The following is a 109,893-nucleotide window of genomic DNA, read 5'->3' as shown; positions in this document are numbered from 1 at the left end:
AGATCACCACGAAGGTGCGGCTGCGCGGAATCGACGCGCCGGAAATGAGCGCGCGCTGCGAGGATGAATATCGCCGCGCAGTGATCGCGCGCGACGCGCTGGCCCGCATGCTGGCCGAAGGCGATGTCGGGATTTCGCGGATCGGCCAGGACAAGTATGGCGGCCGTGTCGATGCGGAGGTGTCGACGCGCGCAACCCGCGACGTGGCGGCGCAATTGCTCGCGGCAGGCGCGGTGCGCCGCTACGAGGGTGGCCGGCGGCGAGGCTGGTGCGGGTAGCGCGTTACGGCAGCACGTAAACGCGCGTGCCGATGCCGACGCGACGGTAGAGATCGAGAATGTCGCGGTTATACATCCTGATACAACCATGCGAGACGAAATGGCCGACCGAGCTGGGGCTGTTGGTGCCGTGGATCGCGTAATTGCCGCGGTTGAGGCCGAGCACCGCTTCGCCCATCGGATTGGACGGCGAGCCGCCGGCAATGACGCGGGGCAGATGCGGTTCGGCGCGGCGAATGTCGCGCGGCGGCGACCAGTCGGGGCGGATCAGCATCGTGTCGATGGAGGCCGTGCCGTGCCACGCCATGCCGGCGCGGCCGACGCCGACCGGATAGCGGATCGCCTGCCCATTGCCGATGACGTAGAGCAGCGTGCGCTGGTTGGTCAGCACGACGATTGAGCCCGCCGGATAGCCGCTGCGTATCGGCACCACGTCGCGCGCCGAGGCCGCCGTCGCGGCGATGGCCGTGAGCGCGACAATCAGAATGGCGAGAAGACGGCGCACTGCTTGCATCACCGTTCGACGATCACCGGCGTGCCGACTTCGACGAGCCGGTACAGCGCCTTGATATCGGCATTGCGCATGCGGATGCAGCCATAAGAGACGAAGCCGCCGATCGAGGCGGGATTGTTGGTGCCGTGGATGGCGTATTCGCCGCCGCGCAGCGTCAGCGCCGCGGCGCCCATCGGATTGCGCGGGGAGCCGCCGGGAATGACCTTCGGCAAATTCGGATGGTCGCGGCGAATGACCTCCGGTGGCGCCCAGTCCGGCTCGATATATTTGCCTTCGATCTTGGCACGGCCGAGCCACTGCTGGCCCTCGCGGCCGACGCCGACGGAAAACCGCAGCGCCCGCTCGCGGTCGATGACATAGAGCAACCGGCGCTCGCCGGTTTTCACGACGATGGTGCCCGGCGCGTAACCGGACACCTTGACGACATCATGTGTCGCAGGATGTGCCGCGACGGCTGCCAGCATGGCGCCTGCGGTGATCATCACCACAAAGAGAACGGCTCGCGTCAACACACGCGACATTGGAAGGACCCCAACCGAAAAACGAGTGGGGCGATGATAATGCGCCGCGCGCGGGGGTAATCAGGAAGCTGGCGGTAACGTAAACGCGCAAATGCGGCGCGCGGCGTTTACCATTGCGGCAAGGCTTCGCCGGCCTGAATTATGTCCGGCATTGCCGAGGCGCGGATGGTGCCGGGCATTTGACATGCATCAAAGCGATACGCCGCGGTAGCTGCAAGAATGTAGTCATTGAACGATCGGGGACTTATCCCGAAACCATCTCCCAGGCGTCGGTCCTGCAATCTGCCGACGCAATTCGGCCCGCCGAAAGGCGGGCCGATTTTTTAGCGTCGCGAGGTGCGTGCCATCTAGGCGGTGGCGCGCTTGTTCTGCCGGTTGTTGACGAGATCGTCGACCACGGCGGGATCGGCGAGTGTCGAGGTGTCGCCGAGCGCCTTGAAGTCGTCCTCGGCGATCTTGCGCAGGATGCGGCGCATGATCTTGCCGGAGCGCGTCTTCGGCAGGCCCGGCGCGAACTGGATCTTGTCCGGCTGGGCGATGGCGCCGATCTCCTTGCGCACCCACTGAACGAGTTCCTTGCGCAGGTCGTCGCTCGCGGGTTCGCCCGCCATCAGCGTGACGTAGGCATAGATGCCCTGGCCCTTGATGTCGTGCGGGTAGCCGACCACGGCGGCCTCCGACACTTTGGGATGCGCGACCAGCGCGCTCTCGACTTCCGCGGTGCCCATGCGGTGGCCGGACACGTTGATGACGTCGTCGACGCGGCCGGTGATCCAGTAATAGCCGTCCTCGTCGCGGCGGCAGCCGTCGCCGGTGAAGTACTTGCCCGGATAGGTCTTGAAGTAGGTGTCGACGAAACGCTGATGGTCGCCATAGACCGTGCGCATCTGTCCCGGCCACGAATCCGCGATGCAGAGATTGCCGGTGCAGGCGCCCTCGAGCACCTTGCCGTCGGCGTCGACAATCTGCGGCTTGATGCCGAAGAACGGCAACGTCGCGGACCCCGGCTTCTGCGCGATGGCGCCGGGCAGCGGCGAGATCATGATGCCGCCGGTCTCGGTCTGCCACCAGGTGTCGACCACCGGGCAGCGGCTGTCGCCGACCACGCGATAGTACCACTCCCACGCCTCGGGATTGATCGGCTCGCCGACCGAGCCGAGCAGCCGCAGCGTCTGGCGCGAGGCTTTCTTCACCGGCGCGTCGCCGGCCTGCATCAGCGCGCGGATCGCGGTCGGCGCGGTGTAGAAGATGTTGACCTTGTGCTTGTCGCAGACCTCCCAGAAGCGCGACATGGTCGGATAATTCGGTACGCCTTCGAACATCAGCGTGATCGCACCGTTCGCCAGCGGGCCGTAGACGATATAGCTGTGTCCGGTGACCCAGCCGACGTCGGCGGTGCACCAGTAGATGTCGCCGTCGTGATAGTCGAAGACGTATTTGTGCGTCATCGCGGCATAGAGCTGGTAGCCGCCGGTGGTGTGCAGCACGCCCTTCGGCTTTCCGGTCGAGCCCGAGGTGTAGAGAATGAACAGCGGATCCTCCGCGTTCATCTCCTCGCAAGGGCATTCGGCGGTCACCTGCGCCGCGGCTTCGTGATACCAGACGTCGCGGACCGGATCCCAGTCGATCTTGCCGCCGGTGCGCTTGACGACGATGACGTGATCGACGCCGCCCACTTTTGCGATGGCCGCGTCGGTGTTGGCCTTGAGCGGAATCTTGCGGCCGCCGCGCACGCCTTCGTCGGCGGTGATGACGACGTTCGACTTGCAGTCCTCGATACGGCCGGCGAGCGAGTCGGGCGAGAAGCCGCCGAACACCACCGAGTGGATGGCGCCGATGCGCGCGCAGGCAAGCATCGCGTAGGCTGCCTCCGGTATCATCGGCATGTAGATGGTGACGCGGTCGCCTTTCTTGACGTTGCGCAGTCGCAGGATGTTGGCCATGCGGCAGACTTCGTCGTGCAGTTCCTGATAGGTGATGATCTTGTCGTCGGTCGGCTCGTCGCCTTCCCAGATGATTGCGGTCTGATTGGCGCGCGTCTTCAGGTGGCGGTCGATGCAGTTGTAGGCGACGTTGAGGACGCCGTCTTCGAACCATTTGATCGAAACATTGTCCGGCGCGTAGGAGGTGTTCTTGATCCTGGTCGGCGTCTTGTACCAGTCGAGCGTCCTGGCCTGCTCGGCCCAGAAAGCATTCGGGTCCTTGGTCGAGGCCGCATACATTTCCTTGTACTTCGCCGCGTTGACGAAGGCGCGAGTTGTCCACTCAGCCGGAACCGGATGGATGTGGTCGTCGGACATTTACTGATCCCTCCCGCCCGGACAGGCGCGTTTGACGCTCCGGGCCGCCGTTTTTCGTGACTTTGCCCATATTATGCGCTCGCCGCGCCGCCAGCGACAAGGGCGGCGAGGTGCGACTTTCGTTGCGTTTTCAGCGTGTTCGCCGCGTTCTCGTCATGGCTGGGCTTGTCCCGGCCATCCACGTCTTGCTTGGCGTCAGTTTGGAAGACGTGGATGCCCGGCATAAAGCCGGGCATGACAGATTCTACTTCAGCCCGCCCATCTTGCAGACGAGCTTCCATTCGTCCGCGGTCACCGGCTGAACCGACAGCCGCGACAGCTTAATCAGCGCCATGTCCTTGAGCTTCGGTTCCTGCTTGATCGCCTCGAGCGTCACCGGCTTCGGCAGCGGCTCGACCGCCTTGAAATCGACGACGACCCAGGGGTCGCCCGCCTTCGCGGTCGGGTCCGGATAGTGCTCGCGCGCAACTTCGACGACGCCGACGACCTCCTTGCCGATATTGGAGTGATAGAAGAAGGCGCGGTCGCCCTTCTTCATCTTCATCAAGTTGAGCTTCGCGGTGTGATTGCGCACCCCGGTCCAGGCTTCGCCCTTGGCGCCTTTCTTGCTCTGCTGCTCGAACGACCAGACATCCGGTTCCGATTTCACGAGCCAGTAAGCCATTTCGCTATTCCTCTCCGACGGGGCGCGCGAGCAGCGCCTCGATCGCCGCGTCGATGGTGAGCTTGCCGGCGATGACGGCGGCAATGGCGGCGGCGATCGGCATCTCGACGTTCTTTGCGCGCGCCATGTCGAGCAGCACCGGCGCGGTGAAGGCGCCTTCGCAAAGCTTGCCGCCGCCGGCCTCGCGCGGGCTCTTGCCCTGTGCGAGATCGACGCCGAACGAATAATTGCGCGACTGCGGGCTCGAGCAAGTAAGCACCAGATCGCCGAGGCCGGACAGGCCGGTGAGCGTTTCCGCCTTTGCGCCATAGGCCTTGCCGAAGCGCATCAGCTCGGCAAAGCCGCGGGTGATCAACGCGGCTGCCGCGCTCGCGCCGAACTTGCGGCCGGCGACGACGCCGGCTGCGATCGCCAGCACGTTCTTCGCTGCGCCGCCGATCTCGACGCCGCGCACGTCGCCCGAATGATAGGGCCGGAATGTCGGCGAGCCGATCGCCTGCGCCAGCGCAGCCGCAAGCGCCGTATCATGCGCCGCAAGCGTCACCGCGGTCGGCAGCCCGCGCGCAACATCGATCGCGAAACTCGGGCCGGAGAGAATAGCCGGTGAGGCGTTCGGCGCGCATTCGCCGACGATCTCGGTCATGAACTTGCCGGTGCCGCGCTCGATGCCCTTCGCCGCGGTCACGACCGGCGTGCCGTTGCTGATCAGCGTGGCGAGCTCGGTGAGTACGGAGCGCGCCGCCTGCGCCGGCACGACGAGAAGGACGGCCTGCGCTTTCGCAGCGACGGCAAGATCCCGCGTGACGGCAATCGCGTCATGCAGTTTCACGCCGGGCAGGAACCTGCTCTCGCGCTTTTCTTTCAGATAGGCGGCGTTGCCGGCGTCGAATTCCCACAGCGTCACGCTGCGGCCGGCGCGCGCGCAGGCATCTGCCAGCGCGCTGCCCCACGCGCCGCCGCCGAGCACGGAGATGGTGTCGAAGCCGCTCACAGGCGCGCGCTCATTTGCAAATACTCATTTATACGCCGCCGTGCGCTGCAACGCGCCCCTTGCCGAGGCAAGTTCGTCGAGCGGCCAGCGTGCCCGCGGCGCGACATCGAGCATGTCCTGTCGGCCGAGCGCGAGGCGTTCCGCGCCGGCCCAGGCGATCATCGCGCCGTTGTCGGTGCACAACTCCGCCGGCGGCAGCACCAGCACGGTGCCGAATTCGAAGGCGAGGCGATGCAACACCTTACGGATCGCCTGATTGGCCGCGACGCCGCCGGCGGCGACCAGCGAAGTCGGTGCGCCGAAGCGGTCGCGGAAGATACGCAGGCCCGAACGCAGCCGGTCGACCACGACCTCGACGACCGCCTGCTGGAACGACGCGCAAAGGTCGGCGATGTCCTTGTCGCCGAGCGGCGCGATGGCTTCCGCTTCGAGCCGCAACGCAGTCTTGAGGCCGGAGAAAGAGAAGTCCGCATCGGGCCGCCCCTGCATCGGCCGCGGCAGCGGGAAGCGCGACGCATCGGCGAATTGCGCGATGTGTTCGACGCGAGGCCCGCCGGGATAGCCGAGGCCCAACAGTTTCGCGGTCTTGTCGAAGGCTTCGCCAATGGCGTCATCGACCGTGGTGCCGAGACGGATGTAATCGCCGACCGCACGCACGGCGAGGATCTGTGTATGGCCGCCGGAGGCGAGGAACAGGCAATAGGGAAACTGGATGTTGTCGGTGAGCCGCGCAGTGAGCGCATGCGCCTCGAGATGGTTGACGGCCACCAGCGGCTTGCGGTGCGCGAGCGCAATGGCCTTCGCGGTGGTCAGCCCGACAATGACGCCGCCGATCAGGCCCGGCCCGGCGGCGGCGGCGATGCCGTCCAGCTCCGCAAAAGTCTTGCCGGCGTCTTTCATGGCCTGCGCGACCACGAGATCGACCGTCTCGACATGGGCGCGGGCGGCGATTTCCGGCACCACGCCGCCAAATGCGGCATGCTGGTCGATCTGCGACAGCACGACATTGGACAGGATGGCGCCGCGGCCGTCGTCGGCGCGCTCGACCACGGCGGCGGCGGTCTCGTCGCAGGTGGTTTCGATGCCGAGCACCAGCATCCGGCCCCTCGCAATCACCTCCCTTTTGCCTTCTGCTAGGAGGATGAATTAAGAGTTGGCGTAGCATTGAGAGGTTCCGCTTTGCAATCGGCCGCGTCATTTCAGGGAAAAGCCGTGCGCATCGGCACGCGCGGCAGTCCGCTCGCGCTCGTGCAGGCGCACCTGGTACAGGCCCGGCTGGCCGCCGTGCTCGGCATCGCGGCGGAGGCGGTCGAGATCAGGGTGATCCGCACCTCGGGCGACCGTATCCAGGACCGGCCGCTGTCCGACGTCGGCGGCAAGGGACTCTTTACGAAGGAGATCGAGGAGGCGCTTGCGGCCGGCGAGATCGACCTCGCGGTGCATTCGGCCAAGGACATGCCGACCGTGTTGCCCGACGGGCTCATGCTCGCGGCCTGCCTGGAACGCGAGGATCCGCGCGATGCCTTTATCTCGAACAAAGCGAAGTCGGTGGCGGATCTGCCGAAAGGCGCGGTGGTCGGCAGCGCCTCGCTGCGCCGGCAGGCGATCCTGAAAACGATGCGGCCCGACCTCGAAGTCATATCGTTCCGCGGCAATGTCGAAACGCGGCTGCGCAAGCTGGACGACGGGGAGGTGGATGCGACGATCCTCGCGATGGCCGGGCTGAAGCGGCTGAAGCTCGAGGCGCGGGTGACGGCGGCGATGAGCGCCGGAGATTTTCTGCCGGCGGTGGCGCAGGGCGCGATCGGGCTCGAGACACGCGAGAACGACGAGGCGACACGCGCGCTGCTGGCGAGGATCAATCACGGCGATACATTCACGGCGGTCGCCTGCGAGCGCGCCTTCCTGAAAGAGCTCGACGGCTCGTGCAAGACGCCGATCGCCGGCCATGCCGTACTGTCCGGCGATGCGTTGAGGTTTCGCGGGCTGATCGCCAGGCCCGACGGCAGCGCCTCGCATGATCTTGAGATGGGCGGAACGCGCGCCGATGCGAAAAAGATCGGTGCGGAAGCGGGCCGTGCGTTGAAGAGTCGCGCCGGTCCCGGCTTTTTCTAGGAGAGCAGTTTGCGCCTCGCGGTGACACGGCCACGGCCCGATGGCGAGCGCACCGCGGCTGCGTTGCGCGCGCGGGGCCATGATGTGCTGCTTGCGCCGCTGTTGCAGCTCGAGCCGGTCGCGGCCGATTTGTCCGGCGACTGGGCCGGCGTCGTCGTCACCAGCGCCAATGCGCTGCGCGCGACGGACGGCAAGCTCGGCGCTCTGCTGTCGTTACCGCTTTACGCGGTGGGCGCGCATTCGGCCGAGGCGGGGCGCGACACGGGCTTTGCAACCGTCCACACAGCGGAGGGCGATGCACGCGCGCTCACGAGGTTGGTTGCGAGTGAGGCGGGAAAATTACGGGGGCCGCTCGTCCATCTCGCCGCCGAGCAGCGCGCCGCCGATCTGGGAGCGGAACTGAGATCGCATGGCGTGACGGTGACAACGCGCGTAGTCTATCGCATGCTGGCATTGCCGCTGCCGTTGGAACTTTCCGATGCGTTGCGCGCCGGACGTCTTGACGCCGTACTGCATTATTCAAAGCGCAGCGCCGAGACGTTTCTGGCCGGCGCCTCGGTGACCGGTCTCAATGCGCAGGCGCTTGGCATCCGCCATCTGTGCCTGTCGGAGCAGGTCGCCGCGCCGCTCGCGGCGGCGGGCGCGGATAATGTCGCGGTTGCGGGGATGCCCGACGAATCCGCCATGATTTCGCTTATCGGATCGGCATAAGACAGCTCGGCATTGCCGCCGTCGCTGCAATTGCGTTATTCGGAATGGGCGGCGGCCGAATCGTCAAGGAGAGCGGAATGGCGGACGACAAGCGCAAAGCGCCGGGCACGGCCGAGGGCGCGCGCCGACGCCAGCCGCCGACCATCGACCTTACCGCCAAGGACATTACCGGCGAGGTCGAAAAGCAGGCGACCGCGCAAGCGTCAGAAGCGCCGAAGGCGGAAACACCGCAGGCCGAAGCGCCGAAAACTGAGCGGTCTAAAGCCGAACCGCCGAAGGCGGAACAACCCGCGGATGCAGCATCGCCGCTTGGGCGCAAACCTGCGCTGGTTTCGTTGATGCTGGCGGCAGGTGGCGGCGGCGTTATCGTTGCGGCGGCGATGGCGGCGCTCATGCTGTCCGGCGCGCTGATGCCGCGGTCGTCCGGCGGCAGCGGCAGCAAAGACGATGCATTGACGGCGCGGCTCGATGCGATCGACAGGCAGGTCATCGGACTTGCCAGCCGGCCGCAGGTTTCGGCCAGCACGGGGAACGATGCTGCAATCGCCGCGCGGCTCGACAAGATCGAGCAGGCGCTGGCGAAGCTGCCGGCCGCGGCGCCGGCCGGCGCCGAAAAGCTCGGCGCCATCGACGGCAACCTGAAGGCGCTCGGCACCGCGATTGCCGGTATCAACCGCCGTGTCGATGAGATTGCTGCCAATGCCGTGTCGGCTCGCGAGGAGTCCGGCGCGACGGCAAAGGCGTTGAACGATCTGCGCCAAACTATCAGCAACGCGCCGCAACCGGCCGGCCGCGCCGATCTCGACGCGATCGGCAAGCGGCTCGATGCGGTGGAGGCTGTGGCGAAGACGGCCACGCAGAGCAATGCGCAGGCAAGTTCCGCGAGCGCCGCAGTGCGCCTTGCACTCGCGGCCTCAGCGCTGCGCGAGGCAGTCAACGGCGGCAACGCCTACACGGCTGAGCTCGACGCGGTGAAGGCGGCTGGCGGAAATAGCGGGGCTGTCGCCGCGCTCGCGCCGTTCGCCACGAAGGGTCTGCCAAGCGACGCGGCGCTGGCGAAGGATCTGCTGGCGCTGGTCCCGGCGATGAGCAAGGCGTCCGGCGTCGACAAGCAGGCGTCCGGCGGGTTCCTCGAGAAGCTACAGGCCAATGCCGAAAAGCTGGTGCGGGTGCGGCCGGTCGACGGCCCGGCCGGCGCCGACGCCGGTGCGGTGATCGCGCGGATCGAAGCGCACGCCGCGCGCAACGATGTGTCCGCCGCGCGCGCCGAGGTCGAGCAACTGCCGCCGGCGGCAAAGCAGGCCGCCGCGCCGTGGCTGAAGGCGGTTACCGCGCGGGACGCGGCGCGCGAGGCAGTGCGCCGGCTGGCGTCGACGTCGATGCGCGGCCTGGCCGGACAATGATGGCGATAATCACGACGGTGACCTGGCAATGATCCGCATCGTCATTTTCCTTCTCGCGCTCGCTGCCGTCGCGCTCGGCGTTGCCTGGATCGCCGACCGGCCGGGCGAGGTCGCGATCACATGGATGGGGTATCGCATCGAGACCTCGGTGATGGTCGCGATGCTGGCGCTCGCGGTCATTGTCCTCGCCGCCATCGCCGTGTGGTCGGTCTCGCGCGCGATCCTGCGCTCGCCGGAACAGGTGTCGTTGTTCTTCCGCCATCGCCGCGCGATGAAGGGCTATCTCGCCATCAGCCGCGGACTGATCGCGATCGGCTCCGGTGACATGGCGCTGGCGCGCAAGTCGGCGTCGGATGCGGCGCGGCTGTCGCCGGGCGATCCGCTGGCGCTGTTGCTCGAAGCGCAGTCGGCGCAGCTTGCCGGCGACCGCGACGGCGCCGACCGTGCGTTCCGCGCCATGCTGGAGAAGCCGGAGACCAAGCTGCTCGGCCTGCGCGGTCTCTATGTCGAGGCGCAGCGGCGCAACGACATGAACGCGGCGCGTCTCGCCGCCGAGGAAGCCGCGAAGTCGGGCGGTCAGGCGCCGTGGGCGGGACAGGCAGTGCTCGACGACCGCTGTGCGCACGCCGACTGGGCCGGAGCGCTCGACGCGCTCGGGGCGATGAAGCCGGCGCTCGACAAGGCCGATTATCGCCGCAAGCGCGCGGTGCTGCTGACGGCGCGTGCGCTGGCCGTGCAGGACACCGAGCGCGACACCGCACTCACGCTTGCGCTCGACGCCGTTAAAGTCGCGCCCGATCTCGTGCCTGCCGCGGCCTTCGCGGGGCGGCGGCTTGCGGAGGGCGACAACGCGCGCAAGGCGCGCAAGATTCTCGAAACGGCATGGGCGGTCAATCCGCATCCCGACCTCGCGCAGGCCTATGCCGATGTGCGGCCGGGCGACAGCGCGCGCGAGCGGATGAACCGCATCCGGAAACTGCTCGATAAAAATCCTGCCGGTATCGAGGGCGCGCTGGCGCTCGCGCGCGCGGCATTGGACGCAAAGGACTTCAAGGCGGCGCGCGCGGCGCTGACCCCGCATCTTCAGGTGCCGACGCAGCGCGTCGCAACGTTGATGGCGGAGATCGAGCAAAGCGAGCATGGCGATGTCGGCCGCGCCCGCGAATGGATGACGCGCGCGGTGCGCGCCGCGCCCGATCCGGCGTGGACGGCGGACGGCGTGGTGAGCGACAAATGGCTGCCGGTGTCGCCGGTGAGCGGCCGCCTCGATGCATTTTCGTGGAAGGTGCCGGTCGCCGAGATCGGCATCGAGCGTCCGGTGGTCGACGTGATAGCCGCGACCGCGGAGTCGCCCGTAGTTGCCATCGAGGAAGCGAAGCCGGAGCCGGAACCACAGCCACCGGCAGCAAAAGCCGAGCCGGTCAAAGCGCGGCCTGCGGCTGATGCAAAGCCGCAGCCGGCCGCCGAGCCGGTCATTCCGATGGTCCACGCGCCGGACGATCCCGGCATCGATCCGCCGTTCGACGGCGACCCGACGGGCGCTCCGCCTCCGGAAACCGCGCCGCCGCGTCAGGACGCTTGGCGGCGAATTCGCCAGTTCTTTCGATAAGCGGCGGTATTTCGGCCCGCAGCGGCCTTCATGTCCGCTTAATGAGTGATTGCTAGGTTGGCTTGCCAAGCGGGGCTTCTGCCGATAACAGAAGCCCGTTCACGGGCGTCTAAGGTAATGGAACCCGTTCGCGGGTGTCCAAGGTGATGGCAGCCCGTTCACGGTCAGCCGGCGTAGCTCAGCGGTAGAGCATCCGCTTCGTAAGCGGGTGGTCGGGGGTTCAAATCCCTCCGCCGGCACCATTCCTCCCTCGCAATTTTCATGATGCCGCATCGCGCTCCGCGACGCTTTGGCGCCTCCACCGCGCTTGTGTAAGCTTCATCGTTTCGCCGAAAAGATTGTGTGCCGGGTTCGCAAGGGGCGGCGGCCGGCGAGGCGCGTCGCGACGCGCAAAATCATAACCAGCACTCGCTCCGGAGGAAATTCGATGAAACGGCTTCGACTGGCCGCGCTGGCCGGAGTTCTCATGTTCGCCGGCGTCGGGATCGTCCCCGCGCACGCCTATCCCGACAAACCGATCCGCATCATCGCGCCGTTCTCGGCCGGTGGACTGGTTGACGTTTTGGCCCGCGCGGTGGGTGAGGAAATCTCCAAGACGCTCGGTCAGCCCGTCATCGTCGAGAACAAGCCGGGCGCCGGCGGCAATATCGGCGCCGCTTTCGTCGCGAACTCTGCGCCGGACGGTTACACGCTGCTGATGACGTCGCCCGGCATCCAGAGCATCAACCAGTTTCTCTACAAGGAGATGCCGTACAAGCCGGAAACGGCGTTCACGCCGATTTCGCTTGTTGCCGACATGCCGATGCTCGCCATCGTGCATCCGAAGACGAATATCAAAACGCTCAAAGAGCTGATCGCCTACGCCAAGGCCAATCCCGGCAAGCTGAACTTCGGCTCCGCCGGCGTCGGCACCACCGGGCATCTCGGTCAGGCCTATCTGGTGCATGTCGCCGATATCAAGGTGACGCATGTGCCCTACAAGGGCGCGACCCCGGCGGTGAACGATCTGCTCGGCGGCCATCTCGACGGCGTCGTCGATAATCCTCCGCTGGTCATCCCGCATATCAAGGCCGGCAAATTCACCGCGCTCGCGGTCGGCGCCAAGACGAGATTGCCGGTGCTGCCGGACGTGCCGACCTCGGCCGAAGCCGGTCTGCCCGGCTGGCTGGCGTCTTCGTGGTTCGGATTGATGGCGCCGACCGGCACGCCGCCGGAGATCATCAGGCAGTTGCACGATGCAACGGTGAAGGCGTTGGGTCAGCCGTCGATGGAGCGCTTCAAGACGCAGTCGGGCATGACTCTCGTCGGCAACACGCCGGAGGAGTTCGCCAAGCTGATCGTCGACGAGCGCAAGAAGTGGGGCGACATCATCAAGGCCGCCGGCATCGAGCCGAAATAGCGGTCAGCCGTCGAGGCGGAAGCCGGTCTCGCTGAACTTGAAGCGGGCCTGCGCCGCCTTGACGCGGGCGCTCGGTCCGGGGGTCAGGCCCCAGTGATCGAGCCGCCCCGCCGGCCAGGTCCACTGTTCGGGCTTGCGGCTCGGCGTGAAGTCGTCGGCAACCTGTTGCATCTCGCCTGTGTATTCGAGCGGCAAGTCTTCCGGCCCGCAGAAATAGGCGAACACATTGTTGCCCGGCCCGTGGCGGCCTGGCCCCCATTCGACGCCGTGGCCGTGGTCGCGCATGCGGCCGATTCCGCGCATCACCGCTTCGAGGTCCGGCATCTCGAACGCAATGTGGTTGAGATTGGCATTGTCGTTGAAGCCGAGCACCAGGCTGTGATGATCGGCGTTGCATCGGATGAAGCGGAACTGCCGTGTCTGGTCGGATAATTTGAAGCCGAGCGCCCGCATGACGGCGAACGACGCGTCGTTATCGCGGCAGTTCAGATTGACGTGGGATAGCTTGGCCGGCATGTCCGGCGCGTCCGTAATCGGAGCGTGACGCGCGGTATCGCTCACGATCGCGAAATTGCGTCCTTCCAGATCCTTGAATCCGAAGCCGTAGCCTCCGCCCGGCGTTCGAAGGTCGCGTGGAGCGCCGTCGGCGGTCAGTCCGGCCTCGCGTATAGTCTTGTAGCTCGCATCCACCGCGGCGCGGCTTTGGGCGGCGAGGATGACGCGGATCAAGGCCGGTTCGCTTCCCGCACGCAGGCTGAGCGTGTGAAAAGCGGGTCCGGCCGCGCGGAAATAGTGAATACCGTCGGCGGTCGCGATCTCGCGCAGCTTCCAGGCCTCGGCGAAGAAATCGCGCGCCGCCGGCAGATTGGCGACGGCAAGATCGACGGCGCTCACCGCGCTGATGGCAGCTTGACTCACCTTGGCACCCCGCTACTTGTTTCCCGGCGTTCATCATCTAGCGTTTGGTGCCGTGCGGCGTCAAAGACGGGCAAGCGAAGCCGGTGCGCCGGCCACCATTGTTGAAGATCGTGAAATCATGACCGCGTTCAGGCCGGAGCCGGCCGACTTCATTCTCAAAGACTTCGTTTTTCAGAGCGGCGAGCGGCTGGCCGAACTGCGCCAGCACTATCTGACGCTCGGAACGCCGCAGCGCGACGGTAGCGGGCGCATCGCCAATGCGGTGCTGCTGCTGCACAACACCACGGGTTCGAGCGCGAGCTGGCTTGCGCCGGAGCTTGGCAGCGAACTTTTCGGTTCGGGTGAGCCGCTCGACATCGATCGTTATTTTCTGGTCATCCCGGACGCCATCGGCTTCGGCGCTTCGAGCAAGCCGAGCGATGGTCTGCGCGCGCGGTTTCCGCGCTATCGGTATCGCGACATGGTGGAAGCGCAGCATCGGCTGCTCACCGAAGGTCTCGGCATCGCGCATCTGCGTCTCGTGCTCGGACTGTCGATGGGCGGCATGCTGACGTGGATGTGGGGCAGCCTCTATCCGCAGTTCATGGACGCGCTGGTGCCGCTCGCAAGCCAGCCGGCGGCGATGAGCGGGCGCAACTGGATTCAGCGCCGCATGCAGATCGAGGCGATCCGCAGCGATCCGGACTGGAATGGCGGCGAATATGAGACACAGCCCTCGCGTTACATTCTGACGCCGTTCGGCGGACTGCTGACGCAAAGCGTGGTCCGCATCCAGGAGCGGGCGCCGACCCGCGAGGCGGCGGATGCGCTCTACCGGGAGATGGTCGATCGTGCCCGCAAGGGTGACGCCAACGACCGGCTCTATCAGCTCGAGTCCTCGATGGATTACGACCCGTCCCCCGGCCTGGAGCAGATCGCGGCGCCCTTGCTCGCGATCAATTTTGCCGATGACGAACTTAACCCGCCGCAACTGCAGACGCTCGAACGGGCGCTGCCGCGCATCAAGCGTGGCGGCATGGTGCTGATTCCGGCCGGTCCGCGCTCGCGCGGCCATAACTCCGCGTCGCAGGCGGTAGCGTGGAAAGCGCATCTCGACGCGTTCATGCGCGAGCATCTGCGTTGAGCGGTCGCATGCGGCGCTGGCTCACGAGCGCCGGTTTCAGACGTCCTGCGCGCTCGCCGCGCCGTGACGATGCGCCTTGATCTCGCGCACGGGAACCTGTCCGCGCATGTCGCGGCCGGTCGGCAGCCATGTACATGCGACGTTGTCGTCGGCCCAGACGGTGAGACATTCGCCCGGCGCAAAGAATTCCGCGAACACCAGTTCGTCATCCGGATCGGCGGCGAGGTAATGCGGCTCCCGGTCGGCGTAGTGGATCACATCGCCGGTGCGGACCCGGTGCGGCTGGCCGTTCGGGAACACGGTGCCGCGGCCGCGCGTGACATACATGAAGTGCTCGGCGCCCTCGTGGTGATGGTTCGCCGCCGCGGTGCCGGGCGGATAGAAGATCATCTCGCCCTTGATCGCCTTGGTGCCGAACAGTTTCGGGGTGACGAGATAGACGCGCCGCCGCGCGTCGTGCTGCGACGACAACACCGGCTCGCGCGACCAGTCGGCGAGATGGAAGCCGGGCGGCTGGGTGGCGAAGTCCGGGTCGATCGAAGCCGCGTCCGGGATTTCGCCGTAAAGAAAAACCGCGCCTTGCGCGCTCGCCACGCCCGCGGAGCGGCCGGGCGGGAGGAAGACAATGTGGCTGTCGCCGAGTGCGTGGCTCTCGCCCGCGCGTTCGAGGTTCACCACGCCGGTGAGCATCTGGAGCCAGGCGGCGCTGGCCGCCGGCACGTCCAGCATGAGGCGGCCGCCCGGCGCGAGGGCGATGCGGTCGAGCCGGATGGTGCTGCCCGGCACGCGCTGCGGCGTCAGCAGCGGCTGGCGGAGTGCGCCGGCGCCGGCCACTTCGCCTCCGACGGTGCTTTCATTGAAGATCGTTGCCATACGGATCGCCCCCGGTTGACACAACGTCCTGATATCGCGGGCGAATAGTCCACCCTCGATGCGTTCCAGGCAAGGCCGTGCGGCATCGGGCCGCCGTTGGGCGGCCCCCGACGCCGTTGTGCATAGAGCGACCATCCTTATTCTGTCACAGCAACGTCGTAGTAAAGTGGCCCAAATTCCGAAATCTTCAGGTTCGACAGGGTGATCGAATGGCCAAACCGACAGTGATCATGGTCGGCGCCGACAAGGGCGGCGTCGGCAAGACAACCGTTGCGCGCACTCTGCTCGACTATTTCGCCGCGCATCAGGTTCCGACCCGCGCCTTCGACACCGAGGCGCCGCGTGGCACGCTGAAGCGCTTTCATCCGGGCATCACCGAAGTCGTCGACATGACGCAGGTGTCCGATCAGATGAAGATTTTCGACACGCTCGGCGGCAGCGAGCCGAAGGTGACAGTGATCGACGTGCGCGCGGGGCTGTTGTCGCCGACGCTGAAGGCGCTGACCGATATCGGCTTCGTCGAAGCGGCGAAAAAGGGACAGATCACCTTTGCGGTGTTCCACATTCTCGGGCCGTCGATTGCTTCGCTGGACGAGATCGCGGCGACCGCCGACACCGTGGGCGAGGCACAGTATTTCCTGGTCAAGAACTTCATCAACAACACGACGTTCTTCGACTGGGATCCGGCGACCTACAATTCCTATTTCAACCGCATCCGCGGCGCGAAGGATCTCGTCGTGCCGAAGCTGAACGAGCTTGCCTGCGAGCAGGTCGAGGTCGCGAGCGTGCCGTTCGTCTCCTTCATTGCTAACAAGAACGCGGCCGGCGACGCGCAGAACTACTCCTTCGTGTTGCGTGGCTACGTCCGGCACTGGCTCGGCAACGTGTGGAACGAGTTCGACCGGGTGAAGCTGATGAACCTGGTCACGCCCAAGGCTGAGGATAAGCCCGACGAGCAGACCCAGGCCGCGGCCGGCTGACCGCGGTGATCGCCGAAGCCGCCACACTCCCGCGCGATCCGCTTCGCGGATGGTGACGCCATGTCGATCCGCAACATCGTTTACATTGTCGCGTCGCCGCGGCCGCGCGTCGGCAAGACGCTCGTTGCGCGGCTGCTGACCGACTTCCAGCGCCACAACGGTCGCGCGGTCGAGGCTTTCGACCTCAACGCGCCGGACGCCGCGCTGTCGGACTATCTGCCCGGCGTGGCGGAACCCGCCAGCATCGCCGACGTGAAGGGGCAGATGGCGCTGTTCGACCGGCTGGTTACCGAGGACGACACCGCGCGGGTGATCGATCTCGGCCACACCGTGTTCGAGGCGTTCTTTCGCCTTGCCGCCGAAATCGATTTCGTCGGCGAGACGCATCGCCGTGGCGTCGCGCCGGTGATCCTTTATATCGGCACGCCGGACGGCACCTCGGTCGAGGCCTATGCCGCGCTCCGCCCGCTGTTCCGTAACGGCGCGCTGGTGCCGGTCACCAACGAAATTCTCGGCAACGCGCAATACCGGACGAAGTTTCCGCCTTCGGGCATGACGGCGGCCTCGGTGCATATCCCGGTGCTGTCGCCGGCCCTGCGGCGCGTGGTTGAGCGGCGCCCGTTTTCCTTCGCCGGCGCGGAACATGCGGCGCAGGGCTTGTTGCCCGACGAGCAGGCCGAACTGCGGCAATATTTGCGGCGGGTCAATCTCGAGTTCCGCGAGCTCGAACTCGGCGTGCTGCTCGCCGATTTGCAATCCGCGCTGCAGGCGCAGTTTTAAGAAAGTCACGACATGACGCAAACCCGTGCGGCGAAGCCGCTGATGCTGTCGCGGCGGTTCGCGCCGCTGTTCTGGTGTCAGTTCTTCGCGGCCTTCGGCGACAACTTTCTCAAGACGTCGCTGGTCTTCCTGATCCTGTTCAGCGGGTTGAGCGAGGCGAATTCCGCCGCGCTGGTGACGATCGCAAGCGGAATTTTCATCGCGCCGTATTTTTTCTTGTCCGCGCTCGGCGGTGAACTGGCGGATCGCTACGACAAGGCGATGGTCGCGCAGCGGCTGAAATTCGCCGAGATGTTCGTCGCCGGCATCGCGGTGACCGGCTTCATGCTGAAGTCGCTTCCCGTGCTGTTCGTCGCGCTCGGCGGCTTCGGCGTCATCGCCTCGCTGTTCGGGCCGATCAAATACGGCATCCTGCCGGATCATCTCGTGCGCGAGGAATTGCCGGCCGGCAACGCTCTGATCGAGGGCGCGACCTTCATCGCGATCCTGACCGGCACCATCGTCGGCGGCATCGCGGCGAAGGACGGCGGCCACGCCGGCGTGTTCGCCGCGATGGTGATGGGCTTTGCGGCGCTATGCTGGCTGTCGAGCCTTTTGATTCCGCCGACCGGGCAGGGCGCCCCTCACCTCAGAATCACGCGCAACGTCGCGGCGTCGACCTGGGCATTGCTGCGCCATCTGCGCGCCGATCGGCGGCTGTGGTGGGGCGCGATGGTGACGAGCTGGTTCTGGCTCACCGGGATCGTCGTGCTGTCGCTGCTGCCGACGCTGGTGAAGGGCCTGATCGGCGGCAATGAGGACACCGTGACCGCCTATCTCGTCATCTTCTCGCTGGCGGTCGGCGCCGGCTCGGGCCTCGCCGCGATCATCGCGCGCGGGCGCATCGTGCTGCGCACGACGCTCGCGGGCGCGGTGCTGCTCGGCCTGTTCGCGCTCGATCTCGGCTTCATCTTCCGCGGCGAGGCGATTGCCTCGGCGCTCGCCGGCCCGGCAATCGTGTTCTGGTCCGGTCACGGTCTGCGCGCGGCAATCGACCTTGCGGGCATGGCGATCGCCGGCGGACTGTTCATCGTGCCGGCTTTCGCTGCGGTGCAGGCGTGGTCGGATGTCGATTATCGTGCGCGCACGATTGCCGCGGTGAACATTCTCAACGCTGCCTTCATGACCGGCGCGACGGTGATTGTTGCGGCGCTACAGGCCTTCGGCGTCGGCGTGCCGATGTTATTCGTTGGTCTCGGCGCGGCGACGCTGCTGGTCGCGTTGGCGATCTGGCGGACAATGCCGCGGAGCGAGTAGCCTATTTCTTCCGTCCCGCCAGCACACGGTCGACCATCTTTCCCGCGACGCCGAGATAATTGGCAGGGTCGGTGAGCTTTTCGAGTGCCTTGCGGCCGGCGTGCTTCTTGATCTCCGCGTTCTCCGCGAGCAGATCGATCAGCGGCCGGCCGGTCTTCACCACCTCGCTCACGACGTCATAGACGACATCATGGGCGCGGTCGCGGCCCATCTTCGGACCGAGACCCATCATCACCGCTTCGGCCATCACGAGGCCGTTGGTGATGTCGATATTCCTGCGCATCCTCTTGGCGTTTACCTGCAATCCGCCGGTGAGCGCGCGGGTGTGCGACAGCGCGCCGGCCGAGAGCAGGAAGATCTCCGGCAGCGCGATCCACTCGATCTCCCAGCGGCCGGCAGAGCGTTCGTGATCCTCGATCTGCGCCTCGAGCAGCGCCGCGACGTGATGCTTCACCATCGCGGTCTGGGTGGTGATGAGCACCGACGACACCGGATTGCGCTTCTGCGGCATGGTGCTCGAGGAGCCGCGGCCGTCGCCGGTCGGCTCGGCGACTTCCTGCACCTCGGTCTGCATCATCAGCATGACGTCGAGCGCGAGCTTGCCGCAGGTGCCGGTGACGAGGCCGAGGAAGCAACCGACCTCCGCAACGCGGTCGCGGATGGTGTGCCAGGAAATGTCGGGCTGGCGCAGCTTGAGTTCCTTCATCATCTCGGCCTGCACCTTCAGGCCGTCCTTGCCGAGCGAGGAGAGTGTGCCGGCCGCGCCGCCGAACTCGCCGGTGAGGGCGCGGGGCTTGAGCTGTGCCAGCCGCTCCTTGTGGCGTTCGAAAGCGCCGAGCACGGTCGCCATCTTGTAGCCGAAGGTGATCGGCACCGCCTGCTGCAGCTTGCTGCGGCCGATCATCGGCGTGTCGCGGTGCTTTTTCGCGAGCGCGGCGAGGGCGCCGGAGATCGCGCCGATGTCCTGCGCGACGAGATCGAGCGCTTCGCGCATCTGCAACACGGTTGCGGTGTCGGTGACGTCCTGCGTGGTGGCGCCCCAGTGGCACCATTCGCCGTGGCCGTCCCTGCACAGCGCGACCAGCTGCTTCACCAGCGGGATGATCGGCGAGCCGGCCTTGTCGGTGCCGGCCTTGAGTTTCGCAATATCGATTTTTTTTGCATCGCAATGGCGGACGATTTCGGCGGCGGCATCCTTCGGAATCATGCCGAGCCGGCCCTGCGCCTTCGCCAGCGCGGCCTCGAAATCGAGATATTTCTGGATGCGGTTTTCGTCCGACCACACCGCGCGCATCGCTTCGGTGGTGTAGAGGTCGCGAAACACGCTGGAATCGAAAATGGTGGCCGGCATGGCGGTCTCCGTGGTACCGCCAGTCTTACCCACCCGCCTTCGTTTTGTCATTCCGGCTATGCCGCCGCGGCGCGTTCCGCGGGCCCGGCCGCCGTGACAAGATGCGGCGCATGAAAACCTCCCAGAACGCGCTGCCGCCGCACCTTGCCAGGATCGTCGCCGCCGAAACGCCACGTTACTCCGACGCCGAAATGGCGCGCCGCCGGGAGGCGGTGATCGCGCTGATGGCGGAGGCCGATTGCGATCACCTCGTATTCTGTGGGGCAAACCGCTTCGGTTCGGTGGTGCAGTGGCTGACGCAATGGCCGGTGACGGCCGAGGCGGTCGGGGTTTTCACCCCCGGCGAGCGCGACGCTCTGTTCCTGCAATACGTCAACCACCCGACGCAGGCGAAGCTGATCGCCGACAAGGCGGACGTGTCGTGGGGCGGGGAGTCCTCCATCGCCTGCGCCATCGCGACGCTCAAGAAACGCGGCGCGGCGCGCGAGCGGGTCGCGACCATAGGCCCGATCAGCGCCGAGCAGCACGCCGCGATCGCAGCGCTATACGGCACGCCGAAGAACCTCAACCGAAATTACATCCGGCTGCGGCAGGTGAAGTCGGCGGAGGAACTCGACTGGTTCCGCATCGGTGCGTATTTCACCGACCTCGGCATGATGGCGCTGCGTGACGGCATGCGCGAGAGCCTGAACGAGCGCGAGCTTGGCGCGATGATCGAGGCGGCCTACGTCTCGCAAGGTGGGGTCAACGCAATCCACTATATCGGCGCGACGCAGATGCGCGCCCCGACCGTGCCGGTGCCGCGCCAATATGCGACGACGCGCAAGCTGATGAAGGGCGACGCGGTGGTTTCGGAAATCAGCGCCTCGTTCTGGGAGCATTCGGGCCAGGTGTTGCGCTCCTTCGCGTTCGGCGAGGAGCCGCCCAAGCTCTACCGCGACCTGCATGCGGCGGCCGACGCCGCCTTCGACGCCATCGCCGCCGTGCTGAAAGCCGGCGCGACGCCGGCGCAGGTGATCGAGGCTTCGGGTGTGATCGAGGATGCCGGCTTCACCATCATCGACGATCTGCTGCACGGTTATGGCGGCGGCTATCTGCCGCCGATCCTCGGCACCAAAAGCCGCCCCGGCGGCGGGGCGCTGCCGACGGCGCCGTTCCGCGCCGGACAGACCGTGGTGATCCAACCGAATGTCGTGACCACGGACCACACCGCCGGCGTGCAGACCGGCGAAATGGTGCTCATCACCGAAACCGGCATTGAGCGGATGCACTCGATGCCGCGGGGATTTGTGGTGGTGGACCGTTAGAAGAATCTCAGGCGTCCTGCCCCGCGAAAGCGGGCATCCAGTAAACGACGTCAAATGCCATGTGTACTGGATCGCCCGCCTTCGCGGGCGATGACACTGTAAAGAGTTGCTACCGCAACTGATCCGCCATCCAGTCCGCGCTCTGCGAACGCCAGCGATAGGCGCGGTTGTTGGCGATGTGGTTGCCGTCTTCGATCATCATCAGCGTGGCCGGACCTTTGACCTCGCGGGCGAGGCGTTCGGCGTCGCTTGCCGGCACGACGCGGTCATGGCGGCCGTTGACGATGAAGATCGGCACTGTGATCTTTTCCGCGACGCCTTCGAGCGAGAGCGTCTGCGCATTTTTCTTCGCCTCGGCTTGCGTCTTGCAATGGCTGCGCACGGTGAAGGCTTCGCGCGTCAGATCCGGCAGGTTGTCGAAAGCGGCCCCCCAGTCGAACGGGCCGCCGAGCGCGACGCAGGCCTTGATGCGTTTCTCGAAAGCGGTCGCGCGCGGCGCATAGTAGCCGCCGAGGCTGACACCCCACATGCCGATGCGGCCGGTGTCGAGGTCCTTGCGGGTCTCGACATAATCCATCACTGCCGCGACCGGCACCTCGTAGTCACCGCGGATCGGCAGATCGTACTGCGTCTCGCCTTGGCCGGGGCCTTCGAACATCAGCGTCGCCATGCCGCGTGCGAGAAACGATGACTCGTAGGCGTCACCTTCTTCCTTGGTTGAATCGAGGCCGACTGCCATCACGACGATGGGCGGCTTGTCGACGCCTTCGGGCTTGCGCAGCACGCCGGCAAACTTATGCTTGCCGAACGGGATTTCGACACGCTCGCCGGCCGGCCGCAGGTAAGGCAGGGCCTTCTGTCGGCAGTCGATTGCCTTGCGGTGCGCCGCCTGCATCTGCGGGATGTCGTGGACGAACAGGAAATTGGCGAAGTGATAGTAGACGCCGGCGCGCTGAAAACACTCACCGGCGGTCAGATATTTCTTCTTGTCGAGCGCTTCCTGCGCCACGCGTTCATGCAGCGCGCCGCGTTCCGACCAGGCGCGGCACCAGTCGTCATAGGAGTTGAGCGAGCGGGTGACGTCCTCGAAATCGGCAAGCGCTACGCCGTTGGCGACGAAGCGCGCGCCCCAGTGCGCGATGGCGGCCTTGACCCGCGGATCGGATGACATGACTGACGTCCTGAGTTTGTATTTTGTACGGAGTTAGCTCGTTTTCTCGTCGCGTCGGTACCACGGCATGAAGCGCCGGGTCGCCCAGCCGACCAGCAGCTCGAAGCCGACGCCGAAGGCGGCAAGCAGCAGGACGCCGACGAAAGCCTCGTTGTGATGGTAGGTGCGCGAATTATAGAGGATGTAGTAGCCGAGCCCGCCGACCGAGAGGAAGAACTCCGCCACCACGGCGCCGATCAGCGCGCGGCCGGCCGCAAGACGAAAGCCGGCGAGCAGATAAGGCATCGACGACGGCAGCACGATCTCGACCAGCATGCCGAGCCGGCCGGAGCGGAACGAGCGCGCGACCTCGAGATATTCGCGTGGCACCGCGCGGGCGCCGTCGGCAGCGTTGATGATGATGGAGAAGATCGCGGCGAAGATGATGGTGGCGATCCGCGCCGCGCCGGAATAGCCGAACCACAGCGAGAACAGAGGCAGCACGACGATCATCGGCATCGCATAAAAGCCGTTGACGTAGTGGCGGACGGCCCGCTCGACGCCGGCGCTGCGCCCCATCATGAGGCCGATCGTGGTGCCGATGACGAGTGCGATGGCGAGGCCCTGCGCCACCGCACCGAGCGTCTCGCCGGTGGCGGCGAGGAATTTCGGGTCGACGATGACTTTCGGGATTGCGGCGACGACCGTGGTCGGCTTCGCCACATAGGCGGGCGCAAAGGCGCGAACAATGAATTCCCACGCTGCCAGGATGACGACGCCGACGACGAGGCGCGGCAGATAGGTGTCGATCATCCGGTCGGCCAAGGGCGACGGTTTGCGCAATGGTGTGGCGGTTGCGCCGATGCCGGCGGCAGATTGCGTCATCTACTGCCTCCAGCGTGCGAAATGCTGTTCGATCTTGAGCCCGATCCGCATCAGCCCGACGCCAATCATGCCGATCACGAAGATCGAGGCGAACACGCCGCCGGTGTCGAAGTTCTGCGAAGCGCCCATGATGAGCTGGCCGAGGCCGGTCGAGGACAGGAAGAATTCCGCCGCGACCATGCCGACCAGCGCGCGGCCGATCGCTTGGCGCACGCCGGTCATGATGTAGGGCAGCGTGTAGGGCAGCATCACTTCGAGCCACAGCGCTGTCTCGGAGGAGCGGAACGAGCGGGCGACCTCGATCAGTTCCGGCTTGATCGAGCGCGCGCCCTCGACAGTGTTGTAGAGCACGGGGAACACGGCGAACAGGAATACGACCAGCACCTTGGGAGCGAAGCCGAAGCCCATCAGCGACAGGATGAACGGAATCAGCGCCACCATCGGCGTGGCGTAAAGCGTCATGATGTAGGGCTCGATGCCGATGCGCAGCACGCGCACGCGCGCGAGCAGGAGGCCGAGCGGCGCGCCGACCACAAGCGCCAGAACAAAGCCGGTGAGGAACAGGATCGCGGAATCGATGAATTGATCGATGAACTGGCCGTCGGCGATCAGCTGCCAGAGCCGCACCAGCGTTTCCGAGAACGGCACCATGAAGGCCGCACTGGTGGTGCGCCCGGCGATTTCCCAGATCGCGAGGCCGACAAAGATGCTGATCCAGAACGGGCCGTGACGGCGCAAATAGCTATCGAGCACAGAGTCATTCCGTTGACGAACAAAGACCGGCCCCGCCGTATCCGAGACGCCCGCAGGGCGCGCGCCTCGGAATGACGGCGAGGTTCTGCGACTGGCAGACCGCCTTACTTCACCATCGCGTTGGCGTCTTTCCAGATGCTGGCATCGACCAGCGCGTCATAGGTCACCGGTTCCTTGCCCGGCTTGATGGCGCCGATCTTCTTCATCAGCTTGGCGACCGCTTCGAGCTTGCCGCGCGGCAGGCCGTCATCCTTCGCCGCCCAGAAATCGATGGCGAGGAACTCCTTGAGCGCCAGCTTGTTGACTTCCTTGTTGTGGCCGGTCTGCGAGGCCGCATCGGCGACCGCGTCGGCGTTCTTGGGGTCCTGCATGAAGCGCGCGGCGGCGATCATGCCAGCGACGGTTCGCACCATGGCGTCGCGGTTTTTCGCCAGATTGTCCTTGCGCGTCACCAGCATCAGGTAGTGGCTGGTCGGGTTGGTGTTCTTCATCGCGAGCAGGATGTGCAGGTTCTTGCCCTGATGCTTGATCTCGGCGAGGTCATCGAGATGCAGCACGGCATATTTCAGTCGGCCGGCGATCATCGCGGGGCCGGAGCTGGAGCCGAGCGCGACCTGCTTGACCTCGTCGAGCTTCACGTCCTTGCAGCCGCCGGCCATCATCGAGCGCAGCGCCACCGAACGCGCGCCGCCGATCGAATCGACGCCGATGTCCTGGCCGACCAGATCCTTGCAGGCCTTGCCGGTCTCCGTGGTGCCCAGCACCCAGTCGGGGTTGGCCATGCCGTACACCGCGACCAGCGGCACGCCGGCGTTGGATACCTGGTTGATGACGGGCGGGGTCGGCGACCACGCCATATCGACGTCACCGGCGACCACGGCGCGGGCCGCGGCGGTGCCGTTGTCGAACGGCTTGATTTCGACATTGGCGCCGTACTTCTTGAAGAAGCCCTGCTTCTCGGCGACGAAGGCGATGGTCACCGAATAGATCGGCGGAATGCCGGGCACGGCAACGACGATCTTCTTGCCCTGCGCAGCGGCGGGCATGGCGGCTGCAACGGTCATCGCCGCAGCAAAGCCGATCGCGGCAAACACTCTTGTTTTCATTCCGGTCATGAAATCCTCCCTGACGGTTGTTGTGTTGTCGTTAGCGTTCGAGATGGAATTCGGCTTCGCGCGCCTCGCGCATCAGCGTGGTCCAGACGCGCTCGCGTAATTCGGCGAAGCGCGGCTCGCGCAGCGTGTCGCGCGTGCGCGGATGTGGCAGGTCGATATCGATGATTTCGTGAATGCCGGACGGCCGGCCCTTCAGAACGATGACGCGGTGGCCGAGCAACACGGCTTCCTCGATCGAGTGCGTGACGAAGATCATCGCGGTCGGACGCTCTTCCCAGATGCGCAGCAATTCGAATTGAAGAATTTCGCGCGTCTGCGCGTCGACCGCGGCGAACGGCTCGTCCATGAGCAGGACGCTCGGCTCGACGGCGAGCGCGCGGGCAAGGCCGCAGCGCTGCTGCATGCCGCCCGACATCTGATAGGGGAACGCCTTCTCGAAACCGGCGAGCCCGACGAGCTTGATGAATTCGGGCACGCGGCGCTCGATTTCCGCCTTCGGCACGCCGTCCATGCGCAATCCGTAGGCGACGTTGTCGGACACGGTCTTCCACGGGAACAGGCCGAAGTGCTGGAACACCATCGCCATGCCCTGGATCGGGCCATCGACGCGCTTGTCGTCGGCCCAGATCTCGCCGGCATCGTGCGGGATCAGGCCGTCGATGCAACGCAGCAGCGTTGTCTTGCCGCAACCCGACGGGCCGACGATGGCGACGATCTCGCGCGCGCCGACGTCGAAGTCGATGCCGCGGAACACCTCCAGCGCGCCATAGCGCTTGCCGAGACCGCGGACGCGGATGCGGGTGTCGCCGGAGCCGGGCGCCGGAGCGCCACGCGTTAGGTCGGAATTCGTGTTGATCGACGCAGTTGCCACGCGATTGTCCCCGTCGTTTCCTGCGCGGCGCCGCCGCGCGATTAAGTCTAACATTCCCCTGCCGGGCCCGTCGCTATTTCCGGCTTTATTGCTTCAATTCTTATCGAGACTGCGAAGAAGTGCCCCTCGTTGTTGGGCAAACGAGGAGCAAAATCTCCGACTTGGCGCCGCATGTTGCCGTAACTCGGCGGCACCGGCAACGCCGATACGTGTGTGCCTTTCGCTCTGCGTCAGCATTTCATGGGCGCACCGCCGGCCATTTCGCCATGCCGAAAGCGCCGGATTCGGCGGCGATGCGAGTGCGTCCCGCAGGTGCGATCGTATTCGGCGATTACAATTCGAGATAATTCCAAGCCGCTTCACGACGCTTCGTAAACAATAGCCGAATAACAACCGGCGCACTTCACCAATTCAATACCAAGCCCCGCCAAGGTCGGCGCACGCAGGCGATCAGAAGACTTCAAAAGAAGCCTGCGCGAAAACAAAGTGTCGAACGGGGTTTGAGCGTTGCGTGCCAGCACATTCGTGATGATCGGCTTTGCCGTGGTCTTCGGCCTGCTCGCGGTTTTCATCGCGCGGTTGTGGCTCGACAACCAGGCGAACCTGCGTGCGAAGCACGAGGTCGCGCCCAGGAAAGTCGCGACGCAAACCATCGTGATCGCCGCGCAACCGCTGCGCTTCGGCGCCGAACTCAAATCCGAAATGCTGAAAGAGATCGAATGGCCGGCGACGACGTTGCCGGCCGGCGCGTTTGCGAAGGTCGCCGACGTGCTCGGCAAGGGCCGCCGTCTCGTGCTGTCGCCGGTCGAGCCAAACGAGCCGGTTCTGGCAGTCAAGCTCACCGGCCCCGGCGAGCGTGCGACGCTGTCGGCGCTGGTGCGACCCGGCATGAAGGCGGTCACCGTGCGCGTCAACGATGTCGAAGGCGTCGGCGGCTTCGTGATGCCGGGCGATCATGTCGACGTCGTGCTGACGCGCACCGTCGAGAAGGGGTCCGCGACCGCGGAGGTCGTGCTGCAGAACACCCGCGTACTGGCGGTCGACCAGAGCGCCGACCAGCGCACCAGCAAGGCCGCAGTGCCGAAATCGGTCACGCTCGAAGTCGACACGCTCGACGCGCAGAAGATCTGGCTCGCCTCGTCGGTCGGTTCGCTGTCGCTGCTTTTGCGAAAGGCCGGCGAATCCACCGAGACCGAGACCCGCAAGATCTCGCTGAAGGATCTGCACAGCAAGGGCAGCACCACGACGATCACGGTAACCCGCGCCTCGATCAAGCAGGAATACAGCGTTCCCGCGGAAGGCGGGACTGCGCAGGCCGGGTCACGCCAAAAGTCCGGCGAAGACGGACTGGCGGCACGCGCGGAGGCGGCGCGCTAGGCGCAAGGCCGGCGGTAACGAGACAATGGAGCATCCTTTGCTGAACAGAGACGATTGCGTCGCCGGCTTCGATCTGCGGTGCGCGCGCAGTGAGGCCGGGCGTGGCGCGCAAGACAGCCACTGGCTGCGCGATCTCGCCATCGCGCTCGCCATCGCGGTCGCTGCGACCCTGATGTGCATCGTCGGCGGCGGCTACGCGCTGGCGCAGCGCGCGATCCAGATTTCCGGCGGCCGCACCGCTTCAGTCATCGTTACGGTCGGCAAGTCGCTCGACGTGCGGACCGGCACCAGCTTTGTCGACGTCACGGTGGGCGATCCGGAGGTCGCCGACGTCAACCCGCTGACCGACCACACGCTGTCGATCCTCGGCAAGAAAATAGGCACCACGCGGGTGCAGGTTTACGGCATCGACAAGAAACTGGTCGGCATCTTCGACGTCGAGGTGTCCTATGACATTTCGCGGCTGACCGCGGAGCTGACACGGCGGTTCCCCGGCTCGCGGCTGCGCGCCTCCTCGGTCAACGGCCGTATCATGCTGTCCGGCGAGGTCGCCGATGCGGCGCAGCTCGATCAGGCGGTGACGATTGCGCGGCAATTCGGGCCGGACATCATCAACGCCGTCGCGGTCATGCAGCCGCAGCAGGTGATGCTGGAGGTGCGCTTTATCGAGATTTCGCGCACCGCGGGCCGCGATCTCGGCGTGCAGTGGAACAGGGTCGGCGATCAGAGCATCGTCAATATCGGCAACAGGGTACCGCGTGGCGGCTTGCCGGTGACCAACGTGGTCGCGGCCGGCGTGCTGTCGGGCGGCAACCCGTTCGGCTTTGCGGTCGGCCGCATGGTGGCGAACGGCGTTCCGGTCGACGTGATGATCAATGCGCTCGAGCAGAAGGGCATTGCCCGCAGCCTCGCCGAGCCGAACCTCGTCGCGCTGTCCGGCGACACCGCGAGCTTTCTTGCCGGCGGTGAGTATCCGATCCCCGTGGCCGGCTCGTTCAACCAGATCACTGTCGAATACAAGAAATACGGCGTCGGTCTTGCTTTCACGCCGACGGTGCTGAGCCGCGGCCTGATCAATCTCAAGATCGAGCCGGAAGTCAGCCAGATCGATACCAATAACTCGATACAGATGACCAATGGGCTGCAGATCCCGGCGCTGATCGTGCGCCGTGCCTCAACGACCGTCGAGCTGAAGGACGGCCAGAGCTTCGCGATCGGCGGGCTGCTGCAATCGAACGGGCAAAACCAGATCGAGCAATTGCCCTGGCTCGGCAGCGTGCCGGTGCTCGGTGTGCTGTTCTCCTCGAAATCCTACCAGAAACGCGAGACCGATCTCGTCATCATCGTCACGCCGCGGCTCGTCAAGCCGGCGCGTCCGGGCGACGTGATCAAGACGCCGGCCGACAACAGCGTGCCGGCGAACGACCTCGACTTTTTCCTGCTCGGCAAGACGGATGTCAGCCACCGCGAGGCGCAGGCGATGACGCCCAGCGCTGAAGCGATCATCGAAGCCAGCGCCGCGCCGAACACCGGCCACATGCTCGACCTGCCGAGAGGGGACGTCCATGCTGCGATTCACTAGGTCCGCCGTCATGGTGGCGTCGCCGCTGCTCGCCGGCATGGTGCTTGCCAGCTGTGCCGACTATGTCGTGCGCCGGGAAACCGTCTCGCTGAACGGCGGCGACGCCATCGCGACGAACCGCGCGACGCAGGTGGTCGATCCGTGGTCGCGCGCCAGCGCCGATAACGTGATCGCGTTCAACGGCGAGAAAATGCAGTCGGCCGTCGAGCGTTACCGCCGGAACAAAGTGATCCAGCCGCGCGGCCTCGGCGCCACCACGACCGGCAACACGTCGAGCCCCGATCCCGCGGCCAATCCTGCGTCGGCGCCGTCGGCGCCGGCCGCGCCGGTGAAATAGGCAGGACGGACACCGGCATGCGGTCACCCCAAACCGGCGCAGCCACGACCCGCGTCGTCGTCGTCAGCGACGATGCGGCGTTCGGCCAGGAGGCGCAGACGACCTTTGCGGCCAGCCGGCAGATCGAGTTCAGGCTGGTCGCCGGCCGGCTGTCGGACGGCTTCGACGCATCGAAACTGTCGGGCGCGACCGCCGTGGTCGTCGATATCGGCGCTGCGGGCGACGAGGATATCCGCGCGCTGGCCCGGCTGATGGGCCGGCTCGGCGAGGCCGCGCCGGTCATTGCCGTGACGCAGGAGTTCGACGCCGAAGTGGCGCGCCGGCTGCTGCAGATGCGGGTCAACGATTTTCTGGTCAAGCCGGTCGCGCCGCTCGATCTGGTGCGCGCCTGCGCCCGCGCCGCGCAAGCCTCCGGCGGGCCGGGCCAGAATGAGTCGCAGATCTACACGTTCCTGCCATCGGTTGGCGGAGCCGGTGTCACCACGCTTGCGGTGCAGACGGCGATGATCCTGCTCGGCGCCAGCGGCCCCCGGTCGCGGCCGTCGGTGTGCCTGGTCGATCTCGATCTCCAGCACGGTGCGGTCGCCGATCATCTCGATCTCGAACCGCGGCTCAATCTCGACGAGGTGGAGCCACGCCCCGAACGGCTCGACCGCCAGTTGCTCGAGGTAATGCTGTCGCATCATCCATCCGGCCTCGCAGTGGTCGCCGCGCCGAACCGTCCGGCCGACATGCGTTCGTTCGATCCGGAACTCGTCACGCGGTTGCTCGATCTCGTGTCGGCGAATTTCGATTATGTGGTCATCGACATGCCGCGCACCTGGTTTTCCTGGACCGACAGCGTGCTGGTCGGCTCCAACCGGCTCTTCATCATCAGCGAGACGACGGTGCCGGCGCTGCGCCACGCCAAGCAACTGGTCGCGGCGGTGCGCGAACGGCTTGCCGACGGCCCGAAGCCGGAGGTGCTGGTCAACCGCTTCGAGCAACGGATGTTCGCCGCAGGTCTCAAGCGCAGTCATGTCGAGCAGGCGCTCGGTGCCGATTTCGTCGGCGCGATCCCGAACGATTACGCGCTGGTGCGCGAGGCGATCGATCGCGGCGTTCCACTCGACGAGGTCAAGCCCGGCAACAAGGTGACCCAAGTGTTGAAGAAGATCGTGCTGCCTCAGGCAATCGAGAAGGCGGGGCAGAAGGCCTCCGCGTTCGGCAAGTTCAAGCTCGCTTTGGCGCGATAGACGGCAGCCGCAGAGGACGAGGACAGAATGTCCGGACGTTTCACCACCCGACGCATCGCGGCGCCCGGCATCGTGCCGCAGGCACAGCCCGCATCGGTGGAGCAATCCGCGCCGGCCGCGATCAAGGTTCCGGCCGCGGCGGAGCCGCCACCTTCCGCGTCGCTGGCCGGCAATGCCGCGATGGCCGGAAAACTGCTCGATGCTAAGGTGCGGCTGCATCGCCGGCTGATTGAGGAGATCAATCTCGCCGCGCTGGAGAAGCTGCCGGAAGATCAGACCCGCAGCCAGATCCAGGACATGGTTGCGCAGTATGTGCTGGCGGAACGGCTGGCGCTCAATGCCGGCGAACTGAACGACTTCGTCTCGGAGATTCTCGACGAGATGACCGGCCTCGGGCCGCTCGAGCCGCTGCTCAAAGACCCGAGCATCAGCGACATTCTGATCAATGGTCATGAATGCGTCTATGTCGAGCGGCGCGGCATCCTCGAGCCGCTGCCGGTGCGTTTCAAGGACGAGCAGCACCTGCTGCGCATCATCAACAAAATCGTCGCCGCCGTCGGCCGCCGCGTCGATGAATCGCATCCGCTGTGCGATGCGCGCCTGCAGGACGGTTCGCGCGTCAACGTCGCGGTACGCCCCATCGGCGTCGACGGGCCGCTGGTGTCGATCCGAAAGTTTTCCAAGAAGCCGCTCGGCCTCGATCGGCTGGTCGAGGTCGGCGCGCTGAAGCCGGTGATGGCGGAGGTGCTGGCCGCGGCGGTGCGCGCACGCATCACCACAATCATTTCCGGCGGCACCGGTTCCGGCAAGACGACGATGCTGAATGCACTGTCGGCCTTCATCTCGGAGAAGGAGCGCCTCATCACCATCGAAGACGCCGCCGAGTTGCAGCTTCAGCAACCGCATGTCGGGCGCATGGAGACGCGGCCGCCGAACCTCGAGGGCAAAGGCGAAATCCGCCAGCGCGAACTGGTCAAGAACGCGCTGCGTATGCGGCCCGACCGCATCATTCTCGGCGAGTGCCGCGGCGAAGAAGCCTTCGACATGCTGCAGGCGATGAACACCGGCCACGAGGGCTCGATGGCGACCATCCACGCTAATACGCCGCGCGATGCGATCACCCGTCTCGAGCAGATGATCGGCATGGCCGGCCTGCCGATGACGGTCGCCTCGATCCGCGGCCAGATCGCCAACGCCGTGCAACTCGTGGTGCAGCTTGCGCGCCAGTCCGACGGTAAGCGCAAGGTGACGAGCATCGCCGAGGTGACGGGGCTCGAAGGCGATATCATCCAGATGCAGGAAATCTACAAGTTCGTGCGTACCGGCACGGGCAGCGACGGAACGGTGGAGGGCCATTTCGCCGCGACCGGCGTGCGGCCGCGTTTCCTCGCCGAACTCGTCAATCTCGGCATCAAGATTCCGGGCAGTTCGTTCGACCCGTCGAAGCCGCTGTGATGATGACGCTTTGACGATGCCCGCTCTCAGTCAGGAACACCTCATCTATATTCTGGTCGGCGTCTCGGCGGCGCTGCTCGCCGAGGGCATTTATCTGCTGTTCTTCACCAAGGCGTCGTACCAGAAGAACGTCAACCGCCGCCTGCGCCTGATGGATGGCGCGGCGGGGCAGGAGGCGGTGCTGGTGCAACTGCGCCGCGAGCGCGGCCTGACCGGGGACGGCGACTATCTGTTGCCGCTCATGGGTCTCAACAAGCTTGTCCTGCAATCCGGCCTCACCTTCAGCATCTGGCGAATGCTGGCCGTCGTTTTTTTCTGCGGCACCATGACGTTCTTTGGCGCGGCTGTCGGTGGCGGCCTGCCGATGACACAGGCCGCGCTCATCGCCGTGCCGTCGGCTTTCGTTCTGCCCTGGCTGGTGCTGATATTCATGCGGATGCGGCGGCAACGGCGTTTTGCCGCGCAGTTTCCGGACGCGATCGACATCATTGTGCGCTCGCTCCGCGCCGGCCATCCAACGCCGATCGCCATCACCATGGTGGCGAAGGAATTGCCAGATCCGGTCGGCTCTGAATTCGGCATGATCGCCGACGAAATTACTTACGGCGCCGATCTCGAAACCGCGATCCGCAATCTCTACTACCGCGTCGGCACCGACGATCTGCCGCTGTTCGTCACCGCGGTAGCGATCCAGACCTCGACCGGCGGCAATCTCGGCGAAATTCTGGAAAACTTGTCGTCGGTGATCCGCATGCGCTTCAAGATGCGCCGCAAGATACGCGCGCTCGCCGCCGAAGGCCGCGCCGCCGCGATGATCCTGTCGTCGCTGCCGATCGGCATGTTTCTCGTCATCCAGTTCGTCACGCCGAACTTCTATGCGGCGGTGTGGCCTTATGCGATCACCAAGATCTGGCTCGGCATGGCCGGAGCGTGGATGGGGCTCGGTAACTTCATCATGTTCCGCATGGTCAATTTCCGGATCTGACGATGGACGAAGCCATTGTGCTGATCACCGATCTGTTTGCCGGACGGCCCGATCTGCTGCTTGCTTTGCTCATCTTTCTCGCCGTCGGCACGCTCGCCTTCACCGTGATGGTGATGGTGCGTGCCAAGGGCGGGGTGAAGCGGCGCGCGATCCGCATCATCGACGCCGACGAGCGGCCGGGCCGCCGCCGGCGGTCGCTGCGCGGCTCCAGTATTCAGGCGGTGCAGAACCTGCTCGAATACACCACGAAGCACTATGCGTCGGCCAACGGCGAGAGCCTGAAGGTGCTGCGTCGCCGGCTGATCCAGGCCGGCGTGTTCGATCCGCGTGCGGTCGGCTATTTCTTCGTCCTGCGCACCGTGCTGGCGGTCGGCATCGCCGCCGCACTGTTCGTCGTGCTGCCGATGATCAATCCGAACCGCAGTCCGTATTTCTGGCTGATGGTCGTTGCCGGCGGTATCGGCGGCTATGTCGGGCCGAGCATGTTCATCGATAGGCTGATCTCCAAGCGCAAGATGGAGTACCGCGCCGGCTTCCCGGACTTCATGGATCTCCTGGTCGTCTGTGCCGACTCCGGCCTGTCGATGGAAGCGGCGCTCGAACGGGTGTGCCGTGAGATGGGTGACAGTTATCCGGCGCTCACCGCCAACATCCACATGACGAACCTGGAAATCCGCGCCGGACGAACGTTGACCGATGCGCTTGAGCGTTTCGCCGCCCGCGTCGGTCTCGAGGAGGCGCGTTCCTTCACCACGCTGATCGTCCAGTCGCTTGAACTTGGCTCCAGCATCACCGACGCGCTTCGCGTCTACTCGGACGATATGCGCCACAAGCGGCTGTCGCGGGCCGAGGAGAAGGCTTACGCGCTGCCGGCCAAGCTCTCGGTGCCGATGATGGTCTGCATTTTTCCCGTCCTGTTCGTGGTGATCCTGCTGCCGGTGGTCGTGAAGCTGAAGCTTGGGCTGTACTGATGGCAACCAACCGGAAACCAGCACGCCGCAGCATCATTTTCTCCAAGGATAAAATCTTAACCCGCGCTTCATAAGCTCGAATCCTCAAGCCCTCGGGACGGGCGGATACCAAGGCTCCTGTAATGCGTTTCGGATTTGCCCGTGCCCTGCTGGTCGCGCTTGCCGCGCTGTCGCTTGCCGCTTGCGGCGCAACCGGCGGGCTTTCATCGAACGGTCTCGGCGCGCAGGCGTCCGCGACGGCCGACGGCGGCCAGGGAAGCGTTCAGCCCGGTACGCCCGACGGTCTGCTTGGCAGCGATCCCAACGACGATCTCAGCCTCGGCAAGCGACACTTCCGCGCCGGCGATTTCGGTCTCGCCGAGCAGCATTTCCGCAAGGCGGCGGAACTGCATCCGCGCGACGGCGAAGCCTGGCTCGGTCTCGCGGCGTCCTACGACCGGCTGCGCCGCTTCGATCTCGCCGATCGCGCTTATGCGCAAGCGATCCGGATCGCCGGGCCGACCGTCGAGATCCTGAACAACCAGGGCTATTCCTACATGTTGCGGGGCGACTATCGCACCGCGCGGGCGAAGCTGAACGAAGCGCAGCGCAAAGCGCCGGGCAATCCTTACGTCCAGAACAACATGCGGCTGCTGGCGGAAAGCGCGCGCAGCGGCAAATCCATTCAGTAGTTCGCATGCGACGCGGCCGGATTTTTCTTCGGCCGAAATTTGCGTGCTTATTCCTCCCTGCCGCCAATTAAATCTGCGTTCCCGCACTGCACTCGCCGTGGCGACGATCGTCGCGCGCGGTTAGAGTTGCATGTGCAACCGGCGCCAAGACCGGAGCATTCGTCGCACAACAACAGCACGACAAAAGTCGTCTTATGTCCTGGGGAGAATTCGCATGACCACCGCGGTCAATGCCGGCGCGCGTCTCGACCGGCTTCCGATCTCGTCGTTTCACTATCGTATCTTCTGGCTGGTCGGTGCCGGCATGTTTTTCGACGGCTACGATCTCTATGTCGCCGGCGGCGTCATCGCCTCGGTGCTGCAGACGAAATTCGCAACCGGTCCGCAGATCCCGCAATTCATCTCGCTCACGTTCGTCGGCATGACGCTCGGCGCGCTGATCACCGGTTTTGTCGGCGACCGCTTCGGCCGGCGCTTCACATATCAGGTCAACCTGCTGGTGTTCGGGCTTGCCTCGTTCGCCGCCGTGTTCGCGCAGACCATGGACCAGCTCATCGTCTGCCGCTTCGTACAGGGCCTTGGGCTCGGCGCGGAGATCGTGGTCGGCTATTCGACGCTGACGGAATTCGTGCCGCCGAAATCGCGCGGGCGCTGGCTGTCTTTCATGGCCTTTCTGGTCGTCGCCGGCTTTCCGGTGACCTCGATCCTCGGTTATCTCATCATCCCGACTTGGGGCTGGCGGCCGATGTTCCTGATCGCCGGTGTCGGCTCGCTGATCGTCTGGTATCTGCGCAAGAACCTGCCGGAATCGCCGCGCTGGCTCGAGGCGCAGGGGCGCACTGCGGAAGCCGAGGCGCTGCTGCAGTCGATCGAAAAGGAAACGGCGGCAAGCGCCGGCGCCTTGCCGGCCCCGTCGGTCGCACCGGCGGTGCCACAGGTTGCAGTCTCCGAACTGATGAAGCCGCCGCTGCTTCAGCGTCTTATCGTCGGCTGCTGGGTTCTGATCACGATCAACACCTTGATCTTCGGCTTTGTGATCTTCCTGCCGCGCTTCTTCCTGGGTCAGGGCCTGACCATCACCAATTCGCTTGGATATACGGTGGTGTTGTCGGTCGCCTCGCTGGTCGGATGCGCGGTCGGCGCTTACACGTCCGATTTCATCGGGCGCCGCTGGAGCATCATCGGCGCTTCGATCGTCACGATCGCGGCCGGCTATGTCTATGCGCAGTTCGGCAAGGACGCCGATCCGCTGATGGTGCTCAGCGTCGGTTTCGTCCTGATCGTGGCCATTTATGTTCAGACCGCGATTCTGTTCGGCGTATATACGCCGGAACTGTTCCCGACCGAGATCCGGTTGCGCGCCAACGGCATCTGCAACGCTTTCGGCCGCGGCGCGACGGTGGTGTCACCTTTCGTCGTCACGACGCTGCTGGCGAATTACCGCCTTCCCGGCGTGGTGTGGCTGATGATCGGGCTTGTGGTCGTACAGATCGTCGTGGTCTGGGCGTGGGGTGTTGAGCCGGCGCAACGTTCGCTCGAAGGGCTCGATCCGAAGGCTGAAGCGGCGCGGACCTGACCGATTTGTCATGTGCGGCGGCCGCCCGGGGACGGGCGGCCGTTTGCATTTTCGCGCTGCGCTGGCGATAACGGGTGGCGATGTTCGAAGCCCTGAAAAATATCCTGTCCGATCTCGGTGGCGGCGGCGATGAGCCGCGGCGGTTCGACGAAAATGATTTTCGGTTGATGGCGACGGCGTTGCTGGTGCACGCCGCCGCGATCGACGGGCGGGTCAGCGATGTCGAATTCGCCCGCCTGCGCACGGTGGTCAAGGACACCTTCAGGCTCGACGATGCGCAGGTCGAAGAACTCGTCGAATCGGCCGTGAAGGCCGAGCAGGAGGCGATCGATCTCTATCGCTTCACCTCGACGCTCAACCGGCTGCTCGATGAGCCGGGCCGCACCAAAGTGATCGAGATGATGTGGCAGATCATCGTCGCCGACGGCGCGGTGTCGGAGTTCGAGGACAATCTGGTCTGGCGGGCGGCCGATCTGCTCGGCATTTCCCGCGAGAAGCGAATTGCGCTGCGTCAGCAGGCTCAGGACCGGGAAGGCCGCGAAGACGGCTGATCCGGCAGGGCAGACCCGCGGCCCGCTGACTTTGCAAATCAGCCTTGAGGGGATAGAACTCGAAACCGGCGCGGTTCAGGCGCGCCCGACACATCATGCTGCAGCCTGTCCTTCTCATTCTGCATCAGGAGCATTCCTCGCCCGGCCGGGTCGGCCAGCGGCTTGCCGCGCGCGGCTATCCGCTCGACATCCGCCGGCCGCGGTTCGGCGATGACCTGCCGGAAACGATGGACGAGCACGCCGGCGCCGTGATCTTCGGCGGCCCGCAAAGCGCCAACGACGAGGACGACTTCGTCAAGCGCGAGACCGACTGGATCGGCGTGCCGCTGCGCGACAACAAGCCGTATCTCGGTATTTGCCTTGGCGCACAGATGATGGCGCGCCATCTCGGCGCTCGCGTTTATCCGCACCCGGACGGCCACGCCGAGGTCGGTTATTACCCGATCCGCCCGACCGATGCCGGCCTGACGGTGTGTCCGGACTGGCCCGACCAAGTCTATCAATGGCACCGTGAGGGCTTCGACTTGCCGTCAGGCAGCGAGTTGCTCGCCGAGGGGGATGCGTTCTCGGTGCAGTCCTTTCGTCATGGCTCGGGCTACGCGGTGCAGTTCCATCCGGAAGTCACTCACGCGATGATGTACCGCTGGCTGGTGCGCGGCGCGCACCGCATGGATATGCCGGGCACCAAGCAGCGCCACGAGCACATCGCCGACCGCGCGGTGCACGACCGTTTCGTGATGGCTTGGCTGGACAGCTTTCTCAATCACTGGCTCGGCCGCGCGGGCACGGAAGGCGCCACCTAGGCGGCTCACGCCAGCATGTCGCGCACCAGCGGAATGACCTTGCGGCCGTAAAGTTCGATGCTGCGCATCATCTTTTCGTGCGACAGCGGGCCGGCGCTGTATTTCAGGTCGAACCGGCTGGCGCCCAGAGCCTTGACCGTTTCCGCGATCCGGCGCGCCACGGTCTCCGGCGATCCGACATAGAGCGAGCCGCCCCCGATCTCGTCCTCGAACGCAGGCCGCGTCAGCGGCGGCCAGCCGCGCTCGGCGCCGATGCGGTCGCGCATGCGCTTGTAGTCGGTGAACAGGTCGTTCTTTGCCGCGTCATCGGTCTCGCCGACGAAGCCGTGCGAATGAACGCCCAGCGGCAGTTGCGGCTTACCGGCCTGATCGAGCGCGCGGCGGTAGAGATCGGCGAACGGCACGAAGCGTTTCGGATTGCCGCCGATGATGGCGAGCATCATCGGCAGGCCGTAATGCGCCGCGCGCATCACCGATTGCGGTGTGCCGCCGACACCGATCCAGGTTTTGAGATGGCCGGATTCGGTTTTGGGGTAAACGCTCTGGCCGTTCAGCGGCGAGCGCAAATTGCCCTGCCAGGTGATAGGCTGTTCCTTCAGCGCCGCGGCGAACAGGTCTAGCTTCTCGTTGAACAGTTCCTCGTACTGGTCGAGGTCGAAGCCGAACAGCGGGAAGGATTCGATGAAAGAGCCACGGCCGAGAATGACCTCGGCGCGTCCGTTCGACAGCGCGTCGAGCGTCGAAAACCGCTGGAACACGCGGATCGGGTCGTCGGACGACAGCACGGTAACCGCCGAGCCGAGGCGGATGCGTTTGGTGCGGGTGGCGATGCCGGCCAGCACCGTTTCCGGGGACGACACCGCGAAGTCGGCGCGGTGGTGCTCGCCGAGCCCGAGGAAATCGACGCCGACCTCGTCGGCCAGCACCGCCTCCGCGACGATGTTGCGGATCACCTGCGCAGCGGGGAGCGGCTTGCCGTCCGGTCCGTCGGTGATGTCGCCGAAGGTGTCGAGGCCGAGTTCGATCGTCGTCATGGTGTTTCCGTCCTGCCGCCTTGTAGCAGAAGCGGCCAGGCCGCCCGGAGGCGGGCGGTGGAATGAGCGGTATTCCGCGAGAGCTTGGCGGGTTTATGGGCTTGCCGGTTTTGGCTTGCCGGTGCCGCGATCCCGGCGGGCCGGGGAGGATGGCTGGTGGAGCTGAGGGGATTCGAACCCCTGACCTCCTCATTGCGAACGAGGCGCTCTCCCAACTGAGCTACAGCCCCAGCCGTCCGGCGGCCACCGTAGTCCGGCGACCGTTAATTGCCGGTTTTATGCCGACAAGTGGGCGCCATTTAGGGCCGGGCCGTGGGGGTGTCAAGGACGGTGCCCGGAACCCCTTTTCCCGGAGGCCGCGAGCCGCTATTTCTCCCTCGCACCCCACGGAGCGCCGCGATGAATCCGTTTCTCTGGCTGATCGATACGCTGATTACCCTCTACATCTGGATTCTGATCGCGTCCGCCATCCTGTCATGGCTGATCGCCTTCAACGTGGTGAATACCCGCAACCCGATCGTCGCCGGCATCGGCGAGTTCCTCTACCGGGTCACCGAACCGGCGCTGCGGCCGATCCGCAACCTGCTGCCCAACCTGGGCGGCATCGACATCTCGCCGGTCATCCTGATCATTCTGCTGCTGTTCCTGCAGCGTTTCATCTACTGGCTCTATATCCAGATCGCCGTCTAGCCGGCTCATGCGATGAGCGCCGACGCCCCCGCCCCGTGGATACGCAGCGCGGGCGGGGTGTTGCTTGTCGTGCGGCTGACCCCGAAAGGCGGGCGCGACAAGATCGACGGCGTTGAGCCGCTCTCGGACGGGCGCGCCGTTCTGAAGGCGCGCGTCCGCGCCATGCCCACAGGCGGCCAGGCGAACGAGGCGCTGTGCCGTCTGCTCGCGAAAGCACTCGGCGTCCCACACAGCACGGTAACGATCATCGCCGGGGCAACCGCCCGTATCAAACGCATTGCGATCGAGGGCGATGCGGAAAATATCGTCGCGGCTCTGGAGCGGCTCGTTCCTGCGCGCTAAGACCTCCGTGAACACGGAGAGCGGACATGGCGGCGACGATCATCGACGGCAAGACAATCGCGGCGAACCTGCGCAAGACCATTGCCGCGGAAGTCGCCGGACTCAACGCGAAGCACGGCCTGAAGCCGGGGCTTGCGGTGGTGCTGGTCGGGCAGAACCCGGCGAGCGAAGTCTATGTCCGCTCGAAATCGAAGGCCGTGGTCGAGGCCGGCATGATGCCGATCGATCACAAGCTGCCGGAGACGACGAGCGAGAAAGATCTGCTCGCGCTGATCGGCAAGCTCAATGCCGACCCCGCGGTCAGCGGCATTCTCGTGCAATTGCCGCTGCCGCCGCAGATCGACTCGCAAAAGGTGATCGCGGCGATCGATCCGGCGAAGGACGTCGACGGCTTCCACCCGGTCAATGTCGGCCGCCTGTCGAGCGGCCTGTCCTCGCTGGTGCCGTGCACACCGTTCGGCTCGGTGCTGCTGGCGAAGACGGTCAAGCCGTCGCTCGCCGGCCTGGACGCGGTGGTGATCGGCCGTTCCAACATCGTCGGCAAGCCGGTGGCACAGCTGCTGCTCGCCGAAAACGCCACCGTCACCGTGGCACATTCGAAGACGCGCGATCTTCCCGGCCTGTGCCGCCGCGCCGACATTCTGGTTGCGGCCATCGGCCGGCCCGAATTCGTTAAGGCCGACTGGATCAAGCCCGGCGCCACGGTGATCGATGTCGGGATCAATCGTGTCGCTGGAGAGGGCGGAAAGAACAGGATCGTCGGCGACGTGGCCTATGACGAGGCGGCGAAGGTCGCCGGCGCAATCACGCCGGTGCCCGGCGGGGTTGGACCGATGACTATCGCGTGCCTTATCCTCAATACGCTCAAGGCTGCCTGCGCGCAGAACGGGCTGCCGGAGCCGCAATTCCAGGATTGAACCGGCGGCCCTGCCGCCGCGACCAAGGATGGCAGGAGGCGCGCATGAGCCAAACCCGATTTCGTGCCCGAACCCGTATTGTCTTTTCGCTGCTGGCGCTTTCCGTCATGGCGGCGCCCGCCGCCGCACAAACCATCGTCAGCACCTACACGCCGCTCGACCTTGAGAATTGCCGCCATACGGCCGGCAAGGCCGAGGAAGATTCCGGCGTATGGCGTTGCGCGGGCTTCGGGGGCATCCCTGTTCACGTCACCGCCAATGACATGCGCATGTATGTCAGCTACGGCGGCAATGCGAAGAACGAACCCGCGGCCCGCGAAACGCTGGCGTCGTTCCATGGCGAGGGCACCAGCATCGAGTGGCGCTCCGAGCGCGCGGCCAACGGCAAGCTCAAGCCATTTGCCACCATCCTGCGCTTCCGCACTTCGGTCGCGGACGGCGACAAGACCGTGCCGGGGCAGGTGCTGGTGGTGACGCGGCTCGCGCCCGGTCCGGTGTGCCGTGTGGGTTATGTCGACGGCCGCGCCAATCCGGACGCCAATGCGCTGGCCCGGAAGATCGCGGACGAACGCGCGCGCAACTTCCGCTGCGGAACCGACAAAGCTGTGGTGGAAGGCGCGACCGGACCGGGCTTCAGCCCGCCGGCGGAGTAGCGGTCAGGCCGGCCAGGCGTAGGCGACCTTGTCGAGCGTTTTTGCGCCGAACTTCTCCGACGAGCGCGCGACGGCGCGGCCGCCCATCGAACGATAGAACTCGATCGAGGGTTCGTTGTCGGACAGCGCCCAGACCACCAGCGACTTCAGGCCGCTCTGCTGCATGTCCTTGCGGGCCGCGTTAAAGAGGCGGCGGCCGAAGCCGAGACCTTGGTATTCGGGACGCAGATAAATTTCATAAACTTCGCCGTCATAGAACAGGCTCTTCGCCCGGTTGCGGCCATAATTGGCATAGCCGGCCACGGCGTCCTCGAACTGCAGGACGGTGATACGGCTGCCCTTGCGGATCGCGCTGTCCCACCAGGTCGGTCCGCGGCGCGCGATCAGCTTGTCGAGTTCGGCGCCCGGGATGATGCCCTGGTAGGCGGCCCGCCACGATTCATCGTGGGTGGCCGCGATGGCCTCGGCATCGTCGGACTTGGCGCGGCGAATCTCGATTAGGGCGGTACTCATGGCCAAATAGAACCAACGAACCGGCCGCCCTTCAAGGGTTGTGTTTAACGATAGGTTAACGGTGTGGATTACCGGCCACAGGCGCGGTTTCGGAACCCATTGGCAGGGCTTCGTTTAGGACGATTATAAAGCCTGACGTTTGGTTACCGCGCGGCGCGCCGTGCCGGGACTCAGGCCGGCTCGGCTTCCTTGGCGCGCGCTTCTTTCTTGCGGTCGTTCTCGTCCAGCAGCTTCTTGCGCAGCCGAATCGACTTCGGCGTCACCTCGACCAGTTCGTCGTCCTCGATATAGGCGAGCGCCTTTTCGAGCGTCATCTTGATCGGCGGGGTCAGGCGGACCGCCTCGTCCTTCGAGGTGGTGCGGATGTTGGTGAGCTGCTTGCCCTTGAGCACGTTGACGACGAGATCGTTGTCGCGCGTGTGCTCGCCGACGATCATGCCGGTGTAGACCCTCCAGCCGGGCTCGATCATCATCGGGCCGCGGTCTTCCAGGTTCCACAGCGCATAGGCGACGGCTTCGCCCTTGTCGTTGGAGATCAGCACGCCGTTGCGGCGGCCCTGAATCGCGCCCTTGTAGGGCGCGTAGGCGTGGAACAGCCGGTTCATGATAGCGGTGCCGCGCGTGTCGGTGAGCAGTTCGCCCTGGTAGCCGATCAGGCCGCGGGTCGGCGCATGGAACACGAGACGGACGCGGCCGCCGCCCGAAGGCTTCAGTTCGGTCATCTCACCCTTGCGTTCCGACATCTTCTGCACAACGACGCCGGAATGCTCCTCGTCGACGTCGATCACGACTTCCTCGATCGGCTCCTCGGTCTCGCCGGCGTCGTTCTTGCGCAGCAGCACCTTCGGCCGCGACACGGAGAGCTCGAAGCCTTCGCGGCGCATCGTCTCGATCAGGATACCGAGCTGCAATTCGCCACGGCCGGCGACTTCCATCGCATCTTTGTCGTCGGATTCGCGGACGCGCAACGCGACGTTGCCTTCCGCCTCGCGCAGCAGGCGGTCGCGGATCATGCGGCCGGTGACCTTGTTGCCTTCGGTGCCAGCGAGCGGCGAGTCGTTGACGCGGAATGTCATGGCCAGCGTCGGCGGGTCGATCGGCTGCGCCGGCAGCGGCTTTTCCACGCTCGGATCGCAGATGGTGTGCGCCACCATGGCGTTCGGCAGACCGGCCAGCGCGACGATGTCGCCGGCTTCCGCCTCTTCGACCGGCTGGCGCTCGAGGCCGCGGAACGCCAGGACTTTCGTCACGCGGCCGTTCTCGATCAGCTTGCCCTCGCGGTCGAGCACCTTCACGCTCTGGTTCGGCTTGACCGAGCCCGAGGTGATGCGGCCGGTGATGATGCGGCCGAGAAAGTTGTTGGCTTCGATGATGGTGCCGAGCAGCTGGAACGGGCCTTCCTCGACCTTCGGCGGCGGCACATGGCGCAGCACCAGTTCGAACAGCGGCTTCATGCCGTCGTCGTGCGATCCCTCGAGGCTGTCCGACATCCAGCCTTGCTTGGCCGAACCGTAGAGGATCGGAAAATCGAGCTGCTCGTCGGTGGCATCGAGCGCGGCGAACAGGTCGAACACTTCATTGACGACCTGCGTCGGGCGCGCGTCGGAGCGGTCGACCTTGTTGATGACGACGATGGGCTTCAAACCCATCTTCAGTGCCTTCGACACCACGAACTTCGTTTGCGGCAGCGGACCCTCGGCGGCGTCGACCAGCACCAGCGCGCCGTCCACCATGTTGAGGATGCGCTCGACCTCGCCGCCGAAGTCGGCGTGGCCCGGCGTGTCGACGATGTTGATGCGCGTGCCGTTCCACTCAACGGACGTCGCCTTGGCGAGAATGGTGATGCCGCGCTCGCGCTCGAGATCGTTGGAGTCCATCGCGCGCTCGACCTGGCGCTGGTTCTCGCGGTAAATGCCGGACTGCTGGAGCAGGCGGTCGACCAGCGTGGTTTTGCCGTGGTCAACGTGAGCGATGATGGCGACGTTGCGCAGATTCATGAAGTGGCCAGGTTGTTTGAAATGACGGCGCAAACCGCTATCGATGGAGCACGTTCTTTTCCGAAAACCGGAAATCCACTTCTCGGGATCGTGCTCTAACGAAGACAGGATTGCCGTGCGGCAATCCTGCTGGCCCGCGACTCTATTGCGGCGCAATATAGTCAGGGACGGCGCGGACGCAACCGGCAGAAATGCCGGAGGGTTAAGCGCGGACGGCGGGTTCCGCCGAGGCCTCGCCCGGGCGCCACGGGCCGTCCCAACCTGCGATTGCCCACATATTGCCGCCAAATCGGGGCCCCCCGGCGGTTCCGGGCCATGACCTGCCCGGCCAACCGGCTAGTATCGGCGGCATGGCGTCCAGGGCACATGCCCTGTCAGTGCAATGAAGGCCGGGTCATGGGTGACAACTACGGAACGGTGAAGGTGGCGGCGGTGCAGGCCGCCTCGGTGTTTCTCGACCGCGAAGGCTCCACGGAGAAGGCCTGCCGGCTGATCCGCGAGGCCGGGCGCAACGGCGCGCGGGTGATCGGCTTCCCGGAAGGTTTCATTCCGGCGCATCCGGTGTGGTACCACCACCATGCTGCGACCGGGGCGATCGCCAACAGGCTCGCGGTCGACTTGTTCAAGAACTCGGTGGAAATTCCGGGGCCGGAGATCGACGCGCTGTGCGAGGCGGCGCGCGAGGTAAACGCCTATGTGGTGATGGGCGTCTGCGAGAAGATCCCGAACACCACCGGCACGATGTTCAACACGCAGGTCTATATCGGGCCGGACGGCAGGCTGATCCGCAAGCACCAGAAGATCATGCCGACGGTCGGTGAGCGGCTCGTCCACATGGGCGGTTTCGGCGACACCTTCGGCGCGTTCGACACCGAGTTCGGTCCGATGAGCGGGCTGATCTGCGGCGAGAATTCCAATCCGCTCGCGGTGTTCGCGCTGGTCGCCGAGGGCACCCGTATCCATGTGATGAGCTGGCCGAACCATTTCCCGACCAGCGGCGATCCGTTGCGCAATCGCGTCGCGGTCGACTCGCAGGCCTTTGCGCAGATGAGCAAGGCTTTCGTCATCTCGGCCTGCGGCACGGTCGACGACCATATGATCGAGATGCTCAAGGCCGGTCCCGAGGGCGAGAAGTTCCTGCGCGATCCGAACTGCTGCGGCGGCAGCGTAATCGTCGCGCCGAACAGCCGGATCATTGCCGGACCGATGGGGCCGGAGGAGGGTATCCTCTATGCCGACTGCGATCTCGACATCGGCATCCAGATGAAGCTGCGCCACGACTTCGCCGGGCATTACAACCGGCCGGACATTTTTCATCTTCAGGTCAATCGCGCCGCGCCGTCGCTTTATTCGGTGCACGGCGTCGATCAGCAGGCAGCGTTGTCGGCCGGCCCGATGGCGCAGCTTGCCGGCGAGAAAGCGAAGCTCGGCGCGCCGGGCGATTCGGACAAGCGAGCGGAGGAACCGCCGGGCGAGTAGGGTATGATCCCGAAAAGTGGACGCTGGTTTTTCGGACAAGATCATGCCCTCAGATGATAAAGCGGTAAGCCTGTTTCAATGGAGTTGATCAGGCTATAGCGGCGTTACGAAACGGAGGCGCGCCATGCGCGAGAAACTCGAAGGCGAAACCCGCAAAGCTGCGCTGGCGAAGCTCGCCAGTTGGTCGGAAGTTCCGGACCGCGACGCCATCACACAAAAATTCGTGTTCAAGGATTTCAACGAAGCTTTCGGCTTCATGACGCGGGCGGCGCTGGTCGCGGAGAAAATGGACCACCACCCGGAATGGTTCAATGTGTACAAGACCGTCGAGGTGACGCTTTCGACCCATGACGCCGGCGGGGTAACCGCCCTCGACGTGAAACTCGCGGAGGCGATGGACAGGATTGCCGGAACTTGAGGGCCGTGCCGCCTCTTGTCGCTGCCAGGGATCGCCACCATCTAGAAGCGATGACCGCTGCCGAGGCCAGACACTTTTCCCAGCCGTCCGAGCGCGCCGCCGCCGATGCGGGCCTGCGGGCGCGCTTCTGGCGCAAGCTGAAGCGCATCGGCGCGACGTTGCCGCTGTTGATCCCCTTCGCGGAGGATTTGCTGGCGGCCTATTACTGCGCTTTCGACCGCAGCACGCCGCGCCATGTGCAGTTCGCGCTGGCCGGGGCGCTCGCCTATTTCGTGCTGCCGCTCGACAGCATTCCCGATCTTGTGCCGATGCTCGGCTTCTCCGATGACGCCGCGGTGCTGGCAGCGGCGATCAAGCTCGTCAGTAACCATATCACCGATGAGCACCGGGCGGCTGCACGCGTCTGGCTCGACGCGGTCTGACGCCGCCGCGGGGGCGATCCCGTCGTGATCCGAAGTCACGGCAAGACGGCATCATGGCCCGGGCGGATAGCCGGGCCTTCCATTTAGCCCGCCGGAATGGCGGCTATGCGCCGCACAATCGGGCTAATTCAGAAAGTATTTACTTAATCTGCCTTTCTATGGACGCGGAGGCTGAGGGATCTCTGCGATGTTTCGTGTTTTGAGCTGTCTGGGCACGGAACATGATCTGCGCCTTGTCGTCGTCGCGGGTCTCGTCTGTCTGTTGGCGAGCTTCGCTGCCGTCAGCCTGCTCGCGCGCTCTCTGAGCCTGCACGGCCGCACGCGCGGATTCTGGGTCGCCGTTGCGGGCCTTGCCACCGGCTGCGGGATCTGGGCAACGCATTTCATCGGCATGCTGGCCTACGATCCGGGCGTTCCGATCGCTTACGGCGCGAGCCTGACGATCGTGTCTTTCATCGTCGCGGTGGCGGCGACCTGCGCCGGCTTCACCATCATTGCCTATCTGCAGGGTCGTTGGGTCGGCCTCGTTGCGGGCGCCGTCGTCGGCGCCGGCATCTCCTGCATGCATTTCCTCGGCATGTGGGCGATCGAGTTGCCGGGACGTGTGACCTGGGCGAGCGATCTCGTCACGGCCGCGATCGTGCTCGGCGTGGTGTTCAGCGCGCTTTCGCTGTCGGTCATTGCGCGCCGGCACGACGTGCGCGGGGTGCTCCTGTCGGCGGTGCTGCTGACCGTTGCCATTATTACCATGCACTTCACCGCGATGGGTTCGGTGACCATTCTGGCGGATCCGATGCGTGGCCAGATCGCCGAAGCGTTGTCGCCGCACATGCTGGCGCTCGCCGTCGCGAGCGCGGCCGTGGCCATCCTCGCCACCAGTCTGGTCGCGGTATTTGCCGGTCACCTGCTCGACGACAAGAGCTTGCTGCTCGGCACTGCGATGAACAACATGTCGCAAGGCGTGGTGATGTTCGACGCCGCCGAACGGCTCGTCATCTGCAACGATCGCTATATCGAGATGTATCGCCTGCCGCGTGACAAGGTGCGGCCGGGCTGTACGCTGCGCCAGGTCATCCAGTGCCGGTTCGACGCTGGACTGCTCGACCGCGACCCGGACGCTTATCATGCCGATCTGTTGCGTGCGATGGCGACGGGCGAGACGCTGTCCGATGTGGTGGAGTACCGCGACGGCCGCGTCATCTCCATCGTCAACAAGCCGATCAACGACGGCCAGTTCTGGGTCGGCACCCATGACGACATCACCCAGCGGCGGCAGGCGGAGCGCACTACGATGTCGCTGGCCGAGCAGCAGGAGCGCCGCGCGGTGGTTGACGCCGCGATCCGTTCGTTCCGCGAGAGCATGGAGACGGTGCTCAGGTCGGTGACGGATAGCGCCAAGCTCATGCACGATACCGCGTCGGATCTCGCCTCTTCATTCGACGAGACGACCGAACGTGCCTCCGGCGCGGCGCTGGCGTCCAGCAACGCTTCGAGCGGCGTCGCGACGGCGGCGCAGGCGGCCGATGAAATGGCGCGCTCGATCATGGAAATCGACCGGCGTCTGCGCGAAGCGACGCATGTCGTGACCGACGCAGTTGCCGATGCCGACAAGACCAACCAGGAAATCATGAGCCTCGCCGATAGCGCCAGCAAGATCGGCGACGTTATCAAGCTCATTCAGAACATCGCCGCGCAGACCAATCTGTTGGCGCTGAACGCCACTATCGAGGCGGCGCGCGCTGGCGCGGCGGGACGCGGTTTCTCCGTGGTTGCGGCGGAGGTTAAATCGCTGTCGGTGCAAACTGCGAAGGCGACCAACGACATCGCCGGCCAGATCGGAAGCGTGCAGGATTCGGTGCGCAGCGCAGTCGCCGCAATCGGCCGCATCGCGTCGCGAATGCAGGAAATCGACAAGCATACGAGTTCGATCGCCGCGTCGGTCGGCCAGCAGAACGACGCCACCAGCGAAATCTCCTCAAGCGTGGCCTCCGCCGCCGAAGGCGCGAAGTCGGCGGCCTCTATTCTCGATCAGGTGCGCCAGTCGGTCGGCAAGGTGTCGGGCGCGGCCAACACCGTGTTCGCGACCTCGCGCAACGTCGAAGATGCCGCCGCGCATCTGCGCGAGAAGGTCGACGAATTCCTGCAGAAGGTCGCGGTGTAACGATAACCGCACGTTTTACTTTCGCGCATGATCTTGTCCGAAAACCGGTTCCCACTTTTCGGGATCATGCGCGCAGGATCACTTTTCCCATCACCTTGCGTGCGGCGATGTCCTTGAGCGCCTGCGGGCCACCGGCCAGCGGATAGACCTTGTGGATATGCGAGGACAGCTTGCCGTCGGCGCACCATTGCACGATCTGTTCGGTGTTGGCGCGATGGCCGGCCCGGTCGCGGTTGATCCACGAGCCCCAGAACACGCCGACGACATCGCAGCCTTTCAACAGCACGAGATTGAGCGGCAGTTTCGGGATCGCGCCGGCGGCGAAGCCGACGACGAGGAAGCGGCCCTCCCAGGCGATCGCGCGCAGCGCGGCTTCGGCATAGTCGCCGCCGACCGGATCGTAAATAACGTCCGGCCCGTTGCCGCCGGTCTCCCGGCGCAGTGCCTCCTTCAGATCGTCCTTGCCGTAATCGATGCCCGCGTCGGCGCCGTGCTGGCGCGCGAAGGCGACCTTGTCTTCCGAAGACGCGCAGGCGATCACACGCGCGCCCATCAGCTTGCCGAGCTCGATCGCAGCGAGGCCGACGCCGCCGGATGCGCCGAGCACCGCCAGTATCTCGCCGCTCTTGAGCCGGGCGCGATCCTTCAACGCGTAGAGCGTTGTGCCATAGGTGACGCAGAGGCCGGCGGCACGATCGAATTCGAGCGACGGCGGCAGTTTCACCAGCCGGTCGGCGGCAATCGCGATTTGCTCGCGTGCGGCGCCGTGACCGCTATAGCCGAGCACGCGATCGCCCGGCGCAAATCCCGTCACGCCGGTGCCGACAGCGATAACCGTACCGGCGAATTCGGCGGCAGGAGAGAACGGCATCTCCGGCTTGAACTGATATTTGCCGGCGATGATGAGCGTGTCGAAGAAGTTCAGGGCGGCTGCGGCAATCCGGACCACGACCTCGCCCGCTCCGGCGTCGGGTTCCGGCACGTCGGTGAGTGCGAGATCGTCAGGCGTGCCGTAGCGGGTGCAGAGCAGGGCTTTCATGAGGCTTCGATCTGACGTCGATTTGGGGTTGTCGGAGGGGCACGGCGATGTTTGGTTAAGGTCTGAGCGCTAGTGTCTAGCACGCCTGCGGCGGGAACATCGATTGAGGGCGTCGTATCGTCGCCTTTTCATTGCCGATTTTTGCCTTTAGTGGGCTACAGTTGAGTGGGGCGACACTCGCATGAATCATTTGGACGAGCCGGTGGGGCACAAATGAAAAGACTTCTGTACTGGGGCATTTATCCATTTCTCGCCGCTGCGCTTGCCGCGGGCGTTACGGCTGCCGTCGCGCAGCCTGCCGGCGGGGACCAGCCGGCGCTGCTCGGTCAGTTCGGCGATTGGGGCGCCTACAAGGCGACCCCGGGCGGCAAGCCGGTGTGCTTCGCGATCTCCAAGCCGACCTCGGCGGTGACCGATCCGCCGGGCCGCAGCCGCGACGCGGCCTATCTGTTCATCTCGACACGGCCGGCCGAGAAGGTGAAGAACGAGGTTTCGACGGTGGTCGGCTATCCGCAGAAGCCGAGCGCCAACGCCACCGCGACGATCGGCGCGCAGAGCTACGCGATGTATCCGCAGAACGACGGCGCCTGGATCCGCAACGCCGCCGAGGAAGCCAAGATGATCGACGCCATGCGCAAGGGCGCGGATATCGTCATCCGCAGCGAATCGAGCCGCGGCACCAAGACGACGGATACCTATTCGCTGAAGGGCGTTTCCGAGGCGCTCGACAAGGTCGCCGAGGAGTGCAAATAGCGGCGCGGAAGGGCGGCCGCAGGGTCGCCTGCCGAGGGCTGCAACGGCGCCTTCGCTGTCCTATATAGTGGGCTTGCGGGACGGCCTCGCCGGCCGGCCGGTTAAATCAAGGCGCCAATGACTGCGATCACCGAAACCGAGCCGGCGGGCTTTGTCGAAAAGGCCCCGCTAGAGCGCTATGTGCCGCCGGCGAAGCCTTCGCTGGTCGGGCTTTCGCGTGCACAGCTGGCCGAAGCGCTCGGTGCGCTCGGCGTGCCGGAGGGCACGCGCAAGATGCGCGTGCAACAGCTCTGGCACTGGATCTATGTGCGCGGCGTGACCTCGTTCGACGTGATGTCGAGCGTGTCGAAAGACCTGCGCGCGGCGCTCGACGCGCATCACACGCTGGCGCGGCCCGAGGTCGTCGCCGAGCAGATTTCGGTCGACGGCACGCGCAAGTGGCTGCTGCGGTTGCCGGGCGAGACCGCCGGGGAACGGCCGCACGAGGTGGAGTGCGTCTATATTCCCGATACCGACCGCGCCACGCTCTGCGTCTCGAGCCAGGTCGGCTGCACGCTCAATTGTACGTTCTGTCACACCGGCACGCAGCGGCTGGTGCGCAACCTGACGCCCGGCGAGATCGTCGGGCAGGTGATGGTGGCGCGCGACCGGCTCGGCGACTGGCACGAGAAACAGCCGCTCAATGCGGATGGCACGGCGCGTCGCCTCGTCACCAACATCGTGATGATGGGCATGGGCGAGCCGCTCTACAATTTCGAGAATGTCCGCGACGCGCTCAACATCGTTGCGGACGGGGAGGGCATTTCGCTGTCGAAGCGGCGCATCACGCTGTCGACCTCCGGCGTCGTGCCGGAAATCGCGCGCACCGGCGATGAGATCGGCTGCATGCTGGCGATCTCGCTGCATGCGGTGACCGACGAACTGCGCAACGAACTCGTGCCGCTCAACCGCAAATATCCGATTGCGGAGCTTTTGAAAGCCTGCCGCGATTATCCGGGCGTATCGAACGCGCGTCGTATCACCTTCGAATATGTGATGCTCAAGGGCGTCAACGACTCGCTCGCCGACGCCAAGGCGCTGGTGCGCATGCTCAAGGGCATTCCGGCCAAGATCAACCTGATCCCGTTCAATCCCTGGCCCGGCAGTCGATATGAATGCTCCGACTGGGAGCAGATCGAGAAATTCTCCGAGGTGGTGTTCAATGCCGGTTATGCCTCGCCGGTGCGCACGCCGCGCGGCCGCGACATTCTCGCCGCCTGCGGGCAGCTGAAGAGCGCAACCGAGAAACTTTCGGCTCGCGAGCGCATGGCGCTGCGCGCCATGGCAATGACCGAATAGCAAGTCTCAGGAGCCGGCATTGGCGTTCATCGGCCGTTTCTTCGTCGTCTGGTTCGCCATGATCGTCGCCAGCATTGCCGCCGGCATGGTGGTGTCGATGGGCCTACTCGGTCCGGCCTGGCACGGGCTCACCGGCGACGTGGTCGAGCGCGGTACGTTCTGGGGCGTGACGCTGTTCGCCTCCGGCATCGCCTGGTTCGCCGGATTGATGCCGACCGTCGTTGCGATCGTGCTGGCCGAGGCGTTCAAGATCCGCGCGTTGCTCATCTACGCAGTGGCGTGCTGCGCGCTGTTCGTGTTCGGCGCGTTCAGCGGCGGCTTCATCAATCTGTACGAAGAGTCGATCGACCGCGCGCCGCCGCTGGTGCCGCCGGGCCTGCAACTGGCCGCCGCGGCCGGCATTGTCTTCGGCGTCGTCTATTGGCTGATCGCGGGCCGCAACGCCGGGCGCTGGTGCGAGCGGCGGCAGGTCGCCACGCCGTCCTCGTAAAAAAAATCACCGGCCCGAAGGCCGGCGATTGGATCGATAGCGAAAGCCGCGCGGCGCCTACTTCGCCAAATTACTGAGCCAAATTACTGCGCTTTGGCGCGCGAGTTCGAGGCGCGGTCGAGCTTCACCGCGAACGCGGCGATGGTCTTGGCGTAGACTTCCGCCTTGTTCCACGTCTTGATGACTTCGAAGTTCGGCTCGCCGGGGCTCCAGCCCTTGCCACGCTGCCAGCCGTGGCCCTTCAGATAGTTCGCGGTCGAGGCCAGCACGTCCGCCGTGCTGCGCACGAGATCGGCGTGACGGTTGCCGTCGAAGTCGACGGCGTACTTCATGTAGGACGACGGCAGGAACTGGGTCTGGCCGATTTCGCCGGCCCAGTCGCCGCGCATTTCGGCATTGGTCAGGTCGCCGCGGTCGATGATGCGCAGCGCGTCCAACAGCTCGCCCTGGAACTTCTCGCTGCGGCGGCAGTCGAAGGCGAGGGTCGCGGTCGAGCGCACGACCGACATCTTGCCCTGGTTGACGCCGAAATCGGTCTCAAGGCCCCAGATCGCGACAACGACCGCGCCGGGAACGCCGAAGCGATCCTCGATGCGGTTGATGAGGCTCGCGTTCTTGAGCAGCTGGAAGGTGCCCTTCTTCATCCGGTCCTGCGAGATCATGCGGCCGGAGAACTGCTCGAAGCTCTGCTTGAAGACATGCTGACGGCGGTCCGCTGCAAGCACCTTGTCGTCGACGGTCAGGCCGTCGAGCGCGGCAAGGGCGTTCTTGGAAATGCCCTTGGCGACGGCTTCCTTCCTGAATTCGGAGATGAAGGCGGAGAAGCCGCCCGGAGGATTGCACTTGGCGGCCAAAGCGGGCGACGCCGAAGCGAACATCGCGGCGCCGGCAAAGGCGACGCAGACGATGGCAGACGCATTAATTTTTGACATGATGCTCTCGCTGTCGATGAACCGGCCTTGAAGGCGATTTATCGCAGCGCGCATTTTGCGAGTAGCGCGATCCATCGATGAGGTTAATGGCGGGGCCGGTTTTCGCCGCGCAGCGCGGCGTTTTGCATCGCCCTTGCGCCGTTAATCGCACGCCCTATAGTCCGGCGCGGAATTCGCTCGATATTTCAGCCGGTCCGGAAATTGTTAATGGCAAACGTAAACGCGAAAAAGTCGGTCAAAAAGGTGGTGCTCGCCTATTCGGGCGGCCTCGACACCTCGATCATCCTGAAGTGGTTGCAGCAGACCTATGGCGCGGAGGTGGTGACCTTCACCGCCGATCTCGGTCAGGGCGAGGAGCTGGAGCCGGCGCGCAAGAAGGCGCAGCTGCTCGGCATCAAGGACGAAAACATCTTCATCGAGGACCTGCGTGAAGAATTCGTCCGCGACTACGTGTTCCCGATGTTCCGCGCCAACGCGGTCTATGAGGGTCAGTATCTGCTGGGCACCTCCATCGCGAGGCCGCTGATCGCCAAGAAGCAGATCGAGATCGCCGAGAAAGTCGGCGCCGACGCGGTGGCGCATGGCGCGACCGGCAAGGGCAACGATCAGGTCCGCTTCGAGCTCGCCTATTACGCGCTGAAGCCGGATGTCACGGTGATCGCGCCGTGGCGCGAGTGGAACCTGACCTCGCGCACCAGGCTGATCGAGTTCGCCGAGCAACACCAGATCCCGATCGCCAAGGACAAGCGCGGCGACGCGCCGTTCTCGGTCGACGCCAATCTGTTGCACTCCTCGTCGGAGGGCAAGGTGCTGGAGGACCCGGCTCAGGACGTGCCGGATTACGTTTTCTCGCGCACCGACGATCCGCTGGGAGCGCCCGACAAGCCGACCGTTATTTCCATCGATTTCGAACGCGGCGATCCGGTCGCCATCGACGGCAAGAAGATGTCGCCGGCGACCCTGCTCACGGCGCTCAACGCGCTCGGCAAGGCCAACGGCATCGGCCGGCTCGACCTCGTCGAGAACCGTTTCGTCGGCATGAAGTCGCGCGGCATGTACGAGACGCCGGGCGGCACCATTCTGCTCGCGGCGCATCGCGGCATCGAATCGATCACGCTCGACCGCGGCGCGGCGCACCTGAAGGACGAGTTGATGCCGAAATACGCCGAGCTGGTTTATTACGGCTTCTGGTTCGCGCCGGAGCGCGAGATGCTGCAGGCGGCAATCGACAGGAGCCAGGAATACGTCACCGGGCAGGTCAAGCTGCGGCTCTACAAGGGCAACGTTGCGGTGATCGGCCGCGAGAGCAAATATTCGCTTTACGATCAGGATCTCGTAACCTTCGAGGAGGGCGCGGTGGCCTACGACCATCGCGATGCGGAAGGCTTCATCAAGCTCAATGCGCTGCGGCTGCGGACGCTGGCGCAACGCAAGAAGAAGCTGAAGCTCGACAGATAACGCGGGGCGGCGAGAGAGGTGAATTCGTGATGCGCTGGCTGCCGGTCGTTACGGTGTCGCTTGGGGTTGCGCTTGCGGGAGCAATTGCCGGTTGCTCGAAGATGCCGAGCATCGGCGGCTTCGGCGGCAGCAAGTCTAGCGCGAACGTCGACCCGACGGTGTTCCCGGCCAATTACAAGGCCGAGATCATCCAGGCGCTGCCGCAGCTGATTCAGGATATCGACAGAGTGGAGAATCCCGGCATCACCGATCCGGCGCTCGGCGCCGTCGGCAACAGCCAGGTTTATTTCGTCTGCGTTCGCGGCAGTCCGCATGTTGCGAGCAGCGGTTCGCTCGGTGACAAGGTCCTGATCGCCTATTTTCTCGGCGGCAAGATCAACCAGTTCGTGCCTGCCGGCAATGACGAGCACTGCGCCAAGGCGATCTACAAGCCGTTCCCCGAGCTTGCGAGCTGGTGCCGCGGCGCGGCCTGTCGCGGCCGGCGATAAGTTCACGCGGTCTCTGGAAAGGCATTGGGCCGGGCGCCGTGACGGCGGCCCGGCCCGATTTCGTTCAGACTGTTGCGCCGGTCAGCGCTTCGGAATGCCGGCCTTCTCGATGACGCCAGCCCACTTCTTGATGTCGCCTTCCATCTGCGCGTTCATCGCCTGCGGCGTCGAGGCGCGGGTGTCGATGCCGAGGTCGAGCAACTTCTTCTTCAGCTCCGGCTCGGCGAGGATCTCGTGCATCGCCTTGTTGATCTTGGCGATGATGTCCGGCGAGGTACCGGTCTTCACATAGATCGAGTTCCAGGAATTCGCCTCGAAATTGGCGACGCCCTGCGCCTTGACGGTCTTGATGTTCGGCAGTGCCGGCGACGGTTCCGGACCGGCCCAGGCGACGGCGTGCAGCTTGCCGTCCGACAGGCCGCCCTTCAGCGCCGCATAGAAGTCGACCACCATCTGCACGTCGTTGCGCAGCAGCGCGACGATCGCGTCCGGCGTCGTCTTGAACGGCACAATGACGACATCGACGCCGGCCGACTGCTTGAAGTAGTTGGCGGTCAGGTTCTGCACGCCACCGGCGCTGATGGTGCCGATGTTGAGCTTGCCGGGCTTGGCCTTGGCGTCCTTCAGGAAGTCGCCCAGCGTCTTGTACTGCGACTGGCCGTTGGTGACGAACAGGCAGTCGAAATAGCCGAGCGAGGATACCGGTGCGAGGTCCTTGAGCACGTCGACCGGGAACTTGTTGTAGAGCGGAACCGAGCTGGCGATGCCGCCGGTCGCAAGCAGCAGGGTATAGCCGTCGGCCGGCGCGCCGATCACCGCGCGCATCGCGACGATGCCGCCGGGCCCCGGCATGTTTTCGACCACGAAACGCTGGCCGAACTTCTGGCCAAGCTTCTCGGCGATGATGCGGGCGGTGATGTCACCGACGCCGCCGGCGCCGAGCGGCAGGACCAGCTTCACCGGATGGTCGGGATAATTTTGCGCGGCTGCGGGCTGCGGTCCGGCAACAAGCGCAATGGCGACAAGAAAAAACGCGCCCAGGCGCGCCAGCGAACGAATGATCATGGCGGTTCCCCCTTATTTGGTTGGCCGGACTTTACGCAAATTATATCCGGCGGCAAAGCCGAGTCTGCCGCGGATCATTTGACGCACTGAAAGCAGAACGGCCCGCCAGTGGCGGGCCGTTGCGATATCGGAACCTGCGTCGCGTGACGCCGGCTCAGAGCTGGCGGTCGACCATCTTCTTCTTGATCTCGGCGATCGACTTCGCCGGATTGAGGCCCTTCGGGCAGGCCTTCGAGCAATTCATGATGGTGTGGCAGCGATACAGCCGGAACGGATCCTCGAGATTGTCGAGCCGGCTGCCTGTCGATTCATCGCGGCTGTCGTTGATCCAGCGGTTTGCCTGCAACAGCGCGGCGGGCCCGAGATAGCGGTCCGAATTCCACCAGTAGCTCGGGCAGGAGGTCGAGCAGCAGGCGCACAGGATGCACTCGTAGTGCCCGTCAAGCTTGTTGCGGTCCTCGTGGCTCTGTTTCCATTCCTTCTCCGGCGTCGGGCTGACGGTCTGCAGCCACGGCTGGATCGAGGCGTACTGCGCATAGAAGTTCGTCAGGTCCGGAACGAGGTCCTTCACCACCGGCTGATGCGGCAGCGGATAGATCTTCACCGTGCCCTTCACGTCGTCGGTCGCCTTGGTGCAGGCGAGCGTATTGGTGCCGTCGATGTTCATCGCACAGGAGCCGCAGACGCCTTCGCGGCAGGAGCGGCGGAACGTCAACGTCGGGTCGATGGTGTTCTTGATCCAGATCAGCGCATCGAGAATCATCGGGCCGCAATCGTCGCGATCGACCTGATAGGTGTCGATGCGCGGATTAGCCTCGTCATCCGGGCTCCAGCGGTAGATGCGGAACTCCGTGACATTCTTGGCCTTGTCCGGCTTCGGCCAGGCCTTGCCCTCGGTGGGCCGGGAATTTCGCGGCAGCGTGATTTCGACCATGAGTGATCCGTTTCTTACGCGGTTTCTTGCGCGTTCTCAGTACACGCGAGCTTTGGGCTCGATATAGGAAACGTCATTCGTCAGCGTGTAGGTGTGGACCGGGCGGTAATCGAGCTTCACGTTGCCCTTGTCGTCCATCCACGCCAGCGTGTGCTTCATCCAGTTCTTGTCGTCGCGGTCGGGGAAATCCTCGCGGGCATGCGCACCGCGGCTTTCCTGCCGGTTCTTGGCCGAGTCCATCGTGACGACGGCCTGCGCGATCAGGTTGTCGAGCTCGAGCGTCTCGATCAGGTCCGAGTTCCAGATCAGCGAGCGGTCGGACACGCCGACATCGGTCATGCCGCCGAACGCTTCGTGAATCAGTTTCGAACCTTCGTCCAGAACCTCGGCGGTGCGGAACACCGCGCAGTTGTTCTGCATCACGCGCTGCATTTTCAAACGGAGCTTCGCGGTCGGAGTGCCGCCGGAGGCGTTGCGGAAGTGATCGAGCCGCGACAGCGCGAGTTCGGCGGAGTCCTTCGGCAGTTCCGGCTGCTTGGCGTTGGGTTCGAGCACGTCGGCGCAACGCTGCGCCGCGGCGCGGCCGAATACCACGAGATCGATCAGCGAATTGGAGCCGAGCCGGTTGGCGCCATGAACGGAGACGCAGGCCGCTTCGCCGAGCGCCATCAGGCCGGGAATGACGGTGTCGTCGTTGCCGTTCTTCTTGGTCAGCACCTCGCCGCGATAGTTACAGGCGATGCCGCCCATGTTGTAGTGCACGGTCGGCAGCACCGGGATCGGCTGCCGCGTCACGTCAACGCCGGCGAAGATGCGCGCCGTCTCGCTGATGCCGGGCAGGCGCTCATGCAGCACCGCCGGATCGAGATGGTCGAGGTGCAGGTGGATGTGGTCCTTTTCCTTGCCGACGCCGCGGCCTTCGCGGATTTCCATCGTCATCGCGCGCGAGACGACGTCGCGCGAGGCGAGGTCCTTGGCGGAGGGCGCGTAACGCTCCATGAAGCGTTCGCCCTCGGAATTGGTCAGGTAGCCGCCTTCGCCGCGCGAGCCTTCGGTGATCAGACAGCCGGCCGGATAGATGCCGGTCGGATGAAACTGCACGAACTCCATATCCTGCAGCGGCAGGCCGGCGCGCAGCGCCATCGCGTTGCCGTCGCCGGTGCAGATATGCGCTGACGTGCAGGAGAAATAGGCGCGGCCATAGCCGCCGGTCGCCAGAATCGTGGTCTGCGCGCGGAAACGATGGATGGTGCCATCGTCGAGCTTCAGGGCGACGACGCCGCGGCAGCGGCCTTCGTCGTCCATGATGAGGTCGATGGCGAAATATTCGATGAAGAACTCGGCCGAGTGCTTCAGCGACTGGCCGTACATCGTGTGCAGCATGGCATGACCGGTGCGGTCCGCCGCCGCGCAGGTGCGCTGCGCGGTGCCCTTGCCGTAATGCGTGGTCATGCCGCCGAACGGGCGCTGGTAGATCTTGCCGTCTTCCTCGCGGCGCGAGAACGGCAATCCCCAATGCTCCAGCTCGTAGACGGCTTCCGGTGCGTTGCGGCAGAGGTATTCGATCGAGTCCTGGTCGCCGAGCCAATCGGCGCCCTTGACGGTGTCGTACATATGCCAGCGCCAGTCATCCTCGCCCATGTTGCCGAGCGCCGCGGCGATGCCGCCCTGGGCTGCGACAGTGTGCGAGCGGGTCGGGAACACCTTGGAGATGCAGGCGGTGCGAAGCCCGGCTTCCGAGCAGCCGACGACGGCGCGCAGGCCGGAACCGCCGGCGCCGACCACGACGACATCGAAGGTATGGTCCTCGATCGGATAGGCCCGGCCGTTGGGTTTCGGCGCGGAAGTGCCGTTTGTTGCCATGTCTGTACCTTGCCTAAACTCCGAACGACAGCTTGAGAATTGCGAACACGCTGGAGACGCCGACCATGAAGCAGAAGAAGGTGTTGGCGATCAGCGACACGAATTTGAGTTTCTCGTCGTGGACATAGTCCAGCAGGATTTCCTGCATGCCGAGCCACATGTGATAGACGCCGGTGCCGACGAACAGCAGCATGAGGATCGCGACCACCGGCGAGCCGAGGATCTGCACCACCGCGGCGTGATTGCGGCCAAGCAGGTTGAGCAGGATGACGACGAACACGATCGTCAGCAGCACGAGCGCGACCGAAGTGACGCGCTGATGCCAGAAGTGCCAGGTGCCGGAGCCGGCGGCGCCGAAGCCGCGGACGCGCGCCATCGGCGTGCGGATATGGTTCTTGGTGGCGCTCATCGGCCGCCTCCCAAGGCGATATAGCCGACCGCCCACAGCGCGATGGTGAGGCCGATCGAACCGATCAGCGTCGCGACGGTGAGCACCTCGCGCTCGGTCGGTTCGAAGCCGTAGCCGAGATCCCAGACCAGGTGGCGGATGCCGCCGAGCATGTGATGGATCAGCGCCCAAGTGTAGCCGAACAGGATCAGCCGCCCGACGATGCTGCCGATGAAAGTCTCGAAGGCGGTATAGGCGGACGGACCGCTGGCCGCCGCGATCAGCCACCAGGCGACCAGCAGCGTGCCGAAATAGAGCGCGCCGCCGGTGATGCGATGCACGATCGACATCATCATCGTCAGTATCGGCTTGTAGATTTGGAGGTGCGGCGAGAGCGGCCTTGGTTTCAGCCGCGTGGCGCTCGTATCGGCCATGATGGTCCTCAGCTTCCGCTGGCGGTGAGACGGTGTCGCGTCCTGCCTAGTCCAACTCCGCCCGCTGCCGCAATGCGACGGATGCATGTCCGGCATGGGCGGCGGCCGGTTTCGGAGCTCGGCGCGGCCTGGCAACTGGCAGGTGGCTTCGCAGGGCGCGAAACATCTGCTAAAAAACCCTAGATTACAATATCTTAAATTGAGAGTGAGCCTTCGCAAATGGCGAAGGGAGCCTCAACGGCCGACCGGAGCCGATGCGATACGACCTCACAGATTTAAGTTTGTTCCGCCACATCGTCGAGGCTGGCAGCATCACGCATGGGGCGCAGAGGGCCAATCTGGCGCTCGCGGCAGCCAGCGCCCGGGTGCGCAACATGGAGCAGAGCGTCGGCACGCCGCTGCTGGAGCGCAGCCGTCACGGCGTGACGCCGACGCAGGCGGGGCGCACGCTGCTACAGCATGCCCGTTCGATCCTCGAGCAGGCCGAGCGGCTCCGGGAGGATCTCGGCGTCTATGCCGGTGGGCACGCGGGGCAGGTGCGGGTGCTCTCCAACACCAATTCGCTGACCGAGTTTCTCCCCGAGGCCCTGGGAAGCTTTCTCGTCGCGCATCCCAATGTCAGCGTCGACATCGAGGAGCGCCTGAGCGACGAGATCGTGGGGCTGATTGCCGAAGGCGTGGGCGACATCGGTATCGTTGCCGGCACGGTGGATGCGGGCAGCCTGCGCACCTTCCCGTTCCGCAGCGACCGCTTCGTGCTCGTCGTCGCCAAGGGCCACGATCTCGCCGGCCGCAAGCGCATCAGTTTCGCGGAGACGCTCGACTACAACTTCGTCGGTATCGACCGCGCCAGCGCGATCCAGCGATTCCTGTCAAAAAAAGCGAACAGTGTCGGCCGTCCGCTGCGGCTGCGCGTGCAACTGCGCAGCTTCGACGCGGTGTGCCGAATGGTGGAAAACAACGTCGGTGTCGGCGTGGTGCCGCTGACGACGGCGCGCTGGGCGGCGAAGACGATGGGCATTCACGCCGTCGAATTGACCGACCCGTGGGCGGTGCGCAACCTCACCATCTGCGTGCGCGACTATAAAGGGTTGCCCTATTTCGCGCGGCAGCTGGTCGATCACCTGCGCGAGGAGAGGACGGAAATTACGTGAGGCAGTGTGCAGATGCCGGAAAGGTTTTTTCTGTCATGCCCCGCGAAGGCGGGGCATCCAGTAAACTCCTGAAGCGCCGTGTTTACTGGATCGCCCGCCTGCGCGGGCGATGACAGAGAAGATACAGGTGCGCCATAGCTATCTCGGCATCACCGCCCAATAATCCAGTTCCAGAATGACGGCGGGATCGTAGTCATCGCCCTGCTTGCGCGGGAATTCGTTGCAAGGCTTGTCCTTGGTCGCGATGGTGCGCAGCCGCAGCGCGCCGACATCCTTGCGCTCCGGAATTTCCGCCGTTTCCAGCACCTCGCTCCAGGCGAACACCGTGCCGCCGGCAAACAGCGGCGCGACATGGCGGCCGCCATTGATCGCGGCGACATGGAAGGCGTTGCCTAGCCCGTTGAACGACAGCGCGCGGGCGAGCGAGATGACGTGACCGCCATAGATCAACCGCTTGCCGAAGCGGTCGTCCCTCATGGCGAACAGGTTGAAGTGAACACGCGCGGTGTTCTGATAAAGCCGTGTCGCGATCTGGTGCTCGGCTTCCTCGACGGTGACGCCGTCGACGTGGTCGATCTTTTCGCCGGCCTTGTAGTCGCCGAAGCGGTGCGGCGAGCCGGCCAGCACATTGTCGTAGGTCGCGTTTTTAACTGTCGGGCAGGCGGCGCCGAGCGCGGACGGCGCGACCTGCTTCGGCAATTCGGGCACGGCATCGCCCGGTGCGGTGGCGCTTTCGTCGCGCTTGCGCACCATCACCCAGCGCACATAGTCGAGCACGCAATCGCCATGCTGGTTGAAACCGCGCGAGCGCACATAAACCACGCCGGTCTTACGGCTCGAGTTTTCCTTCAGCCCGATCACTTCCGAGGTCGCCGACAGCGTGTCGCCGGGATAGACGGCCTTCAGAAACCGGCAGTCGGCATAGCCGAGATTGGCGACAGCGTTCAGCGATATGTCCGGCACCGTCTTGCCGAACACGACGTGGAAGACGAGCAGGTCGTCAACCGGCGCGCGCGGGTAGCCAATGGATTGCGCGAAACTATCGGCTGATTGCACCGCGAAGCGCGCGCCGAACAATCCGTTGTAGATGGCGACGTCGCCGGCCGTGATCGTGCGCGGCGTGGCGTGGCGGATCGTTTGCCCGATCCGGAAGTCCTCGAAGAAGTGTCCGGCGCTGGTTTTATCGGTGGATGCGGGCAAAGCGAGGACTCCTCATGGACGGGCATTGGCCGGTCCGGCAGTGCGGCAGAATGTCACAAAACCGTGAGACAAGCGCCAGTTTTCGACACGGACAACTGAGACGCCTGTGAGGGAATGCTCTGATAGTTGGGAAGCCGCGGCGAAATCAATCGCCGTCCTCAGGAGGAACAACCCATGAAGAAGAGCATCGTGCTTTCAGCCCTGATCGCCGCCGGCCTCGCTTTCGCGCCGGCCGTGGCCAGCGCCGACAACATGAAGAAGGATTCGATGTCGAAAGACTCGATGTCCAAGGATTCGATGAAGAAGGATGCCATGAAGAAGGACTCGATGAAGAAAGATTCGATGTCCAAGGACTCCATGAAAAAGGACGAGATGAAGAAATAACGCCGGACGCCGCCGGGCGAGGCATCCGCCGGCCCGGCGGCGGCGTATCGGGGGTGACGGCTCACGCGGCCGATCGGGAGGACGACATGGCAGCGCAGGTGGCAATCGACGGCGCCGGTCCGGGACGCCGGCCGCTCATTCATCCCGGCTGGGTGCGGGTGACGCACTGGGTCAACGCCATCGCGATGCTCGTGATGATCGGTTCGGGATGGCAGATTTTCAACGCGTCGCCGCTGTTCGACTTCATGTTCCCGAAATCCGTGACGCTCGGTGGCTGGCTCGCCGGGGCGCTGCTTTGGCACTTCGCGGCGATGTGGGTGCTGGCGGTGAACGGCCTCGTCTATCTCGCGCTCGGCTTCGCCACCGGCCGGTTCCGCCGCAAGCTGCTGCCGATCACGCCCGGCGCGGTGATTGCGGACGCCAAGGCGGCGCTGACCTTCCAGCTCTCGCACGAGGATATCTCGGTCTACAACGCGGTGCAGAAGCTGTTTTATGCCGGCGTGATCGTTTGCGCGGTCGTGATCGTGCTGTCGGGCGTCGCGATCTGGAAGCCGGTGCAGTTCCAGGAATTGACCGCGCTGTTCGGCGGCTACGACACCGCGCGCTGGGTCCACTTCGCGATGATGGCGGCCATCGTGGGCTTTCTCGTCGTCCATGTGCTGCTTGCGCTACTGGTGCCGAAAAGCCTTCGGGCGATGGTCACGGGACGCTGAGGAGAAAAATCATGGCACGCAAGACGATTGTTCCCGGCGTCGACGCCAGGCTGCTCATCAAGGACGCGGTGAAGATCATGCCGGCACCGACGCGGCGCATGTTCCTGCGCGGCGCGGCGAGCCTCGGCGCGCTCACCATGCTGACCGGATGCGACATCGTCGATGGCCCGACCTCGGAAGCGGTGCTGCGCAGGATTTCCGAATTCAACGACGGCGTGCAGGCGGCGATCTTCAACGGTACGAAGCTTGCGCCGGAATATCCCGAAAACGCGATCACAAAGCCATTTCCGTTCAACGCCTATTACGACGAGGACGAGGCGCCGGAGGTCGACGCGGCGAATTACAAGCTTGAGGTCGGCGGCCTCGTCGAGAGCAAGAAGCCGTGGACACTCGACGAACTTTACGCGCTGCCGCAGTTCTCGCAGATCACCCGTCACGTCTGCGTCGAAGGCTGGAGCGCGATCGGCTCGTGGCAGGGCGCGCGGCTGTCGGATTTCCTGAAGCGGATCGGCGCCGACACGCGGGCGAAATACGTCTGGTTCCGCTGCGCCGAGGGTTACACCAACACCATCGACATGCCGACCGCGCTGCACCCGCAGACGCAGATGACCTTCAAATACGCCAACGAGACGCTGCCGCGCGCCTACGGCTTCCCGATGAAAATCCGGATGCCGACCAAGCTTGGCTTCAAGCAGCCGAAATACGTCGTGGCGATGGAGGTCACCAACGAGGACAGGGGCGGCTACTGGGAAAACCAGGGCTATAACTGGTTCTCGGGGCTGTAGTTTCGGCCCGATTGCGCGCATTGCCGGTATCTGCCCGGCACCTTGCCAAGCAGGATGCGGCGCTTTAGCACTTTGCCCGCATTCCCGCGCATTCTGTTGGTGAGGCGTTTTCATGGCTACCCACAAGCTCCTGCTGCTCCCTGGCGACGGCATCGGCCCCGAAGTGATGGCCGAGGTGAAGCGGCTGATCGCGTTCTTCAATCAAAAAGGCCCCGACACGTTCGAGACCGAAGAGGCGCTGGTCGGCGGCGCCTGCTACGACGCGCACGGCGTCTCCATCACCGACGAGACGATGGCCAAGGCGCACGCCGCCGACGCCTGCATCTTCGGCGCGGTCGGCGGTCCGAAGTGGGACACGGTGCCTTACGAGGTGCGACCCGAGGCCGGCCTGCTGCGGCTGCGCAAGGATCTCGTGCTCTACGCGAACCTGCGCCCGGCGGTGACCTATCCGGCGCTGGCCGATGCTTCCTCGCTCAAGCGCGAATTGGTCGAAGGCCTCGACATCATGATCCTGCGCGAGCTGACCGGCGGCGTTTACTTCGGCGAGCCGAAGACGATCACCGATCTCGGCAACGGCCAGAAGCGCGCCATCGACACGCAGGTTTACGACACCTACGAGATCGAGCGCATCGGCCGCGTGGCCTTCGAGCTGGCGCGCAAGCGCAACAACAAGGTCACCTCGATGGACAAGCGCAATGTCATGAAGTCGGGCGTGCTGTGGAGCGAGGTGATGGGCCAGGTCCATCAGCGCGAATTCAAGGACGTGAAGTACGAGCACATGCTGGCCGACGCCGGCGGCATGCAGCTCGTGCGCAATCCCAAGCAGTTCGACGTCATCGTTTGCGACAACCTGTTCGGCGATATGCTGTCGGACGTCGCTGCGATGCTGACCGGCTCGCTCGGCATGCTGGCCTCCGCTTCGCTCGGCGAGGCCGACGCCAAGACCAAGCGGCGCAAGGCGCTCTACGAGCCGGTGCATGGCTCCGCGCCCGACATCGCCGGCAAGGGCGTCGCCAATCCGATCGCGATGATCGCCTCGTTCGGCATGGCGCTGCGTTACTCGTTCAACCTCGGCAAGGAAGCCGACATGATCGATGCCGCGATCGCCGCGACGCTTGCCAAGGGCCTGCGCACCGGCGACATCGCCGGGCCGGGCACCAAGACGGTCGGCACCACGGAAATGGGCGACGCCATTCTCGCCGAGCTTGAGAAGGCGGCCTGAGTTTTCCCCGCAGTTCCGGCGGCGCAAAACCGCCAGCAAAACAGGCTTGACGAATCGAGCGACCGTGACGCTAAATCTAGGCGTCACGGTCTTTTCGTTTCTACATCTAGTGGAAATGAGAGCTAAGAGGGAACCCGGTGCGCCGGAAACGGCAAGGCCGGGGCTGCCCCCGCAACTGTAAGCGGCGAGCGGCTGTCGAACCTCAGTCACTGGCGCGAAAGCGCCGGGAAGACACAGGCAGCCGCAGCGACCCGCGAGCCAGGAGACCTGCCGTGATCGTTGAGACGTCCTCGGGCGGGGTGCCCCGGCAGGTCGCTTGGTGACACGGCCCTGCGCGGCCGCATGACCCGGCCATCCGCTGCGATTGCCCAGCCCCAACATCACGGGGTTGCTGATGGCCTTCAGTTACGATTTCGACCAGAGCGGTCAATTGGTGCCGCCGCGCAATGCGGCGAAAGCAAACCGTCCGCAGCCGGACTTGCGGCTTGTCCAGAGTGAGCAGGCACGCGCGCAGCAGACACTCAAACCGGCATCCACGCCGGCGCCATTGCCCGCGCCGCTTGCGCCGCCGCCGAAGCCGGACGATCTGAAGCTTGACCGCTCGCGCGACAGCCTGCTCACCGCGTTCGGCAAGCAAACGCTGACCGACCGCTATCTGATGCCGGGCGAAAGTTTCCAAGACATGTTTGCGCGGGTGTCCTGCGCCTTCGCCGACGATGTCGCCCACGCGCAGCGGGTTTACGACGCGATGTCGCGGCTCTGGTTCATGCCGGCGACGCCGGTGCTGTCGAACGGCGGCACCACGCGCGGCCTGCCGATCTCGTGCTTCCTCAACGCCGTGCCGGATTCGCTCGACGGCATCGTCACCACCTGGAACGAGAATGTCTGGCTTGCCTCGAACGGCGGCGGCATCGGCACGTACTGGGGCGGCGTGCGCTCGATCGGCGAATCCGTGAAGACCGGACAGACTTCTGGCATTATTCCGTTCATTCACGTCATGGACGGACTGACGCTGGCGATCAGCCAGGGCTCGCTGCGGCGCGGCTCGGCGGCGGTCTATCTCGACATTCATCACCCGGAAATCGAGGAATTTCTCGAGATCCGGAAAGCGTCCGGGGACTTCAACCGCAAGGGCCTCAACCTCCATCACGGCATCAACGTCACCGACGCCTTCATGGAAGCGGTGCGCGACGGAGCGAAGGTCCCGCTGCGCAGCCCGAAATCCGGCGCGGTGATGCGCGAGGTAGATGCGCGGCAGCTCTGGCAGCGCATTCTCGAAACGCGGCTGCAGACCGGCGAGCCGTACCTGCTGTTCATCGACGCGGTGAACCGCGCGCTGCCCAAGCACCAGCGCGAACTCGGCCTGAAAGTCTCGACCTCCAACCTGTGCAGCGAAATCACGCTGCCGACCGGCCGCGATCACCGCGACGAGGAGCGCACCGCGGTGTGCTGCCTGTCCTCGCTCAATGTCGAGACCTGGGACCAGTGGCACGATCAGCCGGGCTTCATCGAGGATGTGCTGCGCTTCCTCGACAACGTGCTGACGCATTTCATCACCGTCGCGCCGGACGGCATGAAGCGGGCGCGCTATGCCGCGCTGCGCGAGCGTTCGGTCGGCCTCGGCATCATGGGTTTCCACTCGTTCCTGCAATCGAAGGGCATCCCGTTCGAAAGCGCGATGGCGAAGTCGTGGAACCTGACGATGTTTCGCAAAATCCGCCGCGATGCTGACGCCGCTTCCGTCGCACTCGCCGACGAGCGCGGTCCTTGTCCCGACGCGCTGGAGCGCGGCGTCAAGGCGCGCTTCAGTCACAAGCTGGCGATCGCGCCGACCGCCTCGATCAGCATCATCTGCGGCGGCACCAGCGCCTGTGTCGAGCCGATCCCGGCCAACATCTACACGCACAAGACGCTGTCCGGCGCGATCTCGGTGCGCAACCCGTATCTCGCGCGGCTGCTCGCGTCGAAGGGTGCCGACACACCGGAGATATGGCAGTCGATCATCGAGCATGAAGGCTCGGTGGCGCATCTCGATTGTCTCAGCGAAATCGAAAAGGCTGTGTTTCGCACCGCCTTCGAGATCGACCAGCGCTGGGTGATCGAGCTTGCTGCCGACCGCACGCCGTTCATCTGCCAGAGCCAGTCGATCAACATCTATCTGCCGGCCGACATCGATAAGTGGGATCTGCACATGCTGCACTGGACGGCATGGAAGCGCGGCATCAAGAGCCTTTACTACTGTCGCTCGAAGTCGATCTCGCGCGCCGCTTTCGCCGGCAAGCTCGGTGAGAAGGAAGCGCAGGATGAGGGGCTTACAGCCGCCGCGCCGACCGACTACGAGGAGTGCCTCGCATGTCAGTGATCGCAGCAGCCGTGCCCGCGGGCTCAAGCCTGATCGATCTCGATCCGCGTGCGCTGATCGGCGCCGGCCGCATTGGCCTTTTGGAGACAGCCGGCACCTACGACGTCGACCGCTACGCCTGGGCCTACGAGTTCTGGAAGCGCCAGCAGCAGACGCACTGGATGGGCGAGGAGGTGCCGCTCGGCAACGATCTCAAGGACTGGGCTTCCGACCGCATCACCGCGAACGAACGGGCGCTGCTGACGCAGATCTTCCGGTTCTTCACGCAGTCGGACATCGAGGTCGGCGACAACTATCTGAAACGCTACATCCCGATCTTCCAGCCGCTCGCGGTGCAGATGATGATGGCCGCTTTCACCAATATGGAGACGGTGCATATCGACGCTTACGCGCTGCTCTTGAAGACGCTCGGCATGCCGAAGACCGAGTTCGAGGCGTTCCGCGATTATGCCGAAATGCGCGCCAAGGCCGACTACATGCACGAGTTCGGCGTCGACACGGTGGCCGACGTGGCGCGCACGCTCGCCATGTTCGGCGCCTTCACCGAAGGCATGGCGCTGTTTGCCAGCTTCGCGATGCTCTTGAATTTCCCGCGCCACAACAAGATGAACGGCATGGGGCAGATCGTGAGCTGGTCGGTGCGCGACGAAAGCCTGCATTGCGAAGGCGTCATCAAACTGTTCCATGAGTGGAACCGCGAGACGGGCGCCGTCACCAAGGGCGTTCGTGACGACATCATCGATGTCGCCAAAACCATGGTTCATCTCGAGGAGCGGTTCGTCGAACTGGCGTTCGGCCTCGGCGGCATCGAGGGCATGACGCCGGCCGACATCCATGCCTATGTGCGTTACGTCGCCGACTGGCGGCTGACGCAGTTGCGGCTGCCGACCACCTTCGGTTATTTCGAGATGACGGAGGGCGGCTACAATCAGGTGAAGCCGCATCCGCTGCCGTGGCTGGTCGAAATCCTCAACGGCGTCGAGCACGCCAATTTCTTCGAGCAGCGCGCCACGGAGTATTCGAAGGGCGCGAGCCGCGGCGCATGGGATGGCGCGGAGGGCGTGTGGTCGCAGTTCGATCGCACGGCCGGACGCTGAAAACAAAAACGCGGCCTGACGGCCGCGTTTCCTTACTCCGGAAGGCGGCTGCGCCTTACCACTGCATCGGATTGTTGCGGCCCGGCAGATCGAACGGGCCCGGCAGCGGGCTGCGGTGCGAGAAGGCGGTGTTGTTGATGACGCCGTACGGCATCAGGCCATTGGGGCCTTCGACATAGTCACGGTACTTGCGTTCGCCCGGCGCGACTTCGGTGCCGCCGTCGAGGAAGGAACGCTTCTGCACCACGACGCGGGTCCGGGTGCGGCCGTTCTCGTCGCGGCTGATGATCACGGTGTGGCCGTCGCGCGAGGTATAGCGCTTGCGCGGCTGGGCGTCGGCCGGTGACGTCGGCAGAGCCGATGCGACCAGTGCGGTCAGAGCGGCGGCGACAACGAGCAGGCGCATGGCATTCCTCGATTCAATCCATGCCTCGATTCGATCAAGGCGTTTCGGCGGCACTCTAGGCAGAATGCCCTTTGTTCTACAAGGGCATAAAAGCCACAGGCCGGCCGGCGCAGCGGCCGGAACGGTCCTTCTGTTAACGCGGCAGGCCCCAGATCGATCCGGCCACCGCGCTGCAAATATGAGCAAATCTCAGCGGCCGGTGCGCTGTTCCAGCGCGCTCCACAGTGCTTTGTGTTTCGGCGTCGGCGTCAACAGCATGTTGCGCTGGCCGCAGAAGCTGCGTTTCAGCTCCGCATGCGCGAACAGTTCGCCGACCTTCGGCTCGCTGCCGGCCGACAGCAGCGTGAAGCGGTCGAGCGCGCAGGCGAGCGTGTCCGGCGTCACGTAACTGTCGCCGCTCTGGCAGAACCAGCCGGCGATCTGCAGCATCGGATCGTAGAAGCCGCGGGCGAAGCCGACGCAGCTCTTGCGCGCGCTCGCGCCGGTGCGAAACGTCGCGACCGACATCGGACCGAACTTGGTATCGACCGGCGCCGGCTGCGCGGTCAGCTCGGCGGGCGCGAGCGCGCCGGCGCGGGCCAGCACTTCGCTTGCCGCTTCGCCGAAGCGGAATTTCTCGTTGCCCGGCCGATACACCTCGATATGCAGGAGCGGCGTATCGCCGTCGCGGCTGCCGAGATTGAGGATGTCGAGCCGGCCGCCGCCGGAGGCGTGGCGGCGGATCGCATAGCTGAACGGCGCGTCGGCCGCTTCCGGGATCGACAGCGCGAAGGCCGGGAACGGCTTGTCGATCTCGATCCAGTCCGGCTGTGGCTGCGGGGCGGTGGCGGTCACGACCGCCGGCGTCTGGAACACCGAGGCGGCGATAATCGACAGCACGAACAGGCCGCAAAGCACCGCGAGGCCGCGCACGAACGCGGTCTGCAAGTCGTCCCGCCACGAATACAGCCTCGGAACCACGCCCAGTCCCCCCTGAGCCCGGCGGCGGTGCCACCGTTGTGTTCGGGCGTATTCTCGCCTAGAAGCCTTGCGGCGCGGTTGGGCCGGATGGCCCGGCGCGGTAAATCATTCCGGAGCGTTAACAATGGGTTACAAGGTCGCCGTGGTCGGGGCCACCGGGAATGTCGGGCGTGAGATGCTCGCCGTCCTGGCCGAGCGCGAATTTCCGGCCGACGAAGTCGTCGCACTCGCCTCTCGCAAGAGCCAGGGCGTGGAATGCAGCTATGGCGACAAGACCCTGAAAGTGAAAGCGCTCGACCACTATGATTTCTCCGACGTCGACATCTGCCTGATGTCGGCCGGCGGTTCGGTGTCGAAGGAATGGTCGCCAAAGATCGCGGCGCAGGGCGCCGTCGTCATCGACAATTCGTCGGCATGGCGCATGGACCCGGACGTGCCGCTCGTGGTGCCGGAGGTCAACGCCGCCGCGCTCGACGGCTTCGCCAAGAAGAACATCGTCGCCAATCCGAACTGCTCGACCGCGCAGCTCGTCGTCGCGCTGAAGCCGCTGCATGACGCGGCGACCATCAAGCGCGTCGTCGTCGCCACCTATCAGTCGGTGTCGGGCGCCGGCAAGGACGCGATGGACGAATTGTTCTCGCAGACCAAGTCGGTGTTCACGGTCGACGAGATCGAAGCGAAGAAGTTTCCGAAGCGGATCGCCTTCAACCTCATTCCTCAGATCGACGTCTTCATGGAGGACGGCTACACTAAGGAAGAGTGGAAGATGGTGGTCGAGACCAAGAAGATTCTCGATCCCAAGATCAAGCTGACCGCGACCTGCGTGCGCGTGCCGGTATTCGTCGGCCATTCGGAGGCCGTCGACATCGAGTTCGAGAAGCCGATCTCGGCCGACGAGGCGCGCGAAATCCTGCGCAAGGCGCCGGGCTGCCTCGTCATCGACAAGCATGAGCCGGGCGGCTACGTCACGCCCTACGAATGCGTCGGCGAAGACGCGACCTATATCAGCCGCATCCGCGAGGACGGCACCGTCGAGAACGGCCTGCAGATCTGGGTCGTGTCCGACAACCTGCGCAAGGGTGCGGCGCTCAATGCGGTGCAGATCGCGGAAGCGATGATCAACCGCAAGCTGATCCAGTCGAAGAAGAAGGCTGCGTGACGCCAGGCCGACGCTGAACTCCGTCATGCCCGGCCTTGTGCCGGGCATCCAAGTTCTAGCAGCCTAGCATCAAGGAAGACGTGGATGGCCGGGACAAGCCCGGCCATGACAAGAGCCAACTAAAACCGCGGCGTCGCGAACAGCCGGGCGTGGTCTTCCGCAGCGACCGGCTCGAACTTGCCGGTCGTCTCGTCGCGCACCGACAATTGCCCGGTGGCGACGCCGAAGTAAGCGCCGTGCAGTTGCAGCTTGCCGCGCTCGACCAAAACCTTCACGCAAGGGAACGTCATCAGGTTGTCGATCGTGGTGGACACCGATTGTTGCTCCAGCGCGACGATATAGTCGGCGAAACTCGCGAATTTTTCCGGGCCGCCGAGTTTCGCCGCGCCCGGCGCCAGCAGGTCCATCCAGCGGCCGATGAAGTCGCCCGGCGACAGCGGCTTGCTCTGCTCGGCAAAGGCGCGGATGCCGCCGCATTGCGCGTGGCCGAGAACGACGATGTGCTTGACGCGCAACGCCTGCACGGCGAATTCGAGCGCGGCGGACACCGCGCGGGTCGCGCCGTCCGGCGTATAGGGCGGCACTAGGCTCGCGACGTTGCGGGCGACGAACAGCTCGCCCGGCCCCGCGTCGAAGATCACTTCCGGCGAGACGCGGCTGTCGGCGCAGCCGATCACCATGACTTCCGGCGATTGCCCGCGCTCCGACAATTCACGATAGCGGCCCTGCTCCAGCCGCAGCCGCGCGTAAAGAAAAGCGCGGTAGCCGTTGATCAGTTGGGTCGGAAAAGACATGGCGTGACGTGTCCTGTTGTGTCCATCAATCACGCCCGGCTCACCATAGGCAAGCTAAAATCGCCACGCCGCAAGGCCACCGGAAGCATTGGCACGCGCCGGATACTGGCGATAGGGTGCGCTCAACAAGGGGCCTCGCCATGACGATCCGACCACGCCGCAGCATTCTCTACATGCCGGGTTCCAACGCTCGCGCGCTGGACAAGGCGAAAACGCTATCCGCCGACGGTGTGATCCTCGACCTTGAGGATTCGGTTGCACCCGACGCCAAAGCCGCGGCGCGCGATCAGGTCGCGGTGGCGGTGAAAGCCGGCGGCTTCGGCGCGCGCGAGGTCTTCATCCGCATCAACGCCATCGACACCGAATGGCACGCCGAAGATCTGATGGCCGCCGCGCATGCCGCGCCGGACGCGATCCTGGTGCCGAAGATTTCCGATCCGGCGCAACTCGAGCAGGTCGGCCGCCGGCTGCTCGACATGGGAACCGCGCACAAAACGCGCGTCTGGGCGATGATCGAGTCGCCGCTCGCGGTGTTCAACGTGCTTGCCATCGCTGGCGCGGCGCAGGACTCCGAGACGCGGCTGTCCGGCTTTGTGCTCGGCACCAACGATCTCGCCAAGGACACCCGCGCGCGGCTCGTGCCGGGCCGGTTCCCGATGATCGGCTGGCTCATGCAATGTGTCGCCGCCGCGCGCGTCCACGGCCTCGATGTGATCGACGGCGTCTACAACAATATCGGCGATGCGCAGGGCTTTGTCGCGGAATGCGAGCAGGGCCGCTACATGGGCTTCGACGGGAAGACACTGATCCATCCCAGCCAGATCGAGCCCTGCAACACGGTGTTCACGCCGTCCGCCGAGGAGGTGGCGATGGCGCGCAAGATGATCACGGCCTTCGACCTGCCGGAAAACCAGGCCAAGGGGGTGGTATCGATTGATGGCCGCATGGTCGAGCGGCTGCATGCCGACATGGCGCGGCGCACGGTCGCCATCGCCGAGGCGATTGCGGCGCGGCCGAGCTGATGCTCGTCAATCCGCGGCCGCTGCCTTGCGAAGAAGCCGCGATCCGCGCGGTCGATACGCGGGCGGACTGCAGCCGGCGGGCCAAACGGGCGACGCTGATCGCCGCCATCTTCGGCTCCACGCTCGCCTTCATCGACGGGTCGGTGGTGAACGTCGCGCTGCCGGCGATCGAAGCCGATTTGCGCGCGGGTGCGGCCGCCGTGCAATGGCTGGTCAGTGCCTATCAGTTGTCGCTCGCGGCGCTGCTGCTGGTTGGCGGGGCGGCGGGCGACAGGTTCGGTCGCCGGCGTGTCTTTGTCATCGGTGTCGCGCTCTTTGCCGTGGCCTCGCTGTGGTGCGGGCTTGTTTCCGGTGCCGGTGAATTGGTTGTCGCACGGGCCGCGCAAGGCGTCGGCGCGGCGCTGCTGGTGCCGTCCTCGCTGGCGCTGATCGGCGCGGTGTTCGACGAGCACGAGCGCGGCAAGGCGATCGGCACCTGGGCCGCGTTTTCCGCGCTGTCCGCTGCGGTTGGGCCGATCCTTGGCGGCTGGATCGTCGACCACGCGACCTGGCACTGGATCTTCCTGATCAATCCGGTGCTGGCCTTGCCGACCTTGTGGCTGGCGCTGCGCCTCGTGCCGGAAAGCCGCGATGCCGAAGCGCCGGCGCGGCTCGACTGGCCGGGTGCTCTCCTCGCGTTGGCCGGTCTCGGCTGCGTTGTCTATGCGCTGATCACGTCGGCTTCGCGCGGCTGGATGGATGCCGCAACCGGCGGCATGGCGATGCTCGGCGTCATGCTGCTTGGCGCCTTTGTAGCTGTCGAAGCGCGCAGCGCAGCGCCGATGATGCCGCTCGGTCTGTTTCGTTCGCGGGTCTTCAGCGGCATCAATCTGCTGACGCTTCTGCTTTATGCCGCGCTCGGCGGCGCGTTCTTCTTCCTGCCGTTCGATCTCATTCAGGTACACGGCTATTCGGTGACGCAGGCCGGCGCGGTTTTCCTGCCCTTTACCGTCATCATGGCGGCGCTGTCGCGCTGGTCCGGCGGGCTGATCGACTATCTCGGCGCGCGCACGCCTCTGGTCGTCGGGCCTGCCGTCGCCGCGGCAGGTTACGCGCTGCTGGCGCTATCCGGGCGTGATGGATCCTATTGGTCGTCGTTTCTGCTGCCGATCGCGCTTGTCGGTCTCGGCATGGCGATCGCGGTCGCGCCGCTGACGACGGTGGTGATCAATGCGGTGCCGGCGCATCGCGTCGGGGTTGCCTCTGGCGTCAACAATGCGGTTGCTTCGGTCGCCAATTTGTTCGCCGTGGCGGTGCTCGGCGCGGTCGGCCTTGCCGCCTACGGCCACGGCATCGAGACGCGACTTGCCCGGCTCGACGCGCCGGCCGCGACGAAACAGGTGATTGCCGATGCGCGGGGCAGCTTCGTGGCGCCGGCCGCGCTCGCGGCGCTGCCGAACGATCAGCGCGTCGTGGCCCGCGCTGCGCTGGCGGATTCGTTGTCCGACGGAATTCGGCTCGTCATGCTGCTGTCCTGCGCGCTGGCGCTCGCCGCGGCCGCCTGCGGAGCGGCCACCGCACCGCCGCGTGCTTCTACGCCGAGGCGGTGACGAGAGCGTTTTCAAGCGAAGTGGATACCGGCCTCCGCCGGTCATAGCCGGCTTCGTCCGGCGACGGCCGGTTCGCGTGAAAAACGCGACAAAACAAAAATCCAGAGCCCGGCTTTGAGCTCATCAAAGCCGGGATCTAGGAAAATTCTGCTGCGGCGCGGTAGGCTTTTAGAATTCCGCGTTTGCCGCACCTGATTTATGCTCAGGGCAACAATTCATCCGTTCGACTTTGGAGAAACCGACATGGCTGACATCGATCGCAGGCACGTTCTCGCCGCGCTGGCCGCCGGCGGCGCGGCGATCGCGGGCACCACCGCGGCGCGTGCTGCGCCGAAGGAGCTGAACTTCGCCGACATGAAGAAGGACACCGAGGTCGCCTGCGTCTATCACTGCGATTTCGGCGACGACAAGCGCTACAGCGCGATGCTGCGCAATATCAACAATCACCTGTCGGTCTACGATTTCGATCCGTTCAAGACCAAGATCCTCATCGTCGCGCATTCCGCCGGTATCAAGTATCACCTGAAGTCGCTGGCCGGCACGCCGTGGGAAGGCAAGGAGATCGATCCCGATCTCGCCAAGCGCATGGATGGGCTCGCGAAGTACGGCGTCGAGGTCTATCTCTGCAAGATCACCTTCAAGGCGCAGAAGCTCGATCTCTCGCTGGCGAAAGATGCGGACTACATCAAGCTGGTGCCGTCCGGCGTCGCCACCGTCGCCGCGTTGCAGGGCAAGGGCTTTGCGTATTTGAAGGTGGGTTGAGCGGAAGCGGACTTCCAAACGCGGTTCGACATATTCCGCTCATTCCCGCGAAAGCGGGAATCCAGATAGGCCCGAAGCGCAAGCTATTGCAGTTTATGGCCCCCCTTCGCGGGGGTGAGCGGAGTAGGTGACTGGCTTACGCCCAGGGCCGCGCTTCCGCGGTTTTCTTTTCAAAGCCTGCGATCTTGCCCTGCTTCTGCTGGGTGAGGCCGATGTCGTCGAGGCCGTTGAGCAGGCAATGCTTGCGGAAGGCGTCGATCTCGAACTTGATCGTGCCGCCGTCCGGTCCGCGGATTTCCTGCTTCTCCAGGTCGATCGAAAGCGTCGCGTTGGCGCCGCGGTCGGCGTCGTCGAACAGCTTCTCGAGATCTTCCGGCGAGACGCGGATCGGCAGCAGGCCGTTCTTGAAGCAGTTGTTATAGAAGATGTCGCCGAACGCGGTCGAGATCACGCAGCGGATGCCGAAATCGGCGAGCGCCCACGGCGCATGCTCGCGCGAGGAGCCGCAGCCGAAATTGTCGCCGGCGACCAGGATCGACGCCTTGCGATAGGCCGGCTTGTTGAGCACGAAGTCCGGATTTTCGCTGCCGTCGTCCTTGTAGCGCTGCTCGGAGAACAGGCCCTTGCCGAGACCGGTGCGCTTGATGGTCTTGAGATACTGCTTCGGAATGATGAAGTCGGTATCGACATTGATCTGCCGCAGCGGCGCGGCGACGCCTTCAAGCGTGGTGAACTTTTCCATCGGCTGTCTCCGTCAATCCAGGTTGGGTTGTCTATCGTGGATGCACCGGCTTAGGAAGGCCGGTTCAGTCAATGCTGGCTTCGATGGCGTGCATGTCGTCGTCGGACAGGCCGAAATGGTGGCCGATCTCATGGATCAGCACATGGGTCACGATGGCGCCGAGGCTGTCTTCGTGCTCGGCCCAGTAATCGAGGATCGGCCGGCGATAGAGCCAGACCATGTTCGGCATCTGCCCGCTCGGCTGGTCGGAATTGAACGGCAGGCCGACACCCTGGAACAGGCCGAGCAGGTCGAATTCGCTCTCGATCCCCATGCTCTTGAGGACCTCCTCGGTCGGGAAATCCTCGACCCGGATGACGAGATCGGCGCAGAGGCCGCGAAACCTCGCGGGCAGGCCGGCATAGGCGACAGCCGCCATTGCCTCGAAATCGGCGATCGAAGGGGCCATCCGGCCGGGCCAGTCGGCGAATTCCTTGGATTTCCCGGTCATTCCATCGTTCTAGGCGAGGCGGCCTGCGCGGCCAAGCGACCCTCGATCATGCCCTAAGCCATTGACGGCACACCCGGAATGCGCGAGGTTCCAAACTGGAAATATGGTTAACGAGGCGTAACATGCTTGTCCTGCGTCAGATTTTCGCTCTCGCCTTCACCGTCGGCGTGATCGCCGCGGTCGCCGCTCCGGCCGAAGCCGCCAGCCCTTGCAAGCAGGGTCCGCCCGCCTGGTGGAACGCGCCGCGGGTGTCCTACACCTACAACGGCCAGCGCACGCACAGCTACGACACCGCGCCGCCGACGCGCCGCGCATCGTCTTACAGCTATTCGTCGCGCAGCGCTTCAACCCGCAGCTCTTACCGGTCATACTCGGCCCCGCGTTACGCGCATTCGCGCGGCTATAGCGAGTGGCGCTGACCGCGGGCAGTCACGACGGCTGGGGGCGTTAAGTTGATCGGTCCGGTTTCAATGATCCGCATTGCGGTTGCGGCGGCTGTCGCGGCACTGCTGCTCGTCGGCCACGCCTATGCGCAGACCGCGGACGATGCCGCGCCGGTCAGGCGCGCGCAGGTCGCGCAAAGCCGCACCAGCATCGTCGTCACGCCGCGCCGGCAGCGTCTGTCGCCTGACGCGAAGCGCCATTGCGAAGCCTGGCTCGAACGGGAATATCGCGTCAGCGGCACGGTGATCGTGCCGCGTCAGCGCTGCTGGTGGCAGTAAGTTTTTCGATTTAAGGAAACGCAAAAGCGGGGCGATGTCGCCCCGCTTTGTTTTTCAGCGCCTCACTTCCACTCGCGCACGTCGACGAAGTGGCCGGCGATCGCCGCCGCTGCCGCCATCGCCGGCGAGACGAGATGGGTGCGGCCCTTGTGGCCCTGCCGGCCCTCGAAGTTGCGGTTCGAGGTCGAGGCGCAACGCTCGCCCGGCTTCAGCTTGTCCGGGTTCATCGCGAGGCACATCGAACAGCCCGGCTCGCGCCAGTCGAAGCCGGCGGCTTTGAAAATCTTGTCGAGGCCTTCGGCTTCCGCCTGCTCCTTCACGAGACCGGAGCCCGGCACGATCATCGCGTTGACGTTGCCGTTCACCGTCTTGCCCTCGGCGATCCGCGCAACTTCGCGCAAGTCCTCGATGCGGCCGTTGGTACAGGAGCCGATGAAGACGCGGTCGAGCTTGATGTCGGTGATCTTCTCGCCGCCGGCCAAGCCCATATAGGCGAGCGAGCGTTCGGCGGCGGTGCGCTTGTTCTCGTCGGCGATCTCCGCCACCACCGGCACGCGGCCGGTGATCGAGGCGACCTGCTCGGGGCTGGTGCCCCAGGTGACGATGGGCGGCAGCTTGGCGGCGTCGAGACGGATTTCGCGATCGAAGTGAGAGCCGTCGTCGGAGCGCAGCGTCTCCCAATAGCGCATCGCGTCGTCCCACAGCTTGCCCTTCGGCGCCATCGGACGGTCCTTGAGATAGTCGAACACCTTGTGGTCGGGCGCGATGAAACCGGCCTTGGCGCCGCCTTCGACCGACATGTTGCAGATGGTCATGCGGCCTTCGATCGAGATGTCATCGATCGCGCTGCCGGCATATTCCAGCGCGTAGCCGGTGCCGCCTGCGGTGCCGATCTCGCCGATGATGGCGAGGATGATGTCCTTCGCGGTGACGCCGGGCGGCAGCTTGTTGTCGACGATCGCGCGCATGTTCTTCGACTTGCGCTGAATCAGCGTCTGCGTGGCGAGCACATGCTCGACCTCGGAGGTGCCGATGCCGTAAGCGAGCGCGCCGAACGCGCCATGCGTCGCGGTGTGGCTGTCGCCGCACACGATCGTCGTGCCGGGCAGCGTGAAGCCCTGCTCGGGACCGATGATGTGGACGATGCCCTGCCGCTTGTCGAACTCGTTGAAATATTCGATGCCGAAGTCCTTGGCGTTCTGCGCCAGCACCGCGATCTGCTCGGCGCTCTCCGGGTCGGGATTGGGCTTGGAACGATCCGAGGTCGGGACGTTGTGATCGACCACCGCGAGCGTCTTGGCCGGCGCGTGAACCTTGCGGCCGGAATTGCGCAGGCCTTCGAACGCCTGCGGGCTCGTCACCTCGTGAACGAGATGGCGGTCGATATACAGGAGGCAGGTGCCGTCCGGCTGTTCGTCGACCAGATGGTCATCCCAGATTTTGTCGTAGAGGGTACGCGGTTTCATCGTTTGATCTCGACTGATGATAAGGACGGGGCGAAGCGCGGCAGGCGCGGGGTCAAGGCCCGCGCGGCGCGATCAAAGCCCTGCCAGCACGCCGGCATACCGGCCAAAGAAACGGCCGGGCAGGCGCTGACGATCCGCAAGAATGATCCGGCAATCGGTCATCATGATTGGAATATAACCAAACAGGCGGTCAGCAAAAAGGGGCCGTTGCGCGGCCCCTTCATGCAATCCGAGCGATGCGCGCCGATTATTCGGACGCGGCGGCCGCCGCCTCTTCGCCGCGGGCGGTGCCCTCGGTGATGCGGGCCTTCTTGCCGCGCAGGCCACGGAGGTAATAGAGCTTGGCGCGGCGGACCTTGCCGCGGCGCACGAGCTTGATCGAGTCGATCACCGGCGAGTAGAGCGGGAATACGCGCTCGACGCCTTCGCCGTAGGAAATCTTGCGGACGGTGAAGTTCTGGTTGAGGCCGCCGCCCGAGCGCGCGATGCAGACGCCTTCATAGGCCTGAATGCGGGTGCGCTCGCCTTCGGTCACCTTCACGTTGACCAGCACGGTGTCGCCCGGCTCGAAATCCGGAAATTCCTTCCCGGCGGAGAGCTTGGCGACCTGCTCTTTCTCGAGTTCCTGGATGATGTTCATCGGGCAAATCTCCGTCGGCAGCGCCAGCATCCGGCGCGCGGGCTCAGGCCTAATCCTGAATGGGTCGGCAGGCTTCTATTACAAAGCCGGGAGCTTGTCACCCCTTCCCATGCGTCCCGGCGGGGCCTCGGTTAGCGGCCTTTTTCCGGGTTTTTCCGGGCCTGATAGGCCGCCCAGAGGTCCGGCCGGCGCTCCTTGGTGAGCCGTTCGGCCTCGGCCTGGCGCCATTTTTCGACCCTGGCATGGTCCCCGGAGGTCAGCACCTCCGGGATGGCCAGCCCCTCGAACACCGGGGGCCGCGTATATTGCGGGTATTCCAGCAGGCCATGGCTGAAGCTTTCCTCCGCCGCCGAGGCTTCCTTGCCCATGACGCCCGGAATGAGTCGGACGCAGGCGTCGAGCAGCGCCAGCGCCGCCACTTCGCCGCCCGACAGCACGAAATCGCCGAGCGAGACCTCCTCCAGCTTGCGGGCCTCGATCAGCCGTTCGTCGACGCCCTCGAAGCGGCCGCACAGGATCACCGCGCCGGGGCCGCGGGCGAGATCCTGCACCCGGCCTTGCGTCAGCGGCCGGCCGCGCGGGCTCATCAGCAGGCGCGGGCGGTCGTCATTGGGGATGGCGTCGAGTGCTTTCGCCAGCACGTCCGCCTTCATCACCATGCCGGGACCGCCGCCGGCCGGTGTGTCATCGACGGTGCGGTGCCGGTCGGTGGCATGGGCGCGGATGTCGATCGCATCCAGCGACCAGACCTTCGCGGCCAGCGCCTTGCCGGCGAGGCTGACGCCCAACGGGCCGGGGAACATTTCGGGGAAGAGCGTCAGGACACTCGCGCGCCACATGGTCACTCGCCCTCGCGCGCTTCTATCTCGCCCGGCGGCGCGATAACGACGCGCTTCGCAACGAGATCGACCTCGGGCACGACGTTGTCGGTGAAAGGCAGCATCACGGCTTCGCCGCCGTCGACGCCGATCTCGATCACGTCGCCCGCGCCGAAATTATGCAGCGCCAGAACGGTACCGAGCGGCGCGCCGTCTGTCGTGACGGCGGCAAGTCCGATCAGGTCGTGACGATAATAGGCGCCGTCGTCGGTGAGCGGCGGCAGGCGGTCGCGCGGCACGTAAAGCTCGATGCCGGTCAGCGCCTGCACGGCGTCGCGGCCGGTGACGCCGCCGATCCGCGCGATCAGGTGATCCTTCGCCGCGCGCACGATCTCGATCTCGAACGTGCGCGCGCCGTCTTTCGTCTCAAGCGGATTGAAGTCCGCCAGCGCCAGCGGGTCGTCCGTGAACGGCCACAGCTTCACCTCGCCGCGAACGCCATGCGCGGCGCCGATGCGTGCGACGCAGACACGGTCGGCCACGGCAGGTCAGCCGTGCGTCAGCTCGCCGCCGGGGCGGGAGCGGCAGCCGGCGCGCCGGCCGCGGCCTTCGCGGCTTCGGCCTGGGCTTTCCGTTCCTTGCGCGGGATCGCCTTCTGCGGATTGTTGCGCTTCTCGCGCTTGGCGACACCGGCGGCGTCGAGCAGGCGCATCACGCGGTCGGACGGCTGCGCGCCTTTCTTCACCCAGTCCTGAACCTTCTCGAGATTCCAGACCAGACGCTCGGCCTTGTCCTTCGGCAGCAGCGGGTTGAAGTGGCCGAGCCGCTCGATGAAGCGGCCGTCGCGCGGCGAACGCTTGTCGGCGACGACGATGTGATAGACCGGCCGCTTCTTGGTGCCGGCGCGGGCCATGCGGATAACGAGTGCCATTGTTTCAGTTCCTTTCAGCTCTCTGATGTTCAGGTTCGATGTTCGAGTAACGCTTATTTCTTCTTTCCGAGACCCGGCGGGAGGCCGCCGGGCAGTCCGGGAAACTTTCCGCCCAGTCCGGGCAGGCCGCCCGGTGCGCCGGGGAAATTCGGCGGCAGCTTGGGCATGCCGGCCGGCAATTGTCCGCCGCCGGCTTTCACCTGTTCTGCAAGTTTCTGGAGTTCTTCCTTCGACGGCATGCCGCCGCCGAAACCCATCGCCTGCGCGAGTCCGGCCATCGGGCCGCGCTTCGCGCCGCCCATCGCCTTCATCATGTCGGCCATGCCACGGTGCATTTTCAGAAGCTTGTTGATCGCTTCCGCCGAGGTGCCGGAGCCGGCGGCGATGCGCTTCTTGCGGCTGTTCTTGAGAAGGTCCGGGTTGCGCCGCTCCTGCGGCGTCATCGAGTCGATGATCGCCATCTGCCGCTTGAGCATGTTCTCGTCGAGCCCGGCATTGGCGATCTGGTTCTTCATCTTGGCGACACCTGGCATCATCGACATCAGGCCGCCGATGCCGCCCATCGTCTGCATCTGAGCGAGCTGCTCGCGCATGTCGGCCAGATCGAACTGGCCCTTGCGCATCTTCTCGGCGGCGCGCATCGCCTTTTCGGCGTCGATATTGGCGGCGGCCTTTTCGACCAGCGCGACGATGTCGCCCATGCCGAGGATGCGGCCGGCGATGCGCGATGGATCGAAGTCCTCCAGCGCGTCGAGCTTTTCGCCGGTGCCGATCAGCTTGATCGGCTTGCCGGTGACCGCGCGCATCGACAGCGCCGCGCCGCCGCGGCCGTCGCCGTCGGTGCGCGTCAGCACGATGCCGGTGAGGCCGACACGCTCGTTGAAGGAGCGCGCGAGGTTCACGGCGTCCTGGCCGGTCAGCGCATCCGCGACCAGCAGCACCTCATGCGGGCCGGCGGTCGTCTTGATCTCGGCCGCCTCGTTCATCATCTCGTCGTCGAGCGTGGTGCGGCCGGCAGTGTCGAGCAGCACGACGTCGTAGCCGCCGAGCCGGCCGGCTTCGAGCGCGCGCCGTGCGATCTGCGGCGGCGTCTGTCCGGCGACGATCGGCAGCGTCTCGATCTGCGCGTCGCGGCCGAGCACGGCAAGCTGTTCCATCGCGGCCGGGCGGCGCACGTCGAGCGAAGCCATCAGAACTTTCTTCTTCTGGCGGTCGGTGAGGCGGCGCGCGAGCTTGGCGGTGGTGGTGGTTTTGCCGGAGCCCTGCAAGCCGACCATCATGATGGCGACCGGCGGAGCGGCATGGAGGTCGATCGGCTCAACCGTTTCGCCGAGCGTGCGCACGAGCTGGTCGTGGACGATCTTGACGACCATCTGGCCGGGCGTGACTGACTTGATGACGTCGACGCCGACCGCGTGCTTCTTCACCTCGTCGGTGAAGGCGCGCACCACGTCGAGCGCGACATCGGCCTCGAGCAGTGCGCGGCGCACCTCGCGCATCGCGGCGTCGACATCCGCCTCGCCGAGCGCGCCGCGCCGGGTGAGACGGTCGAGAATTCCGCCAAGCCGTTCCGACAGTGTGTCGAACATCGAAATCTCAGTTCTCAACTCTACGTTCAAACGCGACTACGCCCGAGGGCGCACAGCGCTGTCGGGCGGTTGCCTCCGGCCTCATGGGACCGGTCGGCGGGTTCAAAAGCTGGTCTCTTTCGAGATGGCCGGGAAACTAGGGGCGAGGTGCCCCCAAGTCAATAAATGCCAGGCCAAGGAAAGCCGGGGCGTGCCGTGGACGCCCGGCTGACAACAAAGCTTAGTATTTTCAATGTGTTAGTCCGAAAGTCACGCTGACTGAGACCCGCAGCGTCTGCTCGCCGGGCGCGACCGGCACGGCCTCGGGGGAGGCCCGCATCATCATCGTCTTCGGATAGGGGGTCACCGCGCCGCCCTCGCTGATCGCCAGCGCCTTGCCGAGCGTGCCGCCGGTTGCCTTGGCGTAGATCTCGGCCTTGCGGCGGGCGTCCTCGACCGCTTCGGCGCGCAGTCTGTCGAGCGCTTCCTGCGGCTTGGTGACGGTGAAGTCGATGCCGTTGATGGTGTTGGCGCCCGCCGTGATCAGCTTGTCGAGCAGGCCGGAAAGCTTGTCGACATCGCGCAGCATCACGGTGACCTGATTGGTGGTCTGGAAGCCGGTGATCGGCGCGTCCATGCCTCGGCCGGAGGCCCGCACCGGCTGGATCGACAGCCGCGAGGTCTGCACGTCGCGGTCGGCGACGCCGTTCTGCTTCAGCGTCGCGATCAGCGCCGACATCTGCTTGCTGTTGGCGGCGGTCGCCTCGCCGGCGGTCTTGCCCTGCGTGACGACGCCGGCATGGATGCGCACCGCGTCCGGCACGACGGCGGTTTCGGCTTCGCCGGTGACGACGACGACATTATCGAGGGCGCGCGCAGGGCCGGCCAACGCCAGTCCCCACAGCGCAATCGCGGCAGCCGCGATGAGGGTGTTTCTCATGTCTCCAGATCTGATCTAGCGAATGGGCACAAATATGGTGACGATCAGGGGAGCGTCGGGGTCGTCGGACAGCGGTCCGTCATATTCCTCGATGAACATGTCCTGCGCATCGAGCCGCTTCTCGTCGAGGTGATTGGTGATCGCCTCGTAGGTGGTGTTGAGCGCGTCGAACGAGCCGCGATGGGTGAATTTCAACACCCTGCCCGAAGGCGCGGGGCCGACGCCGGCCGGTTCGCTCGGCGGCGTGGCCGGCGGCGCTTCGACCGGCACCGCGGCCTGGAAATCGAAGCCGGTGTCGTCGGTCTTGGTGTAGATCGCCATCGCCTTGCCGGCCGGCCTGATGCCTTCCTTGGCGAGATACTGGTTCAGCACCTTGAAGGCGGCGGCGACGGTGTCAAAAGCCTTGTCCCAGGTGCCGGAGCCTTTGACGAAAACGACGGTGCGTTCCTGCAGCGTCACCTCGGTGCCGAAGGCGTCGCCCGGCTGGAGCGGCGCCGGGGCCTGGGCGGCGCCTGCTGGTGGCGGAGCAGGGGAAGGCGGAGTTTGCGCCTGCCCCGGCTCGGCGATCGCAAGGGTGGCCAGGGCGGCGATCAGCAGCAGGTGCAACATGGGCTCTCCGGCCGTGGAATTGACGCGGGGCGTCCCCCGATTCGCTGCGCTGGCAGGCCATTTTAGCATGCCGGGACGCCCGACTCGCCATTCCGCGTCAAATCGCCATATAACCCGCCACGACAGGCGGTTGATTTATGAGCGCGCTCGCCAATCACAAGTTCGTCAAGATGAACGGCATCGGCAACGAGATCGTCGTCGTGGACATGCGCGATTCCGGCAAGCCGATCTCGGCCGACGACGCGCGCGCGGTGGCGCAGCCGGACGGCGCGCCCTACGACCAGCTGATGGCGCTCTATGCGCCGCGCACGCCGGGCACCGACGGCTTTATCCGCATCTACAACAATGACGGCTCGGAGGCCGGCGCCTGCGGCAACGGCATGCGCTGCGTCGCGACGCTGTTCTCCGGCGCGATCGGCAAGAACGCGCTGACCTTCGAAACGAAGTCCGGCATTCTCAACTGCATCATGAATGCCGACGGCACCTTCACCGTCGACATGGGCAAGCCGCGCTTCGCCTGGAACGAGATTCCGCTGTCGGAGGAATTCCGCGACACCCGCGCGATCGAATTGCAGATCGGCCCGATCGACAAGCCGATTCTGCACTCGCCGTCGGTCGTCAGCATGGGCAACCCGCACGCGATCTTCTGGGTCGACGACGTGAACGCCTACGATCTCGAGAAATTCGGACCTCTGCTCGAGAACCATCCGATGTTTCCCGAGCGCGCCAACATCACGCTCGCGCATATCGTCTCGCGCGATCATATCGTGATGCGGACCTGGGAGCGCGGCGCGGGGCTGACGCGCGCCTGCGGCTCGGCCGCCTGTGCCACGGCTGTTGCCGCGGCGCGGCTGAAGCGCACGGACCGCACGGTGCGCATGACGCTGCCGGGCGGCGAGCTCACCATCGAATGGCGCGAGCGCGACGATCACGTGCTGATGACCGGCCCCGCCGAATTCGAGTTCGAGGGCATCTTCGCGCCGGCGCTGTTCGAGAAGGCTGCCAAGGACGCGACCAAGGCGGGCGCGTGATGACGGTCGACGTCGTCACCTTCGGTTGCCGGCTCAACATCTACGAGTCCGAGCTGATCCGCCGCGAGGCCGAGAGCGCGGGGCTTGCCGACACCGTCATCGTCAACAGTTGCGCGGTAACGGGCGAAGCGGTGCGGCAGGCGCGGCAGAACATTCGCCGCCTGCGCCGCGAGCGGCCGCAAGCGCGTATCGTCGTCACTGGCTGCGCCGCGCAAACCGAAGCGGAAACCTTCGCAGCGATGCCGGAGGTCGACCGCGTCGTCGGCAACGACGATAAATTCGACGCTGCAAAGCTTGCCGGCGCGGAGCGCGTCGCGGTCGGCGACATCATGGCGTCGCGCACCATCGCGCGGCCGGCGGTTGAGCGGCAGCCCGGCCATACGCGCGGCTTCGTGCAGGTGCAGAACGGCTGCGATCACCGCTGCACTTTCTGCGTCATTCCGTTCGGCCGCGGCAATTCGCGTTCGCTTGGTGTTGACGATGTGGTCGCCCAGGTGCGCCGTTTCGTCGAGCATGGCGCTCGCGAGGTCGTGCTGACCGGCGTCGATATCACAAGCTATGGTGTTGATCTCGCGGGCGCGCCGAAGCTCGGCGCGCTTGTGAAGCGCATTCTGCGTGAGGTGCCGGACCTGCCGCGGCTGCGGCTGTCGTCCATCGACTCGGTCGAGGCCGACCGCGATCTGATCGACGCGCTTGGCGAAGAAGAGCGGCTGATGCCGCATCTGCATCTGTCGCTGCAGGCCGGCGACGACATGATCCTGAAGCGCATGAAGCGGCGGCATACGCGCGCGGATGCAATCGCGTTCTGCGACGAGGTACGCCGGCTGCGCCCGGACGTCGCCTTCGGCGCCGACATCATCGCGGGCTTCCCGACCGAAACCGAGGGCATGTTCCAGCGCTCGCTCGATCTGGTCGACGATTGCGGGCTGACGCAGCTTCACGTTTTCCCGTTCTCGCCGCGCCCCGGCACGCCGGCGGCGCGGATGCCGCAACTCGACCGTGAGACGGTCAAGGACCGCGCCCGTCGCCTGCGCGACAAGGGCGAGGCGGCGCTCGGTGCGCAGTTGTCCCGTCAGGTCGGCGCGCGCCGCAGCGTGCTGGTCGAGATGGGGAATGTCGGCCATACCGCGCAGTTTCTGCCGGTCCGGTTGGCGTCGCCGGTCGCGCCCGGTATCATTCTCGACCTGACGATTGCGGGCCATAACGGCCGCCAACTTCTGGCGGCCTGACACATCGGGGAAATGCGATGCTCGACAAGCCGAAGATCGACGAAAGCTACATCGTCACCAGCGTCGAGCAGCTTGCGGAACTCTACGGCGAACGCATGCCGACCTCGGTCCGCAAGGAAATCGACCATATCAATGCGCACTATCGCAAGCTGATCGAGGCCGCGCCCTTCGTCGCCATCGCCACCGGCTGCGAGGATGGTTTCGACTGCTCGCCCAAGGGCGATGCGCCGGGCTTCGTGCGCGTGGTCGATGAAAAAACGCTGATGATCCCGGATCGGCCCGGCAACAACCGCATCGACGGCTTCCGCAACATTCTGCGCAACCCGAATATCGGCCTGCTGTTCCTCATTCCCGGCGTCGGCGAGACGATGCGGGTGAACGGCACGGCGAAGCTGTCGGTCGATCCCGCGCTGCGCGAGAGCTTCGCCGTCAACGGCAAGCCGGCGCGCTCGGTGCTGATCGTGCATGTGATCAGCGCCTATTTCCATTGCACCAAGGCGATCATGCGCTCGAAGCTGTGGGACCCGAAGACGCAGATCGACCGCAAGAGCCTGCCCTCGACCGGCACGATCATCGCCACGATGACGGACGGCGAGCATGGCGGGGATCAGTACGACCGCGAAGCGCCGGAGCGCCACAAGTCGCAGCTTTATTGATCGTCGCGCCAGCCGCAGGCCGCAAGCCGCTCGCGCATGTGCTCCGGCACCGGCGCGGCGACTTTGATGGCGTCCTTGTTCTTGTAGAGTGGCACCACGACCTCGCGCGACAGCAGGTGGAGCACGGGACCGCCCTCGCGCGGCGCGGTTCCGTAAATATTGTCGCCGATGATCGGAAAGCCTTTCGCCGCGCAGTGCACGCGAAGCTGATGCGTGCGGCCGGTGACCGGCTCGAGCGCGAGCCACGTCATGCCGTCGCCGCGGCCCGCGACCTTCCACGTCGTCAGCGACGGCAGGCCGTTGTCATCCGGCTTCATCCACCAGCCGCGGCTGTCGTCGAGCTTCGACAGCGCGATGTCGATCTGGCCTTCATCCTCGGCGGGGCCGCCTTCGACGACCGCCCAGTAGGTCTTGCCGACCTTGTTTTGCTTGAACAGTTTGCCGAGCGAGGCGAGCGCCTTGCGGTGACGGCCGAGCACGAGACAGCCGGAGGTGTCGCGGTCGAGCCGATGCGCCAGCGCCGGCCTTCGCGGCAGGCCGAAGCGCAGTGCGTCGAAATGGTCCTCGAAGGCGTTGCCGCCCTTCGGCCCGCGATGCACGGGAATGCCCGGCGGCTTGTCCACCACCAGCATCAGCCCGTCGCGATAGAGCAGGCGGGCAAGCATCTCGTCCGGTGTCATTTGTCTTACCAATCCTTGCCGAAACCGCTATCACGGGCGCCGCATGACCGACAGTGGCCCGAAAAGCTGGTGGAAGCGCCTGAGCGGCGGCCTGCAACGCACGGCCACCTCGCTCGGCACGTCGATTTCCGACCTCGTTACCAAGCGCAAGCTCGACGCCGCGGCCATCGAAGACCTTGAAAACGAACTGATCCGCGCCGACCTCGGCGTCGATACAGCGATGAAGATCGCGTCGGTGTTGGGTGAGGGGCGGTTCGAGAAGAGCGTCACGCCCGACGAGGTGAAGGCGGTGCTGGCGGCCGAGATCGAGAAGCCGCTCGCCGGCGTGGCGAAGCCGCTGGAGATTTCGGCCAAGCCCTTCGTCATTCTCGTCATCGGCGTCAACGGCTCCGGCAAGACGACGACCATCGGCAAGCTCGCGACCAAGTTTCGTGCACAGGGCAAGAGCGTGCTGCTCGCCGCCGGCGATACGTTTCGCGCCGCGGCCATCGACCAGCTGAAGATCTGGGCGGAGCGGTCCGGCGCGACGATCATGGCGCGCGAGCCGGGCTCGGATGCGGCGAGCCTCGCCTTCGACGCGGTGACGGCGGCGAAGAACGGCGGCACGGAGGTCGTGCTGATCGACACCGCCGGGCGGTTGCAGAACCGCAGCGAATTGATGGACGAACTGCACAAGATCGTCCGCGTCATCAAGAAGGTCGACCCCGCCGCGCCGCATGCGGTGTTGCTGGTGCTCGACGCCACCGTGGGGCAGAACGCGCTGTCGCAGGTCGAGGTGTTCGGCAAGACGGCCGGCGTCACCGGTCTCGTGATGACCAAGCTCGACGGCACCGCGCGCGGCGGCATCCTCGTCGCGATTGCCGCGAAGTTCGGCCTGCCGGTGCATTTCATCGGGGTCGGCGAGGGCATCGACGACCTCAGCGATTTTTCCGCACGCGACTTCGCGCGGGCGATTGTGGGCCTGGAGACCTGATCCGGTGGCGAACGACGACAAGAAGCAGCTCAATCCGTGGCTCAAGCTCGTGCTCGATCTCGGGCCGCTGGTGCTGTTCTTCTGGGCCAATTCGCGCTTCGGCATCTTCAACGCCACCGCGGCCTTCATGATCGCGATCCTGCTCGCGCTGGCGGTGAGCTACGCGCTGACCCGTCATCTCGCGGTGATGCCGATCGTGACCGCCATCGTCGTCGTGGTGTTCGGCGGGCTGACGCTCGCGTTGCACGACGAAACCTTCATCAAGATGAAGCCCACCATCATCTATGCGCTGTTCGGCGCGATCCTGATCGGCGGGCTCTGGATGGGAAAGCCGCTGCTCGGCTATGTGTTCGAGCAGGTGTTCGAACTGACCGAGGAAGGCTGGGCCAAGCTGACGCTGCGCTGGGCGCTGTTCTTTCTCGTCATGGCGGTGCTCAATGAAATCGTCTGGCGCACGCAGACCACCGACTTCTGGGTCAGCTTCAAGCTGTTCGGCGCGGTGCCGCTCACGCTTGTTTTCGGCGCGCTGCAATACCCGTTGCTGACGAAATACCGGCCGCCGGAGAAGCGTTAGGCCGTAGCCGGCGTCAGATCTCGCGCCGGCTGGGCGCGGCGCTGCATCAGGCGGTCTTCGAGGCGGATGACCGGCCGCGCCAGCATGAAGCCGAACGCTGCCATTGCGCAGCCGGCGATCACGTCGATCAGGTAATGCGCGCCTTCCGTCAACGTGCCGGCGAGCATCGCGGCGTTCAGCAACAGTAGTGCAGCGAAGATCAAGCGATGCCGGCGCAGCGCCAGCGGCGTCAGCACCGCGACCGTCGAATGGAACGACGGGAAGGTCGCGATGCCGCCGGGAAATTCCGTCATCACCAGCGGGCCCGACGCTCTCAACTGATTGAGATGCTCCACCGGAGTAGCGCCGGTAAAGCGCAGGATGTCGAAGGCGTTGCGGTCGGCGAACATGATCGGCCCGACCGCCGGCATGGTCGCGGAAATGAAGATCGTCGTGACGAAGGCGATGGCGAAGGCGAGCAGGTAGAGCCGCAGCTCGTCGAGCCGCCCCGCCGCGGCCAGCACCAGAACCGGCAACGCGATCTGCAAAGAGATGCTGTGATAGGCGGGGTAAAGCAGCGACTGTACCAGCGGATGCCGGTCGACCCAGTGCGCATAGGCCGGCCAGTCGAAGCCGAGCGCCCGGTCGATGGTGTTGAGCATGTGATCGCGCAGCGGAAAGCCCGCGCGCTGCATTGCATAGGCTGCGAGCACGCCGCAGACGCAGGCGGTGACGAGATACAGAAACCCGTAGAGAAAAGTCAGCGCGCGGAACGAGACTTTGTTCGGCCGTGCAAACTGGATCAGCACGTCGAGCACGAGCACGCCGATGACGACGAGCAGGATGTTCGGCAAGGATTGCAGCGTGAAGCCGGTGGCGAGCGAGGCGAGAATGCCGGTGATGATGAGAACAAAGATCGGCAGCGTCGCCGAGATCGAAACCGGGCTCACGCGGGCCGCATGCGCGAGACCGTGATCTGCGAGCGGACCGGAACGCATGGCCGGAAAACCTTTGAACGCCACGACAGGAAAAAGTGAGACGATCAGGCGCGCTCGTGGGCCCGACGCCGTGCGGGACGAGACTGCGCCACAGTGATTAAAAGACCCTTTATGGGCAGGCGGCGGAGCGCGCCGTCGCGCGCGCTCTTTATTATCGCCGCAGCGCCTTTTCGAGTTCCGGCTCTAGCACGGTGTCGAAATTGGCGGCGTTGATCGGGCCGATCAGCTTGTAGGCGATGCGGCCGTCGCGGCCGATCACGAAGGACTCCGGCACGCCGTAAACGCCCCAGTCGATCGCGGTGCGGCCGTTCGGGTCGGCGCCGGTGGCGACGAACGGGTTGCCGTAGCGGTTGAGGAAACGCCGCGCGTTCTCCGGCTTGTCCTTGTAGTTGATGCCGGCGAGTTGGATGCGGCTGTCCCTGGCAAGCTGCGCGAGGAACGGGATTTCCTCGTGACAGGGCACGCACCACGAGGCCCAGACATTCACCAGCGTCACCTTGCCGGCGAAGGTCGCATTGGTCAGGCCGGGCACCGGTGCGCCCTCGCGCGTCAGCCCCTCGAGCGGCGGCAGGTCGGTCTTCGGCGCCGGCGAGCCGATCAGCGCGGACGGAACGCGCGAATGGTCGCCGCCGATCCGCATCAGGAATACGGCGGCCAGCGCGAGGAACACCGCGAGCGGCAGCAGCAACAGCGCCGTGCGCAGTGCGCCGCCTTTGCGCGCGCTTTGCCCGGTATCGTTCATTGTTTCTTCTGCGAGCGCCGGGTGACGCCCTGCCTCTCGAGTTCGCCGAGCAGCCGCTTCTGCGCGGCGTAATCTGCGACAACCCAGGCGATCAGCCCCGCGACGACGACGATGCCGGCCGCATAGGCGGCGATGATGAAGCCCGCATGCGCGCCGAGGTTCATGCCGAGCACGATCATGCGCGCGCACCGGTGGCGAGTGTTTGTGCCCGCGTCATCATCATCGCGCGCGCGCGGCGGCGCAGGATCTCGTTGCGCATGGCGGCGAGATGTAGCGTGAAGAACAGCAGCGTGAAGGCGAGCGCCATCACCAGCAGTGGATAGAGAATGCTGGGGTCGATGGCCGAGCCGCCGAGCCGGATCACCGAGGCCGGCTGATGCAGCGTGTTCCACCAGTCGACCGAAAACTTGATGATCGGGATGTTGACGGCGCCGACCAGCGTCAGGATCGCGGCGGCGCGCGCGCCGCGGCCGGGATCTTCCGCGGTCCAGTAGATCGCGATGACGCCGAGATACATGATGAAGAGCACGAGCACGGAGGTCAGTCGCGCGTCCCACACCCAGTAGGTGCCCCACATCGGCCGGCCCCACAGCGAGCCGGTGACGAGGCACAAGAGCGTCAGCGCGCCGCCGATCGGCGCGGCGGCCTTGGCGGCGACGTCGGCGAGCGGGTGTCGCCACACCAGCGTGCCGAGCGCGGCGACGCTCATCACCGACCAGCCGAGCATCGCGAGCCAGGCGGCGGGAACGTGCAGGAACATGATCTTGACGGTGGCGCCCTGCTGGTAATCGTCCGGCGCATTGGCCGCCATATAAATGCCGGCGACGAAGGCGATCACGGTCAGCGCGGCAAGCCACGGCAGCACGCGCTGTACCAGCGCGAGGAAGCGCGTCGGATTGGCAAGGTCGATGACGGCCATATCGGTTCTTTTAGGCTTTTCGCTGTCCGCGGACAATCGCTCTGGAATGCAAACAGACTAGGGCGGCCTTCATTCCATCATGCTCCATCACTCCCGCGCGATTTATTCGAGGCCGTGACGCAATGCCGCCGCCGCCGCGACTGGCCCGACCACGAGACTGGCGAGCGACAGCGCGCAGAGAATAGTGAAGGGCGCGCCGAACGGCACCGGCCCGACGATTGCCGCGTTCGCCGCCGAGACACCGAAGATCAGCACAGGGATCGTGAGCGGCAGCACCAGTACGGCAAGCAGCAGCCCGCCACGGCGCAGCGCGACCGACAGCGCCGCGCCGATCAGGCCGATGAAGGTCAGTGCCGGCGTGCCGGCGAGCAGCGTCAGCGCGACGGCGCCCATCGCCTGCATTTCGATGTTGAGCATGAGGCCGAGCAGTGGCGCGATGACGACGAGTGGCAAGCCGGTGGTGAGCCAGTGTGCGAGTGCCTTCGCTGCGACGACGAGTTCGAGCGGCATGCGGCCGGTCATCAGCAGATCGAGCGAGCCGTCCTCGTAGTCGGTGACAAAGAGCCGGTCGAGCGCGAGCAGGCTCGCGAGCAATGCGCCGAGCCAGAGGATGGCGGGACCGATCCGCGCGAGCAGCGCGAGGTCGGGACCGAGCGCGAACGGCACTAGCGTGACGAGGATGAGAAAGAAAAAGGCGCCCATCGGCGCGCCGCCGCCGGCGCGGGTGGCAAGCCGCATGTCGCGGATTAAAAGTGCGATCAGGGGACTCATGCCGCGCCGAGCCTCAGTTCGCGTGCGCCGGCAAGACCGACATCGCCATGCGTTGCCGCGACGATGATGCCGCCGCCGGTAAGGTGCCCGCGCATCAGACGGCTAAGCCGCGCCTGCGCATCGGCGTCGAGCGCCGTGGTCGGTTCGTCGAGCAGCCACAGCGGGCGCGGCACCGCGACGAGGCGGGCGAGCGACAGCCGGCGGCGCTGGCCGGCGGAGAGATAGGCGGCGGGCAGCGCGGCGAGCGGCGACAGTTCGATAGCCTCCAGCGCCGCGTCGGCGTCGCCACCACCGAAATAAGAGGTCCAGAACCGGAGATTTTCCAGCACCGAAAGTCCGGGCTTCAGGGCGTCGAGATGGCCGACATAGTGCGCCTGCTCGCCGACGCTCATCTCGGCATCGCCGCCATGCAGGGAGAGGCTGCCTGCCGTCAGCCGTACCAGCCCGGCAATCGCGCGCAGAAGTGAGGACTTTCCGGCGCCGTTATGCCCGGTGACGACCAAAGCCTCGCCGGAGGCGACGGAAAAGCTTAAGGCCCCAAAGACTTCGCGGCCGCCCCGGACGCAGGACATATTTTCCGCCTGAAGCTGCATTCCAGCGATGCCCTGTCCGGCCGTCTCTTGTCGCCGCCACTTGCCGTCCCCGAGCTTTGGCGATATGGCGCGGAGACCGAAAAAACTTTATAAGCCCGCTAATGTGGAAACACTGCCCCGGGTTCCACAACGCGGCTGGCCATGCGTAAAACCGGTTGTTTCATAGCGGTTTAGCAGGCGGTCACGCAAATCCCCGGACGCCAATGGAACCACCACAATGACGTCACTCGACAGTTTTCGTTGCTGCACCACCCTGAAAGTCGGCGGCAAGAGCTACGCCTATTACAGCCTGCCGATCGCGGAGAAGAATGGCCTCAAGGGCATTTCGCGCCTGCCGTTCTCGATGAAGGTGCTCCTGGAAAATCTCCTGCGCAACGAGGACGGCCGCACGGTCAAGAAGGAAGACATCCAGGCGATCGCGACCTGGCTCAAGACGCGCAGCTCGCCGCACGAGATCGCGTTCCGTCCGGCGCGCGTGCTGATGCAGGACTTCACCGGCGTCCCCGCGGTGGTCGATCTCGCCGCGATGCGCGACGCGATGGAAATGCTCGGCGGCGATCCGAAGAAGATCAACCCGCTGGTGCCGGTCGATCTCGTCGTCGATCACTCGGTCAACGTGATGTTCGCCGGCACCGCCTCGGCGTTCAAGAAGAACGTCGATGAGGAATACCGGCAGAACCAGGAACGCTACAAGTTCCTGAAGTGGGCGCAGAACTCGTTCGACAATTTCAGCGTGGTGCCGCCCGGCACCGGCATCTGCCACCAGGTCAATCTCGAATATCTGTCGCGCACGGTGTGGAGCAAGAAGGACACCGTCGTTCTCGCGCCAAAGGGCAAGAGCAAGGCGCCCGGCAAGCCGGTGAAGATGGACGTCGCCTATCCCGACACGCTGGTCGGCACCGACTCGCACACCACCATGGTCAACGGCCTCTCGGTGCTCGGCTGGGGCGTCGGCGGCATCGAGGCGGAAGCCGCGATGCTCGGCCAGCCGATGTCGATGCTGCTGCCGGAAGTGATCGGCTTCAAGCTGACCGGCAAGATGAAGGAAGGCGTCACCGCGACCGACCTCGTCCTCACCGTCACCGAAATGCTGCGCAAGCGCGGAGTGGTCGGCAAGTTCGTCGAGTTCTTCGGCCCCGGCCTTGTCGCGCTGTCGATCGCCGACCGCGCCACCATCGGCAACATGGCGCCGGAATACGGCGCGACCTGCGGCTTCTCGCCGATCGACGACGACACGCTGCGCTATCTGAAGGACACCGGCCGCCCGACCGACCTCATCAAGCTGGTCGGCGCCTATGCCAAGGCGCAGGGCATGTTCCGCACCAAATCGACGCCGGACCCGAAATTCACCGACGTGCTGACGCTGGATCTCGGCAAGGTCGAGCCCTCGCTGTCCGGCCCGAAGCGTCCGCAGGACCGGATCGGCCTCAAGGACGTCAAGGCCGGCTTCATCAACTCGATGGACAAGGAGTTCAGGAAGGCCGACGAGCTCGCCAAGCGCGTCAAGGTCGAAGGCCGCAAGCACGACATCGGCAACGGCGACGTCGTGATCGCCGCGATCACCTCCTGCACCAACACCTCGAACCCGAGCGTGATGGTCGGCGCCGGCATCCTCGCCAAGAAGGCCGCCGCGCGCGGGCTGACCGCGAAGCCGTGGGTGAAGACTTCGCTCGCGCCCGGCTCGCAGGTGGTGGCGGAATATCTCGCCAAGTCGGGGCTGCAGAAGGAACTCGACAAGCTCGGCTTTAATCTCGTCGGCTTCGGCTGCACCACCTGCATCGGCAATTCAGGCCCGCTGGCGCCGGAAATTTCGCAGGCGATCAACGACAACGATCTGGTCGCCGCCGCGGTACTGTCGGGCAATCGTAACTTCGAAGGCCGCGTCAATCCGGACGTGCGCGCCAACTATCTGGCGTCGCCGCCGCTCGTCGTCGCCTATGCGATCGCCGGCTCGATGCAGATCGATCTCGCGAAGGAGCCGATCGGCGTCGACAAGAAGGGCAAGAAGGTCTTCCTGAAAGATATCTGGCCGACCAACAAGGAAATCGCAGCGGTGATCCGCAAGACGATCACGCGCAACATGTTCCTCAAGAAGTACGGCAATGTCTTCAAGGGCGACGCCAACTGGCGCAAGATCGCGGTCAAGGGCGGTCTGACGTTCGGCTGGGACGACCGCTCGACCTATGTGCAGAACCCGCCTTACTTCGAAGGCATGCAGAAGCGCGAAGTGCCGGTCGACGACATCGTCGGTGCGCGCGTGCTCGGCCTGTTCCTCGATTCGATCACCACCGACCACATCTCGCCGGCCGGCTCGATCAAGGAAGCAAGCCCTGCCGGTCAGTATCTGCGCGACCATCAGGTGCGGCCGATCGACTTCAACCAGTACGGCACGCGGCGCGGCAATCACCAGGTGATGATGCGCGGCACCTTCGCCAACATCCGCATCAAGAACCAGATGGTGCCGGGCGTCGAAGGCGGCTTCACCGTTCACTATCCCTCGAACGAGCGGATGCCGATCTACGACGCGGCGATGCGCTATCGCGCCGACAACGTTCCGCTCGTCATCTTCGCCGGCAAGGAATACGGCACCGGCTCCTCGCGCGACTGGGCGGCCAAGGGCACCGTTCTGCTCGGCGTCCGCGCCGTCATCACCCAGTCGTTCGAGCGCATCCATCGCTCCAACCTCGTCGGCATGGGCGTCATGCCGCTGGTGTTCGAAGAGGGCACTTCCTGGCAGTCGCTCGGCCTCAAGGGCGACGAGAAGGTGACCATCCACGGCCTCGAAAGCGGCCTGCGGCCGCAGCAGAAGCTGACGGCGGAGATCACGATGGCCAGCGGCGACGTGAAGCGCGTGCCGCTGATCTGCCGGATCGACACGCTGGACGAGCTGGAATACTTCAAGAACGGCGGCATCCTGCAGTATGTGCTGCGTCATCTCGCGGCGTGACGGCAACGTCACGCACCGCGATACCGCTCACTGCGAAGTGAGTGGCGGGTGATTGGTCTTGCGTCTATTGAAATCCGGCAAATGCAACGGGATTCCGGGACCGCAACGATGACCCGCCGCTTCGGATTTCGGCAGCTTGTCGCCCCCGCCGCGCTTGTCGCGGCGATGCTCGTGACGTCGACGCCGTCACCGGCCGGCGAGCCGCGCGCGGTGATCGAGTTGTTCACCAGCCAGGGCTGCTCGTCCTGCCCGAAGGCGGACGCCGTGCTCGGCGATCTGTCGAACGATCCGTCGATCGTCGCGCTCAGCCTCAACGTCGACTACTGGGATTACATCGGCTGGAAGGACACGCTGGCGCTGCACGGCCACGCCGTGCGCCAGAAGGCCTATTCGCGCGCGCGAGGCGACCGCGAGGTCTACACGCCGCAGGCGGTGATCAACGGCGTCATCCATGTGCTCGGCAGCGACAAGAGCGCGATCGAACACGCCATCGCCACGACGCGCGACCGCAATCATCCGCTCACCGTTCCGGTGACGCTGGCGATCGCCGACGGCAAGGCGACCGTCAAGGTCGCCGCGAGCGGCGAGGCGGCGCATGGCGAAGTCTGGCTTTGCCCGGTGACCGGAAAAATTTCCGTTCCGATCGAGCGCGGCGAAAACAACGGCCGCAGCCTGACCTACTACAACGTCGTGCGTGGCTGGACGAAGCTCGGCGATTATTCCGGCAAGGCGGAGACCTTCACCGTGCCGGTGCCGAATGTCGACGGCGCAGACGTCGACCGGCTCGCGGTCGTCGTGCAGAACGGCGTCGCTTCGAAGCCGGGGCTGATGATCGGCGCGGCGCTCGCCTCGATTCGCTGATCGCGAAATCCAAATCCCGTCCCCAAAAAGAAAAAGAGCCGGCGATGAGCCGGCTCGAAAAGTTTTGGGGATTGAACCGTACGCTGAACTCTGGCCTACCGGCCCGGCCCGCCATGCCCGGGGGGCTGGGGGGCTGAGGAATCCGGACATCGGCGGTCCGGGCCTTGAGGCAACGATCATCTTTTCCCAAAGCAGGGTGACCGCGGCTTGACCGAATTTGGGCGGCATTATGATTTTTCTAACGGTGTCGTGAGCGCTGTCTGCCTGATATTGCGGCAAATTTTCTCGTTCACGGCCAGGCGCGGCGAAATAGGTGCGTGAAAATCGCCACTTGCCGCCGGTCCCTGCCGGCGCGATCATGAAGGGGATGTGACACCGTTTCGGGCTGTTGAGCCCGGAATTTTGCAGGAGGCGCCGCATGTCGTTCGGTTCCGGCGAAATCGACCCCAGTCAGTCGTCGGGCGGCGCGGTTGCGCACCGCGTTTTGCCCGCCTCCCTCAATCAGGTGACGTTCAGCCGCCGCGAATTGAACCGCATCCTTGGGCTCTATGGCCGCATGGTCGCTGCCGGCGAATGGCGCGACTACGCCATCGATTTTCTGAAAGATCGCGCGGTATTTTCCGTATTCCGCCGCGCTTCGGAAGTGCCGCTGTACCGGATCGAGAAGGATCCGCAGCTTGCGCGCAAGCAGGGTGCCTACAGCGTGATCTCGGCGACCGGCCACATCATGCGGCGCGGCCACGAATTGGACCGCGTGCTGCGCGTGCTCGACAAGTCGCTGTCGGTGGTGAACTGAGCTTAGTCTCGCGGCGGCGTAGTGGGTCCGTCGCCGAGCGGCAGTTGCATGTGCACGGTGTCGAGCCAGCGGCCGAACTTGTAGCCGACATTCCTGAACACGCCGGCGTCCTGAAAGCCGAGCGCCTTGTGCACGCCGATCGAGGCCGCCTGCGCGGAATCGCCGATCACCGCGATCATCAGCCGGAAGCCGCGCGCCGTGCTCGCCTCGATCAGCGCCTGCAGCAGCACGCGGCCGACGCCGCGGCGTTGCATCTCGGGAGCGACATAGATCGAATTCTCGACGGTGAAGCGGTAGGCCGGCCGCGCCCGGTAGGGACCGGCATAGGCATAGCCGGCGACCGCGCCGTCGATTTCCGCGACGAGGTAGGGGAAGCGGCCGGCCAGCAGCGTTTCCATGCGCTTGCGCATGTCCGCCTCGGTCGGCGCCTCAAGTTCGAACGAGGCGGTGCCGTGGGTCACCGCATGGCCGTAGATGCGGGTGATGGCGGGAATGTCGGTGAGCGCGGCAGGGCGGATGGTCATGGCGTCCGTCATGCTAGGGCATGATCCCGAAAAGTGGGAACCGGTTTTCGGACAAGATCATGCCCTCACGAAAAGACAAGCGACGGGTCGGATTCAACTTGGTTGAATCAGACCCTAGCAAAAACAAAACGCCCCGGCACAGGGCCGGGGCGCTGATATTTTGGACTGTCCGTGCTGCGTTCAGGGCATGATCCCGAAAAGTGGGAACCGGTTTTCGGACAAGATCATGACCCTACAACTCTAGCGGCGGTCGCCGAACAGCTGCAGCAGCATGATGAACAGGTTCAGGAAGTCGAGGTAGAGGCGCAGCGCGCCCATGACCGCCTTCCGGCCCGCCACCGTGCCGTCGTCGTTGACGTCGTACATTTCCTTGATCTGCTGGGTGTCGTAGGCGGTGAGGCCGACGAACACCAGCACGCCGACGACGGAGATGATGAACTGCAGCATCGAGCTGCCGAGGAAGATGTTGACCAGGCTCGCGATCACGATGCCGATCAGGCCCATGAACAGGAACGAGCCGAAGCCGGACAGATCCCGCTGCGTGGTGTAGCCGTACAGGCTCATCGCGCCGAAGGTCGCGCCGGTGATGAAGAACACGCGGGCGATCGACGTGCCGGTATAGGCGACGAACAGCGAGCCGAGCGCGAGGCCCATCAGCGCCGCGTAAACCGAGAACAGCGTGAATGCCGTCGTCGGCTGCAGCGTCTGGATGCGGAAGCTGAGGAAGAACACCAGGCCCAGCGTCGCGAGCATCAGCACGATCGGCATATAGCCGGTGAACAGCATCTGCCCGATCGGGGTCAGGACCAGCCCGCCGCCGGCGCCGGCCGTCGTTCCGAGGTTAAAGGCGAGCCACGCGACGATACCCGTAAAGGCAACGCCGCCGGCCATCAGGTTGTAGACGCGGATCATGTAGGCGCGCAGGCCTGCGTCGATCGCGACAGCCCGGTCGGCGCCAAAGCCGCCGCGGGCAGCAATGTTCCGGTCGAAATCCGACATCGAAGTTCCCTCTCTGAAACCCGGCCGATGCCGGGGCTTTCCGTTGCGCGGCCGGCGCCATGCCGTCCGCGGTCGACAGGAATCTAGTGGCAGTTCAGGTTCCGCGCCAGATGTGGCTGCGTGAAGACAGTGGCAGGATTGCCAAACGTTAATGCGCGTAAACGCCGGATTCCTCAGGAATCCGGGGCATGCGCGCCGAAGCGGCCGGCTTTACAGATTGCGCAGCACAGGTGCGGGCTTTTGTCCCAGTGCCGCGAAGGTGCCGGCGAGGCCGAGCAGCACGGTCACCGCAACCGCGGCGAGTGCGGCGGCGATCGCCGGAACGGGCTGCCAGATAAAGCCGAGATGCATCAGATGGGTGATGATCACATAGGCCGAGGCCGTGCCGCTGAGCACGCCGAAGGCGGCGGTCGCCGTTCCGAGCAGCAGGTATTCGACGACATAGGCGCCGAGCAGGCGGCGGCGGGTCGCGCCGAGCGTCTTGAGGATCACGGCGTCATAAACGCGGTGCCGGTGGCCGGCGGCCAGCGCTCCGCCGAGCACCAGCGCGGCGGCGAGCAGCGTCACGCCGCTTGCGGCGCGGATCGCGACAATGAGATTGGCGACGATGCCGGCGATGGCGTCGAGCGCGTCCTTGACGCGCACGGTGGTGATCATCGGATAGGCATTGGCGACGTCGCGCAGCACCGCGGCCTCCTGGGCGCCGCTCGCACCGCCGGGAAAGGTCAGCGTCGCCATGCGGGTGTGCGGCGCGCCGCGGAACGTGTTCGACGAAAACACCATGACGAAATTGATGCCGAGATTCTGCCAGTCGACCTCGCGCAGATTGGCGATGCGCGCGGTGATGTTGCGGCCGAGCACATTGACGGTCACCGGATCGCCGACGCGCAGGTCGAGGCCTTCCGCGATCTTCTTCTCGAACGAGATCAGCGGCGGGCCGTCATAGTCCGGCGGCCACCAGTGTCCATCGGTGATGCGGGAGCCGGCCGGCGGTTCGGCCGCGTAGGTAATTCCGCGGTCGCTTTGCAGTACCCAGGCCGCATCCGGCGCGGGCTTCAGCGCTTCTGCGGAGATGCCTCTTGCGGAAACGATACGGCCGCGCAGCATCGGAACGCCTTCGAGCGTGCCCGATGCGGCATGTTTTTTGATGAAGGCATCGAACTCGTCACTTTGCGCCACCGGAATATCGAGAAAGAAGAACGCCGGTGCTTTCTCCGGCAGCGCCGCTCTGAACTGGTCGCGCAGGTTGCCGTCGATCTGGATCACGGTGACCAGCAGCGCGATGCCGAGGCCGAGCGACAGCACGATCGACGGCGTCAGCGCGCCGGGACGATGGATGTTGGCGACCGCCATGCGCAACATCGTGTTGCGTGGCCGCGGCACGCGCCGGGCGATCCACATCAGGCCGGCGGCGACCAGCCGCAGCAGCACGAAGACACCCGCCGCCGCCGCGACATAGACGACGGCGACGCGGCGGTCATAGGCGAGCGTGACGGCGAGGACCGCCAGTACGACCACAGCGAGGGTGGTCACGACGATATAAATCCGCCGCGGCCAGGCCGGCTGCGGCGCGACGCCGTCCCGGAACAGCGCGCCAACCGGCACGTCATGGGCGCGGCCGAGCGGCCATAGCGCGAATGCAAGCGCGGTCAGCACGCCGTAGAGCATCGCCAGCGCCAGCTCGCCCGCATGAACGTTCGGCTCGATCGGCAGCGGGATGATCGCGCTGAACAGGCCGGTGATGGCGTATGGAAACGCCGCGCCGACGGCGACGCCGATAACGCCGCCGATCAGGGCGAGAATGATCACCTGAATGAGATAGATCGCGAACACGCGCCCGCCCGGCGCGCCCAATGCCTTTAAGGTCGCGATGCTTTCGCGCTTGCGGTCGAGGTGGCTGCGCACCGCATTGCCGACCCCGACGCCGCCGACCAGCAAGGCGGTGAGCCCGACGATGGTGAGAAATTGCGTGAAGCGTGTGATGTTCTGTTCGAGCCGGGGCGAGGCATTGGTGCGGCTGCGGATGGTCCAGCCCGATTGCGGAAACTGGTCGCGCGCTGTGGCGATGACGTTTTTCAGATGCGTGTCGCTCGCCGTGTCGTCGGCAAAGCGCACGCGGTAATGCCAGCGCACCAGACTGCCGGGCTGCAGCAGTCCGGTCGCGCGCAGCGCGTCCTCGTTCACCATCAGCCGCGGACCGAAGCCGATGCCGATCGACAGCTTGTCGGGCTCGGTGGTGATCGCCGCGCGCACCTCAAGGCGCAGGTTGCCGACGGTGAGCGTGTCGCCGGGCTTCAATCCGAAACGGTCGATCAGCGTCGGATCGACGACGGTGCCGTAGACGCCGTCGCGCTCCGCCAGTGCATCGGCGAGCGGCATCGCCGGATCGAGCACGACGGAACGGAACAGCGGATAGGCTTTGTCGACGGCTTTCACCTCGACAAGCGTTGCGCCGCCGTCGGCGGTGCGCGCCATCGCGCGCATGGTGGCGTCTTCCGAGACGGCGCCGATGCTTTCGAAAAACTTGCGCTCCGCCGGTTCGGCCTCGCGATGGATCAGCGTGAAGGATACGTCGCCGCCGAGGATGACGCGGCCTTCGCGGGCAAGCCCGTCGGCGAGGCTTCCGGCCAGCGAGCCGACGCCGGCGATGGCGGTGACGCCGAGCGCGATGCAGGCGATGAAGACGTAGAAACCCCGCAAACCGCCGCGCAATTCGCGCAGCGCAAAGCGTAACGAAAGGCCGACGCGTGGCCGGGCTCCGGTGCATGGCGTCGTCGCCGCGGCCGTCATCCGGCGTGTCCGTCGATGCGGCCGGAGCGCAGCCGCACCGTGCGCCCGCAGCGCGCGGCGAGCGCGTTGTCGTGCGTCACCAGCACCAGCGTCGCGCCGCGCCGTTCGTGGCTCGCGAACAGGAGATCGATGATCTGCCGGCCGGTCGCCTCGTCGAGATTGCCGGTCGGTTCGTCCGCAACAAGGATCGCCGGGTTCGGCGCCAGCGCGCGGGCAATCGCGACGCGCTGCTGCTCGCCGCCGGACAGTTCGGCAGGATAATGATGCAACCGCTCGCCGAGCCCGACCGCCGCGAGTTCGTCTGTCGCGCGCGCTTCGGCGTCGTCGGCGCCGGCAAGCTCCAGCGGCACCGCGACGTTCTCGAGTGCCGTCATGGTCGGGATCAGGTGGAACGACTGGAACACGATGCCGACATTGCGGCCGCGGAAGCGCGCCAGCGCGTCTTCGTCGAGCCGGCCGAGGTCTTCGCCGGCGACCGCGATGCTGCCGCTGTCGGCGCGTTCGAGGCCGGCCATCACCATCAACAGTGTGGACTTGCCGGAGCCGGACGGCCCGACGAGGCCGATGGTCTCGCCACGGCCAATATTCAGGCTTATGTCTTTGAGGATGTGGACGCGGGCCGCGCCGTGGCCGAGCGAAAGATTGATCCCGGCGAGCGCGATGGCCGGTCCGGCCTGGGAGGCGTCGTTCATGCGGACTTTCCGTTCACAACCTCGCTCATATGGGACATTCGTGGCCAAGGTCCAGCGTTTCCGTCTCACATTTGCTTGGGTGGCCGTTTTCGCAGTACTCGCCGCCGCTTCGGCGGCAGCCGACGCCCCGGTCAAAATCGTCGCGCTGGGAGATTCGCTGACCGCAGGCTTCGGCCTGCCGGGCGGCGATGCCTTTCCGGTGAAGCTCGAAAAGGCGCTGAAGGCGAAAGGGATTGCGGCAACGGTCGCCAATGCGGGCGTGTCGGGCGACACCGCCTCCGGCGGGCTTGCCCGCGTCGATTGGTCGATCCCGGACGGCACCGACGCCGTCATCGTCGAACTCGGCGCCAACGATGCGCTGCGCGGCATCGATTCGGCGGTGACGCGAAAGGCGATCGACGCCATCCTGAGCCGCCTGAAAGAACGGAAAATCGCGGTGCTTCTGTGCGGCATGCGGGCGCCGCCGAACATGGGCGCCGACTACGCCAAGACATTCGATGCGATCTTTCCGGCGCTGGCCGAGAAGCATGGCGTGCTGCTTTATCCGTTCTTTCTCGACGGCGTGGCCGCTGATGCAAAATTGAATCAGGGCGACGGAATTCATCCGACCGCCCAGGGCGTCGATGTCATTGTCACGCGAATCATGCCACACATCGAGCAGCTGATTGCCCGCGCCCGGACGCTGCGCGGGTCCTAAAATCCGGAAGGCCGTCATGCCTCGTCTGTTCACCGGATTGGAAGTCCCGCCGGAAGTGGGCCAGTCGCTGGCCATGCTGCGCGGCGGAGTGCCGGGCGCGCGCTGGATCGACCCGGAAAACTATCACCTGACGCTGCGCTTCATCGGCGACGTCGACGACGTCACCGCCCACGAGATCAATTCGATGCTGGAGCGGGTGCGACGCCGCTCGTTCGAATTGCGGCTCGACGGGTTGTCTTCGTTCGGCGGCCGCAAGCCGCGGGCGATCGTCGCGACCGCGGCGCCGACGCAGACCTTGCTCGAAATCCAGTCCGAGCAGGAGCGTATGATGCAACGCATCGGGCTCGAGCCGGAAGGCCGCAAGTTCACGCCGCATGTGACGCTGGCGCGGCTGCGCGATGCGTCGAGCCATCAGGTCGCGGACTACCTGTCGGCGCGCGGGCATTTCCGCACGCCGCCGTTCCAGGTCTCGCGCTTCGTGCTGTTTTCCTCGCGCGCCTCGATCGGCGGCGGACCCTATGTGGTGGAGGCGAGCTATCCGCTCGCCGCCAGTTTCACGCCGGCCTGAGCAGCCGCGACTGGGCGTCGAAAATCGCCGCCGTCACCGCGTGGCCATCGGCCATGATCTCGCGCGTCACCGACATCAGCGTCGACCGAGGCGGATCGACTTCACCAACCACGCTGCCGAAATCGAAATGCAGGTCGGCGTCGAACTTGCGGGCGAGCTGCTGCATGCGCTCGTTCTCGGCGAGGCAATGCATGCACAGCGACCGGACGCCGCGGTTGCGCGCCGCAAGCAAAGTCCGCTCAAGCAACACCGAGCCGACGCCGTGGCTCTGCCACGGCTTCTCGATGCTGAAGGCGGCCTCCGCCTCGCGCGTGAAGGGCGAGGACGACATCCGCAATTCGCCGCAGCCGCGCAGCGTCTCGCCGATAAAGAAACCGTGGATCACGGTGCCGAAGCCGCGGGCCGCCTCAGCGTAGCCGCGAATGAAGTCGTCCGACACGCCGCCGCCGAACCGGCGCACCCGGCTGTCGGCGTCGAGCCGCAGCAGGTGGTCGCGGTAAGCGTCGGTCTCGCCGACCCAGAGTTTGCGCACGACGCCGTCGTCGGGCAGGGGCTCGATCATTAGACAAGGCCTCTTGATGGACACGCACCGGCGCTTCGCCGCGAATCGCCGGCCGGCGGCGGAATGTAGTTGTTGCATTGCAGCAAAAAAGCGACAGAGCCGCCGCTGCACAGCTTCCGCGCAGAAAACGCATAGCTGACAAGGAGTTAACAAAGGCCATCGGCGCGGCCGGCTGTAATTCCATCGAAGCCGGAAAAGCTCTAGGTGTGAGCCGGCCACCCCATCGTCCTCGCCGACCGCTTTTCATTCATGCCCGGCTCGATCCGCACCCGATATCAGGCGCTCGCCGCAACCGGCGAAATCGAGACCGACCCGGCACAGCTTGCGCTGGTCGGACGCTTCGCCGCGCTCGAGGAACGGCTGAGCCAGAAGCGGCTCGCCCGCAAATCCTCCTCGCTTGGCTGGCTGTTCGGCGGTGGCAAGAAATCCGCCGAGCCGCTGCGCGGGCTTTACGTCTACGGTGAGGTCGGCCGCGGCAAGACCATGCTGATGGACCTGTTCTTCGAGACCACGGCTGTCCAGCGCAAGCGCCGCGCGCATTTCCATGAGTTCATGGCCGACGTCCATGAGCGCGTTCATGTGTTTCGGCAGGAGCCGGCGCAAAACGGCGGCAACGACCCGATCCTGCGCGCGGCCGCGGCTATCGCGGATGAGACCTGGCTTTTGTGCTTCGACGAGTTTCACGTCACCGACATCGCCGACGCCATGATCCTCGGTCGGTTGTTTACCCGGCTGTTCGAGCTTGGCGTCGTGGTGGTGGCGACCTCGAACATCGCACCGGGCGGTCTCTACAAGGATGGTCTCAACCGGGCATTGTTCCTGCCGTTCATCGCGCTGCTCGAGAAGCATGTCGAGGTGATGCGGCTGGAGGCGCGGGCGGACTTCCGGCTTGAAAAGCTGACCGGCCTGCCGACCTGGCATGTGCCGAACGACGCGAGGGCGAAAGCGGCGCTCGACGACGCCTGGCGGCGGCTCACCGGCACGGACCGCGGCATGCCGCAGCAGCTTGTCGTCAAAGGCCACAAAGTGCATGTGCCGCAGGCGGCGATGGGCGTCGCCCGGTTCTCCTTCGCGGATCTGTGCAGCGAGGCGCTGGCGGCGAGCGACTATCTGCGCATCGCGCACGACTTTCACACGCTGATCGTCGACGACATTCCGGTGATGGATTACGACCGCCGCAACGAGGCGAAACGCTTCATCATCCTGATCGACACGCTCTACGACCATGCGGTGAAATTCATCGCGTCGGCGGAAGCCGAGCCGAACGCGCTTTATCGCGCCACCGAAGGCTACGAGGCGCTGGAGTTCAACCGCACCGCCTCGCGGCTGATCGAAATGCGCTCGCAGGATTACCTCGGCCTGCCGCACGGCCCGCGCCACGGCGCTCGCTCGATTGAGCACATCATCGAAACCTGAGCGGTCCCGTTCTTTTTCGTTGTCAATTGCAATGGCGCAAGCGACACCAGCGCACAGGCGACGACACGACAGGAGCCGCGCATGGCCGACCAACCGTTTCCGCCAGACAGCCCGGGTGAGCCGCTGCCGGACAATCCGGTGAGCCAGTCCGCGGCCGACAACGGCGCGTTGACGCGCGTGCGCCGTCCACGGCCGACACGGTTTCGCTGTGTGATCTGCGACAAGGAAAAGCCGGCGCGCGACATCGTCCGGCTCGACGTGGTGCGCCCGATCGTGCTCGATCGCATCAAGACGGTCTATCCCGACCTGCCGGCGGAAGGCTTCATCTGCATCGACGATCTCGACGAATTCCGTGGCCGCTATGTCACCGAGCTGTTGCGCAGTGAGCGCGGCGAGCTGACCCAGCTCGAGCAGGAGGTGGTGCAGAGCCTTGCCGACCACGAGACGCTGGCCGAGAACATTCAGGCCGAGTTCGAAGGCCATCGCACCTTCGGCGAGAAGCTGTCCGACCATCTCGCCAATTTCGGCGGCAGCTGGACCTTCATCCTGATGTTCCTCGGCACCCTCGTGGTCTGGATGGCGTTCAACGTGATCGCGATCCGCGAGCAGTTCGATCCCTATCCCTTCATCCTGCTCAATCTCGTGCTGTCCTGCCTCGCGGCGCTGCAGGCGCCGATCATCATGATGAGTCAGAAGCGGCAGGAGGCGAAGGACCGGCTGCGGTCCGAGAACGACTACCGGGTCAACCTGAAGGCGGAGCTGGAAATCCGGCATCTCCACGAAAAGATCGACCACATCCTCACCCGCCAGTGGGAGCGGCTGGCGGAGATCCAGCAGATCCAGCTGGAAATGATGACGGACGCGACGCTGCGAAAACGTTGAGTCCGGCGCTCGAAAGGGCTGGACTCTTGGCCCGGGTTAGGCTGGTATAATGTATACACGATTGGCCACCCGGCCTCTGAGCTTGTCGCTTTGGAGCCCTCCTGATGGTTACCTTGTGGTGCAGTGCAAGAGGCGGTACCACCGCCCTGCCGCGTTCGGCGGCGTCCACACCAGTCGAGAGACATTTCCACCATGGCGCGTAACAAAATTGCATTGATCGGTGCTGGCCAGATCGGCGGCACGCTCGCTCACCTCATCGGTCTCAAGCAGCTCGGCGACATCGTCATGTTCGACGTCGCCGAAGGCATCCCGCAGGGCAAATCGCTCGACATCGCGCAGTCCTCGCCGGTCAACAAGTTCGACTCGAAATTCCTCGGCACCAACAGCTACGAGGCGATCGAAGGCGCCGACGTCTGCATCGTCACCGCCGGCGTGCCGCGCAAGCCGGGCATGAGCCGCGACGACCTGCTCGGCATCAATCTCAAAGTGATGGAGCAGGTGGGCGCGGGCATCAAGAAATACGCGCCCAATGCGTTCGTCATCTGCATCACCAACCCGCTCGATGCGATGGTCTGGGCGCTGCAGCAGTATTGCGGCCTGCCGAAAGAGAAAGTCATCGGCATGGCCGGCGTGCTCGACTCGGCCCGCTTCCGTTATTTCCTGGCCGACGAGTTCAATGTCTCGGTCGAGGACGTCACCGCATTCGTGCTCGGCGGCCACGGCGACACGATGGTGCCGCTGCCGCGCTATTCGACGGTTGCCGGCATTCCGCTGCCGGACCTCGTCAAGATGGGCTGGACCACGCAGGCCCGCATCGACGAGATCGTCAAGCGCACCGCGAACGGCGGCGCCGAGATCGTCAACCTGCTCAAGACCGGCTCGGCCTTCTATGCGCCGGCAGCGTCCGGTATCGCGATGGCGGAAAGCTACCTACTCGACAAGAAGCGCGTGCTGCCCTGCGCCGCGCATCTGAGCGGCCAGTACGGCATCAAGGACCTTTACGTCGGCGTACCGGTTGTGATCGGCGCCAAGGGCGTCGAGCGTGTCGTCGAAATCGAACTGAACGGCGGCGAGCGCGATGCGTTCGAGAAGTCCGCGCAGTCGGTGCAGACGCTGGTCGAAGCCTGCAAGAAGATCGCGCCGAATCTCGGCTGACGCTGAAGACAAAGAAGGCCGCGGCGATGAACGCCGCGGGTTTGGGGGAAGCGAATGAACGTCCACGAATATCAGGCGAAAACCGTCCTGCGTGACTTCGGCGTGCCGGTGCCGCGCGGCATCCCGGCTTTCACGGCGGACGAGGCGGTCGATGCCGCCAAGGCGCTCGGCGGCCCGGTGTGGGTGGTGAAGGCGCAGATTCACGCCGGTGGCCGCGGCAAGGCCGGCGGCGTCAAGGTCGTGAAATCCGCCGACGACGTGAAGAAGGAGGCGACGCGCCTCCTCGGCTCGATCCTCGTCACGCACCAGACCGGGGCGAAGGGCAAGCAGGTCAACCGCCTCTACATCGAGGAAGGCTCGGCGATCGACAAGGAGTTCTACCTGTCGATGCTGGTCGATCGTGAAACCTCGCGCGTCGCCATCGTCGTGTCCACCGAAGGCGGCATGGACATCGAGCAGGTCGCGCACGACACGCCGGACAAGATCGTCAGCATCTCGGTCGATCCGGTCGCCAATATCTGCCCACACCATGTGCGCAGCGTCTCGAAGGCGCTCGGTCTCGACGCCGACCTGCAGAAGCAGATGAGCCCGCTTCTGACCAATCTCTACAAGGCTTTTGTCGATTGCGACATGAGCATGCTCGAGATCAACCCGCTGGTTGTCACAAAGGACAAGAAGCTCGTTTGTCTCGACGCCAAGGTCGATTTCGACAACAACGCGCTCTATGCGCATCCCGAGATCGCCAAGCTGCGCGACGAAACCGAGGAAGACCCGAAGGAGATCGAGGCGTCGAAGTTCGACCTCAACTACATCGCGCTCGACGGCACGATCGGCTGCATGGTCAACGGCGCAGGCCTCGCGATGGCCAGCATGGACATCATCAAGCTTTACGGCATGACGCCGGCGAACTTCCTCGATGTCGGCGGCAGCGCGACGAAAGAGCGCGTCACCGCGGCATTCAAGATCATCACGTCGGACCCGAACGTGAAGGGCATCCTGGTCAACATCTTCGGCGGCATCATGCGCTGCGACGTCATCGCCGAGGGCGTGGTCGCCGCGGTGAAGGAGGTCGGCCTCAAGGTGCCGCTCGTCGTTCGCCTCGAAGGCACCAATGTCGAACTTGGCAAGAAGATCATCGCCGAGTCGAAGCTCAACGTGACGTCGGCCGACGATCTCGACGACGCCGCGCAGAAGATCGTCAAGGCCGTGAAGGAAGCCGCCTGATGTCCATTCTCATCGACAAGAACACCAAGGTCATCTGCCAGGGCTTCACCGGCAAGAACGGCACCTTCCACTCCGAACAGGCGATCGCCTACGGCACCAAGATGGTCGGCGGCGTTGCGCCCGGCAAAGGCGGCCAGACGCATCTCAACCTTCCAGTGTTCGACACCGTCGCGGAAGCGAAAGCCAAGACTGGCGCCGACGCGACCGTGATCTACGTTCCGCCGCTCGGCGCGGCCGACGCCATCGCGGAAGCGATCGAGGCGGAGATCCCGCTCATCGTCTGCATCACCGAGGGCATCCCGGTCGCGCACATGGTGAAGGTGAAGCGCTCGCTGTGCGGTTCGAAATCGCGTCTCGTCGGTCCGAACTGCCCCGGCGTGATGACGGCCGGCGAATGCAAGATCGGCATCATGCCGGGCAACATCTTCAAGAAGGGCTCGGTCGGCATCGTGTCGCGCTCCGGTACGCTGACCTACGAAGCGGTGTTCCAGACCACGCGCGAGGGCCTCGGCCAGACAACGGCGGTCGGCATCGGCGGCGATCCGGTGAAGGGCATGGACTTCATCGAAGTCCTCGAAATGCTGCTCGCCGACAAGACGACCGAGTCGATCGTGATGATCGGCGAGATCGGCGGCTCGTCCGAAGAGGACGCCGCGCAGTTCATCAAAGACGAGGCCAAGCGGGGCCGCAAGAAGCCGATGGTTGGCTTCATCGCCGGGCGCACCGCGCCGCCCGGCCGCCGCATGGGCCACGCCGGCGCGATCATCGCCGGCGGCAAGGGCGACGCCGAATCCAAGATTGCGGCGATGGAATCCGCCGGCATCCGGATTTCGCCGTCGCCG

At 65.2% G+C, this 109,893-nt stretch carries 113 protein-coding genes, 2 tRNA genes, 1 pseudogene and 1 riboswitch (2 of these 117 running past the window's edge); of the genes and pseudogenes, 64 read left to right on the top strand and 52 right to left on the bottom strand.

Going from position 1 to position 109,893, the window contains the following annotated elements:
* Positions 1-278: the 3' portion of a thermonuclease family protein gene (locus AB7F10_RS11630; RefSeq protein ID WP_428561001.1), read on the top strand. The gene continues 265 nt to the left of window position 1, outside the view; the window shows 278 of its 543 coding nt (coding positions 266-543); its start codon lies beyond the left edge, outside the window; its stop codon occupies positions 276-278.
* A gap of 4 nt (positions 279-282) precedes the next feature.
* On the opposite strand, the gene AB7F10_RS11625 is transcribed toward AB7F10_RS11630, so the two are convergent.
* The 7 genes from AB7F10_RS11625 to tsaD form a co-directional block, all read right to left on the bottom strand.
* On the bottom strand, positions 283-792 hold the full coding sequence (locus tag AB7F10_RS11625; RefSeq protein WP_428561570.1) for a L,D-transpeptidase: 510 nt from the start codon (positions 790-792) through the stop codon (positions 283-285).
* Complete coding sequence (locus AB7F10_RS11620) at positions 792-1,313, bottom strand: L,D-transpeptidase (RefSeq protein ID WP_428560999.1); 522 nt, start codon at positions 1,311-1,313, stop codon at positions 792-794. The genes AB7F10_RS11625 and AB7F10_RS11620 overlap by 1 nt, the downstream gene beginning before the upstream one ends.
* A 347-nt stretch (positions 1,314-1,660) precedes the next feature.
* Positions 1,661-3,613, bottom strand: coding sequence for an acetate--CoA ligase (gene acs / locus AB7F10_RS11615; RefSeq protein ID WP_428560997.1), 1,953 nt, complete (start codon positions 3,611-3,613; stop codon positions 1,661-1,663).
* Between the two features lie 71 nt (positions 3,614-3,684).
* Positions 3,685-3,849, bottom strand: a complete 165-nt coding sequence (locus tag AB7F10_RS11610) for a hypothetical protein (protein ID WP_428560995.1) — start codon at positions 3,847-3,849, stop codon at positions 3,685-3,687.
* 8 nt (positions 3,850-3,857) lie between these two features.
* Positions 3,858-4,277, bottom strand: coding sequence for an EVE domain-containing protein (locus AB7F10_RS11605; RefSeq protein WP_428560993.1), 420 nt, complete (start codon positions 4,275-4,277; stop codon positions 3,858-3,860).
* A gap of 4 nt (positions 4,278-4,281) precedes the next feature.
* Positions 4,282-5,268 carry an NAD(P)H-dependent glycerol-3-phosphate dehydrogenase gene (locus AB7F10_RS11600; protein ID WP_428560990.1) on the bottom strand — a complete coding sequence of 329 codons (987 nt, stop codon included), beginning with the start codon at positions 5,266-5,268 and terminating at the stop codon, positions 4,282-4,284.
* Positions 5,269-5,292: 24 nt separating this feature from the next.
* A complete protein-coding gene (tsaD, locus tag AB7F10_RS11595) occupies positions 5,293-6,366 on the bottom strand; it encodes a tRNA (adenosine(37)-N6)-threonylcarbamoyltransferase complex transferase subunit TsaD (protein WP_428561568.1) in 1,074 nt (357 codons plus the stop codon).
* 114 nt (positions 6,367-6,480) lie between these two features.
* Between tsaD and hemC the strand changes: the two genes are divergently transcribed.
* The 6 genes from hemC (at position 6,481) to AB7F10_RS11565 (ending at position 12,505) form a co-directional block, all read left to right on the top strand.
* On the top strand, positions 6,481-7,383 hold the full coding sequence (gene hemC, locus AB7F10_RS11590; RefSeq protein WP_428560988.1) for a hydroxymethylbilane synthase: 903 nt from the start codon (positions 6,481-6,483) through the stop codon (positions 7,381-7,383).
* 9 nt (positions 7,384-7,392) lie between these two features.
* Positions 7,393-8,094: a uroporphyrinogen-III synthase gene (locus tag AB7F10_RS11585; RefSeq protein ID WP_428560985.1), complete on the top strand. Its 702-nt coding sequence runs from the start codon at positions 7,393-7,395 to the stop codon at positions 8,092-8,094.
* Positions 8,095-8,171: 77 nt separating this feature from the next.
* A complete protein-coding gene (locus AB7F10_RS11580; RefSeq protein WP_428560982.1) occupies positions 8,172-9,497 on the top strand; it encodes a mitofilin family membrane protein in 1,326 nt (441 codons plus the stop codon).
* Between the two features lie 28 nt (positions 9,498-9,525).
* Positions 9,526-11,106, top strand: coding sequence for a heme biosynthesis protein HemY (locus AB7F10_RS11575; protein WP_428560980.1), 1,581 nt, complete (start codon positions 9,526-9,528; stop codon positions 11,104-11,106).
* 167 nt (positions 11,107-11,273) lie between these two features.
* Positions 11,274-11,348 (top strand) — tRNA-Thr (locus tag AB7F10_RS11570).
* Positions 11,349-11,533: 185 nt separating this feature from the next.
* The gene (locus AB7F10_RS11565) at positions 11,534-12,505 is read left to right on the top strand and encodes a Bug family tripartite tricarboxylate transporter substrate binding protein (RefSeq protein ID WP_428560977.1); all 972 of its coding nucleotides are present in this window, start codon (positions 11,534-11,536) and stop codon (positions 12,503-12,505) included.
* Positions 12,506-12,508: 3 nt separating this feature from the next.
* Here AB7F10_RS11565 and AB7F10_RS11560 read toward each other — a convergent pair whose 3' ends face one another.
* Positions 12,509-13,423 carry a VOC family protein gene (locus tag AB7F10_RS11560; RefSeq protein ID WP_428560975.1) on the bottom strand — a complete coding sequence of 305 codons (915 nt, stop codon included), beginning with the start codon at positions 13,421-13,423 and terminating at the stop codon, positions 12,509-12,511.
* A gap of 118 nt (positions 13,424-13,541) precedes the next feature.
* Here AB7F10_RS11560 and AB7F10_RS11555 point away from each other — a divergent pair, with 118 nt between their 5' ends.
* Positions 13,542-14,546, top strand: a complete 1,005-nt coding sequence (locus AB7F10_RS11555; protein WP_428560973.1) for an alpha/beta fold hydrolase — start codon at positions 13,542-13,544, stop codon at positions 14,544-14,546.
* Positions 14,547-14,582: 36 nt separating this feature from the next.
* Here AB7F10_RS11555 and AB7F10_RS11550 read toward each other — a convergent pair whose 3' ends face one another.
* A complete protein-coding gene (locus AB7F10_RS11550; RefSeq protein WP_428560971.1) occupies positions 14,583-15,419 on the bottom strand; it encodes a cupin domain-containing protein in 837 nt (278 codons plus the stop codon).
* Positions 15,420-15,628: 209 nt separating this feature from the next.
* Between AB7F10_RS11550 and AB7F10_RS11545 the strand changes: the two genes are divergently transcribed.
* The 3 genes from AB7F10_RS11545 to AB7F10_RS11535 are packed head-to-tail and all read left to right on the top strand — an operon-like array spanning position 15,629 to position 18,475.
* Positions 15,629-16,399: a hypothetical protein gene (locus AB7F10_RS11545; protein WP_428560969.1), complete on the top strand. Its 771-nt coding sequence runs from the start codon at positions 15,629-15,631 to the stop codon at positions 16,397-16,399.
* Positions 16,400-16,459: 60 nt separating this feature from the next.
* Positions 16,460-17,179, top strand: a complete 720-nt coding sequence (locus AB7F10_RS11540; RefSeq protein WP_428560967.1) for a hypothetical protein — start codon at positions 16,460-16,462, stop codon at positions 17,177-17,179.
* 12 nt (positions 17,180-17,191) lie between these two features.
* A complete protein-coding gene (locus AB7F10_RS11535; RefSeq protein WP_428560965.1) occupies positions 17,192-18,475 on the top strand; it encodes an MFS transporter in 1,284 nt (427 codons plus the stop codon).
* A gap of 1 nt (position 18,476) precedes the next feature.
* Here AB7F10_RS11535 and pcaB read toward each other — a convergent pair whose 3' ends face one another.
* The gene (pcaB, locus tag AB7F10_RS11530) at positions 18,477-19,826 is read right to left on the bottom strand and encodes a 3-carboxy-cis,cis-muconate cycloisomerase (protein WP_428560963.1); all 1,350 of its coding nucleotides are present in this window, start codon (positions 19,824-19,826) and stop codon (positions 18,477-18,479) included.
* 110 nt (positions 19,827-19,936) lie between these two features.
* On the opposite strand from pcaB, the gene AB7F10_RS11525 reads away from it, so the two are divergent.
* Entirely contained in the window at positions 19,937-21,133 is a 1,197-nt protein-coding gene (locus AB7F10_RS11525; protein WP_428560961.1) for a M24 family metallopeptidase, read from the top strand.
* A gap of 109 nt (positions 21,134-21,242) precedes the next feature.
* Here the strand turns inward: AB7F10_RS11525 and AB7F10_RS11520 are convergent, their stop codons facing one another.
* The 5 genes from AB7F10_RS11520 to AB7F10_RS11500 all read right to left on the bottom strand — a co-directional run bounded on the left by AB7F10_RS11520 (position 21,243) and on the right by AB7F10_RS11500 (position 25,907).
* Positions 21,243-22,304: an alpha/beta hydrolase family protein gene (locus tag AB7F10_RS11520; RefSeq protein WP_428560959.1), complete on the bottom strand. Its 1,062-nt coding sequence runs from the start codon at positions 22,302-22,304 to the stop codon at positions 21,243-21,245.
* Between the two features lie 33 nt (positions 22,305-22,337).
* On the bottom strand, positions 22,338-23,168 hold the full coding sequence (locus AB7F10_RS11515; protein WP_428560957.1) for an ABC transporter permease: 831 nt from the start codon (positions 23,166-23,168) through the stop codon (positions 22,338-22,340).
* The gene (locus tag AB7F10_RS11510) at positions 23,169-23,921 is read right to left on the bottom strand and encodes an ABC transporter permease (RefSeq protein ID WP_428560954.1); all 753 of its coding nucleotides are present in this window, start codon (positions 23,919-23,921) and stop codon (positions 23,169-23,171) included.
* Positions 23,922-24,025: 104 nt separating this feature from the next.
* A complete protein-coding gene (locus AB7F10_RS11505) occupies positions 24,026-25,036 on the bottom strand; it encodes an ABC transporter substrate-binding protein (protein ID WP_428560952.1) in 1,011 nt (336 codons plus the stop codon).
* A gap of 31 nt (positions 25,037-25,067) precedes the next feature.
* Positions 25,068-25,907 (bottom strand): ABC transporter ATP-binding protein, encoded by an 840-nt coding sequence (locus AB7F10_RS11500; protein WP_428560950.1) that lies wholly within the window; start codon positions 25,905-25,907, stop codon positions 25,068-25,070.
* A gap of 507 nt (positions 25,908-26,414) precedes the next feature.
* On the opposite strand from AB7F10_RS11500, the gene cpaB reads away from it, so the two are divergent.
* From cpaB to AB7F10_RS11445, 11 genes are all read left to right on the top strand, one after another.
* On the top strand, positions 26,415-27,284 hold the full coding sequence (gene cpaB / locus AB7F10_RS11495) for a Flp pilus assembly protein CpaB (RefSeq protein WP_428560948.1): 870 nt from the start codon (positions 26,415-26,417) through the stop codon (positions 27,282-27,284).
* Between the two features lie 37 nt (positions 27,285-27,321).
* Positions 27,322-28,866, top strand: coding sequence for a type II and III secretion system protein family protein (locus AB7F10_RS11490; RefSeq protein WP_428560946.1), 1,545 nt, complete (start codon positions 27,322-27,324; stop codon positions 28,864-28,866).
* The gene (locus AB7F10_RS11485) at positions 28,850-29,203 is read left to right on the top strand and encodes a hypothetical protein (RefSeq protein WP_428560944.1); all 354 of its coding nucleotides are present in this window, start codon (positions 28,850-28,852) and stop codon (positions 29,201-29,203) included. Before AB7F10_RS11490 ends, AB7F10_RS11485 begins: the two co-directional genes overlap by 17 nt.
* Positions 29,204-29,220: 17 nt before the next feature.
* Positions 29,221-30,438 (top strand): AAA family ATPase, encoded by a 1,218-nt coding sequence (locus tag AB7F10_RS11480; protein ID WP_428560942.1) that lies wholly within the window; start codon positions 29,221-29,223, stop codon positions 30,436-30,438.
* 27 nt (positions 30,439-30,465) lie between these two features.
* A complete protein-coding gene (locus AB7F10_RS11475) occupies positions 30,466-31,893 on the top strand; it encodes a CpaF family protein (RefSeq protein ID WP_428560940.1) in 1,428 nt (475 codons plus the stop codon).
* Positions 31,894-31,909: 16 nt separating this feature from the next.
* Positions 31,910-32,878 carry a type II secretion system F family protein gene (locus AB7F10_RS11470; RefSeq protein WP_428560938.1) on the top strand — a complete coding sequence of 323 codons (969 nt, stop codon included), beginning with the start codon at positions 31,910-31,912 and terminating at the stop codon, positions 32,876-32,878.
* Positions 32,879-32,880: 2 nt separating this feature from the next.
* Positions 32,881-33,849 carry a type II secretion system F family protein gene (locus AB7F10_RS11465; RefSeq protein ID WP_428560935.1) on the top strand — a complete coding sequence of 323 codons (969 nt, stop codon included), beginning with the start codon at positions 32,881-32,883 and terminating at the stop codon, positions 33,847-33,849.
* Positions 33,850-33,971: 122 nt separating this feature from the next.
* Positions 33,972-34,520, top strand: a complete 549-nt coding sequence (locus tag AB7F10_RS11460; protein WP_428560933.1) for a tetratricopeptide repeat protein — start codon at positions 33,972-33,974, stop codon at positions 34,518-34,520.
* 214 nt (positions 34,521-34,734) lie between these two features.
* Positions 34,735-36,096: an MFS transporter gene (locus AB7F10_RS11455; protein WP_428560930.1), complete on the top strand. Its 1,362-nt coding sequence runs from the start codon at positions 34,735-34,737 to the stop codon at positions 36,094-36,096.
* A gap of 80 nt (positions 36,097-36,176) precedes the next feature.
* Positions 36,177-36,647 (top strand): TerB family tellurite resistance protein, encoded by a 471-nt coding sequence (locus AB7F10_RS11450; protein WP_428561566.1) that lies wholly within the window; start codon positions 36,177-36,179, stop codon positions 36,645-36,647.
* A gap of 95 nt (positions 36,648-36,742) precedes the next feature.
* A complete protein-coding gene (locus AB7F10_RS11445) occupies positions 36,743-37,450 on the top strand; it encodes a glutamine amidotransferase (protein ID WP_428560928.1) in 708 nt (235 codons plus the stop codon).
* Between the two features lie 5 nt (positions 37,451-37,455).
* Here the strand turns inward: AB7F10_RS11445 and AB7F10_RS11440 are convergent, their stop codons facing one another.
* Together AB7F10_RS11440 and AB7F10_RS11435 are read right to left on the bottom strand one after the other, a co-directional pair.
* Positions 37,456-38,484: an LLM class flavin-dependent oxidoreductase gene (locus AB7F10_RS11440; protein ID WP_428560926.1), complete on the bottom strand. Its 1,029-nt coding sequence runs from the start codon at positions 38,482-38,484 to the stop codon at positions 37,456-37,458.
* A 154-nt stretch (positions 38,485-38,638) separates the two neighbouring features.
* A tRNA-Ala gene (locus AB7F10_RS11435) sits at positions 38,639-38,714 on the bottom strand.
* 169 nt (positions 38,715-38,883) lie between these two features.
* On the opposite strand from AB7F10_RS11435, the gene AB7F10_RS11430 reads away from it, so the two are divergent.
* Genes AB7F10_RS11430 through AB7F10_RS11415 form a run of 4 tightly spaced genes read left to right on the top strand, consistent with a single transcriptional unit; the run spans position 38,884 to position 41,086 of the window.
* Positions 38,884-39,174 (top strand): YggT family protein, encoded by a 291-nt coding sequence (locus AB7F10_RS11430; protein ID WP_428560924.1) that lies wholly within the window; start codon positions 38,884-38,886, stop codon positions 39,172-39,174.
* 12 nt (positions 39,175-39,186) lie between these two features.
* Positions 39,187-39,516 carry a DUF167 family protein gene (locus AB7F10_RS11425; protein WP_428560921.1) on the top strand — a complete coding sequence of 110 codons (330 nt, stop codon included), beginning with the start codon at positions 39,187-39,189 and terminating at the stop codon, positions 39,514-39,516.
* A gap of 26 nt (positions 39,517-39,542) precedes the next feature.
* Positions 39,543-40,433, top strand: coding sequence for a bifunctional methylenetetrahydrofolate dehydrogenase/methenyltetrahydrofolate cyclohydrolase FolD (gene folD, locus AB7F10_RS11420; RefSeq protein WP_428560919.1), 891 nt, complete (start codon positions 39,543-39,545; stop codon positions 40,431-40,433).
* A 44-nt stretch (positions 40,434-40,477) separates the two neighbouring features.
* On the top strand, positions 40,478-41,086 hold the full coding sequence (locus AB7F10_RS11415) for a hypothetical protein (protein WP_428560917.1): 609 nt from the start codon (positions 40,478-40,480) through the stop codon (positions 41,084-41,086).
* Positions 41,087-41,089: 3 nt separating this feature from the next.
* Here AB7F10_RS11415 and AB7F10_RS11410 read toward each other — a convergent pair whose 3' ends face one another.
* Together AB7F10_RS11410 and typA are read right to left on the bottom strand one after the other, a co-directional pair.
* Positions 41,090-41,599 (bottom strand): N-acetyltransferase family protein, encoded by a 510-nt coding sequence (locus AB7F10_RS11410; protein ID WP_428560914.1) that lies wholly within the window; start codon positions 41,597-41,599, stop codon positions 41,090-41,092.
* 170 nt (positions 41,600-41,769) lie between these two features.
* Entirely contained in the window at positions 41,770-43,596 is a 1,827-nt protein-coding gene (typA, locus tag AB7F10_RS11405) for a translational GTPase TypA (protein ID WP_428560911.1), read from the bottom strand.
* Positions 43,597-43,992: 396 nt separating this feature from the next.
* Here typA and AB7F10_RS11400 point away from each other — a divergent pair, with 396 nt between their 5' ends.
* From AB7F10_RS11400 to AB7F10_RS11385, 4 genes and pseudogenes are all read left to right on the top strand, one after another.
* A complete protein-coding gene (locus AB7F10_RS11400; protein ID WP_428560909.1) occupies positions 43,993-45,075 on the top strand; it encodes a carbon-nitrogen hydrolase family protein in 1,083 nt (360 codons plus the stop codon).
* 121 nt (positions 45,076-45,196) lie between these two features.
* Positions 45,197-45,493 (top strand): annotated as a pseudogene (locus AB7F10_RS11395) (4a-hydroxytetrahydrobiopterin dehydratase); the annotation flags it as partial.
* A gap of 50 nt (positions 45,494-45,543) precedes the next feature.
* Positions 45,544-45,915, top strand: a complete 372-nt coding sequence (locus tag AB7F10_RS11390) for a YkvA family protein (protein WP_428560907.1) — start codon at positions 45,544-45,546, stop codon at positions 45,913-45,915.
* A gap of 187 nt (positions 45,916-46,102) precedes the next feature.
* Positions 46,103-48,076, top strand: coding sequence for an MHYT domain-containing protein (locus tag AB7F10_RS11385; RefSeq protein WP_428560905.1), 1,974 nt, complete (start codon positions 46,103-46,105; stop codon positions 48,074-48,076).
* A gap of 64 nt (positions 48,077-48,140) precedes the next feature.
* Here AB7F10_RS11385 and AB7F10_RS11380 read toward each other — a convergent pair whose 3' ends face one another.
* Complete coding sequence (locus AB7F10_RS11380) at positions 48,141-49,115, bottom strand: NADPH:quinone oxidoreductase family protein (RefSeq protein ID WP_428560903.1); 975 nt, start codon at positions 49,113-49,115, stop codon at positions 48,141-48,143.
* Positions 49,116-49,328: 213 nt separating this feature from the next.
* Here AB7F10_RS11380 and AB7F10_RS11375 point away from each other — a divergent pair, with 213 nt between their 5' ends.
* From AB7F10_RS11375 to AB7F10_RS11365, 3 genes are all read left to right on the top strand, one after another.
* Complete coding sequence (locus tag AB7F10_RS11375; RefSeq protein WP_428560900.1) at positions 49,329-49,868, top strand: invasion associated locus B family protein; 540 nt, start codon at positions 49,329-49,331, stop codon at positions 49,866-49,868.
* A gap of 117 nt (positions 49,869-49,985) precedes the next feature.
* Complete coding sequence (gene rlmN, locus AB7F10_RS11370; RefSeq protein WP_428560897.1) at positions 49,986-51,206, top strand: 23S rRNA (adenine(2503)-C(2))-methyltransferase RlmN; 1,221 nt, start codon at positions 49,986-49,988, stop codon at positions 51,204-51,206.
* A gap of 19 nt (positions 51,207-51,225) precedes the next feature.
* On the top strand, positions 51,226-51,696 hold the full coding sequence (locus AB7F10_RS11365) for a hypothetical protein (RefSeq protein WP_428560895.1): 471 nt from the start codon (positions 51,226-51,228) through the stop codon (positions 51,694-51,696).
* Positions 51,697-51,779: 83 nt separating this feature from the next.
* Here AB7F10_RS11365 and AB7F10_RS11360 read toward each other — a convergent pair whose 3' ends face one another.
* The gene (locus AB7F10_RS11360; RefSeq protein ID WP_428560893.1) at positions 51,780-52,628 is read right to left on the bottom strand and encodes a lytic murein transglycosylase; all 849 of its coding nucleotides are present in this window, start codon (positions 52,626-52,628) and stop codon (positions 51,780-51,782) included.
* Positions 52,629-52,835: 207 nt separating this feature from the next.
* Between AB7F10_RS11360 and AB7F10_RS11355 the strand changes: the two genes are divergently transcribed.
* Positions 52,836-54,086, top strand: a complete 1,251-nt coding sequence (locus AB7F10_RS11355) for an argininosuccinate synthase (RefSeq protein WP_428560891.1) — start codon at positions 52,836-52,838, stop codon at positions 54,084-54,086.
* Positions 54,087-54,112: 26 nt separating this feature from the next.
* Positions 54,113-54,574: a hypothetical protein gene (locus AB7F10_RS11350; RefSeq protein ID WP_428560888.1), complete on the top strand. Its 462-nt coding sequence runs from the start codon at positions 54,113-54,115 to the stop codon at positions 54,572-54,574.
* A gap of 81 nt (positions 54,575-54,655) precedes the next feature.
* On the opposite strand, the gene AB7F10_RS11345 is transcribed toward AB7F10_RS11350, so the two are convergent.
* The 5 genes from AB7F10_RS11345 to sdhC all read right to left on the bottom strand — a co-directional run bounded on the left by AB7F10_RS11345 (position 54,656) and on the right by sdhC (position 59,258).
* A complete protein-coding gene (locus AB7F10_RS11345; RefSeq protein WP_428560886.1) occupies positions 54,656-55,639 on the bottom strand; it encodes a Bug family tripartite tricarboxylate transporter substrate binding protein in 984 nt (327 codons plus the stop codon).
* Positions 55,640-55,793: 154 nt separating this feature from the next.
* Positions 55,794-56,573 (bottom strand): succinate dehydrogenase iron-sulfur subunit, encoded by a 780-nt coding sequence (locus AB7F10_RS11340; protein WP_428560884.1) that lies wholly within the window; start codon positions 56,571-56,573, stop codon positions 55,794-55,796.
* Between the two features lie 36 nt (positions 56,574-56,609).
* The gene (sdhA, locus tag AB7F10_RS11335; protein ID WP_428560882.1) at positions 56,610-58,436 is read right to left on the bottom strand and encodes a succinate dehydrogenase flavoprotein subunit; all 1,827 of its coding nucleotides are present in this window, start codon (positions 58,434-58,436) and stop codon (positions 56,610-56,612) included.
* Positions 58,437-58,449: 13 nt separating this feature from the next.
* A complete protein-coding gene (gene sdhD / locus AB7F10_RS11330; protein WP_428560880.1) occupies positions 58,450-58,845 on the bottom strand; it encodes a succinate dehydrogenase, hydrophobic membrane anchor protein in 396 nt (131 codons plus the stop codon).
* On the bottom strand, positions 58,842-59,258 hold the full coding sequence (sdhC, locus tag AB7F10_RS11325) for a succinate dehydrogenase, cytochrome b556 subunit (protein WP_428560878.1): 417 nt from the start codon (positions 59,256-59,258) through the stop codon (positions 58,842-58,844). The genes sdhD and sdhC overlap by 4 nt, the downstream gene beginning before the upstream one ends.
* 254 nt (positions 59,259-59,512) lie before the next feature.
* Between sdhC and AB7F10_RS11320 the strand changes: the two genes are divergently transcribed.
* Positions 59,513-60,412 carry a LysR substrate-binding domain-containing protein gene (locus AB7F10_RS11320; RefSeq protein WP_428560875.1) on the top strand — a complete coding sequence of 300 codons (900 nt, stop codon included), beginning with the start codon at positions 59,513-59,515 and terminating at the stop codon, positions 60,410-60,412.
* 138 nt (positions 60,413-60,550) lie between these two features.
* Here the strand turns inward: AB7F10_RS11320 and AB7F10_RS11315 are convergent, their stop codons facing one another.
* Positions 60,551-61,612, bottom strand: coding sequence for a MaoC family dehydratase (locus AB7F10_RS11315; RefSeq protein WP_428560872.1), 1,062 nt, complete (start codon positions 61,610-61,612; stop codon positions 60,551-60,553).
* A 174-nt stretch (positions 61,613-61,786) separates the two neighbouring features.
* Here AB7F10_RS11315 and AB7F10_RS11310 point away from each other — a divergent pair, with 174 nt between their 5' ends.
* The 6 genes from AB7F10_RS11310 to AB7F10_RS11285 all read left to right on the top strand — a co-directional run bounded on the left by AB7F10_RS11310 (position 61,787) and on the right by AB7F10_RS11285 (position 68,175).
* Positions 61,787-61,996 (top strand): pentapeptide MXKDX repeat protein, encoded by a 210-nt coding sequence (locus AB7F10_RS11310; RefSeq protein ID WP_428560870.1) that lies wholly within the window; start codon positions 61,787-61,789, stop codon positions 61,994-61,996.
* Between the two features lie 86 nt (positions 61,997-62,082).
* Complete coding sequence (locus AB7F10_RS11305; RefSeq protein WP_428560868.1) at positions 62,083-62,709, top strand: cytochrome b/b6 domain-containing protein; 627 nt, start codon at positions 62,083-62,085, stop codon at positions 62,707-62,709.
* A gap of 11 nt (positions 62,710-62,720) precedes the next feature.
* Entirely contained in the window at positions 62,721-63,494 is a 774-nt protein-coding gene (locus AB7F10_RS11300) for a molybdopterin-dependent oxidoreductase (protein WP_428560866.1), read from the top strand.
* Positions 63,495-63,606: 112 nt separating this feature from the next.
* Positions 63,607-64,716, top strand: coding sequence for a 3-isopropylmalate dehydrogenase (gene leuB / locus AB7F10_RS11295; RefSeq protein WP_428560864.1), 1,110 nt, complete (start codon positions 63,607-63,609; stop codon positions 64,714-64,716).
* Between the two features lie 69 nt (positions 64,717-64,785).
* Positions 64,786-65,005: riboswitch (cobalamin riboswitch) on the top strand.
* A 105-nt stretch (positions 65,006-65,110) separates the two neighbouring features.
* Entirely contained in the window at positions 65,111-67,078 is a 1,968-nt protein-coding gene (locus AB7F10_RS11290) for a ribonucleoside-diphosphate reductase subunit alpha (RefSeq protein ID WP_428560862.1), read from the top strand.
* Positions 67,069-68,175 (top strand): ribonucleotide-diphosphate reductase subunit beta, encoded by a 1,107-nt coding sequence (locus tag AB7F10_RS11285; protein ID WP_428560859.1) that lies wholly within the window; start codon positions 67,069-67,071, stop codon positions 68,173-68,175. The genes AB7F10_RS11290 and AB7F10_RS11285 overlap by 10 nt, the downstream gene beginning before the upstream one ends.
* 55 nt (positions 68,176-68,230) lie before the next feature.
* Here AB7F10_RS11285 and AB7F10_RS11280 read toward each other — a convergent pair whose 3' ends face one another.
* The gene (locus AB7F10_RS11280) at positions 68,231-68,581 is read right to left on the bottom strand and encodes a hypothetical protein (RefSeq protein ID WP_428560857.1); all 351 of its coding nucleotides are present in this window, start codon (positions 68,579-68,581) and stop codon (positions 68,231-68,233) included.
* Positions 68,582-68,770: 189 nt separating this feature from the next.
* Positions 68,771-69,541 (bottom strand): hypothetical protein, encoded by a 771-nt coding sequence (locus tag AB7F10_RS11275; protein WP_428560855.1) that lies wholly within the window; start codon positions 69,539-69,541, stop codon positions 68,771-68,773.
* Between the two features lie 124 nt (positions 69,542-69,665).
* On the opposite strand from AB7F10_RS11275, the gene AB7F10_RS11270 reads away from it, so the two are divergent.
* Positions 69,666-70,700, top strand: coding sequence for an aspartate-semialdehyde dehydrogenase (locus tag AB7F10_RS11270; RefSeq protein WP_428560852.1), 1,035 nt, complete (start codon positions 69,666-69,668; stop codon positions 70,698-70,700).
* A 119-nt stretch (positions 70,701-70,819) separates the two neighbouring features.
* Here the strand turns inward: AB7F10_RS11270 and AB7F10_RS11265 are convergent, their stop codons facing one another.
* The gene (locus AB7F10_RS11265; RefSeq protein ID WP_428560850.1) at positions 70,820-71,494 is read right to left on the bottom strand and encodes a carbonic anhydrase; all 675 of its coding nucleotides are present in this window, start codon (positions 71,492-71,494) and stop codon (positions 70,820-70,822) included.
* Positions 71,495-71,634: 140 nt separating this feature from the next.
* Between AB7F10_RS11265 and AB7F10_RS11260 the strand changes: the two genes are divergently transcribed.
* The 3 genes from AB7F10_RS11260 (at position 71,635) to AB7F10_RS11250 (ending at position 74,867) form a co-directional block, all read left to right on the top strand.
* Entirely contained in the window at positions 71,635-72,516 is an 882-nt protein-coding gene (locus AB7F10_RS11260) for an HpcH/HpaI aldolase/citrate lyase family protein (protein ID WP_428560847.1), read from the top strand.
* A complete protein-coding gene (locus AB7F10_RS11255; protein ID WP_428560845.1) occupies positions 72,516-74,105 on the top strand; it encodes an MFS transporter in 1,590 nt (529 codons plus the stop codon). Before AB7F10_RS11260 ends, AB7F10_RS11255 begins: the two co-directional genes overlap by 1 nt.
* 243 nt (positions 74,106-74,348) lie before the next feature.
* On the top strand, positions 74,349-74,867 hold the full coding sequence (locus AB7F10_RS11250; protein ID WP_428560840.1) for a DsrE family protein: 519 nt from the start codon (positions 74,349-74,351) through the stop codon (positions 74,865-74,867).
* 136 nt (positions 74,868-75,003) lie between these two features.
* On the opposite strand, the gene leuD is transcribed toward AB7F10_RS11250, so the two are convergent.
* Together leuD and AB7F10_RS11240 are read right to left on the bottom strand one after the other, a co-directional pair.
* A complete protein-coding gene (leuD, locus tag AB7F10_RS11245) occupies positions 75,004-75,609 on the bottom strand; it encodes a 3-isopropylmalate dehydratase small subunit (protein WP_428560837.1) in 606 nt (201 codons plus the stop codon).
* Between the two features lie 64 nt (positions 75,610-75,673).
* Positions 75,674-76,099: a metallopeptidase family protein gene (locus AB7F10_RS11240; RefSeq protein ID WP_428560835.1), complete on the bottom strand. Its 426-nt coding sequence runs from the start codon at positions 76,097-76,099 to the stop codon at positions 75,674-75,676.
* A 122-nt stretch (positions 76,100-76,221) separates the two neighbouring features.
* Here AB7F10_RS11240 and AB7F10_RS11235 point away from each other — a divergent pair, with 122 nt between their 5' ends.
* Both AB7F10_RS11235 and AB7F10_RS11230 read left to right on the top strand, forming a co-directional pair.
* Positions 76,222-76,518, top strand: coding sequence for a hypothetical protein (locus tag AB7F10_RS11235; protein ID WP_428560833.1), 297 nt, complete (start codon positions 76,222-76,224; stop codon positions 76,516-76,518).
* 51 nt (positions 76,519-76,569) lie between these two features.
* Complete coding sequence (locus tag AB7F10_RS11230) at positions 76,570-76,821, top strand: hypothetical protein (protein ID WP_428560831.1); 252 nt, start codon at positions 76,570-76,572, stop codon at positions 76,819-76,821.
* Positions 76,822-76,883: 62 nt separating this feature from the next.
* On the opposite strand, the gene leuC is transcribed toward AB7F10_RS11230, so the two are convergent.
* The 8 genes from leuC to AB7F10_RS11190 all read right to left on the bottom strand — a co-directional run bounded on the left by leuC (position 76,884) and on the right by AB7F10_RS11190 (position 83,793).
* Positions 76,884-78,287: a 3-isopropylmalate dehydratase large subunit gene (leuC, locus tag AB7F10_RS11225; protein WP_428560829.1), complete on the bottom strand. Its 1,404-nt coding sequence runs from the start codon at positions 78,285-78,287 to the stop codon at positions 76,884-76,886.
* Positions 78,288-78,534: 247 nt separating this feature from the next.
* Positions 78,535-78,927, bottom strand: coding sequence for a 50S ribosomal protein L19 (rplS, locus tag AB7F10_RS11220; protein ID WP_428560827.1), 393 nt, complete (start codon positions 78,925-78,927; stop codon positions 78,535-78,537).
* A 131-nt stretch (positions 78,928-79,058) separates the two neighbouring features.
* Positions 79,059-79,766 carry a tRNA (guanosine(37)-N1)-methyltransferase TrmD gene (trmD, locus tag AB7F10_RS11215; protein WP_428560825.1) on the bottom strand — a complete coding sequence of 236 codons (708 nt, stop codon included), beginning with the start codon at positions 79,764-79,766 and terminating at the stop codon, positions 79,059-79,061.
* A gap of 2 nt (positions 79,767-79,768) precedes the next feature.
* The gene (gene rimM / locus AB7F10_RS11210) at positions 79,769-80,287 is read right to left on the bottom strand and encodes a ribosome maturation factor RimM (RefSeq protein ID WP_428560822.1); all 519 of its coding nucleotides are present in this window, start codon (positions 80,285-80,287) and stop codon (positions 79,769-79,771) included.
* A gap of 17 nt (positions 80,288-80,304) precedes the next feature.
* A complete protein-coding gene (rpsP, locus tag AB7F10_RS11205; RefSeq protein ID WP_428560819.1) occupies positions 80,305-80,676 on the bottom strand; it encodes a 30S ribosomal protein S16 in 372 nt (123 codons plus the stop codon).
* 53 nt (positions 80,677-80,729) lie between these two features.
* Positions 80,730-82,265: a signal recognition particle protein gene (ffh, locus tag AB7F10_RS11200; protein ID WP_428560817.1), complete on the bottom strand. Its 1,536-nt coding sequence runs from the start codon at positions 82,263-82,265 to the stop codon at positions 80,730-80,732.
* 229 nt (positions 82,266-82,494) lie between these two features.
* The gene (locus tag AB7F10_RS11195) at positions 82,495-83,184 is read right to left on the bottom strand and encodes an SIMPL domain-containing protein (protein ID WP_428560814.1); all 690 of its coding nucleotides are present in this window, start codon (positions 83,182-83,184) and stop codon (positions 82,495-82,497) included.
* Between the two features lie 15 nt (positions 83,185-83,199).
* Positions 83,200-83,793, bottom strand: coding sequence for a GyrI-like domain-containing protein (locus AB7F10_RS11190; RefSeq protein WP_428560812.1), 594 nt, complete (start codon positions 83,791-83,793; stop codon positions 83,200-83,202).
* A 137-nt stretch (positions 83,794-83,930) separates the two neighbouring features.
* On the opposite strand from AB7F10_RS11190, the gene dapF reads away from it, so the two are divergent.
* From dapF to AB7F10_RS11175, 3 genes are read left to right on the top strand one after another with little or no spacing between them, the layout of a single operon-like run.
* Positions 83,931-84,824: a diaminopimelate epimerase gene (dapF, locus tag AB7F10_RS11185; RefSeq protein WP_428560810.1), complete on the top strand. Its 894-nt coding sequence runs from the start codon at positions 83,931-83,933 to the stop codon at positions 84,822-84,824.
* A complete protein-coding gene (mtaB, locus tag AB7F10_RS11180) occupies positions 84,824-86,053 on the top strand; it encodes a tRNA (N(6)-L-threonylcarbamoyladenosine(37)-C(2))-methylthiotransferase MtaB (protein WP_428560807.1) in 1,230 nt (409 codons plus the stop codon). Before dapF ends, mtaB begins: the two co-directional genes overlap by 1 nt.
* Positions 86,054-86,070: 17 nt before the next feature.
* The gene (locus tag AB7F10_RS11175) at positions 86,071-86,709 is read left to right on the top strand and encodes a pyridoxamine 5'-phosphate oxidase family protein (protein WP_428560805.1); all 639 of its coding nucleotides are present in this window, start codon (positions 86,071-86,073) and stop codon (positions 86,707-86,709) included.
* Here AB7F10_RS11175 and AB7F10_RS11170 read toward each other — a convergent pair.
* Positions 86,703-87,389 carry an RluA family pseudouridine synthase gene (locus tag AB7F10_RS11170; protein WP_428560802.1) on the bottom strand — a complete coding sequence of 229 codons (687 nt, stop codon included), beginning with the start codon at positions 87,387-87,389 and terminating at the stop codon, positions 86,703-86,705. The two genes, AB7F10_RS11175 and AB7F10_RS11170, sit on opposite strands and share 7 nt — an antisense overlap.
* Positions 87,390-87,432: 43 nt before the next feature.
* On the opposite strand from AB7F10_RS11170, the gene ftsY reads away from it, so the two are divergent.
* Both ftsY and AB7F10_RS11160 read left to right on the top strand, forming a co-directional pair.
* A complete protein-coding gene (gene ftsY / locus AB7F10_RS11165; RefSeq protein WP_428560799.1) occupies positions 87,433-88,362 on the top strand; it encodes a signal recognition particle-docking protein FtsY in 930 nt (309 codons plus the stop codon).
* Between the two features lie 4 nt (positions 88,363-88,366).
* Positions 88,367-88,936 carry a septation protein A gene (locus AB7F10_RS11160; RefSeq protein WP_428560797.1) on the top strand — a complete coding sequence of 190 codons (570 nt, stop codon included), beginning with the start codon at positions 88,367-88,369 and terminating at the stop codon, positions 88,934-88,936.
* Here the strand turns inward: AB7F10_RS11160 and AB7F10_RS11155 are convergent.
* From AB7F10_RS11155 to ccmA, 6 genes are all read right to left on the bottom strand, one after another.
* Positions 88,933-89,913: a phosphatase PAP2 family protein gene (locus AB7F10_RS11155; RefSeq protein WP_428560795.1), complete on the bottom strand. Its 981-nt coding sequence runs from the start codon at positions 89,911-89,913 to the stop codon at positions 88,933-88,935. The two genes, AB7F10_RS11160 and AB7F10_RS11155, sit on opposite strands and share 4 nt — an antisense overlap.
* 151 nt (positions 89,914-90,064) lie before the next feature.
* On the bottom strand, positions 90,065-90,655 hold the full coding sequence (locus AB7F10_RS11150) for a DsbE family thiol:disulfide interchange protein (protein WP_428560793.1): 591 nt from the start codon (positions 90,653-90,655) through the stop codon (positions 90,065-90,067).
* Positions 90,652-90,834 carry a heme exporter protein CcmD gene (gene ccmD / locus AB7F10_RS11145; protein ID WP_428560791.1) on the bottom strand — a complete coding sequence of 61 codons (183 nt, stop codon included), beginning with the start codon at positions 90,832-90,834 and terminating at the stop codon, positions 90,652-90,654. Before ccmD ends, AB7F10_RS11150 begins: the two co-directional genes overlap by 4 nt.
* The gene (locus tag AB7F10_RS11140) at positions 90,831-91,574 is read right to left on the bottom strand and encodes a heme ABC transporter permease (RefSeq protein ID WP_428560789.1); all 744 of its coding nucleotides are present in this window, start codon (positions 91,572-91,574) and stop codon (positions 90,831-90,833) included. The genes ccmD and AB7F10_RS11140 overlap by 4 nt, the downstream gene beginning before the upstream one ends.
* Before the next feature lie 102 nt (positions 91,575-91,676).
* Positions 91,677-92,345, bottom strand: coding sequence for a heme exporter protein CcmB (ccmB, locus tag AB7F10_RS11135; RefSeq protein ID WP_428560787.1), 669 nt, complete (start codon positions 92,343-92,345; stop codon positions 91,677-91,679).
* Positions 92,342-92,938, bottom strand: coding sequence for a heme ABC exporter ATP-binding protein CcmA (gene ccmA, locus AB7F10_RS11130; RefSeq protein ID WP_428560785.1), 597 nt, complete (start codon positions 92,936-92,938; stop codon positions 92,342-92,344). Before ccmA ends, ccmB begins: the two co-directional genes overlap by 4 nt.
* Positions 92,939-93,155: 217 nt before the next feature.
* On the opposite strand from ccmA, the gene acnA reads away from it, so the two are divergent.
* From acnA to AB7F10_RS11115, 3 genes are all read left to right on the top strand, one after another.
* Complete coding sequence (gene acnA / locus AB7F10_RS11125) at positions 93,156-95,885, top strand: aconitate hydratase AcnA (protein ID WP_428560783.1); 2,730 nt, start codon at positions 93,156-93,158, stop codon at positions 95,883-95,885.
* Between the two features lie 108 nt (positions 95,886-95,993).
* Positions 95,994-96,746, top strand: coding sequence for a DUF1223 domain-containing protein (locus AB7F10_RS11120; protein WP_428560781.1), 753 nt, complete (start codon positions 95,994-95,996; stop codon positions 96,744-96,746).
* A 418-nt stretch (positions 96,747-97,164) separates the two neighbouring features.
* The gene (locus tag AB7F10_RS11115) at positions 97,165-97,542 is read left to right on the top strand and encodes a DUF2794 domain-containing protein (protein ID WP_428560779.1); all 378 of its coding nucleotides are present in this window, start codon (positions 97,165-97,167) and stop codon (positions 97,540-97,542) included.
* A 2-nt stretch (positions 97,543-97,544) separates the two neighbouring features.
* On the opposite strand, the gene AB7F10_RS11110 is transcribed toward AB7F10_RS11115, so the two are convergent.
* From AB7F10_RS11110 to AB7F10_RS11095, 4 genes are all read right to left on the bottom strand, one after another.
* Entirely contained in the window at positions 97,545-98,078 is a 534-nt protein-coding gene (locus tag AB7F10_RS11110; protein WP_428560777.1) for an N-acetyltransferase family protein, read from the bottom strand.
* Positions 98,079-98,306: 228 nt separating this feature from the next.
* The gene (locus AB7F10_RS11105; RefSeq protein ID WP_428560775.1) at positions 98,307-99,065 is read right to left on the bottom strand and encodes a Bax inhibitor-1/YccA family protein; all 759 of its coding nucleotides are present in this window, start codon (positions 99,063-99,065) and stop codon (positions 98,307-98,309) included.
* A 210-nt stretch (positions 99,066-99,275) separates the two neighbouring features.
* Positions 99,276-101,855, bottom strand: coding sequence for an ABC transporter permease (locus tag AB7F10_RS11100; RefSeq protein WP_428560773.1), 2,580 nt, complete (start codon positions 101,853-101,855; stop codon positions 99,276-99,278).
* Positions 101,852-102,547, bottom strand: coding sequence for an ABC transporter ATP-binding protein (locus AB7F10_RS11095; protein ID WP_428560771.1), 696 nt, complete (start codon positions 102,545-102,547; stop codon positions 101,852-101,854). Before AB7F10_RS11095 ends, AB7F10_RS11100 begins: the two co-directional genes overlap by 4 nt.
* Between AB7F10_RS11095 and AB7F10_RS11090 the strand changes: the two genes are divergently transcribed.
* Both AB7F10_RS11090 and thpR read left to right on the top strand, forming a co-directional pair.
* Positions 102,516-103,244, top strand: a complete 729-nt coding sequence (locus AB7F10_RS11090; RefSeq protein ID WP_428560769.1) for an arylesterase — start codon at positions 102,516-102,518, stop codon at positions 103,242-103,244. The two genes, AB7F10_RS11095 and AB7F10_RS11090, sit on opposite strands and share 32 nt — an antisense overlap.
* A 16-nt stretch (positions 103,245-103,260) precedes the next feature.
* Complete coding sequence (gene thpR, locus AB7F10_RS11085) at positions 103,261-103,812, top strand: RNA 2',3'-cyclic phosphodiesterase (RefSeq protein ID WP_428560767.1); 552 nt, start codon at positions 103,261-103,263, stop codon at positions 103,810-103,812.
* Here the strand turns inward: thpR and AB7F10_RS11080 are convergent.
* On the bottom strand, positions 103,799-104,374 hold the full coding sequence (locus tag AB7F10_RS11080; protein WP_428560765.1) for an N-acetyltransferase family protein: 576 nt from the start codon (positions 104,372-104,374) through the stop codon (positions 103,799-103,801). The genes thpR and AB7F10_RS11080 overlap by 14 nt on opposite strands.
* Before the next feature lie 249 nt (positions 104,375-104,623).
* Between AB7F10_RS11080 and zapE the strand changes: the two genes are divergently transcribed.
* The 5 genes from zapE to sucD all read left to right on the top strand — a co-directional run.
* A complete protein-coding gene (zapE, locus tag AB7F10_RS11075; RefSeq protein WP_428560763.1) occupies positions 104,624-105,790 on the top strand; it encodes a cell division protein ZapE in 1,167 nt (388 codons plus the stop codon).
* 81 nt (positions 105,791-105,871) lie between these two features.
* The gene (locus tag AB7F10_RS11070; RefSeq protein ID WP_428560761.1) at positions 105,872-106,672 is read left to right on the top strand and encodes a DUF1003 domain-containing protein; all 801 of its coding nucleotides are present in this window, start codon (positions 105,872-105,874) and stop codon (positions 106,670-106,672) included.
* A gap of 192 nt (positions 106,673-106,864) precedes the next feature.
* On the top strand, positions 106,865-107,827 hold the full coding sequence (gene mdh / locus AB7F10_RS11065) for a malate dehydrogenase (RefSeq protein ID WP_428560758.1): 963 nt from the start codon (positions 106,865-106,867) through the stop codon (positions 107,825-107,827).
* Between the two features lie 54 nt (positions 107,828-107,881).
* Entirely contained in the window at positions 107,882-109,051 is a 1,170-nt protein-coding gene (sucC, locus tag AB7F10_RS11060) for an ADP-forming succinate--CoA ligase subunit beta (RefSeq protein WP_428560755.1), read from the top strand.
* Positions 109,051-109,893: the 5' portion of a succinate--CoA ligase subunit alpha gene (gene sucD, locus AB7F10_RS11055; protein WP_428560752.1), read on the top strand. Its footprint extends 42 nt past the window's final position; 843 of the gene's 885 nt are visible here — the first part of the coding sequence; its start codon is at positions 109,051-109,053; the stop codon falls past the right edge of the window. Before sucC ends, sucD begins: the two co-directional genes overlap by 1 nt.

This window comes from Pseudolabrys sp. (genome assembly GCF_050250095.1).
Classification (GTDB): Bacteria; Pseudomonadota; Alphaproteobacteria; order Rhizobiales; family Xanthobacteraceae; genus Pseudolabrys.
The sequence above is the reverse complement of the archived record's forward strand: the minus strand, read 5'-3'. Positions and strand labels throughout refer to the sequence as shown.

Excerpts from the sequence above, each read along its gene's own strand:
- AB7F10_RS11625 (WP_428561570.1), bottom strand. The coding sequence starts at position 792 with ATGCAAGCAGTGCGCCGTCTTCTCGCCATTCTGATTGTCGCGCTCACG.
- AB7F10_RS11620 (WP_428560999.1), bottom strand. The coding sequence starts at position 1,313 with ATGTCGCGTGTGTTGACGCGAGCCGTTCTCTTTGTGGTGATGATCACC.
- acs (WP_428560997.1), bottom strand. The coding sequence starts at position 3,613 with ATGTCCGACGACCACATCCATCCGGTTCCGGCTGAGTGGACAACTCGC.
- AB7F10_RS11610 (WP_428560995.1), bottom strand. The coding sequence starts at position 3,849 with ATGCCCGGCTTTATGCCGGGCATCCACGTCTTCCAAACTGACGCCAAG.
- AB7F10_RS11605 (WP_428560993.1), bottom strand. The coding sequence starts at position 4,277 with ATGGCTTACTGGCTCGTGAAATCGGAACCGGATGTCTGGTCGTTCGAG.
- tsaD (WP_428561568.1), bottom strand. The coding sequence starts at position 6,366 with ATGCTGGTGCTCGGCATCGAAACCACCTGCGACGAGACCGCCGCCGCC.
- AB7F10_RS11580 (WP_428560982.1), top strand. The coding sequence starts at position 8,172 with ATGGCGGACGACAAGCGCAAAGCGCCGGGCACGGCCGAGGGCGCGCGC.
- AB7F10_RS11575 (WP_428560980.1), top strand. The coding sequence starts at position 9,526 with ATGATCCGCATCGTCATTTTCCTTCTCGCGCTCGCTGCCGTCGCGCTC.
- AB7F10_RS11565 (WP_428560977.1), top strand. The coding sequence starts at position 11,534 with ATGAAACGGCTTCGACTGGCCGCGCTGGCCGGAGTTCTCATGTTCGCC.
- AB7F10_RS11555 (WP_428560973.1), top strand. The coding sequence starts at position 13,542 with ATGACCGCGTTCAGGCCGGAGCCGGCCGACTTCATTCTCAAAGACTTC.
- AB7F10_RS11550 (WP_428560971.1), bottom strand. The coding sequence starts at position 15,419 with ATGGCAACGATCTTCAATGAAAGCACCGTCGGAGGCGAAGTGGCCGGC.
- AB7F10_RS11545 (WP_428560969.1), top strand. The coding sequence starts at position 15,629 with ATGGCCAAACCGACAGTGATCATGGTCGGCGCCGACAAGGGCGGCGTC.
- AB7F10_RS11540 (WP_428560967.1), top strand. The coding sequence starts at position 16,460 with ATGTCGATCCGCAACATCGTTTACATTGTCGCGTCGCCGCGGCCGCGC.
- AB7F10_RS11535 (WP_428560965.1), top strand. The coding sequence starts at position 17,192 with ATGACGCAAACCCGTGCGGCGAAGCCGCTGATGCTGTCGCGGCGGTTC.
- pcaB (WP_428560963.1), bottom strand. The coding sequence starts at position 19,826 with ATGCCGGCCACCATTTTCGATTCCAGCGTGTTTCGCGACCTCTACACC.
- AB7F10_RS11525 (WP_428560961.1), top strand. The coding sequence starts at position 19,937 with ATGAAAACCTCCCAGAACGCGCTGCCGCCGCACCTTGCCAGGATCGTC.
- AB7F10_RS11520 (WP_428560959.1), bottom strand. The coding sequence starts at position 22,304 with ATGTCATCCGATCCGCGGGTCAAGGCCGCCATCGCGCACTGGGGCGCG.
- AB7F10_RS11515 (WP_428560957.1), bottom strand. The coding sequence starts at position 23,168 with ATGACGCAATCTGCCGCCGGCATCGGCGCAACCGCCACACCATTGCGC.
- AB7F10_RS11505 (WP_428560952.1), bottom strand. The coding sequence starts at position 25,036 with ATGACCGGAATGAAAACAAGAGTGTTTGCCGCGATCGGCTTTGCTGCG.
- AB7F10_RS11485 (WP_428560944.1), top strand. The coding sequence starts at position 28,850 with ATGCTGCGATTCACTAGGTCCGCCGTCATGGTGGCGTCGCCGCTGCTC.
- AB7F10_RS11480 (WP_428560942.1), top strand. The coding sequence starts at position 29,221 with ATGCGGTCACCCCAAACCGGCGCAGCCACGACCCGCGTCGTCGTCGTC.
- AB7F10_RS11475 (WP_428560940.1), top strand. The coding sequence starts at position 30,466 with ATGTCCGGACGTTTCACCACCCGACGCATCGCGGCGCCCGGCATCGTG.
- AB7F10_RS11470 (WP_428560938.1), top strand. The coding sequence starts at position 31,910 with ATGCCCGCTCTCAGTCAGGAACACCTCATCTATATTCTGGTCGGCGTC.
- AB7F10_RS11465 (WP_428560935.1), top strand. The coding sequence starts at position 32,881 with ATGGACGAAGCCATTGTGCTGATCACCGATCTGTTTGCCGGACGGCCC.
- AB7F10_RS11460 (WP_428560933.1), top strand. The coding sequence starts at position 33,972 with ATGCGTTTCGGATTTGCCCGTGCCCTGCTGGTCGCGCTTGCCGCGCTG.
- AB7F10_RS11455 (WP_428560930.1), top strand. The coding sequence starts at position 34,735 with ATGACCACCGCGGTCAATGCCGGCGCGCGTCTCGACCGGCTTCCGATC.
- AB7F10_RS11450 (WP_428561566.1), top strand. The coding sequence starts at position 36,177 with ATGTTCGAAGCCCTGAAAAATATCCTGTCCGATCTCGGTGGCGGCGGC.
- AB7F10_RS11445 (WP_428560928.1), top strand. The coding sequence starts at position 36,743 with ATGCTGCAGCCTGTCCTTCTCATTCTGCATCAGGAGCATTCCTCGCCC.
- AB7F10_RS11440 (WP_428560926.1), bottom strand. The coding sequence starts at position 38,484 with ATGACGACGATCGAACTCGGCCTCGACACCTTCGGCGACATCACCGAC.
- AB7F10_RS11430 (WP_428560924.1), top strand. The coding sequence starts at position 38,884 with ATGAATCCGTTTCTCTGGCTGATCGATACGCTGATTACCCTCTACATC.
- AB7F10_RS11425 (WP_428560921.1), top strand. The coding sequence starts at position 39,187 with ATGAGCGCCGACGCCCCCGCCCCGTGGATACGCAGCGCGGGCGGGGTG.
- folD (WP_428560919.1), top strand. The coding sequence starts at position 39,543 with ATGGCGGCGACGATCATCGACGGCAAGACAATCGCGGCGAACCTGCGC.
- AB7F10_RS11415 (WP_428560917.1), top strand. The coding sequence starts at position 40,478 with ATGAGCCAAACCCGATTTCGTGCCCGAACCCGTATTGTCTTTTCGCTG.
- AB7F10_RS11410 (WP_428560914.1), bottom strand. The coding sequence starts at position 41,599 with ATGAGTACCGCCCTAATCGAGATTCGCCGCGCCAAGTCCGACGATGCC.
- typA (WP_428560911.1), bottom strand. The coding sequence starts at position 43,596 with ATGAATCTGCGCAACGTCGCCATCATCGCTCACGTTGACCACGGCAAA.
- AB7F10_RS11400 (WP_428560909.1), top strand. The coding sequence starts at position 43,993 with ATGGGTGACAACTACGGAACGGTGAAGGTGGCGGCGGTGCAGGCCGCC.
- AB7F10_RS11390 (WP_428560907.1), top strand. The coding sequence starts at position 45,544 with ATGACCGCTGCCGAGGCCAGACACTTTTCCCAGCCGTCCGAGCGCGCC.
- AB7F10_RS11385 (WP_428560905.1), top strand. The coding sequence starts at position 46,103 with ATGTTTCGTGTTTTGAGCTGTCTGGGCACGGAACATGATCTGCGCCTT.
- AB7F10_RS11380 (WP_428560903.1), bottom strand. The coding sequence starts at position 49,115 with ATGAAAGCCCTGCTCTGCACCCGCTACGGCACGCCTGACGATCTCGCA.
- AB7F10_RS11375 (WP_428560900.1), top strand. The coding sequence starts at position 49,329 with ATGAAAAGACTTCTGTACTGGGGCATTTATCCATTTCTCGCCGCTGCG.
- rlmN (WP_428560897.1), top strand. The coding sequence starts at position 49,986 with ATGACTGCGATCACCGAAACCGAGCCGGCGGGCTTTGTCGAAAAGGCC.
- AB7F10_RS11360 (WP_428560893.1), bottom strand. The coding sequence starts at position 52,628 with ATGTCAAAAATTAATGCGTCTGCCATCGTCTGCGTCGCCTTTGCCGGC.
- AB7F10_RS11355 (WP_428560891.1), top strand. The coding sequence starts at position 52,836 with ATGGCAAACGTAAACGCGAAAAAGTCGGTCAAAAAGGTGGTGCTCGCC.
- AB7F10_RS11345 (WP_428560886.1), bottom strand. The coding sequence starts at position 55,639 with ATGATCATTCGTTCGCTGGCGCGCCTGGGCGCGTTTTTTCTTGTCGCC.
- AB7F10_RS11340 (WP_428560884.1), bottom strand. The coding sequence starts at position 56,573 with ATGGTCGAAATCACGCTGCCGCGAAATTCCCGGCCCACCGAGGGCAAG.
- sdhA (WP_428560882.1), bottom strand. The coding sequence starts at position 58,436 with ATGGCAACAAACGGCACTTCCGCGCCGAAACCCAACGGCCGGGCCTAT.
- sdhD (WP_428560880.1), bottom strand. The coding sequence starts at position 58,845 with ATGAGCGCCACCAAGAACCATATCCGCACGCCGATGGCGCGCGTCCGC.
- sdhC (WP_428560878.1), bottom strand. The coding sequence starts at position 59,258 with ATGGCCGATACGAGCGCCACGCGGCTGAAACCAAGGCCGCTCTCGCCG.
- AB7F10_RS11320 (WP_428560875.1), top strand. The coding sequence starts at position 59,513 with ATGCGATACGACCTCACAGATTTAAGTTTGTTCCGCCACATCGTCGAG.
- AB7F10_RS11310 (WP_428560870.1), top strand. The coding sequence starts at position 61,787 with ATGAAGAAGAGCATCGTGCTTTCAGCCCTGATCGCCGCCGGCCTCGCT.
- AB7F10_RS11305 (WP_428560868.1), top strand. The coding sequence starts at position 62,083 with ATGGCAGCGCAGGTGGCAATCGACGGCGCCGGTCCGGGACGCCGGCCG.
- AB7F10_RS11300 (WP_428560866.1), top strand. The coding sequence starts at position 62,721 with ATGGCACGCAAGACGATTGTTCCCGGCGTCGACGCCAGGCTGCTCATC.
- leuB (WP_428560864.1), top strand. The coding sequence starts at position 63,607 with ATGGCTACCCACAAGCTCCTGCTGCTCCCTGGCGACGGCATCGGCCCC.
- AB7F10_RS11290 (WP_428560862.1), top strand. The coding sequence starts at position 65,111 with ATGGCCTTCAGTTACGATTTCGACCAGAGCGGTCAATTGGTGCCGCCG.
- AB7F10_RS11285 (WP_428560859.1), top strand. The coding sequence starts at position 67,069 with ATGTCAGTGATCGCAGCAGCCGTGCCCGCGGGCTCAAGCCTGATCGAT.
- AB7F10_RS11280 (WP_428560857.1), bottom strand. The coding sequence starts at position 68,581 with ATGCGCCTGCTCGTTGTCGCCGCCGCTCTGACCGCACTGGTCGCATCG.
- AB7F10_RS11270 (WP_428560852.1), top strand. The coding sequence starts at position 69,666 with ATGGGTTACAAGGTCGCCGTGGTCGGGGCCACCGGGAATGTCGGGCGT.
- AB7F10_RS11265 (WP_428560850.1), bottom strand. The coding sequence starts at position 71,494 with ATGTCTTTTCCGACCCAACTGATCAACGGCTACCGCGCTTTTCTTTAC.
- AB7F10_RS11260 (WP_428560847.1), top strand. The coding sequence starts at position 71,635 with ATGACGATCCGACCACGCCGCAGCATTCTCTACATGCCGGGTTCCAAC.
- AB7F10_RS11255 (WP_428560845.1), top strand. The coding sequence starts at position 72,516 with ATGCTCGTCAATCCGCGGCCGCTGCCTTGCGAAGAAGCCGCGATCCGC.
- AB7F10_RS11250 (WP_428560840.1), top strand. The coding sequence starts at position 74,349 with ATGGCTGACATCGATCGCAGGCACGTTCTCGCCGCGCTGGCCGCCGGC.
- leuD (WP_428560837.1), bottom strand. The coding sequence starts at position 75,609 with ATGGAAAAGTTCACCACGCTTGAAGGCGTCGCCGCGCCGCTGCGGCAG.
- AB7F10_RS11240 (WP_428560835.1), bottom strand. The coding sequence starts at position 76,099 with ATGACCGGGAAATCCAAGGAATTCGCCGACTGGCCCGGCCGGATGGCC.
- AB7F10_RS11235 (WP_428560833.1), top strand. The coding sequence starts at position 76,222 with ATGCTTGTCCTGCGTCAGATTTTCGCTCTCGCCTTCACCGTCGGCGTG.
- AB7F10_RS11230 (WP_428560831.1), top strand. The coding sequence starts at position 76,570 with ATGATCCGCATTGCGGTTGCGGCGGCTGTCGCGGCACTGCTGCTCGTC.
- leuC (WP_428560829.1), bottom strand. The coding sequence starts at position 78,287 with ATGAAACCGCGTACCCTCTACGACAAAATCTGGGATGACCATCTGGTC.
- rplS (WP_428560827.1), bottom strand. The coding sequence starts at position 78,927 with ATGAACATCATCCAGGAACTCGAGAAAGAGCAGGTCGCCAAGCTCTCC.
- trmD (WP_428560825.1), bottom strand. The coding sequence starts at position 79,766 with ATGTGGCGCGCGAGTGTCCTGACGCTCTTCCCCGAAATGTTCCCCGGC.
- rpsP (WP_428560819.1), bottom strand. The coding sequence starts at position 80,676 with ATGGCACTCGTTATCCGCATGGCCCGCGCCGGCACCAAGAAGCGGCCG.
- ffh (WP_428560817.1), bottom strand. The coding sequence starts at position 82,265 with ATGTTCGACACACTGTCGGAACGGCTTGGCGGAATTCTCGACCGTCTC.
- AB7F10_RS11195 (WP_428560814.1), bottom strand. The coding sequence starts at position 83,184 with ATGAGAAACACCCTCATCGCGGCTGCCGCGATTGCGCTGTGGGGACTG.
- AB7F10_RS11190 (WP_428560812.1), bottom strand. The coding sequence starts at position 83,793 with ATGTTGCACCTGCTGCTGATCGCCGCCCTGGCCACCCTTGCGATCGCC.
- dapF (WP_428560810.1), top strand. The coding sequence starts at position 83,931 with ATGAGCGCGCTCGCCAATCACAAGTTCGTCAAGATGAACGGCATCGGC.
- mtaB (WP_428560807.1), top strand. The coding sequence starts at position 84,824 with ATGACGGTCGACGTCGTCACCTTCGGTTGCCGGCTCAACATCTACGAG.
- AB7F10_RS11175 (WP_428560805.1), top strand. The coding sequence starts at position 86,071 with ATGCTCGACAAGCCGAAGATCGACGAAAGCTACATCGTCACCAGCGTC.
- AB7F10_RS11170 (WP_428560802.1), bottom strand. The coding sequence starts at position 87,389 with ATGACACCGGACGAGATGCTTGCCCGCCTGCTCTATCGCGACGGGCTG.
- ftsY (WP_428560799.1), top strand. The coding sequence starts at position 87,433 with ATGACCGACAGTGGCCCGAAAAGCTGGTGGAAGCGCCTGAGCGGCGGC.
- AB7F10_RS11155 (WP_428560795.1), bottom strand. The coding sequence starts at position 89,913 with ATGCGTTCCGGTCCGCTCGCAGATCACGGTCTCGCGCATGCGGCCCGC.
- AB7F10_RS11150 (WP_428560793.1), bottom strand. The coding sequence starts at position 90,655 with ATGAACGATACCGGGCAAAGCGCGCGCAAAGGCGGCGCACTGCGCACG.
- ccmD (WP_428560791.1), bottom strand. The coding sequence starts at position 90,834 with ATGATCGTGCTCGGCATGAACCTCGGCGCGCATGCGGGCTTCATCATC.
- AB7F10_RS11140 (WP_428560789.1), bottom strand. The coding sequence starts at position 91,574 with ATGGCCGTCATCGACCTTGCCAATCCGACGCGCTTCCTCGCGCTGGTA.
- ccmB (WP_428560787.1), bottom strand. The coding sequence starts at position 92,345 with ATGAGTCCCCTGATCGCACTTTTAATCCGCGACATGCGGCTTGCCACC.
- ccmA (WP_428560785.1), bottom strand. The coding sequence starts at position 92,938 with ATGCAGCTTCAGGCGGAAAATATGTCCTGCGTCCGGGGCGGCCGCGAA.
- acnA (WP_428560783.1), top strand. The coding sequence starts at position 93,156 with ATGACGTCACTCGACAGTTTTCGTTGCTGCACCACCCTGAAAGTCGGC.
- AB7F10_RS11120 (WP_428560781.1), top strand. The coding sequence starts at position 95,994 with ATGACCCGCCGCTTCGGATTTCGGCAGCTTGTCGCCCCCGCCGCGCTT.
- AB7F10_RS11115 (WP_428560779.1), top strand. The coding sequence starts at position 97,165 with ATGTCGTTCGGTTCCGGCGAAATCGACCCCAGTCAGTCGTCGGGCGGC.
- AB7F10_RS11110 (WP_428560777.1), bottom strand. The coding sequence starts at position 98,078 with ATGACGGACGCCATGACCATCCGCCCTGCCGCGCTCACCGACATTCCC.
- AB7F10_RS11105 (WP_428560775.1), bottom strand. The coding sequence starts at position 99,065 with ATGTCGGATTTCGACCGGAACATTGCTGCCCGCGGCGGCTTTGGCGCC.
- AB7F10_RS11100 (WP_428560773.1), bottom strand. The coding sequence starts at position 101,855 with ATGACGGCCGCGGCGACGACGCCATGCACCGGAGCCCGGCCACGCGTC.
- AB7F10_RS11090 (WP_428560769.1), top strand. The coding sequence starts at position 102,516 with ATGGCCGGTCCGGCCTGGGAGGCGTCGTTCATGCGGACTTTCCGTTCA.
- AB7F10_RS11095 (WP_428560771.1), bottom strand. The coding sequence starts at position 102,547 with ATGAACGACGCCTCCCAGGCCGGACCGGCCATCGCGCTCGCCGGGATC.
- thpR (WP_428560767.1), top strand. The coding sequence starts at position 103,261 with ATGCCTCGTCTGTTCACCGGATTGGAAGTCCCGCCGGAAGTGGGCCAG.
- AB7F10_RS11080 (WP_428560765.1), bottom strand. The coding sequence starts at position 104,374 with ATGATCGAGCCCCTGCCCGACGACGGCGTCGTGCGCAAACTCTGGGTC.
- zapE (WP_428560763.1), top strand. The coding sequence starts at position 104,624 with ATGCCCGGCTCGATCCGCACCCGATATCAGGCGCTCGCCGCAACCGGC.
- AB7F10_RS11070 (WP_428560761.1), top strand. The coding sequence starts at position 105,872 with ATGGCCGACCAACCGTTTCCGCCAGACAGCCCGGGTGAGCCGCTGCCG.
- mdh (WP_428560758.1), top strand. The coding sequence starts at position 106,865 with ATGGCGCGTAACAAAATTGCATTGATCGGTGCTGGCCAGATCGGCGGC.
- sucC (WP_428560755.1), top strand. The coding sequence starts at position 107,882 with ATGAACGTCCACGAATATCAGGCGAAAACCGTCCTGCGTGACTTCGGC.